Origin of the sequence: Pedobacter nutrimenti (assembly GCF_032678445.1) — a bacterium.
GTDB lineage: Bacteria > Bacteroidota > Bacteroidia > Sphingobacteriales > Sphingobacteriaceae > Pedobacter > Pedobacter nutrimenti_A.
Genome location: NZ_JAVTSQ010000001.1, coordinates 115,344 through 230,686 on the forward strand (window position 1 = coordinate 115,344; position 115,343 = coordinate 230,686).

Here is a 115,343-nt window from a genome sequence, read left to right on the forward strand (position 1 = left end):
TGCTGGCTGAAATGGTTAATGTAATGGATAATTATTATGGAAATCCATCTTCAATCCACGCCCAGGGGCGTGAAGTAAGAACATTAATCGAGAAGGCCCGCAAAACCGTAGCCGGCTTATTAAATGCGGTTCCTGCAGAAATATTTTTTACTTCGGGTGGTACCGAAGCAGACAATACAGCCATCCGGTGTGGTATTGATGCTTTTGGTCTTAAACATGCCATTACGTCTAAAATTGAGCACCACGCCGTAGAGCATACCCTGGAAATGCTGTTGAAAAACGGTGTGATCGATAAACTCAGCTATGTGAATATCGACGACAAGGGAAATGTGGATTATGCCCACCTGGAGCAGTTGCTAAAAGAGAACGAGCGTTCTTTTGTATCGCTGATGCATGCCAATAACGAACTGGGAACCTTAACCGATATTGTTAAGGTAGGTGATCTTTGTGAAACCTATAACGCCATCTATCATTGTGATACGGTGCAAACCATGGGACATTATGTTCATGATGTCAGGAAACTGAAAGCTCATTTTATTGTTTGTGCAGCACATAAATTCCATGGTCCCAAAGGTGTGGGTTTCCTCTATGTGAACCACAACATTAAGATCAGTCCAATGATCTTTGGCGGTGCTCAGGAGCGGAATATGCGTGGGGGAACAGAAAATGTATACGGCATTGTGGGCCTGGCCAAAGCGATGGAAATTGCCTATGCGGAAATGGAAAAACACCAGAACTATATCCAGGAACTGAAAACCTATATGAAGAATAAACTGCTTGCAGAAGTACCTGGAGTTGGCTTTAACGGAGAAACAGAACCAGAGAAAAGTCTGTATACGGTTTTAAATGTTTCTTTTCCGGAAATGGAAATGTCAGATATGTTGTTGTTTAATCTCGACATCAACGGAATCTCGGCATCAGGAGGAAGTGCCTGTTCTTCAGGTTCCAATATAGGCTCCCATGTACTCACCGGAATAGCAGCAGACCCTAATAAACCTTCTGTACGTTTTTCTTTCAGTAAGTACAATACCAAAGAAGAACTGGATTTTGTGGTGGATAAAGTAAAGCATATCGTACAGCAAAATGTCAGCGCTTAACTTTTTAAAAATAACTGACCGGAAAGATGAACGTCTTTCCTTTGTAAAGGCACTTTATCAAAGTGCCTTTCCTGTACAGGAGCGAAGGGAATGGCCGGTTCTTTTGTCTTTGATCAGTCCGGGAGCGGAGATGCAGGTGGACCTGGTCACAGACCAGGAACAGCCTGTGGCCTTTGTGATCTGGTGGAAGATTTCAGATTGGCTGTTTATCGAACACCTGGCCGTATCCTCTGCAGAAAGGGGAAAGAATTACGGAAGCCGGATCATGCACCATTATCTGGATGCTGCACAGGGAAATATGCTGCTGGAAGTTGAACCCCCGCTAAGTGAAGAGGCGCAAAGAAGAGTCTCATTCTACGAGCGCCTGGGGCTGCACCTGCTCGATTATATGTATGAGCAGCCTTCTTACCGGGAAAGGGGAGTTGTTTATCCTATGCGCCTGATGAGTACCTGTAAAGAACTATTGGACAGGCCAATGTTCAGCCATCTGGTGGAACAGATTAAAGCTAAAGTTTATTTTATATAAAAAAGGCGTTTGTGAAATCCACAAACGCCTTTTATGTATCTATCTTTTGTTAGTTCTTCATCATCTTTAAAAAGCTGGCCAGTTTTGACTTCATCGCTCTTCTGTCTACAATAAAATCAAGGAAACCATGCTCCAATACAAATTCAGAGGTTTGGAAACCCTTAGGGAGGTCTTTCTTAATCGTTTCTTTAATGACCCTTGGACCTGCAAAGCCGATCAGTGCACCCGGTTCTGCAATATTGATATCCCCAAGCATGGCATAAGAAGCTGTTACACCACCCGTTGTAGGATCTGTTAATAAAGAAATATAAGGAATCTTTGCCTGGCTCAATAAAGCCAGTTTAGCCGAAGTTTTAGCCATTTGCATTAACGAGAATGCAGCTTCCATCATTCGCGCTCCCCCTGATTTAGAGATCATCAGGAAAGGGATTTTATGTTTAATGCTATAATCAATTGATCTGGCAATCTTTTCTCCTACAACCGATCCCATAGAGCCACCAATAAAATTGAAGTCCATACAGGCAATCACCAGTTCTTCACCTTCGATCTTTCCGTGTGCAGCCCTGATGGCATCATTTAAGCCGGTTTTAGCGATGCTTTCTACCAGTCTGTCTTTATAAGGTTTGCTGTCTGTAAAGTTTAAAGGATCTCCTGATTTTAACCCCGCAAAGAGTTCTTTGAACTGGTTGTCGTCAAATAATACCTGGAAATATTCTTTAGAACCTACCCTCAGGTGGTAATCACAATAATGACAAACATATTTATTTTCTATAAGATCCGAACTGTGTAATGCCTTTTTGCAATTAGGACATTTGTTCCATAAACCATCCGGCGCTTCCTTTTTTTCTTCTGTCAGTGTACTAATACCTTTATTTTCTCTCTTAAACCAAGCCATGTTATTTGTTGAAAAATGCGACTACAAAGAAACAAAAAAAAAATTGAACCGTCTATGATAGTTTTAGGATAAAATAAAACCCGGCTTAGATTTGCCTTAATCTATATTTTTCCTAACTTCGGCGTATACAAAAATTAGAAAAATGAGTTTAAAAGGCTACAAAGGAGTAATTTACGGAGACGCCGTTCAGGAATTGTTTGAGCAGGCTAAAAAGCACCAGTTTGCATTACCAGCAGTTAACGTTACGGGAACCAATACGATTAACGCAGTAATGGAAACGGCGAAAGCTGTAAATTCACCCGTTATGATTCAGTTGTCAAATGGTGGAGCACAGTTCTACGCAGGTAAGACATTGAATAATGAAAACCTTAAAGCATGTGTACTGGGCGCAGTATCCGCAGCTAAACACGTGCATTTACTTGCAGAACACTATGGTGTAGCTGTAGTATTACATACGGATCATGCGGCTAAAAAATTACTTCCATGGATTGATGGATTGTTGGATCACGGTGAACAATTCTTCGCAGAACATGGAAAACCATTGTTTTCTTCCCACATGCTGGACCTTTCGGAAGAACCGATTGAAGAAAATATGGAAATCTCTGCTAAATATTTAGCCCGTATGGCTAAAATGGGCATGACCATTGAGATCGAACTGGGTGTAACCGGTGGTGAGGAAGATGGTGTAGATAACAGTGATGTAGACAGTTCTAAACTGTATACACAGCCTTCTGAAGTAGCTTATGCTTACGAAGAATTAAGCAAAGTAAGTGATAAGTTTACTGTAGCAGCAGCATTTGGAAACGTTCACGGGGTATACAAACCAGGTAACGTGAAACTGCAGCCGGTAATTTTAAAGAACTCACAAGATTATATCAGAGAGAAATTCAACCTGACTGCAGAAAAACCAATCAATTTCGTTTTCCATGGTGGTTCAGGTTCTTCTCAGGAAGAGATCAGAGAGGCCATTTCTTATGGTGCGATCAAAATGAACATCGATACAGATATGCAATGGGCATTCTGGGAAGGTATCCTGGATTACTATAAAGCGAATGAGGCTTATCTGCAAGGTCAGATCGGAAATCCTGATGGAGAAGATAAACCAAATAAAAAATACTACGATCCGCGCGTTTGGTTACGTAAAGGTGAAGAAGCATTTGTTAAGCGTTTAACCCAGGCTTTTGAAGACCTGAACTGCAAAGACGCCAGCGATAAATTATAGTTTATAAATAGATAAAAAGTAAGCTTAAATTGTGCGGTCGTCATGCTGAATTTATTTCAGCATGACGACCGCTTTACAATCGACAGCTTTACACAATCAATCGTTTTAATAAGTCGCTTTCAAACAGAGCGACTTATTTTTTGTTATAGTATTCATGGACACACTAGAGGTTATTAAAATCAGCAGCCAGGAGCAGCTGGAAGATGCGTTTGCAATTCGTAAAAAGGTATTTGTTGATGAGCAACATTGCCCGCCCGAACTGGAATGGGAGAATGAAGATGTTTCTACTCACTTCTTAGCTCTACTTGGTCAGCAACCCTGCGGCGCCTGCCGCTGGCGTAAAACAGATAAAGGTTATAAACTGGAAAGGTTTGCTGTATTAAAAGAGTTCAGGGGAAAAAGAATAGGGCAGGCCATGGTGGCTGCTGTTCTGGCCGATTTACCTGAAGATCATCAATATGTTTACCTGAATGCACAACTGGATGCTGTTTCCCTATACAGCAAGTTCGGCTTTGCTGCAGAAGGACCACAATTTGAAGAAGCAGGTATGATGCACGTAAAAATGGTGCGTAAAGCCTGATCCTTTTTTCAGCAGAATTTAAAGAAAGATCCTGGAAGAATAGGCCAGGGCCGCCTTCCATTTGTCCATATCGAGTCCGGTAGGCTCATCAATATGGTCCAGATAATTGATTAAGTCTTCTGTTGCCAGATTTCCCGTGAGGTCATCGGCAGCCATAGGGCAGCCTCCATATCCCTTTAGTGCGCTGTCAAAGCGCCTGCAACCACTTTCATAAGCTGCCTGTATCTTTTCCTGCCGTGTTTCCGGTGTACTGTGCAGGTGTACACCAATTTCGATGTCAGCAAAGCTCTGGGTGATTCCAGGCAAAATAGCCTTGATCTTTTCTGGAGAAGAAACCCCCGTGGTATCAGAAAGAGAAAGAATTTTTACACCAAGTCCAGCCAGTTTCCCTGTCCAGTGTTCTACGATATCTATATTCCAGGGATCTCCGTAAGGATTTCCAAAGCCCATAGACAAGTAAACCACGGCCTGTTTGCTGTGCCGGTCACAAAGCTCCAGCATTTGCTTTACAGTATCCATAGATTGCAGGATACTGGAATTGGTGTTGCGCTGTTGGAAGGTTTCTGAGATAGAAAAAGGGAAGCCAAGATAAGTGATCTCCGAATGCTGAACCGCTTCTTCAGCACCTCTCACATTGGCTACAATGGCCAGTAATTTGGAAGCCGTATCGCTCAGATCCAGTTTAGACAGCACTTCTTTGGTATCCCTCAATTGAGGAATCGCTTTAGGAGAAACAAAACTGCCAAAATCAATCGTATCAAAACCGACTTGCAGGAGCAGGTTGATATAGGCTGCTTTAAGATCTGTATCAATAAAATGATGGATGCCCTGCATGGCATCTCTTGGGCATTCAATCAGTTTAATCCGTTTTTCCATAAGGAAGCTTTATGCATTTCTGTAAAGATAGATACAACAAAAAAGGCATCCAATAGATGGATGCCTTTTTATATACATTTTATTTGTATTAAAGTCTATTTGCTTTTTCCAAGATCCACTACAATTGGTGTAGAGATACAAAGTGAAGAATAAGTACCGATAACACGGCCAATTAATAAAGCAAAGATAAATCCTCTGATGCTGTCTCCACCGAAGATGAAGATCACCAATAATACAAAGAATACAGTTAATGAAGTCAGGATGGTACGGCTTAATGTACTGTTCAGCGCGAAGTTGATCAGTTTATTACGCTCTTCACCATGAAGATCTTCTTTACCATGCTCTGCAAGTTTCTCGCGGATACGGTCAAACACAACCACTGTTTCAGTCATCGTATAAGACATTACCGTTAAGATGGCCGCGATGAAATCCTGTCCGATCTCTAATGAGAATGGAAGCACGCCATCTAAAATGGTATAGAAAGAAAGTACCAGCAATACGTCATGGAATAACGCGATTACCGCACCCAAACCATAGTTCAGTTTTTTAAACCTGATGATGATATAGAAGAACATCAGTAAGCAAGAGAACAATACCGCACCATACGCGCTATATACCAGGTCACTTGCAATGATAGGTCCTACTTTCTGGTTACTTTCAATGGTGTATTTTGCCCCGGTTTTATCCAGACCTTTTTTCAATGCATCTTCTACCAGTTTATCCGCATGTGTATCCTGATCGGCAATGTGGAAAGTCGTGGTGATTTTTAATTCATTGTCATTACCAGCAGTTTTAACCTCTGGTGCCTCGTTGTCGAAAAGAGGGGTTAAATCAGATTTAACATCTTCAGTAGATATGTTTTTATCGAAGTGAACGATATAAGTTCTTCCACCTTTAAAGTCGATACCCAGTTTCAATCCGCCATTTTTAAAGTAGAAGATGAAACCTAAAACAATGATTACAGATGAAATGGTGTAATAAATCTTTCTGCGTCCAACAAAATCAAAAGCAATGTTTTTGAAGGCATGCAGGGTAGCTTTGTTACCAAAAGTGATGTTGGCGTTTTTGCTCAGCAGAGATTCGAAAACCAAACGGGAGATCAATACCGCGCAGAACAGAGATGACAAGATACCAATACACAAAGTCGTAGCGAAACCTTGTACCGGTCCGTTACCGAAAATGTACAGGATCACACCTAAGATCAATACCGTTACGTTAGAGTCAATGATGGAAGGCATTGCATGTTTGAAACCTTCTTTAATAGAAAGTGCAGTGCTTTTGCCATGAAGCAATTCTTCTCTCACCCTTTCAAAGATCAGGATGTTCGCATCAACCGATAAACCAATTACCAAAATGATACCAGCGATACCAGGTAAAGTTAATACCGCACCTAAGGATACCAGGATACCCATGATGAAGAATAAGTTGATCACAAGCGCTAAGTTAGCCACCCATCCAGCTTTGTTGTAATACAAGGCCATAAAGATCAGGATCACTATGAAGGCAAGAACAAATGACAATAAGCCGTTGTGGATTGCAGCCTGACCTAAAGAAGGACCGACAACATATTCTCCTACAATTTTAGCAGGAGCAGGTAATTTACCAGCCTTTAAGATGTTGGCTAAATCTTGTGTATCGTTTACAGTGAAACTTCCTGTGATAGAAGAAATACCGTTAGGGATTTCGTTCTGAACAGTAGGAGCAGAGTAAACTGTATTGTCTAAAACAATAGCAATAGCTTTTTTATTGTTTGGATCTGCAGAAGCTTCTGCAGTGATTTTTTTCCATTTTGCAGCACCTTCACCAGTCATGTACATGGTTACTTCTGGTTTGCCTTTCTGGTCAAAGTCATGACGGGCATCGCTGATCGCATCACCACCTAAATCAGGTTTGCCATCTGCTGAAGTCACTTTGATTGCATACAATTCGAAAACCTTGGTGTTTTCCATAGGTTTTACACTCCACATAAATTTGAAAGTAGGAGGAATGATAGAAGCAATTTCAGGTTTTGCAAAGTAGGCGTTTACTTTAGCGGTATCTTTTTGAGCTACCCATCCTACAACCGGACCCGGACGTAAAGCAGGCTGTCCGTTTTGACCTTGATAGGTTGGAATACTCAATACAGCAAATAAAGGGTTGTTTTTAGAAAGCTCCTGTTTTTTAACATCAGCAGAATCTTTGGTTGCCGGCTTTTTCGCCAGACCAGCCAGTTTACTTTCTGTTTTAGCTGTAGTATCTTTAACAGCAGCCGTAGCTGAAGTATCTTTTAAAGCTGTAACCAGGGTTTTGTTGATGTTTTCCAGAACAGAATAAACTTCTTCATTCTGGTACACCTGCCAGAACTGAAGTTCTGCAGAACCCTGCAATAATTTATGAATCCTTTCTTTGTCCTGAACACCTGGCATCTCAATCAGGATACGGTTGGTACCTTCTTGTTTCTGCATGTTCGGGCTCACTACACCAAATCCATCGATGCGGCTTCTGATGATGATGAACGAACGGTCGATAGCGCTGGTGGCTTCTTTAGACAAATACGTTTTAACGTCTGAATTACTGGCATTGGCTTTAAGGTCCTTTGCATTGTCCTGATTGGAAAAGAAATCAGCCAGTTTTCCGTTAGGGCTTAATTTTTCATATTCGTTTACGAATAAACCAATGAAATCTTTACCACCAGCGTTTAACTGAGTTTGAGCGTTTGAGATCGCTTTGTTAAAATTAACATCAGCAGGATTGTTAGCCAAAGATTTTACAAGTTCACCTAACGATATTTCCATCGTTACGTTCATACCGCCTTTAAGGTCTAATCCAAGATTGATCTCTTTGGATTTACAGAACTGGTAATTAAAGCCAAAGACCGGATAAACCGGAACAGTAGCCATAGAATCCAAATAAGCCTTTTCTTTTAAAGGGTCTCCTTTGGCATACGCTTTAGCGTTTTTTTCTACGTTTGATGTAACCAGGTTAAACGATAGAGAATACACACAGACAATACCCAATAGTATTGCCATAAATTTTATAAAACCTTTACCTTGCATTTGTTTGTAATTATTTGTCTATATGCTATATATTTTTTTAACAAGTCGGCAAATCTAATTAATTTTTTAATTAATAGGCCTTCTTATTAATTTTTTATTATAGATGATACACTAACGGCGTATAAGTGTCGAAAATGTATATCCAATGGGGTTTTTCTCATCGGGCTGATGAGGTTCAACCTCCGTTTCTGACCAGATGCCGGGATCAATCTCCGGAAAAAAGCTGTCGGCCTCAAAACTCTGGTGGACCCGGGTCAGGTAGATCTTATCGGTTAAATGCAGCGAACTGGCATAGATCTGTGCACCGCCAATCACATACACTTCCTGTTCTTGCTGGCAAAGCGATAAGGCTTCGTCCATGCTTCCAACAATTTCCACCCCCGGAATTTCCAGGTCTTTATTGCGGGTGATGATGATGTTCCGGCGGTTGGGCAAAGGCTTGCCTACAGAATCATAGGTTTTGCGGCCCATAATTACGGTATGTCCGGAGGTAATCTCTTTAAAATGTTTCAGGTCTGCTGGAAGACGCCACAACAACTGGTTGTCTTTTCCAATGGCATTATTTTCTGCAATGGCCACTACTGCGGATACGATCATACGGCAACGGCTCCTTTAATGTGCGGATGCGGATCGTAATTCTCCAGGCTGAAATCTTCGTATTTAAAATCGAAGATGTCTTTGACTTCCGGGTTGATTTTCATCACCGGCAGCGCTTTCGGAGCACGGCTCAGTTGTAGCCTGGCCTGTTCAATATGGTTGTTGTACAAGTGTGCATCTCCAAGGGTATGGATAAAATCACCGTACTGTAATCCGCATACCTGAGCCACCATCATAGTGAGCAGGGCATAGGATGCAATATTAAAAGGTACGCCAAGGAAAATGTCTGCACTTCTCTGGTACAGCTGGCAGCTGAGTTTACCATCGGCTACATAGAACTGGAAAAAGGCATGGCATGGTGGTAGGGCCATGCTTTCAATTTCTGCTACGTTCCATGCCGAAACAATGATCCTTCTGGAATCGGGGTTGTTCTTAATGGTTTTAATTATATTGCTGATCTGATCAATATGGCTACCATCAGGGGAAGGCCAGGAGCGCCATTGTGATCCGTAAACTGGTCCGAGGTCGCCGTTCTCATCGGCCCATTCGTCCCAGATCTTTACACCATTATCTTTTAGATATTTGATATTGGTATCGCCGCTTAAAAACCAGATTAGCTCATGAATAATGGATTTTAAGTGTAATTTCTTTGTGGTTACCATCGGAAAGCCTTCCTGCAGGTTAAATCGCATCTGGTAACCAAAAACACTAATGGTACCTGTTCCGGTGCGGTCATGTTTTTGAGTGCCTTCATCCAGCACATGCTGCATTAAGTCTAAATATTGCTTCATCTTGTAAATTATAATAGGAACACCTCTATTGCAAAAGTACATAATAAAACCATCTTTATACCATCTGGATGCCTTGTTCGTAAAAATTAATGAGCTTGTGTTTTTTAGGAGGTTTATGGGGGATAGGCATGAAAATTGGGTTGAAAATATGTTTTCTGATCTCTCTGGACCTTCCGCGAAGAGATTCAGGCCCTGAGGTTCAATCATGAAAACATATTTTCCTGGGTGCAGACCGGGGAGGGTGTATATCTGCGTGTTCAAAATATAAGTTAGCCTAGCCTAATTCTTTATTATTCTGATCGGAAGAAACCATTGGCAGGTATTTTTTCCAGTTGTCTGCAATGATCCATAGATTGATCACAAAAAGTACCAGTGCTGTCAAGATGCCTGTTATTGGCTCATAGGTAATATTGTGGACCAGAACACCTGTTGCAACTGGTAAAATAACCAATGCACCCAGTGCACGGTATTTAGGGATAATGAACAGAAGGCCTCCTATAACCTCTATGGCTCCAACAAGAGGCATAAGCCAGGATACCCTCATAAAGGCTTCCATTACTTTTAGGTGAGCATCGTCCATTTTTGGCATGGGGAGATAGTTTAAGAATTTATTAAGGCCTGCATTGATAAACATCAGTCCAAAAAGAAGGCAAATGATAAATTTTACTACTTTCATAATCAAGGGGTTTAGATATTAAAAATAAGAAATTCTTTTCAAATCTGATTTTATTATAAAAAGGTGTTTAGAAGTGAAAATATGTTTTCTGAGCTCGCTGAACCTTTCGCGAAAAGCTTCAGGTTCTGATGTCCGTTCATGAAAACATATTTTCCCGGGGTGCAAACCGGGGAGGGTGCAGATTTTTTACAATAAAAAAGGGGCCAAGTCTCCGACTTGTACCCCTTATATTAAATTAACTTTCTCTTATCAAACTTCCATATTATCTTTGATATAGTTGTATGCAGATTTTTTCTTTTTTTGGTTGAATAAAAATAAACCGAAATTTGAAAAGGTTAAGCAAGCAGTTCATCGTTTAATATCTCCTATGGACATACCAGAACAAATTGAAAAATATATCACTGGTGAATCTGAACCAAAGCGTAGCGATATGCAAGGGTTGCACCATCTCCTGCTTCGGGTTTTACCAGGTTGTAAATTATGGTTTGATGATGGTAAAAACAGCGAAAATAAAACGGTTAGTAACCCTACTGTTGGCTATGGATTTCAGACGCTGAAATATGCTGATGGCAAGACCAAAGACTTTTTTCAAATTGGCCTGAGCGCAAACAAAACCGGAATTTCTGTCTATATTCTTGGTGTCAAAGATAAGACGTACTTAGCCCAAACGTTTGGTGGAAATATAGGTAAGGCAAGTGTGACTGGATATTGCATTAAATTTAAAACGCTAAATGATATCAGAATTGATGTGCTGGAAGCGGCAATAAGATATGGGGTTGAGGTTACTGCTGAAAATTAAATTTTTATTAATCTTATTTGTTTTCTTTGGCTTAGGTTGATGCCAGGTTCAGTTTTATCTTGTATTGGTTCTATTATGCTTTACTGTGACTGCGGAATGTCAGTGTATTCACTGCGCTATAAGTGCGCGTTTTTTCTGTAAAAAGGCGCACTCATGGCGCACTCACTGCGCACTCATGGCGCAGTCATAGTGAACAACTATATAGCCATGATACCAGCTTGTCTTATCTGGTTTTAGCTATACTGGTTATGGAATTAATTTTGAAGGTTCAAGGTTGTGTTTACGATTGTCTGGTGTTTCAAAATACCGTAAATTGCATCCAAAGTTCTATTTTTCTGTTTAATTAACAAGTATATTTACGCTGGAAAACAGTATAGATCGCTATAGAACTAAATCATCAAATGAAGCTTGAACCCATAAATAACGAAGAACTACAGAATTTAAGAAATCAAACCATCGGCACGTCTCAACTGATTCATTTTAATAATGCGGGCTCTTCCTTGCCGCCGGATGTTGTAGTTGATACTGTGATTGACTATTTAAGAGAAGAGGCTTTATCTGGGGGATATGAAACCGAAGCGAAATATATAGACCGGATCAATGGTGTCTATGATCAGATTGCTCGGTTGATCAATGCAGACAGAGATGAAGTTGCTGTCTTTGAAAATGCGAGTGCTGCCTGGTGTACGGCTTTTAAAGGTTTATCTTTTAAAGATGGTGATGAAATCATTACGAGCGAGATGGAGTATGTGACCAACCTGATTGGCTTGGTAGATCTGCAAAATGCCGATGGTATTAAGGTTAAGGTCATTCCTAATGACGAACAGGGTAATTTTTCGATGACCGAGTTTGAAAAGGCCATTAACGCTAAAACTAAACTGATTATGGTCACACATGTTTCATCTTCTGGTGGAAGTATTGCGCCAGTTGAGGAAATCGGAGATCTTGCAGAAAAACATCAGATACTCTATCTGGTGGATGCTTGCCAGAGCGCTGGTCAATTGCCCCTGGATGTGAAAAAGATAAAATGCGATATGCTTTCTGCTACGGGGCGTAAATACATGAGAGCTCCAAGAGGAACAGGTTTTTTATTTGTGAAGAAAAGCAGTCAGGATCTCATAAAACCCATACTGTTGGATTTTCAGGCTGCTGGAAATGTATCTTTAACAGCGTACACGCTTAGAAAGGATGCACGTCGTTTTGAGCTTTATGAGAAAAGCAGGGCACTTACCCTTGGGTTTGGGAAGGCAATCGAATATGCAATGAATATTGGATTGGATCGCATATGGCATCGTATTGAACATTTGTCAGTATTGATGAGGAGAAAGCTCGCTGAAATTCCAGGGATCATTGTACGTGATTCTGGTGACCGGCTGAGTGGTATTGTTGCTTTTTCGGTAAACGGTGTGGAGAGTTCAGAGGTTAAACTCAAGCTGGCAGAAATTGGAATTAACGTTTCTGTTGGGGGATCGCAGGCAACTCCGATATATATGGGCAAGAACCAGCTTTCTACGGTGGTGAGAGCCTCTGTGCATTATTACAATACGGAAGAGGAGATCAATACATTGTGCCAGGAGCTTTCTGCTATGATATCGGCGTTGTAAATTATTTTTACGGCACTTCCGGGATGTAGATTTTAAGGTTAAGGTTGTTTCATTTTTTGCTAAGTTTGCGATATGCTTGCCTTTGCCAATGCCAAGATCAATCTTGGTCTGCACATCACAGAAAAGAGAACTGACGGCTACCATAATCTGGAAACCGTATTTTATCCCGTAAAGTTATATGACGTTGTTGAATTGTCAGATGCCGAAGAAACACACTGTGTAATTGCAGGTGTTCAGGTTCCGGGAAAGCTGGAAGACAACATCTGTTTGAAGGCTTATCATTTGTTGGGAAAAGATTTCGAACTGCCTCCTCAGCAAATTACATTGCTTAAAAATATTCCTGTTGGTGCTGGTTTGGGGGGGGGCTCGGCCGACGCGGCTTTCGTAATCAAGCTTCTGAATGATAAATTTAAGCTGGGTCTTAACAGTGCTGCGATGCAGGACTATGCCCGGCAGCTTGGTGCAGATTGTGCTTTTTTCATTGAAAATAAACCTGTTTACGCCTTTGGAAAAGGAGATGAATTTAGTGAATTGCAGCTTGACCTGTCGGCCTATTGTCTGGTTTTGGTCAAACCTGATGTTCATGTCTCCACTGCAGAGGCTTATGCGGGGGTTAAGCCTTCCATGCCTGGGAGATCGCTGAAAGATTTAATACATTTGCCTTTAGAAGACTGGCGGCTGCATGTACAGAATGACTTTGAGCGGAGCGTTTTTTCAAAATATCCAGGGATTGGACAGATTAAAAACAGCCTCTACGAATCGGGCGCAGTTTATGCAGCCATGAGCGGGAGTGGATCTTGTGTCTTTGGAATTTTTGAAAATAAAGTGCGTTTGCCTGAACTGGAAAAAGAGAATAGAATATTTTATAACGTTTGATAGATCATATGGAAATCAATTTAGTACGTAAAAGCGGGAAATTTAATTTTGAAGCCATCAATCCGGCAGGACATACGGTGGAACTGGATGCTAAACCTGAAATAGGCGGTGAGGGCAGAGGGTTCAGGCCAATGGAAATGTTGCTGGTGGGTTTGGGTGGTTGCAGTGGTATCGATGTCGTGAATGTGCTAACCAAACAAAAAGAACCGCTGGAAGATGTAAAGATCAGTATTAAGGCAAGCAGAAAAAATGAAGAAGTTCCTCCGATTTTTGAAACGATCAATATTCATTTTGACCTTTACGGTGCGCTGAGTGAGCAAAAAGTGGAAAGGGCACTGGCTTTAACTTTTGAGAAATATTGCTCCGTATCCAATATCCTGGGGCGTTCTGCGACCATTAAATTTACACATACCATTCATTCTTAAAAGGGGGCAGGACCAGGCTGTTTAGCTGATGTAATCCCGGTCCTCGTCGCTTAAATTATTTTTGTGGTCAGTACTTGTTTTGGGGTCATCAAATTTTTGATCGTAAGTACTGATCACTGTTTTTGGCTTTCCGGCCCAGTATCCAAGCACAAATCCAATAAAGGTAAACACCCCTACCACCACAAGCTTGGAAATATCTTTCTTTACAAAAATAAAATTGAATTCTACGGAGTCTGTGTTGATCATTAAGAAAATGGTCAGCAGGGCGGTAAAGACGATGATAAAAATGGTTTTTGTACGCATAGACTTAAAATGTGTAGGTAAAAATGAACTCTAAGATAGGATTTTGATTATAAATTTTATTCACAAACACCATTCTTGCGCCAATATCGGCCAGGGGTTGGTAACGCAACAGGTGCATGCTGCTGCGCAATTCAAAGCCATAGGTTTTTGGTTCGGATAAATTGGTGTCGTTTCCGATGTTCTCGTAATGACAAAATAAAGTTCCCCTCAAATTTCTTACATAAGCCAGTGGGCCAACCTCCAGGTCGGGAAACACAATCGGGAACCGGTAATTGAGCAGCAAGGTGTTCTGGAGCGGACTTTTTGCCAGAATATTGTTGTAGCCGTATACGGTATTGATCTCGGTGGCGTAACGCCTTACGCCTGTGGCTTTCTGATAGCTGAAATTGATCAGGAAAGAATGGTTTTTGAGCAGCCCGGGAGTGTAAATGAAACTCTCTGCTGAAAAAAGCTCGCCGGCCAGTTTTTGATCGAAGGGTTGATTGAAATATTGGAAACGTAAAATTTGCGCCCATCTCGGTGCAATGTCCCGCGTGGCCTGGGTCTTTCCGTGTGAAAAAGTGAACCGGTACTCCATTGGAAAATTCAGGGAGGTGATGAAATTGGAAGGCATGTTCTGGGGCATGTAGCGTTTGGTTAAACTGGTGGCTACATTGAAGCCGAGGTTGTAATACTCGTCAAGGGCATTCAGGTTAACGGGGATCGTCGCGTTTAGCTTTACGTAGTGTTCTCTCCAGTCTCCTTGTTTGATTGTCTTAGCGGAGCTGTAAAAGGTTCGTTCGGGTCTGTTCTCATAACTGAGTCCGATCACCGGGTAAAATGTTTTCAGGTTGATGCCGGCATTGTATTCAAATCTGCCCAGGTCTCTGTGGTAATTGACACCGGTGTAAAAGTCGAAGGTGTTGAGCAGGTTGTTCGATTGCAGCTGGATCCCGCCAATGTATTCGTTTTCGATCACCGGGACCACGCTGTGGAAGTTGAACAGGTGCATGAACTTTTTATAGGGTGCTGTCTGGAAGGTACTGTCGGGGATGTTCTTTTCAAATATATTTCCGGTATTTTCCTGCTGCTCGGCAGCTTTGCCAAAATAGGCAAAGTTGTTTTCCTGAACTGCCGATGGTGTGAACTGGCTTGAAGCAATGTTGTATCCTTCGGGACCAAAATTATTGAACAGGATCTTTTTGCCGTCTGAAGAGAAGGATGGATTAAAGGCGCCGTATTTTGAAGCGCTCAGAGCGCTTATTTTTTTTGAGGCGGTGTCTATCTGGTAAATATTGTCAACTCCGCTGTAATGTGCGTTAAATGCGATTCCCGAAGAATTAAATATTGGCCTGTTGAGTTGCTGGTTGGCCTCATTTAGCAATTTGGATTTTTTGCCGTTTTTTTTCGCTGCCCAAAGAGCTTTTCCTTTTTCGCTCACGCTGATGTAAGTGATCCGTTCTCCGCTCTGGTCAAAAGCCGGGCTTTGCAGGATCAGGTTTTCCGGATTGGGGTAGGTATACAGGGTTTTGCCGGTAGTGGCATCGAGTTCGATGAGGTTGGACTGGTTGCTGAGGTCAATTTGTACTGCAATGATTTTTTTGCCGTCGGCCGACAGGGAAGGGGAGAAGGTTCTGGTCCTGCCTTTCAGCTTTTTAATTTTTCTGGTTTTGAAATCGTAGAGACAGATCACGCTGTAGCTGCGTTGTCTGAACCTGGGGTCATAACGGATCTCATCCCAGGTCAGTTTGCCCGCGGCATAACTGAACCAGGCTTGCTCCTGGTAACCGATGCCAAACAGGCGGGTCTCTTTTTGGTTGCTGTCTATGACGACAAAATAAGGGGTCTCGGCTTTGCTTTGTTTCAGTGCCAGGATGTTTCCGTCTTCGAGCCAGGCCGGTAAAAAATAGTCCGTTGCATATTTGGCTTTTTTGTTGAGTTGGGGGTAAGGGCTACTTTGGTTTTTTTCATCCTGGGCTGTCCATGCTTTTTTGAGATCGGCAGTGGTGGCGGTGTACCAGCCCTTGCCGGTTTTGCCTGTCAGTTTTTTCAGACTGCCTGCAAAAGGGTAGGCGCGGGCGGGCCGCTGTCGAATGTCGGTAAGCAGGCTGTCAAAAATATTTTTTCCGAACTGAGTTCTGATGTTGGACACCATGAGGTACCCGAGTTGATAGTAACCCGGAGTGATGTCTTTGTCTGATCCGAAATTGGCTTTGCTGTAGGAAATATTTTTCCCTTCGAGCAGGCTGGTCCGGTAGGGCATGATCCAGGAAGGCTGCCTTCCGCGGCCGGCATGAGTGAGGGAAGTTTCGGTGCTGACAGCGTCTCCTTCAAAGAACCAAAGCGGGATGCTTACACCCATCCAGGCGAGGTAAACTTCTTCGGGAAAAGGGTAGGCTTTTCCGTGGGTGAGTTTGTCATATTGGGCGGCATGTCTGAGCTCGTGAACGGCCAGATTATTGAGCCAGTCCTGGCTATCGAAAAACTGTGGGGGAGTGGTGTAGAATTCGGATTTTTTTGGACCCAGTTGAACGAAGCCGTTTGCAATCACACCACGGTTTTGAAGCACGATCGGGAGGGTGGTTTTTCGTACGCCCAGACTGGCGCCGTCATAAGGAAAAATGAAGCCGATGGTATTGGCCATTCTTTGTGCTTCTTTTTCAAGTTCGGTTGGATAGATGATCTTAAAACCTTTGTTGTTGATCTGTCTCCATTTTACACTAAGTGGGTTCTGTTCTGCGCTGAAAATCTGTGAAAAACCGGAATGTGATATTGAAGTTAATATGATTAGGTTTAAGTATCTGAATTTTAATAGTTTATTTTTTAGTATTTGAATCATAAAACTTCATTGCTAATATGTTTAGTATTTTTTCGCGAAAATTTAAAGATTTATATGGATTTAAATTTTAAATAATCTATATAATTTGTTGGTAATGTGTTTGTTGATGTTTCTATTATTATTGAAGTATTTGTTGATTTTTGTGCTTTTTTTGTTGTGTTTCGCCTGGTTTTGCTCTTCTTGTTCAGGCGGCTCCTGTTGCTTGATGAAGGTACACTATTTACCCCGTAAATTAAAAATAATTTTAGCTGTTAAATTAAAGAATGTATATAGAATGGAAGCGTAAAATAAGTTGTGAAACATGGCCTCCCCTCCCCTTACATCTGATTTTTATGTCGGTTTTATTTGATGAAATGTTGTGTTTGATGAGAAGTTTTTTAGTGATTTCAGGGCCTGGAAATGGGGCGTGAATTGCTGTTCTTCAAGCCGGGATAAAGGGCTTTTTCAGGGGAGGAAAAATGGGGAAATAAGGGCTTTTTTTAGAATTGATTTCTTCTTTTTTTGTAGATGGGGTACAGGAAAACTGCACCCAAAATCAGGACGGCTCCAACGTAAAATCCGGGGGTCATAGTCTCTTTATTTCCGAAGAAAAGGAAGGCTAAAAGGATGCCGTAAACGGGCTCGAGATTGGTGATCAGTGCTACCCGGAATGCCGATAAATAGCGCATCACTCCAACACCTGCAACATAGGCAAGGGCGGTACAAACTGTACCTAAAAGGAAGAGGTAAAGCCAGTCGCTACCACTTAAATTGAAGGTCTCTGTGAGCAGGCTTTTGTCGAATAAACGGTACAAAGTGATCCAGAAAAATGCGCCTGTGATCTCGTAAAAACTGATGATTCTGGCTTCACTTTTTTGCACCAGACTGGAATTGATGACTGAAAAAAGGGCGGAGGCTACTGCAGCTGAGAGACCGAAAATGATTCCTAAAGTGTATTTTGTTTCGAATTTAAAGATCAGATAAATGCCCAGAATGATGATGAAACCAATCACTACATCGCCTGTTTGCATCCTTTGCCTTTTCATAAGGGGCTCTAAAATTGCCGTGAAAAGCGTAAATGAAGAGAGGCAAACCAGGGTTACAGAAACGGTTGAAACCTTAATGGCGTGAAAGAACAGTATCCAGTGGAGGGCCACCAGGCTTCCTGTAAAGATGAATTGCAGAAATTGCTTCCTGCTTACTTTAATACTGGTTTTGCTGAGTATAAAATATAGAAACAGTGTAATGGAGGCAATCATGACACGATACCATACCATTTGTACTGCATTGATGGAGATCAGCGCCCCCAGAATGCCTGTAAAGCCCCAGATGAAAACTGTAAAATGAAGGATGAGCAGGTTTTTGGTGGTGTTGTTGGTCTGGGTAAGGGGCATGTTATTTTGGGGCTTTCCGCAGCAAATATAAGCCTAATAAGCCGAAAAATATAGTCGGCATCAGTACGGCAAGCAGGGGTGGAATGCCTCCTTTTAAAGAGAACATCTTGGCAAAGCGGTCTACAACGATATAAGAAAAGCTGAGAAAAATGCCTATTCCAAGTGATATACCAATTCCTCCGCGGACTTTTCTGGAGGATAAAGCTACCCCAATCAGGGTGAGTACGAAGGCAGAAAGGGGCTGTAGATAGCGTTTATATTGCTCAAAAAGCAGGTCGTTCATGATACCGGAGCCCCTTGTTTTCTCTTTCCTGATCTTATCGGAAAGGTCCTTGTTGCTCATGTTCTCAAAGATATTGTCGTAAACAGAGAAGTCATCTGGACGCATGTCAAGGATGGTATCTTTAGTGGCGCCAGCACCGCTTTTAAAGGTTTCTTTAAGGCCCTTGATGTCTCTTACTGTATAATTGGTGAGTTTCCAGGAGCGCTTCACAGAGTCCCATTTGATCTCATCGGCCACCAGTTTTTTAGCCAGTACATCACCTTTAAAATTGTCCAGCATAAAACGGAAGCCGGATTTACTCTTGCTGTCGAAGCTTTCTATATAGATATAGGTGTTGTCATCCAGCTTCATGTGTATGTTTTGCTTGCTGGTGGGGTCGTTTTTCTTCATGTACACGTTCTCAAAATTGTTTTTGATCTGATTGGTGTAGGGAAGAATAAACAAATTGGACAGCAAATTGGCCGCAAATATGAACGATGCGGAAATAAAATAAGGGCGCAGAAAGCGGTTGAAGCTTACTCCGCCACTCAATATCGGTACTATCTCCGTCTGATCGGCCATTTTAGCAGTGAAAAAGATCACGGCAATAAAGTTGATCAGTGGGGAAAGCATGTTGACGTAAAAAGGGATCGATCCTGCGTAATATAAAGTGAATACCTGCCAGATGGTGAGGTGGTTACCCAGGAAATCATCGAGTTTCTCAGAAAGATCAAATATAATGATGATGACAATAAATACCGTTAGGGTATAAATAAATGTACCGAGGTATTTACTGATAATATACCAGTCAATGATCTTAAATCTGCTTCTGAGGAACTTCATCTATAATTTATTGCCTAAGATAGTGACCATTTTGTTTTTCCAGGCATAAAATTCGCCGTTGATGATCTTTTCCCGGGCTTCTTTTACCAGCCACAGGTAGAAATGAAGGTTGTGCAGGGTGGCAATCTGTGCACCCAGGATTTCTTTGGAGTGCATTAAATGCCTTAGATAGGCTTTTGTATAAACCTGATCTGCAAACAGGTCGCTGTCGGCTTCAATAGGAGAAAAGTCGTTTTCCCATTTCTTATTTCCGATATTGATAATGCCGTTTTTAGTGAAAAGCATACCGTTTCTGGCATTTCTTGTAGGCATCACACAGTCAAACATATCTACCCCGAGGGCTATGTTTTCCAGGATATTAACGGGTGTACCTACACCCATCAGGTAACGGGGTTTGTCTTCTGGTAAGATATCGCAAACGACCTCGGTCATGGCATACATTTCTTCGGCTGGTTCTCCAACAGAAAGGCCGCCGATGGCATTGCCTTCTCTACCCATGGAGGCGATGAATTCTGCTGATTTTACCCTCAGGTCTTTGTATACCGAACCCTGAACGATAGGGAAAAGGGTTTGGTCAAAACCATATTTAGGTTCTGTCGTATCAAAACGGGTGCAGCAGCGCTTTAACCAGCGGTGTGTCATGTTAATGGATGCTGCAGCGTATTTGTAGTCGCATGGATAAGGGGTGCATTCATCGAAGGCCATAATAATATCTGCCCCGATGGTCCGCTGGATATCCATGGCATATTCCGGTGTAAAGAGGTGTTTGGAACCATCTATATGCGACCTGAAGGTAACACCTTCTTCTTTAATTTTACGTACTTTACTTAGAGAATAGACCTGGTAACCTCCGCTGTCGGTTAAGATCGGACGGTCCCAGCCAATGAATTTGTGCAGGCCACCGGCTTGTTCCAGGATACCAAGACCCGGGCGAAGATATAAATGATAAGTATTGCCAAGGATAATCTGTGCATCAATATCGTTTTTCAATTCCCGCTGGTGAACTGCTTTAACCGTTCCTGCGGTGCCTACCGGCATAAATATGGGGGTTTGGATGTCTCCGTGTGCAGTGCTTACCACACCTGCTCTTGCTTTCGACTGCGCGTCCTGGGCCTCTAAAGTAAATTTCATCTATGTTTTTTTATTCCTTTGGGTCAAACGGCGCTCAAATAGTTGCGCCTGTGCGCTGTTTTGATAGCTTCCCAAAAAATCTCGTCAAAAATAGCAAAAAAAGGAGGGATTTAAGCGCTAAATTTTTTATCAACATACAGAGGCATTACAGATTAAAAACCAGAAATTTGACAGCTTTTAGAAATACCATCGTGGAATTAACCTTAATTGAAATCTGCCTGCTCGGCGTATTAGTTTTTTGTTTCGTCGTACAGCTGTATTTTACACTTTTTGTACATCAGAAATTAGCCTCTGTCTCTATAGAAGAACCGCTCCCAAATGGCATAAGGCCTTTAAGTGTGGTGATTTGTGCCCGAAATGAAGCGGAGAATCTGAAGACTTTTTTGCCGGCGATCATGGATCAGAATTACCCTGATTTTGAAGTGATTGTGGTCAATGACCGGTCCTGGGATGGTACCAGGATTGTTCTGGAGGAGTTTGCGGAGAAGTATGAAAAGCTGAAGGTAGTGACTGTTGCTGATGGCGGAAAATTTATTGCAGGAAAGAAATTTGCAGTGACCATGGGTATTAAGGCCGCGAAAAATGACTGGCTTGTTTTTACAGATGCGGATTGTTATCCGGCTTCTCCAAACTGGTTGCTGGGTATGCAACAACCGCCGGAAGACCATAAAGAAATCCTGTTGGGCTATTCACCTTATACCAGAAAAAGAGGTTTATTGAATGCGCTAATCCGTTTTGAAACCTTTTTTACGGCCGTAAATTACCTTTCTTTTGCTTTAAAAGGTATGCCATATATGGGGGTTGGCCGGAATATGGCTTATAAAAAATCGTTGTTTTTTAGAAATAAAGGCTTTGCTGCTCATATGCATATTCCCTCTGGTGATGATGATCTTTTTGTAAATGCACATGCAACCGCAAGAAATACGGCCATCCGTATCCATCCGGATACGCAGGTGTGGAGTTTACCCAAGACCAGTTTTGCAGCATATCTGAGACAGAAAAAGAGACATTTTGGAGCCGGTAAAATGTATAAAGGTAAACATCGGTTTATTTTGACTGCTCAGGCATTGATCCAGTTTTTATTCTATATGATGCTCATTGCAGCCTGTTTCTTTAAAACATTATGGTATCCTGCAGCAGGTGTTTTTGGCCTGAGTATTCTGATCAGGTGCTTTGTATACCCTAAATTATTAAGGCGTTTAAACTACCCTGGCCTGGCCTGGTGGTTCCCGGTTCTGGATATACTCTTGTTCATTTTTCTAATCTTTAACGGCATTCTGTCTATATTTGTTAAAAAAGCCCAGTGGAAATAAAATCAACAATCATTCAAAAATATTTTAAAGATCTGACTGAAACGCAAATCGCGCAGCTGGATCAGCTTTATCCTTTATACAGTTTCTGGAATGCACAGATCAACGTGATCTCCAGGAAAGATATTGACGAGTTGTACGAACGACATATCCTCCATTCACTGGGAATAGCTAAGTTCTGCAGCTTTAAAAAGGGAGAAAAGGTTCTGGACGTGGGTACAGGTGGTGGTTTTCCTGGCATCCCTCTGGCTATTCTTTTTCCTGATACGGAATTCCATCTCGTAGATTCTATAGGGAAAAAGATTAAAGTAGTTACAGAAGTGGCTTTGGCATTGGGCTTAAAAAATGTAAAAGCCAGTCATTTGCGTGCAGAGCAGATCACAGATCAGTATGATTTTGTGGTGTCCAGGGCGGTAACACGTTTAATAGATTTCTACCCCTGGGTGAAAGGAAAGTTTAAAAAAGACTCTAAAAATGCAATTCCAAACGGGATTTTATACTTAAAAGGCGGGGAACTACAGGAGGAGATTAAAGAATCCAGGCTAAAAGCAGAGCTGTATCCACTGGCAGAATACTTTGAGGAGGATTTCTTTGAAACTAAATACGTGGTATATATACCACAGTAACAACTTTGAAAAATGGAAAAGGGAAGCTTCAGCTTCCCTTTTTTTATGGATTATTTTCTTTTGTTGGCGGTACTGGTACTGGTGGCGGTGGCGGTGCTGGCTGATCTTTTTTTATGATGGGTGGCGGAAACTTTATTTGATCGTGGCCTGAGTTTTTTTTATGTCTTCCTGTTGTCGGATGATTTGGTTTTATAATAGGAGGTGGGAATTTTACTTGCTTTATGATGGGTGGTGGAAATTTCACCTGATCAGGGGTTGCTTTTCGTTTATTTGGTTTCGCTACAGCATCTTTTGGAGGGGGAGGAGGCTGCACTTGCTTGTGATGCGTACTTTTTTTAGTGCTGTCCTGTTGTTGGACTGCAGGTTTTTGAGGCGATAGATCAATCAGGGCGTACTCTTTGCTGAAGGCCAGGGTAGAGCAGCAGAGCATGCCTCCGGCAATTGGTAGGGCCAGCAGAAATTTGAACCGGGATCGGAATCCGGATTTTTCTTTGTCTAACATAGTGATTCTCCTTTTTAAAATGGATGGATTAAATATTTGATTAGTGAGTTGATTTACAGGGTTTCCAAATGAATTCTGAATTAGAAAAAGAGCGTAATCATGTTTTTGAATAGCAAATCTTGTGGTCAGATCATCGGCTATGTATTCATGGATCAGCTTAATTTCTTTTTTCAGAAACCAGGCGACTGGATTAAACCAACAGAGGATTTGAATCAGTTCAAACAAGAGGATGTCAAGACTATGCCTTTGCCGGATGTGGACCATTTCATGCTCAACAATAATTTCCTTATTTGGCGCAGAAGGGTGCATGAACAACAGGTTGAAAAATGAAAATGCCGCGTCTGAATTTTTCAATTCTATGTAAATGAGTTCATTATAGTGTTGTTTTTTTGAGCTTAAGGCAAGACGGGCCAAAGCGATCAGCTTGATAAGCAGCTGGAGGCTGAGCAGGCTAACGGCGATAAGATAGGTTAGTATTAAAAGCTGACTAAAGCCATCCCAGTAATAACTTGTGTTGTTTTCCGGAGTGGGAATGTGAGTTATCGGGAGATTTTCTTGCCCGGAAATCCATTGATGAAGATGACTGATTTGCAGCAGAGGTAAAACAAAGGAGATCAGGCTGGAGGAAAGAAGATAGTACCTGTTTAAAGTGTAAAATGTTTCTTTCTTTAAGAGCAGCAGATAAAATGCATAAAAGAGAACGAGATATACATTTGCTTCTAGGAGGTAATATAGCGAGTTCATGATTTTCTGTTTTTGAGTTTTTCAGCCAGTTGGATCAATTCATCAAGCTCGTCCATGTCCATGTTTTTTTCCTTAACTAAAAAAGAGACAAGGCTTTGATAGGAGTTTTCAAAATAGTTATTCATTACTTTATCAAAAGCAAAGTGTTTGTATTGAGCTTCTGTAATGAGTGGGAAATAGATATAGGTATTGCCAATAGCCTTATGATCGATAAATCCTTTGCTTTCAAGTACGCGTATAACTGTGGAAACTGTGTTGTAAGCTGGTTTGGGTGGGTTCATTTTTTCAATGACATCTTTTACCAGCCCTTCTTTAATTTCCCATAAAATTAACATGACTTGTTCTTCTGCTTTTGTAAGTTCTCTCATCTTCTTTAATGATTAGGTTAATTAAAGTTACAACTATTTTTATAGTTTTCAAACTATTTTCATAGTTTTATTAGGTGCCCTTCTTTTATTTCTTTTTGTGTATTTATTTTTCTTTTGGATTGTTGAATGTTAATTTAGCCTATGAGTATAATTCATCAAATGGGCCTTTCTTTTATTGATACAGTAGGCCCTGTATCGTCGAAAATTCTTCTGGAACATTTTGGTACAGCTGAAGCTGTGTTTAGTGCAAGGAAAAATGAGCTGCTTGCTATAGAAGGTATTGGTGCGGTGATGACCACCCAGATTCTGAGTGGCAAAGCATTGCTTACCGCTGAACAACAGCTTAAATTTATCGAAAAAAATAGAATCAAACCACTGTTTTTTACAGATCCGGATTATCCTGGGCGTTTAAAAGAGTGTCATGATGCACCAGTATTGCTCTATTATAAGGGTACTGCCAGCCTTAACCATCAAAGGATATTAAGCGTAGTGGGGACAAGGATGGCTACTGCTTACGGGAAGAACCTCTGTGCTGAGCTTGCGGAAGCTTTGCGACCTTATGATGTGGTGGTGGTGAGCGGACTTGCTTATGGTATTGACGTGGCTGCACACCGGGAAAGTTTGAAACATCAGATTCCCACGGTAGGGGTACTGGGGCATGGTTTGGACCGGATTTATCCGCATCTTCATAAGGAAACAGCTTACAATATGCTCAAAAACGGTGGCCTGTTGACGGAGTTTCCGATACATACCCGACCTGAAAAAGGTAATTTTCCCAGAAGAAACCGCATCATTGCCGGGATCTCAGATGCCACTTTGGTGGTTGAAGCGACTCTAAAAGGCGGGGCCCTGATCACAGCAGAGCTGGCCAATTCCTACCATAAGGATGTATACACTTTTCCTGGCAGGGTAAATGACCTGTGTTCGCAGGGTTGTAATTACCTGGTGAAGACGAATCGCGCTGCGTTGATTAGTAGTGCTGATGATTTACTGGTGAATCTGGGCTGGGAAACTCCCGGGAAGAAAAAGACACTGCACCAGGCGAGCCTGTTTCCAGACCTTTCTGTGGAGGAGCGTAAAATTATTGATATCCTGAAAATTGGTACTGCTTTGATTGATGAAATTGGACTGAAGACTGCATTGCCACAAAATAGGCTAAGTGTACTGATGTTTAACCTGGAGATGTTGGGTCTTGTTACTGTTTTGCCCGGAAAACGTTATCAGCTTAATTAGGAAATTTTGATTCACCTATAAAAATAAAGGTTTGTAAGTCTATTGGTGTAGTAGATTAAAATTATATTTCATTTATTCTTATTATGTAAAATTATATTTTAAATTTCTATTTGTAAATAGAATTCTAAGGGTCAAATTGTATTTTTGTATCATGTGGTACAACAATATATTAGAAACAATCGGCAATACGCCGCTGGTTAAACTGAACAATATTACGAAGGAAATTGAGGCTACTGTTTTAGCTAAAGTGGAATCTACCAATCCCGGAAACTCGATCAAAGACCGTATGGCCGTAAAAATGATAGAGGTGGCAGAACAAAATGGTCTGCTTAAGCCAGGAGGGACCATTATTGAGGGGACCTCTGGTAATACAGGAATGGGATTGGCCATGGCAGCGATCATTAAAGGATACAAATGTATCTTTACAACAACAGATAAGCAGTCAAAAGAGAAAGTAGATGCGCTGCGTGCCTTTGGTGCGGAGGTGATTGTGTGCCCAACGAATGTAGAACCGGAAGATCCGCGTTCGTATTATTCCGTTTCTTCACGCTTGGAGCGTGAAGTTCCAAATTCCTGGAAACCAAATCAGTATGATAATCTGGCCAATTCTCTGGCGCATTATGAGCAGACTGGTCCGGAAATCTGGGCGCAGACAGAAGGTAAGATTACTCACCTGGTGGTAGGGGTAGGAACTGGCGGAACAATTTCGGGGACCGGTAGATATTTGAAAGAGCAAAATCCGAATATTCAGATCTGGGGCATAGATACTTATGGTTCTGTATTTAAGAAGTATAAGGAAACGGGCATCATGGATAAAAATGAGATCTATCCTTATATCACTGAGGGGATAGGCGAGGATTTTCTTCCTAAGAACGTGGATTTTGACCTGATTGATCTTTTTGAAAAAGTAACCGATAAAGATGCGGCTTTAATGACCCGGGATATTGCCCGTAAAGAGGGCATTTTTGTAGGAAATTCTGCGGGTTCTGCTATTGCGGGCTTGTTGCAATTGAAAGACAGACTAAAACCTGAGGATGTAGTGGTGGTGATTTTTCATGATCATGGCAGCCGGTATATGGGTAAAATGTATAACGAGGACTGGTTAAGAGAGCGTGGCTTTTTACAGGATGAGAAACTTACAGCACGTGCTATTCTGGCTAAAAAAGACCAGTCTGAGATCATTACGATTGACTGCGAAAAGACCATTCTGGAGGCTATTAACAATATGAATACCCTGAATATTTCTCAGATTCCGGTTACCCAGAAGGGAATGGTGGTTGGTAAACTGGCAGAGGGAGATATCCTTAAAGCTTTGTTGGAAAATCCATCTTTGAAATCTGCTCCGGTGAGCGAAATTATGACGGCTACTTTTCCTTTTGTGGATATGAATACGTCAATAGACCGGATTTCTGCATTGATCAATAAGGAAAATAGTGCGGTACTGGTAGAAGATGAACAGGGAAAAATTGAAATTATTACCCAATATGATATTATCAATGCGATTTCTGGTTAAGAGATGCATTATTTTTAAGACATAAAAAAAGCCCCATTTGGGGCTTTTTTTATGTCTTTTGATTGGGGTATTAATGGCTTGGTCCGTTACCTTCTACACGTTTGATCTGTGCACCTAATGCGCGCAGGCGGATATCAATGTCCTGATAACCACGTTCAATCTGCTCTATATTATAGATGGTCGAGGTTCCTTCTGCAGATAAGGCTGCAATAAGTAGAGAAACTCCTGCCCGGATATCAGGTGAAGTCATACTGATACCTCTGAGTTTGTATTGTTTATCTATACCGTTTACACTGGCACGGTGTGGATCGCAAAGAATGATCTGTGCACCCATATCGATTAATTTATCTACAAAGAAAAGCCTGCTTTCAAACATTTTCTGATGGATCAGTACCGATCCTTTGGCTTGTGTAGCGACTACCAATACAATGCTCAACAGGTCTGGTGTAAATCCAGGCCATGGAGAATCTGCAATGGTGAGCATAGAACCGTCTATAAATGATTCTATTACATAATGTTTTTGAGAGGGAATATAAATATCGTCGCCCCGAAGTTCAAACTTGATACCCAGTTTTTTAAATGTATCAGGAATGACACCAAGTTCGTTATAGCATACATTCTTGATGGTGATCTCAGATTCAGTCATGGCAGCAAGGCCGATAAATGAACCAATTTCTATCATATCCGGAAGCATTCTGTGTTCTGTTCCACCCAGTTTGGTGACACCTTCAATGGTCAGCAGGTTGGAACCTATGCCACTTATTTTAGCGCCCATGCGGTTCAGCATTTTACAAAGTTGCTGTAAATAGGGCTCGCAGGCCGCGTTATAAATGGTTGTAGTGCCTTTGGCCAGTACTGCGGTCATCACAATATTAGCTGTTCCGGTTACTGAAGCTTCATCCAACAGGATATAAGCGCCTTTCAGATCGGTCGCATCTACGTTAAAAAACTCTTTTTTGTTGTCGTAAACAAATTTGGCACCCAGTTTCTCGAAACCCAGAAAGTGGGTGTCAAGACGTCTTCTTCCTATTTTGTCGCCTCCTGGTTTAGGTATGGCGGCTTTACCAAAACGGGCAAGAAGTGGACCTACAATCATGATAGAGCCTCTTAGACCGCCTCCTTTGGCTTTGAAGATATCCGACTGGAAGTAGTCGAGGTTGATATTTTTTGCTTCAAAAGTATAAGTGTCTTTAGATAAACGTTCTACTTTTACGCCGAGGTCGCCCAGTAATTCGATCAGTTTGTTGACATCTTTGATGTCGGGGATATTGCTTATGGTGATCTTCTCTTCCGTTAATAAAACGGCAGATAAGATCTGTAAAGCTTCGTTTTTTGCGCCCTGAGGCTGGATTTCGCCTTTTAGTTTTTTGCCACCAATAATTTCAAATGCGTTCATATACTCTCTGTTCCTGTCTTAATGCTGATGGTAATTAATGTCTTTGTTTCGGATTGTTGTTCCTTTGCTGACGGTTATTATTGTTGTTGTTATTTTGACGGTTTTTTCCGTTATTGTTGTTGTTTCTGCCTCTGTTGTTGTTGTTGGCAGGTCTGTTGCTCACGGGTTTAAATTCTACCTTGGCCAGGTTTACATTTTCTTCCAGCTGAAGTTCTCCTCCCGAAAGTTCGGCTAAATTCTTTAAAATGGTTTCGTCGGCTACATTGTCCTTGTTCCAGGTTACATAGGCCATTTTCATGAAATTAGCAATTCCCTGAACCATAGCCGCTTTGCGTTCTGGTTCTTCCAGGGCTTTTGCTTTTTCAATAAGCACTTCCACGGTTTTTCCGTAGTGCTTATACCTGATCTTTTGCTGCGGATAGCCAATATGTTTGGGTCTGATCATTGCCGCTTCAGGCGTTGGTTTTGGATAGGGGCTATCTACATCGATCTTATAGCCGGAGATGATGTGCAGGTGATCCCATAATTTATGCTTAAAGTCCGCAACGTCACGAAGGTGCGGGTTTAAAAATCCCATCAGATCGATCACTGCCTGGGCATATCTATTGCGTTCCTGGCGATCTTCCAGTTCACAAATATACTTCACCATGTTCTGCACATTGCGACCATATTCTGCCAGGATCAATTCGTTTCTTGTGGTATTATAATCGAATTTCATGTTCTATTTTCTCTATAGGCACCTGGATATGGAATCTGGTGCCTTTTGTTTTTATTTAAATCTATATAACTTTTACGAGTACACCAAAGATGTGTCCTCTAAAGTTAAATTCTTATCTAACAATCCGCAATTTAGCAAATTTTAGTAATAACTGCTTATTACCCAAGCCCTGAAAGAAAACTGTTGCTTTTACGTCTGGCAATTGACCTTCCAGATTAACAATTTTACCAAAACCAAACTTTTCATGCTCTACTTCCATTCCATTCTGAAATGCATTTGGTGCATCGGGCGCAAAGCCTGGTGTAGGTACATGCGCTTTGGGCAGCATGGTGGTGGTTTTTGGTCTCATAGACGGGGCACTGCTGCCAGTGGCCGGGGCAGATGAGGTCATTTTTGGCTTGCTGAAGGTATCTCTTTGCTGTGTCCAAACCCTTCTTTCATCGTCAAAACTGTTCTCTCCCAAACTGCTTTTTACAGGTTTGGCGACTTCTATCTCTAAATATCTTGCATTGATCTCACTGATGAAACGGCTGGGTTCGCAATTGGTAAGTGTGCCCCAACGGTATCTGGAGGTAGAATAAGTTAAAGTCAGTTTTTTTTCTGCACGGGTTACGGCTACATAGAATAATCTCCGCTCTTCTTCCAGGTCTGTTCTTGAATTGAGTGACATCTGGGAAGGGAAGAGGTTTTCTTCCAGTCCAACAATAAATACATTCTTGAATTCCAGTCCTTTGGAGGAGTGGATGGTCATCAGGGAAACGGTGTCTTTGTCTTTGTCGTCTTGTCTGTCGTCATTGGTCAGTAAAGCGATATCCTGCATAAAAATGGCCAGGCTGCGGTCTTCAATGTCTTCACGTTCAGCGAATTCTTTGATCCCGTTTAGGAGTTCCTGGATGTTTTCGTAGCGGCTTCTTCCTTCTATACTGTCATCGGTATGAAGTTCTTTAAGGATACCGGAATGCTGCGCGATATACAGGGCAGTTTCATAAGCATCCAGCTTTTTGGCTTCTGCCATAAAGCTCTGTATGAGTACCGCAAAGTCATTTAACTGATTGGCAATACGGCCTTCAATATACTGGGATGGATTGCAGATCACATCCCACATGGTGATATTATATTTGTCTGCAGCAACAATGATTTTGTCTACAGTAGTGTCACCTAAACCCCTTTTAGGATAATTAATCACCCTTTTTATAGCTTCTTCATCGGCCGGGTTAAAGGTTAAACGGAAATAAGCGATCAAGTCTTTGATCTCTTTACGCTGGTAGAAGGAAAGTCCGCCGTAGATTTTATAAGGTACGTTCAGCTTTCTTAAAGATTCTTCCATAGCCCTGGACTGGGCATTGGTACGATATAAGATGGCAAAATCATGGTATCTCAGTCCGTTACTACTGCGGTCTTGTACGATGGCTTCGGCAACGATTTTTCCTTCTTCATTGTCGGTAAAAGCCCGCTGAACTTTGATCCGGTCGCCAGATTCATTGTCGGAGAATACATTTTTCTCCAGCTGATTCTTGTTATTTGCAATGATGCTGTTGGCTACTTCTACGATATTTTGTGTAGAACGGTAGTTTTGTTCCAGTTTATAGACCTTCAGATCCGGATAATCACGCTCAAAGTTCAGAATATTCTGGATATTTGCGCCCCTGAAGGCATAGATACTCTGGGCATCGTCACCCACTACACAGATGTTCTGATAGGCGGCTGCTAGTTTTTTTACAATGGTATACTGTGAAAAGTTAGTATCCTGGTACTCATCGACCATCAGATACCGGAATTTCTGCTGGTATTTATTCAGCACATCCGGATGGTTTTTTAATAAAATATTGGTTTTGAAGAGCAAATCATCAAAATCCATGGCACCAGCTTTAAAACATCTTTTTGCATAGGTTTCGTAGATAACACCCATTTGAGGGCGCTTATTGCTGTTGTCTTCGGCCTGGATCTCCTTGTTTTCCAGGTATTCTGACCAGGAGATCAGGTTGTTTTTTGCAGAAGAAATTCTGTTATAGACAAAATTGGCATTATAGAGTTTGTCATCCAGTTGCATTTCCTTAAGAATGGCACGGATCAAACTTTTGCTGTCGTCTGTATCATATATGGTGAAGTTAGAGGGATAGCCTATCTTTTCTGCTTCCACCCGTAATATTTTCGCAAAAACGGAGTGAAAGGTACCCATCCAGATGTTCTTAGCTTCTCCACCAACTACTTTCATGATCCGCTCCCGCATATCTTTGGAAGCTTTATTGGTAAAGGTAAGTACCAGAATATTGAATGCGTCTACGCCTTTTTCTATCAGATGGGCAACTCTATAGGTAATTACCCGTGTTTTACCCGATCCAGCACCGGCCACAATCATGGCTGGTCCTTGTGTGTTTTCTACTGCTGCACGCTGTTGTGGGTTTAATCCTGCTAAATAATCCAAAATAGATAAATGTTTTAATCTTGCGAAGTTATAAAATGACCGTATATTATTAGCGTTTTGTTTAAAACTAGTGTGCTACTATCATTTTTTTTGTGACTTTATAGTCGCCGTCGCCGGCAATAGCCTTATAGATATAGATGCCGGGAGCCATATTGCTCAGGTCTATGTCAAAACTTTGTATTCCACTGTTCAGGAAATCGTCTATGACCGTTCTGACTAATCTGCCCTGGATATCGTAGATTTTGATCTGCAGGTTTTGTGCATCTGGCAGAATTACATCTATCGTGGTTTTATTGAATCCGGGGTTTGGGTAGTTCTGGTTCACAGTGAATTGCAGAAAGCGCTTTGCAATAATCCGGTTAATGGTGTCAAATAAGATATAGGAGATTAGCCTGTAGCCTTTTGCATTGGGATGGAGGTCGTCCTGGTAAAGTGAAAAATCGCGTTTAAAGAAGCGATTGATGTCGGCCAGATTGATTTTGTATTCGGCCGCCAGTTTGATGTATATCTTGTTCAGTTGATCAACAACTATATTTGCCCGCCTGTATCTTCCGCTGTTGGTGTCATTGATAGTTTGCAGGGTACAGATGATAGGAACCAGACCGGCAGCCAGTGAACGCTGGATGATCTGACGCATATTGGATTCGGTTTCCTCTATCTTAAGTTTCTTGTCTATAATGGCAAAAGCATCGTTAATACCCATATCAATTACCATAAAACCTGTTTTTCCAGCCAAGGCTATATCTAATCTTTCTAATCCCTGTCCGGTGGTTTGCCCCCCTATACCATAATTATATATGTTGATACTTTTGCCTTCGTAGCAACGTTCAAAATTGGCCTTTAGGTAGTCTTGAAAGCTAAGCCCTTTAACGCCTTCGATTGTGCTGGCGCCAAAAGTAACCACGTTTATGCTGTCTTTGGCATAGTATTGGGCCGTTTCCGGACAACTTACGGGTCTGGTCTGGGCGGTAACTTGAGTAAAAGAAAGTGTAAATAGTGCAAGGCCTGCAGCAAGTGCCCGGTATCCCATTAAAAAAATATTATTTGCCCTGAAATTTTATGTTAATGCCTCAAAGATACAATTATATGTACTTAATATGAAAAGTTTCAAATTAATATGAAAAGGTTCAAAAACTATATCTTTGCCCAAAATCATTTGTTATGCAAGAGATCAAAAAATATGTAGAAGAAAACAAACAACGCTTTTTAGATGAATTGTTTGAGTTGTTGCGTTTTCCATCTGTAAGTGCTGATCCTCAATATAAAGGGGATGTGTTGAAAACCGCGGATTTTGTAGCCCAAAAACTGAAAGAGGCTGGTGCAGATCGGGTAGAAGTTTGTCAAACTGCGGGTTATCCTATCGTTTACGGTGAGAAAATCGTAGATGAAAAATTACCAACTGTTTTAATTTATGGACATTATGATGTGCAGCCTGCAGATCCTCTGGAATTGTGGGAAACACCTCCTTTTGAACCAACTGTTCGTGATGGCAAGATCTACGCTCGTGGGGCTTGTGATGATAAAGGACAGTTCTATATGCATGTAAAGGCTTTTGAACTGATGATGAAGACGGGTACTTTGGCTTGTAATGTGAAGTTCATGATTGAAGGAGAAGAGGAAGTAGGTTCTGCAAACCTGGGTACTTTTGTGAAGGAGAATACGGAGCGTTTGAAGGCTGATGTAGTGTTGATCTCTGATACTTCTATGATCAGCATGGAGCATCCTTCTATTGAAACGGGTCTTCGCGGATTGGCTTATATGGAAGTGGAAGTGGTTGGACCCAACCGGGATTTGCATTCTGGTGTGTATGGTGGTGCTGTGGCGAATCCGGCAACGATCTTATGTAAACTGATTGCTTCTTTGCATGATGAAAATAACCACATTACGATTCCTGCTTTTTATGATAAAGTAGTGGAGCTTTCTGATGAGGAGAAAAAGGCATTGAATGCTGCGCCTTTTGATCTGGAGGAGTATAAGGAAGACCTGAATATTAAGGCGGAATGGGGTGAAAAGGGGTATTCTACCCTGGAACGCACTGGAACCAGACCTACTTTAGAGGTGAACGGTATTTGGAGCGGTTATATTGGTGAGGGGGCTAAGACGGTGTTGCCTTCTAAGGCGAATGCGAAGATTTCTATGCGTTTGGTGCCGAACCAGAGTTCTGAGGAAATCTCTGAGATTTTCGCAAAGCATTTTGAAAGTATTGCTCCTGATTATGTGAAGGTGAAAGTGACTGCGCATCATGGTGGCGAGCCCGTGGTAACGCCAACGGATAGTGTGGCTTATCGTGCGGCTGAGCAGGCTATTGTGGATTCTTTTGGTAAGAAACCGATCCCGACAAGGGGTGGGGGCAGTATTCCTATTGTGGCTTTGTTCGAGAGTGTACTGGGGATTAAATCGGTATTGTTTGGCTTTGGTTTGGATAGTGATGCGTTGCATTCGCCGAATGAAAAGTATGATATCTTTAATTATTATAAGGGTATTGAGACTTTGCCTTTGTTCCATAAGTACTTTGCGGAATTAAACAAAAAAAGTATTTAGCTGTGCAGAGCGCTTGATTTACTGGGCGCTTAATAGAGAAAAAAAACAGCAATGGCTTTTATCTTCGCGGATCAAGAAGGATGATCCGAAGGTCGATAAAAGCCATTGCTGTTTTTTTTTGCAGGGTGCAAATCAAGCGAGTTGCGTTAGCTAAAATGGGGGAGATCCGGGCAGGGTGCAGAGATATGGAGTAGATTATAAGTTGAATAGATAGCGTTAATGACCATAGCCGTATGATACAGCATAAGTTGTATATGCAGCTACTTGATTTTATGCAGAAAATTAAAGCGCATTGTTTAGGCGATCTGCAAAAAAAAAGTCAGTGATCTTGATCGACCTTCGGATCATCTTTCTTGATCCGCGGAGAGAAAGACTACTGACTTTTTTCTATTATACGTCTTAATTTTATGCCAGATTTTAGGTGTTAAAGCTCCGGGTTTGCTTATTTTTACGCCGTGTCTGAGATCAATAAGAAAACTGTTATTCCACGTCCGCGAAAGCCAAGAACCACTAAAGCCTCTACGGTAGCGTCTGCTGCGGGTAAGCCTGTGCGGGCTGCTGCGCCAAGAAGGAAGGCCGTGAGGAAGAAAAAGAAAGGGCCGGGTATGGCTTTACACTGGAAGTTTTTGATTGCTTTGGTGTTGCTGGTGCTGTTATCACCTTTGTATTATGCTTATGTACTGAAGATGTTTAGTTCGGGGATCCGCTGGGTAAAGGATATTGGGCAGGATCCGAATTATAGAACGTATACCAGTTTTAATATAAAGATACCAAAGAAGTATAAGATTCATGGGATTGATGTATCGTATTACCAGGGTAAGATAGACTGGCAGAAGGTGCAGGCGATGGAGGAGGATAGTGTTCGGGTTCGCTTTGCCATTATAAAGGCGACGGAGGGGATTTTAAGTGTGGATCCTTATTTTTCGAGGAACTGGAGGGAAGCGGCGAAGACCGGAATTGTTTGTAGTGCTTATCACTTTTTCAGGCCGCAGAAGTCGGGGGAGTGGCAGGCGATGTTCTTTTTGCAGACCGTGCAGTTTGAAAAAGGGGATTTGCCGCCGGTGGTAGATGTGGAGCAATTGAACGGGGTTTCTCCGGAGCGGATGCGCAAGGAACTGAAGGCCTTTATTAAATATGTAGAGAAGAGGACCAGGGTACGGCCTATTATCTATTCCGGGCTGGATTTTTATAAGAACTTTTTGCAAGGGCATTTTGAGGATTATCCATTGTGGATCGCACATTATCATCAGCCGAGGCTGAATGTGGATAAATCTACGAAATGGGTTTTCTGGCAGCATTCAGACCGGGCCAGGATCAATGGCATCAATCATGTGGTGGATTTCAATGTGTTTCAGGGAGACAGTGCGGCTTTTGAGGGGTTAAAGATTAAATTTTAAGTCTATTATTCAGGTTTTATGAAAAAGAAACTAGTGGTTTTAACAGGAGCAGGAATTAGTGCGGAGAGTGGCTTGAAGACTTTCAGGGACAGTGATGGTCTTTGGGAAGGTTATAATGTTTATGATGTGGCGACACCCGAAGCCTGGGACAGGAATCCTGCATTGGTACAGCAATTTTATAATGAACGCCGTAAACAAGTGCTGGAAGCTGTTCCGAATGCTGCTCATTTGGGTTTGGTTGCTTTGGAGGATGATTTTGAGGTGCATGTGATTACGCAAAATATAGATGATCTGCATGAGCGTGCCGGTTCTTCTGATGTGACGCATTTACATGGGGTAATTACCCGTTCGCAATCAGATCTGGATCCGGGTTTGACTTATCCTATAGAAGGCTGGGAGATCAAGATGGGCAGTTTTTGTGAACTGGGTACACAACTGAGGCCTCATGTGGTTTGGTTTGGAGAATCTGTACCTATGATTCATCATGCGGCACAACTGTGCGCTGGTGCTGATGTTTTTATCCTGGTTGGAACTTCTCTGGCGGTTTATCCTGCTGCCGGACTGGTGGATTATGTGCCTGCCGGGGTACCTAAATATATTATAGATCCTAAAATACCGGAGCTTGGCCGATATAAAAATATCATTAAGGTAGAGAAATCGGCAACTGAAGGGGTGAAGGAAGTTTTAGGGCTCTTGAGGGCTTAGACGATCCAGCTTTCGCAGGTTTTTAAAAATTCCGGGTCGGCGTCTGCACCTATTCCAATGGTGTCTGGTACGTCCAGGTGATAGCCATTATAGGTTAAGCCGCCTTGTACAGGATCGATCAGATGGCCTAAAAGGCAGGTGTCCAGGTCGAAGAAGACCACATTTGGACTCGCCAATGCGAAGTGGAGGTTCGCGCTTAAGGCGATTCTGCTTTCCAGCATGCTTCCGATCATGCACTTCATGCCTTTTTGCAAGGCAGTTTCATGGATCTTCTGGGCTTCGAGGATACCTCCTGATTTTGAAAATTTAATGTTTAAATAATCGCAGGATTGGCTGTTGATCAGTTTGCGGGCATCGTGATGGTTGTAGCAGCTTTCGTCTGCCATGATTTTGATGGGCGAATTGAGTTTCAATTCCGGGAGCTTATCATCAAACCAGGTGCGCATGGGCTGTTCGCAGAATTCTATATTGTATTGAGCTATTTCACCCAGGGCAAGCAGTGCATCGTCAAAACTCCAGCCCTGATTGGCATCGAGCCTCAGTATCATACTATTGCCTACAGCTTCCCTGATCCTGGCCACCCTCTGGATGTCTTCATGAACTTTTTTGCCGAGTTTGATCTTTAAGATGGTACAGCCTTGCTGCTGATATTTCAAGGCGGATTGTACCATTTCCTCCGGGCTTCCTATGCCTATGGTCATATCGGTTTCTATAGGGCGTTTGTGCCCGCCAAGAAATTTGTAGAGTGGCTGTCTGGCGTTTTTTGCCGAGATGTCAAACAAGGCCATGTCAAAGGCACTCTTAATCGTGCTGTTGTGAGCGGCATAGCCCAGCAGGTCATTCATCCTTTCGGGGATCTCGAGGGGGTCTTTGTTTAGCCAGATCTGCGCAAAGTCTTTGGCTATTGCGATACAAGTTTCCTGTGTTTCACCAACAATCATAGGAAAAGCAGAACATTCGCCTACACCGTAAATGCCTTCATCAGTATGTACCCTGATCAGTACATTTTGTGCAAAATGCATCGTTCCCGTGGCAATAACAAAGGGTTCCATCGGAATGCTGAAGCGGTATATTTCGGTGTGGGTAATCTTCATATGGCTTGCTTTACCGTAAAAGTACAACTTATCTTTTTACCTTTATAGTATGAATTCTGAACCCAATCATTTAATTAAAGCTTCTTCTCCCTATTTATTACAGCATGCCTATAATCCGGTTAACTGGTTTGAATGGGGAGAAGAGGCTTTACAGAAAGCAAGAGACGAACAAAAGCTGATCCTGGTGAGTATTGGTTATTCGGCTTGTCACTGGTGCCATGTTATGGAACGTGAAAGTTTTGAGAACCATGAGGTCGCCGAAGTGATGAACCGGCATTTTATCTGTATTAAAGTAGACCGGGAGGAAAGGCCGGATATTGATCAGATCTATATGCTGGCCATACAGCTGATGACAGGAAGCGGAGGCTGGCCTTTAAATTGCATTTGTTTGCCGGATCAGCGGCCTATTTATGGTGGAACCTATTTTAAGAAAGACGACTGGATCAATATCCTGTCGCATGTGGCGGATCTCTGGAAAAATGAACCCGATAAGGCCAGGCAGTATGCAGACCGTTTAACGGATGGCATCAGGAATGCAGAAAAAATTATTCCGAATGTTAAAACTGCGGAGTATACAGAGGAAGATTTAAAAGAAGTTATTGAGCCCTGGAAGCGTTATTTTGATATGAGTGAGGGTGGTTATAACCGGGCACCTAAATTTCCTTTGCCCAATAACTGGCAGTTTATGCTTCGTTACAGTCATTTAATGAAGGATGACGCAACGCATGTATCGGCCTTGCTCACTTTACAAAAAATGGCTTTAGGCGGAATTTATGATCAGGTAGGCGGTGGTTTTGCCCGCTATTCAGTAGATGGGGACTGGCATGTGCCGCATTTTGAAAAAATGCTCTATGATAATGGCCAGTTGATCAGCTTATATGCGGAAGCCTATTTATATGCCGGTATGCCTCTGTTTAAACAGGTGGCAGAGGAATCTATAGAATGGGTGAAAAGAGAAATGACCTCTCCGGAAGGACTTTTTTATGCCGCTTTGGATGCGGATAGCGAGGGGGTGGAAGGTAAGTTCTATGTCTGGTCTTCTGAAGAATTTGAAGTGCTTGCCGGTGGGGATCATCTTTTACTGGCTGAATATTTTAATGTGACTGAAGAAGGAAACTGGGAAGAAGAGCAGACCAATATTCTGTTGCGCAGGCATACAGATGAGGAGTTTGCAGAGGCAAAAGGACTCGCCGTTCATGAATTGCAGCATAAAGTGAGGTTGTTGAAAGAAAGCTTACTGGAGCAGAGAAGTGGGCGGGTTAGACCGGGTCTGGATGATAAATGTATTACGGCCTGGAATGCGATGATGATTAAAGGTCTGGCGGAAAGTGCTAATGTATTTGGGAAACAGACCTATTACGATATGGCAGTAAAAGCGGCCACTTTCATTTCGGAACATTTAATCACTCCGATGGGTGGTTTATATCGCAATTATAAAAACGGGAAAGCGAGCATACCAGGCTTTCTGGATGACTATGCATTTTTTATTGAGGCTTTATTATCCTTATATGCGGTAGATTTTCAGGAAAAATGGTTGAATGAAGCCAAACGATTAACGGAGGTTGTTCTGGCAGATTTTTCTGATCCGGATGGTCCAATGTTGTTTTATACGGGGGTGAATGGGGAAAGTCTGATTGCGCGTAAACATGAATTGATGGATAATGTCATTCCGGCTTCCAATTCTGTAATGGCGCAAAATTTACAGGCATTGGGCTTATTTTTTGACGAACCTTCTTATTTGGATAAGGCCGGGGCGATGCTTGCTGCGGTACAACCACAAATTAAGACCTATGGCTCGGCGTATTCCAATTGGGCCATACAATTGTTGAACGAAGTGTTTGGCATCAATGAAGTTGCGGTAGCGGGAAATGAGGTTAAAAGTGCCCTGGAAGAGCTGAATGGCATCTATATTCCGAATAAAATTACAATTGCGGGAACAAATTCTGCACTTCCTTTGTTAAAAGATAAGCAAAGCATTGAAACAAAAATCTATATTTGCCGAAATAAAGCATGTCAGCTGCCAGTACTTTCAGTTGAGGAAGCAATAAAATTAATAAATTAAACAAGAATCTAATGAGTATTAAAGCTAATACAGTAGTTTCCTTAACGTATGAATTGCATACGACTAACGAAGAAGGACAACAAGTTTTTGTAGAAAAAGCTGATGAGCAAAACGCTTTGGTTTTTTTATTTGGTGTGGGTATGATGTTACCAAAATTTGAAGAGCATTTGCTTGGAAAAAATGCAGGTGATGAGTACGGTTTTGAACTTTCTGCGGCTGATGGTTACGGAGAGATCGATCCGGGAGCTTATGCTGACCTTCCAAAAGAAATGTTTAAAGATGTAGATCTTCCTAATGTTGGAGATGTTATTCCTTTGCAGGATAATCAAGGTAATCACTTCAGAGCTGGTGTTACTGGTGTACATGAAACGACAGTTTCTGTAGATTTAAACCACCCTATGGCTGGTAAAAATCTGATTTTTGCTGGTAAGATCCTTGCTGTTCGTGAGGCTACTGAGGAAGAATTGGCACATGGGCATGCGCATGGTGCTGATGGTCATTCAGGCCACTAGTTCTTTCCATTAAAATTATAAAAGAGCAAGCCGCTTTATCTCTGCGGATCATGAAGGATGATCCGGACGTCGATAAAGTGGCTTGCTCTTTTTTGGGTGTTTAGTGCGTGTTCGAGTCAAAGCGGATCAATTCCTCTTAATCGGCCTTCATCCCGGCACTGCATTTTTCGCATATCCCGTAGGCGGTGGTGTTGATGCTGCTGGCTGTAAAACCCGGCGGCATTTTGATACTTGGTATCTTGACGTCCAGGCAATAGATTTTCTGGCAGTTGCTGCAGTTGAAGTGCACGTGTTCGTCATGGTGGTGATGTTCTGTACAGGAGGAGGAACAGATGGCATAATTGGCAGTTCCGTTCATGTCCATGATCCGGTGAAGGATGCCCTTGTCTTCATAGGTGTTTAAAATACGGTAGAGGGTTACCCTGTCTATTTCTTTTCCAAGTTTCTTTTCCAGTTCAGGCTGTGAAATCGCAACGGTGTCCAGTGCGATTTCTTCCAATACACGGACTCTTTGTTTGGTGTGTTTTAAATCGTGGTCCTTTAAGATATTTACAGGGTCTATATGCATAAGATTAGATTGATTTTCCATTGATCAGTGATATCGGCGGAGTATCCATGGCATTTGCATTACTGAGTTTCAGAATGCCCTTTATGGTAACGGTTTGGTAGGTAAACTTGACCGGTTCGGCAAGCTCTACCAGGACCATTACAGGTACACCATTCTTTCCGCAGAAATAGCACTGATTAATAGGTAACGTTGAGAGCATGAATTTGGTTTGCTTCATGCCGTCTTTTATCGGAACAATATAGCCTTCGAGTTCAAAGGGCTTATCTGCATGCTTTTTAATTTCGGGGGTAAATACCGGGAACATCTCTTTGTTCTTTACGATTTTAAAGTTCACACTGCCGATCACCTCCCAGTTTGCTGAAATGATCTGGTCGTTGGGATCGTGTTGTGCTTTGGCTGCAAAACCGGTGAGTACGAATAATAAGAGGAGGAATTGCTTCATGTTTGTCTTTTATCTAGCTTTTGGATAGGATTTCAGAAATGTTGGATCTATAGGCCTGTATTGCCGGGATTATGGCTGCAAATATACCAATAGCAAGACCGGCTGCCAATAAATATATTTCGCTGTTCAGGAAGATTAGTCCGCTGAGCCTGGCCTGGCTGCTTTCCTGGAAATGGCCGATGATCTGTAAACCGGCGTGGCCCAATAAAATCCCGGTTAGGGTACCAGCAAAGGTTAACATCATACCTTCTGCAATTACAATGAGGAAGAGTTTGCTGCGTGAGGCACCAAGTGTACGCATAATGGCAAGATCGTAGCTCCGTTCTTTCAGGGAATTGTAGAGGTTCACAAAAACACTGATCACTGCGATGGCCATAATGAGCAGAGCGAACCATTGTAAAGTATCCACGCCTACACCAATCAGGGAAAACAGACGGGTGCTTTCCATAGCCGGCGAAGCTGCCTGCATATTGGTAGACTGGTTGACCATTCTTGGAAACATCACGACGGACATTGGGGAACGGTACTGGATCAGTAAAGAGGTGATTTCCTTGTCCTGGATTTCTGGTGCTTCTGCTTTTTTACCTGAGTCTTCAGCGTGGTGGCTAGGTTCTTTTTCATCTGCAGGATCGTGCATTTTCCATACGCTGGAAATATTGGTGAGGATCAGATTATCGGTCACATTTCCTTGTGGTTCGAGGATCCCCGTAACTTTATAGGCATGTGCTTTATGGATATCTGTATTGCCGGTAAGGCCATGGGCTCCATAAAACTCATCGCCAACTTTTAAATGCTGGCTTTCGGCTACAGCCGAACCTATATTGGTCTCAAAATCCTGCTGCCAGAGTTTGCCTGCTTTTACTTTAAGACCGTAAAGGTTTACAAAACCAGAATCTGTGCCCACAATGCGGATTCCATTATAATTATCGCCAAGGGCAAGCGGTACGGCACGTTTTACCCATGGGTTTTGGGCAAGTTCGTTTGCTTCTTTTAAGGGGATATTGCCCGTTGGAAAATCAATATAATAGATGCTGCTCAGGATAAGTTGCAGGGGGCTGCCCTTTGCACCCACCACCAGGTCAATATCTTTGGAATTCCGGCTTAATTTATCATTGATTTGGGTAGAGGCCAGCAGAAGTATGGTCAATATACTGGTTCCAAAGGCAACGAGAATGAGGTTTAGGGAAGAGGACAGGGGCTTGGACCATATACTTTTCCAGCTGATCTTTAGTGGGCTCATTTTAATTCGTAAGTATGGGTAAAAGCATCTTTAACTCTTTTATCGTGGGTGGCCACGACCAGGGTACTCTGGTTAAGGGCAGACTGCTGCATCAAAAGTTCAAGTACAGACCGTGCATTTTTATCGTCAAGGCTGGAGGTGGGTTCATCGGCAATCAGCAGGGAGGGCTTATTGATCACGGCCCGGGCTATAGAGACCCGCTGCAATTGTCCCTGGCTCAATTGGCTGGGATAGGACTTTTTCTTGGCCGTGATATCGAGTGATTCGAGTACCTCCTCTATTCTTTGCTGGTCTTCAGGTAGCTTTGCCAGACTTTGTGCCAGCAGCAGGTTTTCTGTAATGGTTAAACTTTTGATCAGATGGGGGCGTTGAAAAACAATACCGATATGACGACCCCTGTATTGGTCCAATGCTTTTGGGGAGAGTTTATACAGGGATACCTCGTCCATCATCAACTCGCCCACACTGGGTTTTAAAATTCCTGTCAGAATATGAAGCAGGGTGGTTTTTCCACTTCCGGATTCACCAAGTAACAGCCATTGACTGCCGTCGGTAATGGTCCAGTCTTTAAACCGGATCGTATGACTGGAATTGTAGCTGTGGGATACTGTTTTTAAATGGATCATCAGGAGGCTTTTATTTTGCTTTTCAAATATCTTAAATAGATCTGCTTACTGTCCATTTTTTCATGTTTACAGCCCGGGTTTAGCATGCTGATGAAGAGAAGGAAAACGAAACCGGCAACTTTCTTATTCATTAATTTGTCTTTAGAGTACAAACATAGTAAATGCAATTTTATTGCATTGTTATTAATTCACTTTTAATGTAAAGTATGTGCTACAGGGTATAGATTCCTTAATTGGAATGCTCATGGCTGCATGTTTTGCTGTATTTCCAGTTGATCCAGTGTGCGGCTGCAATGATCAGTCCGCCCACTGGTACAAGAATGGCCTCCATAGTTTCAAAAAGTAAATGGCCAGATCCTATAAAGAGGAAACCCGCAAGCAGCATCGCTATGGGTATGATCCGCTTGTGTTTTGGATAGGAGGTGCTTAGAGCATAGGTGCCGATGAAAAGGGATAAGCAGATCATAGAGATCTCTACCCAGATATTCGCTAAAAATTCCAGACCCAATAGAGGTAGGCTGGTTATTAAAAGAGGGAGCAGGGCGCAATGTATAGCGCAGGCTAGGGAAGCGGTGATGCCCAGTTGATCGAGCCTGGTTGATTTTATAATAGATTTCATAGTGCAAATATAAAAGCAATATAGTTGCATTTGTGAATGGAGATGTCATATATTTGCAACTTAATTGCATATAGAAAAACTATTGAAATAAGATACGTTAATGGAAAAGAAACGATTGCCTGTTACTGTGCTCAGTGGATTCCTGGGGAGCGGTAAAACAACTTTGTTAAATCATATTCTTCACAATAAAGAAGATCTGAGGGTGGCGCTTATTGTAAATGATATGAGTGAGATTAACATTGATGCACGTACGGTGGAAAACGGACATACCCTGTCCCGAACGGAAGAAAAATTAGTAGAGATGAGCAATGGCTGTATTTGCTGTACGCTTCGGGAAGACCTGATTGCAGAAGTAGAGAAGCTGGCCAGGGAAGATCGGTTTGATTACCTCATTATAGAAAGTACAGGCATTTCAGAGCCTATCCCTGTAGCCCAGACCTTCAGTTATGTGGATGAGCAAATGGGGATAGACCTCAGCCAGTTTAGTCAGCTGGACACCATGGTTACCGTGGTTGACTGTTTCAATTTTAAAAATGATTTTGGTACCAGTGAGTTGTTGAAGGACAGGGATTGGGTAGAAGAAGCTTCAGATCAGCGCACAATAGTTAATCTGCTGACAGATCAGATCGAATTTGCCAATGTGATCATCCTCAATAAGACAGATCTTATAGAGGAGGCTGATCTGAAACTGATCCGTGCGGTGGTTGGGAAATTGAATCCGGGGGCTATTCAAATTGAGGCTTCTTTTAGTAAAGTAGAGCTTAAAGAAATTTTAAATACAGGCTTGTTCGATTTTAATGCGGCGTCTATGGGGGCAGGCTGGATCAAAGAGCTTCAATCTGTACATGAGCCGGAAACAGAAGAATATGGGATCAGCAGTATGGTGTTCCGGTCTGCAAGGCCTTTTCATCCGGAACGTCTCTGGAATTATTTGAACAGGGACTTTCCGTCCAACATTATCCGGACTAAAGGTTTATTCTGGCTGGCGGCAATGCCTGATTATGCACTGAATTTTTCGCAGGCCGGCGGCTCGTTGAGAATGGAGAATGCGGGTAGCTGGTGGGCGGCCATTCCATTTAGTGAACGGATCAATTATGTAGATTTTGTTGATAATAAGCAGGATATTGAAGCCCGCTGGGATAAAAGATTTGGTGATCGCCTGAACGAACTGGTGTTTATTGGCCAGGACCTGGATAAAGAACAACTGAAAGAAGATCTGGATCATTGTTTGTTGACGGAACCGGAAATCCTGGAATTTGAAAATGGGTTGAGTTTCCCTAATCCTTTTGAAAAAGTGCTGTAAGAAAACGGGGATGAGTGAAAGGGTCTTTTTGGACCTTTTCACTCATCCCCATTATAGTAAAAATTGTATATGCTATTTATACATTTCTGCTCTTAATGCTGCTACATCCGCGCTCGTAATGTATTCGTCATAAGTCATCATTTTATCAATGGTGCCATTCGGCGTAATCTCAATAATCCTTGTGGCTACGGATTCTGTAAGCGCATGATCTCGTGAAGTAAAGAGCGCCGTGCCTTTAAAATCTTTTAAACCGTTGTTTAATGCGGTAATGGATTCTAAGTCAAGGTGATTGGTTGGTTCATCAAACATGAGTAAGTTCGCATGTCTAAGCATCATTTGAGAGAACATACAACGCATTTTCTCACCACCGGAAAGTACTTTCACATTTTTCAATACCTCTTCACCAGAAAATAACATACGGCCCAGGAAGCTCCGTACAAATTGCTCATCCTGATCGGTACCGGAGTATTCGCGTAACCAGTCTACCAGGTTCTCATCTTTACCTTCAAAATAAACCGAGTTATCGTTAGGAATGTCAGCTGTATTGATCGTTACACCAAATTTGAATTCACCAGTATAGTTTTTTTCCCGACCAGTTAATACGTTGTAGAAAGCTGTAGTTGCCAAACTGTTTTGTGATAAAATGGCAATTTTATCTCCTTTATTCACCATAAAATTGATGTTCTTAAACATCACTTCTCCATTGGTACTGTGCGATAAATTTTCTACCTGCAGAATCTGGTCTCCTGCTTCTCTGCCCAGGTTATTGAATAAAATGGCCGGGTATTTTCTACTGGAAGCTTTAATCTCCGAAATGTCAATCTTGTCGAGTGCTTTTTTACGGGAGGTTGCCTGTTTGGATTTAGAAGCATTGGCACTGAAACGCTGGATAAACTCCTGGAGTTCTTTAACTTTCTCCTCCAGTTTCTTGTTTTGGTCACTGCGTTGTTTTAATGCCAGCTGGCTTGACTCGTACCAGAAGGTGTAGTTACCAGAGTAAATACTCATTTTGCTGAAATCAATATCCACTATATGTGTACATACAGCATCTAAAAAGTGCCTGTCGTGGGATACGACTAAAACAATATTTTGATAATCAGCAAGGAAGTTCTCTAACCAGGCAATCGTATCAATGTCCAAATCGTTGGTCGGCTCATCCAGTAACAGGATGTCCGGATTACCAAATAAAGCCTGTGCCAATAAAACACGTACTTTTTGGTTACCATCAATTTCCTTGAGTTGTTTATAATGTAAATCTTCTTTAATTCCAAGATTGCTCAGCATGGTGGCAGCATTGCTTTCCATGTTCCATCCGTCCATTTCAGCAAATCTGTTTTCCAGTTCACCTGCACGCTCACCATCTTTATCCGTGAAATCTTCTTTCAGGTAAATGGCATCTTTTTCTTTCATGATGTCGTACAATTCCTTGTGCCCCATCATCACCGTTTCAATTACAGTGAATTCATCAAACTCATAATGGTTCTGTTTTAAAACAGCCATTCTTTCTCCGGGTGTAAAAGCAACACTTCCGGTGGTTTGGTTAACTTCGCCTGAAAGGATTTTTAAAAAGGTGGATTTACCCGCTCCGTTAGCTCCGATAACACCATAGCAATTGCCATGGGTGAATTTTAAGTTAACATCTTCAAATAAGGTACGTTTTCCGTAACGCAGCGATAAATTAGAAACTGAAATCATAATACTGAAAAATAAGCCGCAAAGGTAGTTATAAATTTATAAAATGATTCTGATTCGGTAGTTTTGATCTCTTAAAATTTTATTGCTGTGACCAAAAATGAACTGATAGAAAGATTGAGTGTATCCATGGAGAGCCGGATGGTGAATATTCTTACCGATATTGCAAACGACAGATTTCTGGTTAAAGACGCTGATGGCCATTTTACTATTGATGATCTGATAGACCTTACTTTCTTTTCAAAGAAGGAAGTCGCTTTTCGATTCGCCTGGATCCTGGAATATAGTTTTGTGAACTATCCTTGTATAGGGCCGTATCTGGATCATTTTCTTAGTGGCTTTGCAAGACAAGACAATCCATCCTGTATGCGCCATTACGGTAAGATTGCGGCGTTTTTTACTGGCAAGAAGGTTATTGGCCTTTCTGAAAAACAATTGGAAGAAACGGATCTGGAACCGCTGGTGGATACGTTGTTCGCCTGGCTGATCGATGAAGAGGTATTGGTGGCCACAAAGGTGCACTGCATGCAGGCGCTGGCGAATCTGGCTCCGAGATACCCCTGGATTAAAGATGAACTGCTGCAAACTATTTATCATCTGGAAGATAAGGAGAGCATTGCTTTTTTTGGCCGGGCCAAACAGGTAAAAAAACAGCTCGGAAAGATGAGGATCTGAAACAATGACGAGGCGCAAACAATTAAGCCCGGATAAGTACTATTTTTGCCGGGTATTACACGTATAATAAGAATTCATGGAAAGAGAAATAGATATATTAAATACGATCATCAAAAGGAGGAGAAGTATTTTTCCAATCAGTTACACTAATCAGGAGATACCAGTAGAAGTGATCCGCCAAATTTTAGAGAGCGCCAATTACGCACCGACCCATAAATTAACGGAGCCCTGGAGATTCGTTGTATTTAGAAATGAAGGAAAATGGAAATTAGGAGAGCAACTGGCCCGTCTATACAAAGAAAATACGCCTGCAGCTTCCTTTCTGCAGAAAAAATACGATAGCATTACGGAAAAAGTGGAACAGTCGAGTTGTGTTATTGTGATCAATGCCCAGTTGAATCCCGACAAACTTCCGGCCTGGGAGGAGATTGCTGCCCTGGCTTGTGCGGTGCAGAATATGGCATTGACAGCAGAGGCGCTGAATGTGGGGGCTTATTGGAGTTCTCCGGAAATGATCTCAAACTTAGGTGATTTTCTGCAACTTGGCGAAAATGAAAAGTGCTTTGGTCTTTTTTACATGGGATACCATAATGAAGAGGCCAGACCTGCAAAAAGAACACCTATAGAAAATAAGGTAAGGTGGGTAGAAGAGTAAAATATGGATCAGATCAAAGATAAACTGTATCAGCTTTGTGCTGATTTTATTGAGCAAAGGATTCATACGGCAGAAACGGCCTTGCTTCAGGCTCAGGAGGCCAGCAATGATGATACAAAAAGCAGTGCGGGGGATAAGTTTGAGACCACCAGGGAAATGATGCAGCAGGACATCACCAGAAATAAGAGTTTATTGATGGATGCAAAGCAGAATTTGCAACTCCTACATTCTATAAAGGACGTGCCAGTTAGTGAAACCATTAGAAATGGCAGCCTGGTGTATACATCCAATGGTGTTTTTTACATTAGCATCAGTGCCGGACAATTGAATCTGGAAGGGGAAACTTATTTCGCTATATCTGCGGCATCACCGGTAGGGAAACTGATGACCGGGAAAAAAGTCAATGAGCTATTTAGCTTTAACCAAAAGGAATACCAGATTGAGGCTATTCTTTAGTCAATTGATTATTCATAAAAAAAGCGGAATTCATTCCGCTTTTTTTATGAATAATTTAAATGAATCAGGTCTTAGAAACTGTTCTTTATGCTGTTGTGCAGGGTCTTTGGACTCCAGTAACCGCTGGCAATAATTCTTCTGACTGTGTACAAAGGGTCGTTCTGATCGCGTTTGTCGGCCAGGGAGAATGCCATTCTGAAGCCTCTTTTTTTCAGCTCAGGAAAACCTGCGGCATTCCATAAACCGAAAGGATAAGCAAATTCTGTCATTTTTTTTCCGGTGATATCTTCCAGTTTTTTAGTTGGTTTATCCAGTTGTTCTTCCCAGTCTTTACCTTGATATTTTTTGAAGTTTTTATGGTCGTAGGTATGGCTTCCAATGATATTGCCCTCGTCGGAAAGTTGTTTGATCTGTTCTTTGGTCATATAATCTACAAATTTTCCTTTTCTGCCGATAGAAACAGTCATGATAAAATAAACGGCTTTAAAGCCATACTTCTTCAAAGTTGGTGCTGCAATGGTGAACTGGTCCATGTCGGTATCATCAAAGGTGAACATGATGGGTTTGCTTGGAAGTGCTGCGCCTGTATTGAGGTAGGCATACAGCTGGTCTGGCAGGATAGAATGATATCCGCTGTCGGCCAGTAGTTTGACCTGGTCTTTGAAGTTTTGTATTTCAACAATATAATCTTTACCAACTTTTCCATCTGTGGGTTTCCAGTTCCGGATCTGGTGATAACATAAAACAGGAACCTGCTTGCGTGCTAAAATGGTTTTGGCATCTGCAGGCTTTATCTTGGATACATCGATTTTCTGTCCTTCAACAGGGGCAGAGGCAGTCGTTTGTGTTTGTTCAGTACTGTCTTTGGTGTTTTGAGTGTTTGAATTTGTTTGTGATTTTGACTGGCATCCCGCTGTTAAAATAACTGCAGCGGCTGCAAAAGGTAAGAAATACTGCTTCATATATATAGATTTGCTACAAAACTATAAAGATATCTTATTTATTACAATTTCGCCGCCGAAGGCTCTCAATAATTCAATAATTTAGGCTTTTTATAAATTATTCTAAATGAAGAAACTCTACTTTTCGGCTTTGCTTGCATTAAGCGCTTTGCAATACGTTTCAGCACAAACCAAAACATTCACTTTAACGGAGAAAACAACTGATCCACCAAAGGCAAATTATCAACTCGCCTCCAGATTTTCACCTAATAAATTGAAAAAAATCGTTTACTCTACTGCGGTTGATCCGCATTGGTTAAAACTAAGCAATCGTTTCTGGTATGTTTATGAGACTCCAAGCGGTAAACAATGGTACCTGGTAGATCCAGCAAGCAGAAGTAAGAAGCCGATATTTAATCTGGCCAACCTGGCTGCAGAAATCACCAACATCATGAGGGATCCTTTTGATGCGCAGCATTTGCCGATTGAAGAGATTAAATTTTCCAAAGATGAGAAAAGCATCACATTTGAATTGAAAAGTACAATTGATGAACTGAAGAAAGACAGAAAGGATAAAAAGGATGCAGATTCTATGCAAAAGAAAATCTTTTCTTTCAATTATGATATTGCTTCGGCTAAACTGACGGAGGTTCCCAATTATTCCAAACCAAAGGCTAAACCAAGCTGGGGCTCTGTGGCTCCCGATTCTTCTGCAATTGTCTTTAGCCGGAATTACAATTTGTACTGGATGGACAAAGCCAATTACCTGAAGGCCGTTAAAAACGAGGAGGACAGTACCATCGTAGAACATCAGCTGACGAAGGATGGTGTTAAATTTTACGCTTATGGCAGTGACGGAGATGGGGAGAATAATGAAGAAAATGAGAAGAATAATAAAAAAAGACGGAGTGCTTATGTATTGTGGTCGCCAGACTCAAGATATTTTGTATTGAACAGGGAAGATTCGAGAAAGGTAAAGGACCTGTGGGTGATCAATAATGTAAGTGCAGGGCGGCCTACTCTGGAAACCTATAAATACCAGATGCCAGGGGAGAAGGAAGCGCCGATAGATGAGATTCTTTTGTTTGATTTTCCGGCTAAAACCTCTAAAAAATTGAATATTGCTGCCTTTAAAGATCAGTCGGTTTCGCTTTGGCAGGCGCCCTCGCTAAATAAAGACAGAGATAATGAGTTCAGGCCTTCGCTTTGGCTGGGGAACAATAGCAAAATTTATTTCTCCCGTACCAGCCGGGACCTGAAAAGAGTTGATATTTGTATGATTGACATCAATAGTGGCAAAGTTTCTCCTTTAATAGACGAGCGTTTCAATACCTATGTGGAGGTAAACCGGCCAGGTCTTGTTAATGATGGTCAGGAGATCATCCATTGGTCTGAAAGAGATGGATGGGGACATTTCTACCTTTTTGACGGTCAGGGAAAATTGAAAAACCAGATCACAAAAGGTGCTTTTCATTGTGAGGCCATTGTAAATATTGACCAGAAGAAAAGGGTGTTGTATTTTACGGCAAATGGACGTGAGGGCAAAGAAGACCCGTATTACCTGCATTTATACCGGGTTAACTTTGATGGTTCGGGACTGAAATTGCTGAATAACGGAGATTTTGATCATGCCGTTAGTATGAACGATGAGGGGAAATACTTCGTTAATAATTTTTCCAAGGTAAATACAGTGCCTAAATCTGTGTTGATGGACAATTCTGGCAATAAAGTGATGGACTTAGAAACAACAGATTTGTCTTTGTTGATGGCTACAGGTTATAAGTTTCCTGAACCTTTTAAAGTAAAAGCAGATGACGGTATTACGGATATCTATGGGGTGATGTATAAGCCTTTTAACTTTGATCCGTCGAAGAAATATCCCATCATTGAGTATGTATATCCAGGCCCTCAGACAGAGGCTGTGAATAAGTCATTTAGCAAAAGCATGGACCGGACTGACCGTTTGGCACAGTTTGGCTATATAGTGATTACGGTAGGAAACCGCGGAGGTAATCCGGCACGCTCCAAATGGTACCATACTTTTGGTTATGGAAACCTTCGTGATTATGGGCTTGCGGATAAAAAAGCAGCTGTTGAACAGCTTGCCGATCGTTATTCTTTTATAGATGCAAGCCGGGTAGGGATCACCGGGCATTCTGGAGGAGGCTTCATGTCTACGGCTGCAATGCTGGTTTATCCGGATTTCTTTAAGGTGGCTGTATCTAATGCCGGAAATCATGACAATAGTATTTATAACAGATGGTGGAGCGAGAAGCATCATGGTGTTAAGGAAATTATTTCTGCTAAAGGAGATACAACTTTTAAATACAGCATAGATAAGAATCCGGAGATTGCTAAAAACCTGAAGGGCCATTTAATGATCATGACAGGTGACGTAGATAATAATGTGCATCCGGCAAACACTATCCGTCTGGCCAATGCTTTGATGCGGGCGGGTAAGCGTTTTGAATTTGTGGTTATGCCTGGTCAGCGGCATGCTTTTGGTGATCTGACGGAATATGCTTTCTGGAAATTAGCCGATCATTTTAATAAATATCTGATTGGTGACTTTACTTCTTCTGATCAGGTTGATATATTGGAGATGGACAGAGAGGTTGAAATGAATGGGAAGAACGGTAGGTAGATAAATTATACCTGCTATAGTAAAAGCGAAAGGCCGCATCACTTTTTTCAGTGATGCGGCCTTTCGCTTTTATTAACGCTTTAATTTTAGGGTTATTTACAAATTGAGTTTTTTTAGCAGTTCTTTAGACAATGCTGCTTTCGGAACAACTAAACTCACCGTGTTGATGGCGAAATAAGGCTCTGAAACTTCAATATATCCTTTAAAAGGACCTACTTCTCCCCAGGAATTTTTCACTTTAAATAGGGTCTTGCCCTCTGCGGTCTGGTCCAGACCAATCAGGTGCATTAGGTGATCATCTTCGGTAGTCAGGTTTTCGTACAATTGCTGACGCAATTCCTGCGAATAACTACGTTCTTTGATATTTGGGTTCAGGCCGGGCTGTTTTCCGTCTTCTTTGTTTTCAAACAATAATGCATAACCTTTTTTCTGCTGAAAATCGCTGTTGCTCACATCCGCATCCCACATAATGGTGTAACCATTTTTTAAGGCGGACTTGGTGAGGCTCAGCATTTCATCCAAAGGAATATTATAGAAAGACCCATTGGCAAAATTATCTGGTGCCTCTAAAATAAAAGATTCGTAGAATGGATGATGGGTAAAAGAAGTGATGCTGACATAATCTTTTGGGTTAAATTTCAGAACATCTGCAGCGAAAGATTTTGCTGTGTAAGTTTTTCCTTTGTAGTCGAAATTTGTAGGAGGTAAGCCTATTTTCTGGTTTAGAATCTGCTCATAGCCTTTTAGCCAGTCTGGATTTAAAGGTCTGCTTTTAAGCGTGCTATCCAGATACGTTTTTAGTGCTGTTTCCAGTCCGGAATGGTCTGGAATTGTTCCACTTACACCTTGAAAGGCTTCCTGCGGCATGGCTCCATATAAAGCAACAGCCCTGATCAGGTCATGGCCAAGACCGCCTTCGCCAAATTGGGCTTTGCCTTGGCGCAGGATGTAGTTTTTAGCTTTTTCTATATAAATGTTTCGGGCCGTAAACATTTCACTCAGGTCAAATTCGCCTAAACCTTTACGCATTTCTTCAGATTCAATGAGAGATGTCGTAGAGTAATTCCAGCAGGTACCTGATTGCCCCTGGTTCTTTACAGAAGTTGCTTTATTGTCCTTAATGATTTTAAGGGGTGTTTCCTGTGCATTTGCAGCAAGAATAAAGCTGAGGCTGCAGGCCAGTAAAAAGGTTTTTTTCATTGGAATATCGTTTTTTAGAATAAGGTTAGTTATATGTCCTTCTCAAAGAAGGGAAAATTCTGTTTAAAAATACCAATTTCTATACAAATAAAAAGCCCTCCAAATTTGAAGGGCTTTTTATCTGATGAAGTGGAAATTCTTATAAGTGAAACATTACACCTAATTTTGGTGATAGTGAGTTTGCACTAAAGCTAAACGAATTTGAAGAGCTTTTTTCATTAGTTACTTTGTTCTTAAACTTGTTATGAGAATAGTCTAGGCCATTCGAGGAGAGTTCAATACTTATTCTTTTTGAAGGAAAAAATGCAAACCCTGGCTGAACGCTCAAACCTAATGAGGATGTGTTATATTCCAGGATAAAATTTTCATTTGCGTTACTAGTTGTTTTTACTTTACCCGAATTTATTGGAACCAGAAGTTGACCGAAGAATTTGAATTTATCCACTAGAGCAATGTAATAGCGAACATATGGACTTATAAAAAACTCATTCAAGTTAGTTTCCTGATTAAAATTTATACTTTGATTATTTGAAATATAGTAGTTTCCTGTTGTACTCGTTTTTACACGGGTGTAGCCAATTCCCAGGCCAATTGCAAGGTTGTCTTTTATAAAAAGACCTGCATTAGGGCTAACGGAGAAAGAGTTGTTTTTCGTACTACTGTTTTGTACACCCTGTGTCTCCTGAATTTGATTTTGAGCGACCGATTTGTTATTGAGATAATTAATACTTCCTCCAAGAAGGATTTTTCCTTTTTCAGTTTGAGCGTTTGCAGTCCATGCACATGCACAGAATGCAGCGAGCGTTAACAATTTTTTCATAATTTTATTTCATTTGTGTGCGGCAAGTATAGAGTTTAATATTGAAAGTTCAATAGTTCCGGATAATTTCAGGCCATAAAAAAGCCCAGATCGTACGATCCGGGCTTTTTTATTGATTAAGTAGAAGTTCTTAGAAGTGGAACATTACACCTAATTTAGGAGCAAAAGTGTTTGCATCTAAACCGAATGAGTTAGAAGATGCTTTAGCACCAGTTGCTTCAACTTTAGTTTGTGCATGCTGATATTCTAAACCGTTAACTGAAACTTCGATACCGATATGTTTAGTAGGGAAGAATGCGAAACCTGGAGCAACAGTTACACCAATGTTTGTAGTTGTACCCAATTTATCGCTGGTGTTACCTTGAACGTCGATGTTTTTGTAGTTACCAAACTGCATAGGAACTGCAACTTGTCCGAAGAATTTAAATTGATCAGATAAAGCTACATAGTAACGACCAAAAGGAGCAACTTCAAAAGCCTGAGTTAAAGATCCAGTTGTAACTGCGGTATTTGCAACTTTGTCGTAAGTATAACCAACTCCAGTACCGATAGCAAAATTGTTGCTTACAAAATAACCAACGCTAGGTACAATACTGAAACTTACGTCAGATTTTGGAGCACCGTTAGCTTTAGTTGAAAGGAAGCTTAAGTTACCACCAAGCATTGTATTTCCTTTTTCAGTTTGAGCTTGAGTAGTGAAAGCTAAAGCAGCAACAGCAGCGATTGATAATAGTAATTTTTTCATTTTCTTATGATTTTAATTTATATTTCAGGCCAGTTTTTAATGTTTATATTCTGACCATTGTTGTCATATAGTCAATGCCTGTGCCAAAGGAATGTTTTGAATCTGTATCACTGAAGCACTTTTTTGTAAAGTGCTAATTGATAGTGGAATAAAAAAATGAATTTGATCCTTTATTATTTTGTAATGACAATTAACAATTTCTTTAAATTAAAATAACATTAAAAAATTCAGTCAATTTGACTTTCTTTGTAAGATTGTCAGCCGATATGTTGTACACTTTGTCATACATTGCGTCTTGTTACCGGAGGGGAGTAAGGCTGTAAAGAAATATTTCCTGAAAAAACTTATATTTCATAAAACTATTGCACCCCCTTTATCTGTTATAACATCATGAGATTATCTATAGACCGCAAGCCAGTAAAAGTATATCCTGACCCCAAAAGGGTAATTGCAAGATTCTTTTTTAATGGAGATGATCGGGCAAAAGAGGTTATAAAACTCGTTTTAAAGCTGTCCAAAGAGGAGGTCTTTGGCTTAATATCTCCATTGTTACAGGAATATTCCAAAAGGCACCGGAATATTACAAAGATCCTGGCACGGCACTGCAAGAAGGTTAAATATTGTATAGAAGCCATTGGTGTGGATTATGAAAGCCTGGATAAGTACGAGCGTCTGCTGATCGGATCCTATTTTACTCATGAGTATTCTATAGAATCGGCAGCATTTTTTAATCCATCTATAGTAGAAGATCCGGATCAGACAGATCTTGTTGAAGGAGAAAAAAGAGTCATCATAAGTTTTAGGGCAGTAGGTGAGGGCCATATTTCTTCTGTGGTGTTTAGAAGGGCACTGATTGACCGCGACAATAGCATCACTGTAATCCCTTCTGGGAATTATATTGATGAGGCCGAGGTGATCAGGAATGCGGTGTACAATAAGAAACTGTTTCTGAAAAAAGCAGCAGATTCTATGATCGATATTGAAGTGCTGGACGAAGTGGGGAATAAACTCGAGGATAAATTTGACTATGCACAACTTAGAAAGGTAAGTATCGATTCCAAGAACCTGCAAACTGATGACCTGAAGAAACTGGAATACGATAAGATCCTCTGGCTCTCGGATACTTATCATGAGATGAGTTTTTCCAGAGATACCGATATTTCAGACCGTGTCATTTTTCCAATTTCGGAGTTTGAGCGTAAGGGAATAGAGGATGCCAGGTTTGTTCGTTTTATTAAGGAAGATGGCACTATTATTTATTATGCCACTTATACTGCATTTGATGGGGCTATGATTATGCCTAAGCTTTTACAAACTACTGATTTTTATGATTTTAAAGTGAGTCCGCTTCATGGTATGGGCGCTCAAAATAAAAACCTTGCTCTTTTTCCCCGCAAGATCAATGGAAAATATGCTATGATGTCCAGGATAGATGGCTGGAACAATTATCTGATGTACTCTGACAAGATTAACGTCTGGGACCATCCTGTAAAATTGCAGCATCCGGAATTCCCGTGGGAGTATGTCCAGATTGGCAACTGCGGCTCGCCGATAGAGACAGAAGCCGGCTGGCTGATCATAACGCATGGGGTAGGGCCAATGCGAAGATATTGTCTGGGCGCAAGTTTATTGGATCTTGATGATCCTTCTATTGAAATAGGCAGGCTTAGTGAGCCACTGGTTATTCCCAATAATGACGAAAGAGAAGGTTATGTGCCCAATGTATTGTATTCCTGCGGATCTATTATTCACAATGGAGAATTGATCATTCCTTATGGCCTTTCAGACTATTGTTCTTCGTTTGCGACTGTAAACCTGGAATTATTGCTGGACAAACTTAGGGAATCAAAATCAAACCTTTAAGATCTTCTGGTAGAGTTTAAGATAGTCCTCTACCATTTTTTCGGTCGAGAATTTCGACACTGACCAGTCCCTGCAAGCTCTTCTTTCCAAATGATGAAGTTGATCTACAGCCTGGATGGCCTGTTGTTCATTGGCTACAAGGAACCCGGTCACTTGATCATGTATCAATTCTGGCATAGAACCGCGGTTAAATGCAACAACCGGAGTTCCACAAAGCATTGCTTCTGCAACACTCAACCCAAAAGGTTCGTCAAAGCTGATGGGATGTAATAAGGCTGCTGCTTTTCCAAGTAATTCATTCCGTTCTTTCGGGCCTTTGGAGCCAAGAAAAATGATCTGATCATTTAAGTAAGGTTCAATTTCATTCTTAAAATAACCCTCATCCTGAACTATGCCTGCAATTAGTAGTTTCTTCTTGCTTTGCAAAGCGATACGAATGGCTTCTGCGGTTCCTTTGTGTGGATGAATTCTGCCAAAGAAGAGTAAATAGTCATCGGGATGTTCATTAAAACTGAATTCCTCTTTGTTTAATCCATTATAGACCGTAGCTGCATAATGAAGGTCCTGATGCCTGTCGGAATTGCTGATGGATACGTAATGGCCGGTTTTATTGTACTTTTTGTACACAGGAATAATTTTCTCTGAGGAAAAGCCATGGATTGTGGTAACCACAGGAGTTTGAATGAGACCCGAGTAGCTGAGGGGCAGGAAATCAAAATGATTGTGGATCAGGTCAAAAGAGCCTGCCTTTTCCATCAGGTTGCTGATGTGAAGACATTCCACCACTTTTGCATCGAGAGAACGGTCTTCTTCGTACCCCTTAGCAATTACAGCATCCAATTTTCCCGCAGTTTGAGAATCTCCTGTAGCAAAAAGTGTCACTTCGATTCCTTTTTTAAGCAGGCCTTCAGTAAGATTTGATGCGATCTGTTCCCATGGGCCATAATGACGTGGAGGTGTTCTCCACGCCACCGGCGATAATACGGCTACTTTCATTTTGTGATTTTAGGGAATTAAGAAGCAGACAAATTCTGCGTGTCCAGTAATTCTGTGCTTTGAATAAATTCGTATTCAAATTCAAGTGCTTTAAGGACCATCAGATGTGAGATCCAATAAGCAAGTGTACTTTCTGCGCCTTGATTACGATTTACACCGTGTGGCTGCAAACCGTCGCCACAACCTTTGGTTTCATGATCGTACAAAGGTAGTCTTAAACTGTTCTCTCCAAGGAACCACTGGTAGCTTAAATACATGTGTTTGATGTATTGCAGGTCACGTGTAATCTGGTATGCTTTGAAATACATGAGTACCATAGCCATGGTTTCGATGGCTTGCTGATCATAAATTGCCATTTCTTTGTTGCGGTACAGCCAGCCATCATTGCCCACGGGATTAAGATAGCCTTTGTCTAAGGTTTTCTGCGTCAGGAAGTCCATACTTTCCAGTGCGATGTCCATAGACTCCTGGTCGTGGGTTGTTTCGTAATGACAAAGCAGGGCTAAGGGGAGTAGTGCATTATCATAGGTTAACTTATCCTCGAACCAATACCAATCAGGGCCTTTCTGGCTTTTGTAGGCTTTCTTTAAAGGCATTGCCAGCTTGGTCATTTCCTCAATCATCCCTTCATCGTAAGGGTTGGCTTTTAGAAAGCTGCTTAGGCCGATCATGGTGTTGGCAATCCCTCTTAAATGTTCCAGCTTGCTGAAATGGGGAATTGACTTTACAAACAGCTCCCTTGCAAATTCTTTGTACGAGTTATTTGGCGCATTATTGATCAGGTAACCCAATGCCCATATGGTTCTGCCAAAAGAATCTTCGGAGCCAACTTCGTCCAGGTATTCCCTTCTGAAACTCAGGAAATTTCTGAAGTTTCCATCATCACACTGCATGTATTGAATATAACTCAGGTAAACGGGTAGGAGTTGTAACGCAACTTTACTCTTGTTTTGCTGATAGGCCAGTATAGATGCGATCAGTGCTCTTGCATTATCATCAAGACAATAGCCTTCCTTTAAGTTTGGAATCCCATATTTTGCATGCTGAACAATACCTGTGTCGTCTGTCAGACGTTGTATATGGGCAAAACTGAAGGCCGGCATCATATCCGGATCGATGATCGGCTTGTTTTCATCTACAGCGAGTTCAGCTTCGGCAATTGATTTTTGCAGGGTTTTGATAAATACCTTGCCTGTATTTGGCCAGCGCAACTGCATGCCATAATCGTAAGCATTCTTTTTCATCTTAGCTAGACGCTCCTGATCGTCAAAAAGTTCATTTACAATAGATGCCAGTGCATCATGATCTTTAAAATCAAATAACTTGCCCCTGTTGTCTGCCAGCAATTCCTGTGCATGCCAGTACGGAGTGGAGATTACTGCAGCCCCAGCACCTACTGCATAGGATAAAGTTCCGCTGGTAATCTGAGCCTCATTGAGATAGGGGGTAATGTACATGTCTGCTGCGGTAAGGAAGTCGAACAATTCTTCTTCAGACACGAATTTGTTAATGAAAATGAGGTGATTTTCCACGTTTAACTTTCGAGCTAGTTTTTTTAAGCTGTCTCTGTATTCCTCTCCCGAATTCCGGATAACGCCCGGATGTGTAGTTCCCAGTACAACATACATCACGTCAGGATGTTTCTTTACAATTTCCGGCAAGGCATTTACAACAGTTTCAAGGCCCTTATTGCGGCTGATCAGGCCAAATGTGAAAAGTACTTTTTTGTTCCTGAATGCATTGGATTGCTTTACAGGGTTGTTTTCTTTGGCTTCAAGATTAGGAACGCCGTGCTCAATCAGTTGAATTTTCTCTAGCGGAATATCATATACACTAGTTAAAAAGCCAACTGCCCTGTTGCTCATGACCACGATCTTTGAAGAATATTTTGCAATTTCACGGATAATGGTGAGCTGCATAAAGTTCGGATCCTTTAACACCGTATGAAGAATGGTAATCAATGGTTTTTGCAGCCTTGCAATAAGCGGAAGGATATAAACTCCATTTTCGCCGCCGTAAATTCCGAATTCGTGTTCTAATATACAGACATCTGATAAACTCGTATTGATATAATCAGCACCCCTGATGTAATCTTTTTGGTTGTCTTGTCTGATGATATATTTGACTTCCTTAGGGTATTCGTATTCATTTAAATTATCAGAGTCATTCATCGCAACAACAAAGCTGTCGTCTGAAACTATTTTGTCAAGTCCAATAGCATGAAGCAAGTTGTTATTAAAAGTAGCAATACCGCATTCGCGCGGTGGGTAAGTAGATATATAGGCTATTTTCATCGGTATATTTTTTTATGAACAAGAACCATCGCCAGGTTTAACCGGTTCGATTCAGGTATAGAACAAATAATCTGCTTAAATGTTCATTTTTCGAAAATTTTTAAAGGCTAAAGCTTTTTTGATGTGTTTTTGAAGCTTTCTCAGCGGGAAAATCCAATATAGTTATTATTATCTAACGATTTTTATTTATTGGTTAAACAAAATGTTTTTTACGGGAATAAATTGTTTAACTTTTTAAGGAATATCTATGGTTTTTTATCACAGAACAACAATGCCAGTACATCGTGGTATAAATATTGGGGTGAGGGCCTGGAGAAAAACACTAAATTTGCATTATGCCATTTATAAAGACATCGATCGCGAAACTGCATTATCAGGAATACGGGACGGGGAGCAAAGTGATGCTGGCCTTCCATGGATTTGGGATGAAGGGAACGCAGTTCGGTTTAATGGAGCCTTATTTGGGTAAACATTACAAGATTTACAGTTTTGATCTGTTTTTTCATGGCGATACTGTCCTTCATAATGAATCACTGCCGCAAATTAGGGAGGGTATAACCTCTGCCGGGTTTGCAGAGCTGATCATTACTTTTATCAAAGAAAAAGAACTGGAACAGCAGCCATTGACATTATTGTCTTATAGTATCGGTGCCCGTTTTGCGCTGGCATTGTTACAGGAATTGCCGCAGATGATCAGTGGGGTCTATTTTATTGCTCCCGATGGCATAGAACCCAATAAATTACTGGTCAGTGCTGCTGAGAACCGGCTGATCAACCGGAGTTTCTGGAAATTGGTTTCCAGCCCCAAAACAGTAAATTTTCTGCTTAGGGCTCTGCGTAAAACACGTTATATAGATGATAGTCTGGAACGGATCCTGTCGAGGGAGTTTGAAACACATGAAAGCCGCCTGGCCTGTTACAATACGATTACTTACCTCAAAAAGCTTTCCTTTGACCGGGAAAGACTGGCTAGACTGATGAACGATCATGCTATAGAGATCAGGATGTATTTTGGTCAGCACGATAAACTTTTCCCGCCTTCTATAGGAGAGCGATTTAGAAATCTTGTGCCTCATACTTATTTACATATATTCGATGAAGGTCATGAACTCGTTAATACAGCGCTTTGCAAGGTGATGGAAGAGGAACTGGAAAATAGAATGAGCCTGAATTATGATCAAAGATAAGCCGCTGAAGATGGTCCATTACCTTGGGGTAATGGTGGAAAAGTATATGCTAAGGCACTTTTCTAAATTGATGATAGTGGGAGAAGTACAGATGCAGGCCGATAAAGCGGCCCTGGTACTGCTTAACCATTTCAGTTTTAATGACGGTTTTGTATTGCACCGTCTGAACAGAACGATCTTCAGAAAGCGGTTTAAAACCATGTCTGTTGAGGCACAACTCAGGGCATTTCCTTTATTAAGGTATATAGGTTGCTTTTCTGTTAATAAAAAATCAAGAGATGTTATAGAATCACTTAACTATGCTGCTGAATTGTTGAATGATCCGGCCAATATGCTTTGTATATTTCCGCAGGGAGAAGTGTATTCGCAACATCTGCCTAAAGTTCATTTTGAGAAAGGGCTTTCACAAATTCTTAAAAAGACAAAACAGCCTATACAGGTAATTATGGGGGTCATGCTGGTAGATTACCTGGATAGTTTTAAGCCGGTGATGCGGGTATATCTTAAAGTATATGATGGGGAAAGGGATATGACCGAGATGGAAAGGGCGTATAATGAGTTTTATATGGCTTGTAAATATCAGCAATGTCAATTGCACCATCCTCCGGAAAGTGTATTTAAAACCTAGGTTAGGGCATAAAAAAAGCAGGCTGGAACAGCCTGCTTTTTTTAATACGATTAATTTTAAACGCTTTCTTTTTCGTTGGTATTGAGGAAGACAAATTTATTATCGAACATATCCAGTTTGATCTTGCTGTCCTTATCTATTTTTCCAGCCAGAATCTCTTTAGATAATTCATTTAAAATCCTTTTCTGAATCACCCGCTTTAACGGTCTTGCACCAAATTGCGGATCATAGCCCAACTCTGCCAGCCAATCCAGTGCTTCCACTGAGGCTTCTATTTCGATGCCCATTTCAGCAAGCGTTTGCTGCACATGTTTGAACTGAAGTTCCACAATATTTCTGATCTCGCTGCGGTTTAGCGGTGTAAACATAATCAACTCATCGATCCGGTTCAAAAACTCAGGCCTGATGGTTTGTTTTAACAATTCAAATAGTTCGTTTTTCGTTTTTGCGATCAGCTCGTCCCGGTTGTCATCATCCAGATTTTTGAAGTTTTCCTGGATCAAATGAGAACCAATATTGGAGGTCATGATGATGATGGTATTTTTAAAGTTCACCACACGACCTTTGTTGTCTGTTAAACGGCCATCGTCCAATACCTGCAGCAGGATATTAAATACATCAGGGTGCGCTTTTTCAATCTCATCCAGAAGTACTACAGAATAAGGTTTACGACGTACGGCTTCTGTAAGTTGCCCGCCTTCATCATATCCAACATAGCCCGGAGGCGCACCAATCAGTCTGGATACAGCATGACGTTCCTGGTATTCACTCATATCAATACGCGTCAATGCATTTTCGTCATTGAAAAGAAACTCTGCAAGTGCTTTAGCCAGCTCTGTTTTACCCACACCAGTTGTACCCAGGAAAATAAAGGAACCAATAGGTTTGCGTTTGTCCTGTAAGCCTGCACGTGAACGTCTGATGGCATCAGAAATTGCTTCTATAGCCTCATCCTGTCCGGCAACACGTTTGTGCAATTCATCTTCCAGATGCAAGAGTTTTTCTCTTTCGCTCGAAACCAGTTTCGTTACCGGGATTCCAGTCCAACGGGCCACTACGCCTGCAATATCATCTGCAGTCACTTCTTCTTTCAGCATACGGCCTTCGGTCTGTTGACTTTCCAGTTCAGTTTTAAGTTTTTCCACTTTATCCTGAGCCTCTTTGATCTTACCATAACGGATCTCTGCTACTTTTCCATAATCTCCTGCACGTTCGGCTTGTTCTGCTTCCAGTTTATAATTTTCAATTTGCTCCAGCTGGGTATTAATTCCATCTACCACATCTTTTTCACCCTGCCATTTTGCTTTTAATTCATCGCGTTCAGCAGCCAGATTGGCAATTTCTTCACCTAAAGCTTTTACTTTTTTATCGTCGTTTTCCCGTTTGATCGCTTCTCTTTCAATTTCCAGCTGCATAATCTTCCGGTCAAGTTCATCTACATTTTCAGGAACACTATCCATTTCCAAACGCAGTTTAGAAGCAGCCTCATCCATTAAATCAATGGCTTTATCTGGTAAGAAACGATCGGAGATATAGCGCTGAGACAATTCAACGGCTGCTATAATGGCCTCATCTTTGATTCTTACCTTATGATGTGTTTCGTAGCGTTCTTTTAAACCACGAAGAATGGATATGGCATCCTGTGTATCTGGCTCACCTACCATTACCTTTTGGAAACGACGTTCCAATGCTTTATCCTTTTCCAGGTATTTTTGATACTCGTCTAATGTAGTGGCACCAATAGCCCTTAATTCTCCTCTGGCCAGGGCAGGTTTCAGAATATTGGCAGCATCCATGGCACCCTCTCCACCACCAGCACCTACCAGGGTATGAATCTCATCAATAAACAAAATGATGTCTCCGTCGCTTTGTGACACTTCTTTAACTACAGCTTTCAAACGCTCTTCAAATTCACCTTTATATTTGGCACCTGCAATTAAGGCACCCATATCTAAAGAATAGACCGTTTTTGTCTTTAAATTCTCTGGAACATCACCTTTAATAATTCTGAAAGCAATTCCTTCTGCAATGGCTGTTTTCCCCACACCAGGTTCACCGATCAGAATAGGGTTGTTTTTGGTTCTTCTGGAAAGAATTTGGATCACTCTTCTGATTTCCTCATCGCGGCCAATAACAGGATCCAGTTTGCCAGATTCGGCATATTCATTTAAATTTCTGGCGTATTTATTCAGTGCATTATAAGTTGCTTCTGCGTTTTGATCGGTTACCCGGTTGTCGCCACGCAAAGCAATCACTGCTTTTTTGAGATCTTTTTCATTTACACCCTGGTCTTTTAGCAGTTTAGACGTGTCGTCGTTAACTGCCAGCAGACCCAATAATACATGTTCAACAGATACGAATTCGTCTTTAAATTCTTTCAAATAAGACTGTGCTTTCTGCAGTGCTGAATTAGAGCCAGAAGATAAATAGACATTGCTGCCACTTACCTTAGGGAATTTAGCAATCTGCGCATCCAGGTGTTGGTTGAGCTGGTTAATATTTACATTGAGTTTCTTGAGCACATAAGAAACCACATTTTCATCAACATTCAGCAAACCCTTAAGCAGGTGAGCTGTTTCAATAGCTTGTTGCTGATTGCCTTGAGCTATTTCGGAAGCCTGTTGAATTGCTTCCTGGGCCTTTATAGTAAAGTTGTTGAAGTTCATAGCAACTGATAAACAAACAAAATGCCATATTGTTGTTTGATATCAGATCGGAAATTTTGTCTGTAAAATTCTTTTTGTTATGACTAAATTGCTGATTTTTAGTATGTTGTACTGAATTAATGTCTTGTTTTATTGATGTGTCTGGCATTTTTTCTTCAGGGGCTTTCAAATCTTCTTAAATTTGCCAGGCTACGCCACCACAGGTTGTTGGTTCAAAGAAAGGGATTTATGAAGGAGTTTATACGTTTATATTTAGATGCTTATCGCGGCTTGTCTACACCAGCATGGATGCTGGCCCTGGTGATGCTCATCAACAGGAGTGGGGCAATGGTTATCCCTTTTCTTGGCGTATATATGATTAATCACCTTAGTTTTTCTCTCGAAGATACCGGTACTGTGTTGAGTTGTTTTGGCGTTGGTGCTGTAGCGGGTTCTTTCCTGGGGGGGTGGCTTACCGATAAAGCAGGCCATTTTAAAGTGCAGTTGTTCAGTTTAATCTTTACGGTACCCATGTTCTTTTTACTTCCGGAATTAAACACGGTACTTAAACTGGCTTTAGGCGTGTTTGTACTAAGTATTATATCTGAAACCTTCCGACCTGCAAACTCAGTTTCTATTGCCTATTATTCTAAACCAGATAATGTGATCCGTTCTTTTTCGCTGAACAGAATGGCTATGAATCTTGGTTTTTCTATTGGCCCTGCTTTGGGTGGTTTTCTCGCAGCCGTATCTTATACTTTTCTATTCTATGGTAATGCCGTTGCTGCATTTTTATCGGCCGTACTCTTTTTTGTTTACTTTAGAAAAAGAAGAGGGAACGAGAAAAAGGAACAACAGAAAGAGACCGTAGTTGAAGCGGAGAACGGAGAAAATTTATCTCCTTACCGGGATCTTCCATTTATGCTGTTCAGTCTGTTTTGCTGCATTTTTACCATTTGTTTTTTTCAGCTGCTCAGTACTTTACCATTGTATTACAGAGAAATCTATAAGATGACGGAAGCCGATATTGGTGTAATCCTGGCCTTTAGTGGGGTAGTGGTCTTCTCCCTGGAAATGTTGCTGGTTCATATCGCCGAAAAAAGAATGTCTTCTATGGCCATCATCGTCAATGGTACATTAATGTGTGCCCTTTCCTTTATTATTCTTAATCTGGCTTCCGGTACCTGGGTATTGTATAGTGCAATGTTTGTGCTTTGTTTAGCCGAAATATTGGCTATGCCATTTATGGCTACAGTTACTCTAAAAAGATCTTCTATGAAAACCAGGGGCGCTTATATGGGGATCAATGCTCTTTCAGTATCTGCTGCTCACGTATTTTCTCCTTTTATTGGAACCAGAATTGCTGCTGCCTTTGGTTTTGAAACTTTATGGTGGGGCACCGGAGCTGTTTTGTTGTTCACCGCAATGGGATTTTACTGGGTGATGAAAAAAATGAAGGCCTGACAATCTAAAGATCAACAGGCCTGGTAATTTTTTTATGAGTAGTTCTTATCCTAAGATCTCAGCTAATTTTTCTGTCTGGTGATCCGCTAATTTTTTCAATGGCCCAGAAGCCAGCATCTTCATCATCATGTTTAAATCAGCAGAAATAATATGTGTTGCTGTAGTACCACCATGGCCATTATCTGCTACCGTCCATTTTAATTCAACATCAAACGGAGCCTTTTCAGAAGGAACAGCAATAAGTTCCTGGTTTGGGACACGGCTGGAAATTTTAATGGCAAGTTTAGCCATATTTTGTATGGTAAAACTAGCTTCATCTTCTGTAGAAGACCAGTTGTAAATATTCTCCGGCATTAACTGCTGGTGGTTGTTCAGATCAGCTAAAAAAGAATACACTTTTTCTACAGGTAAATTGATCTCCGCAGAGCTTTCAATAACAGTCATTATATATTAGGTTAATTGTTCAAGTTCCTGTCCCCATCCTGAAGGGTCTCGACGCCATTTGGTCAGCAGGTCCACATCATTTTGTCCAATAAAACTATGCTCAGCAGCATATTTAATTAAAGTATCATAATTAGACAAACTTGAATACCTGCATTTAGCTTCTTTAAAATTTTCATCTGCTTTATCAAAGCCATAAGTAAAGATGGAAACCAGACCGGCAACAGACAAGCCTGCCTTTCTCAAGGCATCAACAGCTTGCAGACTGCTTTTACCAGTAGAAATCAGATCTTCTACAACCACTACCCGTTGTCCTTCAACAATCTCTCCTTCAATTAAACTTCCCGTACCATGTTCTTTTGCCTTTGCCCTTACATAAGCGAAAGGCAGACCAAGTTCCTGGGCAACCAGCACACCTTGAGGGATGCCTGCAGTGGCCACGCCAGCGATCAGATCAACGGAGCCAAACTCCTCCTGGATCAGCTGTGTAAGCTTTTGTCTGATGTATGTTCTAACTGATGGATGCGAAAGCGTAATCCTATTATCGCAATAAATTGGAGATTTCCAACCCGATGCCCAAGTAAATGGATTAGCAGGTTGTAATTTTATTGCTTTAATTTGTAACAGAAATTCAGCTACCTTTAATTCAATATCACTTTTATTATACATGGCTCAAAAATACAGAATATATATTAACGATAACACCTTGTTTATTGCAGATGTTGCTCCAGAACAAAACGAAGATATTCAACAAATTGATACACAGTCTTTTGATTTTTTAACATTTTATAAAAAATTAGGCAAAGGTTCAAAGAACCAATACCTGCTGCTGAGCGATAACCCGAAAGCCGTTTTTCAAAATCTGAAAAGCAAATGCCAGCTGATTAAAGCGGCAGGCGGTCTTGTACAGAATTCTGCAGGCGATTATTTATTTATTTTCAGAAATAAAAAATGGGATTTGCCGAAAGGAAAGGTTGAAAAAAATGAAAAGATGAAAGCCGCTGCACTAAGGGAAGTAGAGGAGGAGTGCGGCGTCAAAATTCAGAGTAATAAAGAAAAGCTATGTAAAACCTATCATGTCTATGAACTGGGCAGTAAAGTTGTACTTAAGAAAACCAACTGGTACGCGATGACCGTTAAAGGCCAGCCTAAGCTCGTTCCTCAAAAAGAAGAAGGAATTACCAAAGCCGGCTGGTTTGGGAAACATGAACTGGATCCGATCTTTAAGAACACCTATCTATTGATTTTTGATGTCCTTAAAGCAGGAAAACTCATTTAATTACAGGTAGGCTATTGCAGCTGCCGGTACAAATTTATGCACATCACCATGGTTACGCAGAATATCGCGTACTATGGTGGAGCTTATAGCAGAATATTCGGGTTTGCTCAGGATAAAGATGGTCTCCATTTCGGGCATCATGGTTTGATTGATCTGGGCAATAGCCCTTTCGTACTCAAAATCTCCTACGGAACGAATGCCCCTAACCATATACTGTGCATTAATCTCTCTGCAGAAATCTACCGTAAGGCCTTCGTAAAGCTGAACTTCTACATTGCTGTAGTCTGTAAATACGGCGCTTACGATTTCCTGTCGCTTTTCTGCAGAAAGGTAATTTTGTTTAGAGCTGTTTAAGCCAATACCCACAATGACTTTGTCAAAAAGGGGCAATGCTCGTTTCAGAATATCGACATGGGCGATGGTAATCGGATCAAAGGACCCCGGAAAAAGAGCTGTTTTCATACAATATTTGTCTTTTCAAAGAAACTGAAGGAAGAGTTGCCATACTTACGGGTTTCCTTGTAGCCCGGTTGCCCCTCCAGCCTGAGTAAGGAAGGATGTTCAACAATCAGGATCCCGTTGTCCGTTAATAAATTGTTCTTCATCACCATTTGGGGAATAAGGGGGATGGTTGGTAAGTTATATGGGGGATCAGCAAAAATAATCTGGTAGGATTTTTTATGTTGATCAAGGAATTTGAACACATCTGCTTTGACCACATCAATAGCGGGGAGATCGTATTTTTCTATCACAGATTTTACCCAGTATACGCAACCAGAATGTTTGTCTACCGCCGTAATAGAAGGGATACCTCTGGATGCAAATTCAATACTGATGTTTCCGGTGCCACAAAATAAATCCAGGACATTGCACTCTTCAAAATCGTACAGGTTGTACAAAATGTTAAATAAGGCTTCTTTTGCCATATCCGTTGTAGGCCTTACCGGTAAACGTTCGGGTGCATTCATCCGGATTCCTTTTAACTTACCGCCGATTATACGCATAGGTCGATGGCTAATAAACTGCTGTAATAATAAATTGGCATATCATCCAGGATGGTGCAGTCTACATTTTTATTCTGTGGGACGTTAAAGGAGATCATCTCAAAATACTTTTGCAGTATTTGATGTCTGCTATCGCCTTCATTAATAATTCCGCTGATATAAACCGGGATTTCCTCCCTTTGTATGCCCAGCTGTGTTAAAATCAAGAGTAAATAGTAGTTAAATTCTTCAGCGTCTTCAATCTCATAACTGTTCCTAAAAACCAGTTTAGAGTCGGCCACATAAATGACCGTAAAGGAACGGGCTGTGAAATCCAGAAACAAACCATCACTAAGACCGGCAGCAAGGGCCAGCACAGGAGTGGTAAGTTCAAATTTAACCGGGTTTTCAAATGTACTGTTCAGACTGTCTTCAAATTCGGGCTGAAAGCCAAATACGGAGGTGAAATTAAAATCTTTGTTTTCCTGTATATAGATTTGTTTAGGCCGGGTTTTGCTGAAAAAATTCAGGTAGGAAGGAATGTCTTTTTGCTGGTATAGTTCCGAGGGAACGGCGATAGCACTATCTGTTGCAACGGAAACTTTTACTGTTTTAAAAGGATGTTTCAGATAGGGGTCGTTCTTTAAATTACTGTGTAAGGTCTGCGAAATATTAGGGCATTCCTGCTGGTCAAAGATGGCTTTGAGGTGCTGGCTTTCCTGATTTATAATTGCATAAGAAAAGCTGTCGTTTGTAATTTTTATCAGTAAATTACAATCCGGTGCCGTGTTGGGATCAAATTGAGGATCCAAAAGCAGAAGGCTGTTTTTAATATTCATCTTAACAAAATTAATTCTTTTTTCTATAACAACACCATTGCATATTTGTAAAATGGATAAAGTGACGATTATAGCCCAGGCTTATCCCTTTCCACCAACAGAAGAACAACTGATTTTCTGTAGCAGGATGGCCGGGTTTTTATCAGGGCGGCTGGATGAAAAATGTTTTGTGTTAAAGGGCTATGCCGGAACCGGTAAAACCACTTCTGTGGCTGCTTTGGTTAAAGCGCTTCCTCAATTTAAACTGAGGTCTGTATTACTCGCCCCAACAGGAAGGGCGGCAAAAGTAATGAGCAATTATACTGGAAAAAAGGCGCTGACCATTCATAAGAAAATTTACCGTAAACGCTCTGCCGTGGCCCTGGAAATGGCTTTTCAGCCGGCGCCGAACCTGGCTGAAAATACGTTGTTCATCGTAGATGAAGCCTCCATGATCGCCGATGAATGGAACAGTCAAAATGCTTCTTCCTTTTTAAAAGACCTGATGGAGTTTGTCTATAACCAAAAAAATTGTGCGGTTGTATTTGTAGGGGATACTGCCCAGCTTCCGCCGGTAGGCAGCCTGGATAGTCCGGCACTGAACCCTGTTCATCTGGCCGAAAGCTTCTTGCTCGATGTGGTTCACGTAGAACTTAAAGAAGTGGTCAGACAGGAAAAAAAATCAGGCATATTGGCCAATGCTACTATGCTCAGGAAGCTGATTAATGATTATACGACAAAGGAAGAACTTGGTGAATTTCCTGAAATAGAACTTCCCAAATTTATTACCAAATCTTATAAAGATATTTTTAGGATGACCGGGGTAAAACTGGTCGAAGGATTAGAGTACGCCTACAGTAAGTTCGATATAGAAAACTGTCTGGTGGTGTGCAGGTCCAATAAATCGGCTAATGTGTATAACCAGCAGATCAGGGCGAGGCTGTTGTACCGTGAAGAAGAGCTAACCGGTGGAGATCAGATTATGGTGGTTCGCAACAATTATTTCTGGCTTGGTGAAAATGAATCAGCATCTTTCATTGCCAATGGCGATATGGCCAGGATTACCCGGGTCAGAAACGAAGAAGAACGCTATGGGCTTCGTTTCAGTGAGGTACAGATGGAATTTCTGGATTATCCGGAATTAGGGGCTATTACCTGTAAAGTACTCCTGGATACCTTGACCGGGGAAACACCAAATCTTTCTTATGAAGACAGTAAAAGGCTGTATGAGGGGGTGAGTTTAGATTATGAACACATCAAAACAAAGAAAGAAAGGTTTGCAGCGATTAAAGAAGATCCATACTATAATGCCCTGCAGATTAAATTTGCTTATGCAGTGACCTGTCACAAGGCCCAGGGCGGACAATGGGATGCTGTATTTGTAGATCAGGGCTACCTGACCGACGATATGGTGGATATGGATTTTCTGCGCTGGCTGTATACTGCGGTAACCAGGGCGAAAAGAGAATTATTTTTAGTAAATTTTGCCCAGAACTTATTTACAACTCCGGCGGAAGACTAAAAACCGGCTTTAAAGATGTGCTTATGATATTTGGTTTTTCCTTTAAACAAAAAATGAAGATTGCATCATTTTTGTTCTTCATTATGTGCTCAACCATGTTAATACGGATGTTCGAAGACAAGAGCATCAAAAATATGAGTAATGCTTTTGTGTCCATGTATCACGACCGTCTGATTCCGGCAACAGATCTGTTTTTCCTGGCAGAGAATGTCTATGCAAAAAGATATTTACTGGAGGAGACTTTAAACCCGGACCGGACAATAGAGGTCAGCTTCAGCGGATTGAGAGAGAAACTTGAAGTCCATAATAAAAATATCGATTCGCTGGTGCATAAATATGAAGGTACTTTTCTGATCAAAAAGGAAAAAAGCCAGCTTGCCGACCTTAAAACTAAGCTCCGTGATGGAATAAAGATGGAGGACAATATCATCACGATGGCAGAAAAGCACACCCTGACAGAAGGACGCCATCTATTTGAATCATTGGGAAAGGCGGCCTTTAACAATATTTCAGGAAAACTATCAGAGCTCAGCAGGATACAAACAGATGCGGGGGAGGAATTGATCCGGGAATCGGAATCTATCGTTTCGGGAAGTAAATTGTATTCTACTGCACAAGTATGTCTGGCTATTTTTATTGGTATTATGATTGTAAACCTTGTACTCACTTCCAAAGTAGCAAACATTAGCAATGACAAATTTAAATTGAATTAAGCCAGAAGAGGAATACGGACTACAAAATTGCTGCCTTTATTTTCTGTGCTGTTGACCAGGATGTCGCCATGGTGCTGTTCAATGATTTGCTTGCAAATGTGGAGCCCTAAACCAATCGACTTTTCGCCCCGCAGACCTGATCGTCCTGCTTTGGAAAACTGGTCAAATAATTTATCCAGCAGTTCGGGCGGGATCCCAATACCAAAATCTGTCACGGTGATCAGTGCTTGTGTGTCTTCTGCTTCCAGTGAAACATGTACCGGTGCATGGTAAGGGGAAAACTTTAAAGCATTTCCGATCAGGTTATCGATAACCCTCAAAAATTTTGAAGGATTGATCATGGCATAAACCGGGTCTTTTTCAGTCTTAAAATTGATTTTTCGCTCACTGCTGAGGTTCATTTGCCAGGTTTTTACAATCTGGTCCAGGAAAGAAGAAAGATTGATTTCTTCCCTCGGCAGTAAGGTGTTGGTATTGCTTTCCTGGATAACCTCCAGTAAATCGTTAATAATGGTTTTTGCCTGCTTGGCAGAATCAAGTACCATTTCAACTTCTTCCTGCACACTTTTCTGAACTTCTTCTTCCATCAGCATCATCGTGCTCAGTGCCTCAATGTTGTTTAAAGGATTGCGCAGGTCATGTGCTACAAAAGCAAGTATTTCACCCTTCTGGCGGTTAAGTTGTTCTACCTCCCGGTTCTTTTCTTCCAGCTGTTTAACCTGGAAGAAGTGCTGGGACTTGAAGTAATAACTGTAGCGGGAAAAACCGAAGAGCACAAAAGCGAGTACTATGGAAACAATGATGTTAAATATCTTTTCCTGGATATTTAAGGAGGAAATACTAATGCTTATGATAAAAAGAGCAATGATATAGACCGAAAAGCCAATAACTTCCCAGAGCTCCAGCAGAAAAAAGATGCTTACCGCTACGATTCCGACCAGCAGCATCATTAAGGTGTTTTTGGTGTTGTGTAGAGAAACGATGTAACTGGTAGAGAAGGTGATGGAAATGATGAAGAAAACGAAAAGTAAGGTGATTGCTCTTTTGAAAAGCTTCTTTTTTCGTCGGATTTTGAGTGCTCGGGTACTGGCCATTATAAAAATAGCTGAGCCAATGATCTGAATATAATTAACCAGATTGTACTCCTGGTACCTGGGTATGACATTCAGATTTTCATAAAAAAGAATATTGGCTAACCTAACTATTGAGGCAATAATGAGGATGAGCCAACTCAGGGTCCTGACTTGCTTTATATTAATGGAATTATAAGACACCCTGAACTCATCAGCGTATTTTTTGGGTGTTTTATATCTAAATAAATTAAACAAAGCAAGGGTTTAGAATACGCGAAGGTATATCACGGCCCTGTGAAAGAGCCTGATATGCAAAAAAAGAAATAAGGAATTATCTTACGCGGTTTCTTACAGCGGTCAGATAAATTGCGGTAATGGCAACAACTAAGCAATAAGGAACTAAAGACATATAAACTTGGCAATCGCTCATTATAGTACTGCAGATAATATTCATGGTCGTAAATTTTTTGGTGAAGGTAGGTAAAAATGAATAAACTTAAAAAATACTACTGAGTTTTTTCCCTGAAAAAGGGGCCGAACTTCCCGGAACGTCCCCTTTTATTGTGAGTATCGACATCCATCGAATAAGAATAATGTGACAAACCTAAGGGTTAACATGGTGCTAAAAAATGACCATTATCACTATTGAACACTCGTTTTGTAATAATTTAACATATTTTAACATTCAGAAGGAGCTTTTATCTTGCGAAAAAATGGAGGTTTATATAATTTTCGCATCGAAAAAAATTAAGTCCAAATGGAAGAAATAAATATCACAACCGAAAGTTCATCATATGGAACTGATATCCGGGCGTTGAATGAAATGATACAACAGGAGAGTGCGTTTATAGACCTCCTTTTTATGGAAATGGATAAGGTGATCGTTGGTCAGCGTTATATGGTAGAACGTTTGCTGATCGGTTTGCTGGCTGATGGGCATATCCTTCTGGAAGGTGTTCCTGGTTTGGCGAAAACCTTAGCCATCAATACGCTGTCCAAAACCATTGATGCGGGTTTTAGCCGCATCCAGTTTACTCCCGATCTGCTTCCTGCCGATTTACTGGGAACCATGATCTATAACCAGAAAAAAGAAGAGTTTGTGGTCAGAAAAGGACCACTGTTTTCTAATTTTATCCTGGCGGATGAGATCAACCGTGCACCGGCCAAAGTGCAAAGTGCCTTGCTGGAAGCTATGCAGGAAAGGCAGGTCACTATTGGTGATACAACTTTTGAGCTCCCCAAACCTTTTTTAGTACTGGCTACCCAGAACCCGATAGAACAAGAAGGAACTTATCCGCTTCCTGAAGCGCAGGTAGACCGTTTTATGCTTAAGGTAGTGCTGGGCTATCCGAAAAAGGAAGAGGAAAAGAAAATCATGAGGGCCAATATTTCGGCTCAGGGAATGGCGAAACCGAACACTGTATTACATCCTGACGATATCCTGAAAGCCCGGAAAGTGGTAAGGCAGGTATATATGGATGAGAAAATTGAACAATATATTATTGATATTGTTTTTGCAACCCGTTATCCTGATGAATACAAACTGGCAGATTATAAAAACCTGATCAGTTTTGGTGCTTCTCCAAGAGCCAGTATCAATATCGCCCTGGCTTCAAAGGCTTATGCTTTTATTAAGCGCAGAGGCTATGTGATCCCTGAAGATGTACGGGCAGTTTGCCACGACGTATTGAGGCACCGTATTGGTTTGACCTATGAGGCCGAAGCAGAAAATGTAACTACAGAAGATATCATTACCGGTATATTAAATGCCGTAGAAGTACCATAATTTATGGATACCAAAGAGCTCTTAAAGAAAGTAAGAAAAATAGAGATCAAAACCCGCGGGTTAAGCAATCAGATCTTTTCAGGAGAGTACCAAACGGCTTTCAAAGGTCGTGGTATGGCTTTTAGCGAAGTCAGAGAATACCAGGTAGGCGATGAGATCCGGACCATAGACTGGAATGTGACCGCACGGTTCAACCATCCCTATGTGAAGGTGTTTGATGAAGAGCGTGAAATGACCGTAATGCTCCTGGTGGATGTTAGTGGTTCCAAGAATTTTGGAACCCAAATCCAGCAGAAACAGGAACTGGCCACTGAATTGTGTGCTGTTCTGGCTTTTTCGGCCATTCAGAACAACGATAAAGTTGGTGTGCTTTTTTTTAGCGACCAGGTAGAGAAATTCATTCCACCCAAAAAAGGCCGGAGCCATATCCTGATGATCATCCGTGAACTGATCGATTTTAAGCCTGCACATAAAGGCACCAATATAGCCGAGGCCTTAAGGTATTTTACCAGCGCCATTAAAAAAAGATCAACTGCTTTCCTGATCTCCGATTTTATGAGTGAGAAATTTGAAAATGAGCTCAAGATTGCCAATCGTAAACACGATCTTGTGGCTTTGAAACTCTATGACATCCATGAGGAAGAATTCCCTGACCTGGGCCTGATCCCGGTTGCAGATGAAGAAAGCGGACAGATAGAATGGATCAATACCGGTGATAAAAAAGTTCGTCAGGCTTACAAAGCTGCTGCCCTGGAAAGGAATGGCAGATTGCAGGACCTGTTCAGAAGATCGGGCGTAGATTATACCTCCATTGGTACCCACCAATCTTATATACAACCTTTAATGACCCTATTTAAAAAACGGGAGGCCAGAAGATAAAAGATGATGAAGCCGTATTTTAATTTGAGTTGCAGCGTATTGCTGTTCTTTGTATTCCTGGGTTACACCAGCCAGGCACAAAATATCCAGGTCAATGCAAAACTAGACAGATCTTCCATTTCTATGGGAGACCAGACCACACTTTCTCTAAGCGCAGCATTACCTGTTAAAGAGAAGATCAGTTTTCCGGCTCTGTCCGACACTATTTCTTCCAAGATCCAGATTGTAAAGGCAGGTAAAACCGATACAGTTTCAGATCCTAAAAATCCAGGTATACAAACCATTACCCAGCGGTATATTATTACCTCCTTTGATGCAGGAATACAGGTAATCCCTGCTTTTAGTTTTCAGTCCGGAACGCAGCATTTTGCTACAATTTCCATTCCCCTTGAAGTAACAGCCGTAAAAGTAGATACCACAAAAGCCATCTATGACATTAAGCAACCACTGGCCGTTTCCTATTCCTGGATAGACTGGCTTAAAGACCACTGGTTATGGGTTGCAGGTTCGGTACTGCTGATTGTTGTACTGGCCGGTGTGGTCTATTATCTGAGGAAAAGACCTAAGAAAGGGCCTCCACCGGTTGTTGTTCCAATTATACCGCCAGATCAGCTGGCCCTGAATAAACTACAATCCATCAGAGATCAAAAACTCTGGGAACAGGGTCATATCAAACGTTACTATAGCGAACTGAGTGATGTGATCAGAGAGTACCTGGAAAGCCGGTATCAGATCAAAGCACTGGAACATACTTCCGAAGAGATTTTTACAGAACTTCGGCACAAAGAGATGCCCCAGCAGCAACGAGCCAATTTGAGGCAAATGTTGAACCTGGCCGATCTGGTGAAATTTGCTAAAGAAAAGCCGCTGAATACAGAAAATGAACTCAGTATGGAGCATGCCATCGGCTTTGTAAAGCAAACAAAAGAAAGTCAAGCCAAACCTGAAAATAAAGCGCATAGAAGTCATGATGAATAGTTTTAAGGGAATAGAATTTGCCCAGCCAGGTTTTTTCTGGTTATTACTGGTCTTGCCTTTTATGATTGCCTGGTACATTTGGAGAAACCAAAAGCTGCAGGGCACATTGCGCGTTTCGGCCATAAATGGATTTCTAAGAGCCAAACGTCGTTCCTGGCGTATTTTGAGGCATTATAGTATTGTGCTGAGGGTACTGGCGCTTGGTGCCCTGATTGTTGCCTTGGCCAGACCACAATCTGCTTTCAGCTGGCAAGACTCTACAACAGAGGGAATAGATATAGTGATTGCAACTGATATTTCGGGAAGTATGCTTTCTGAGGATTTGAAGCCCAACCGCCTGGAGGCCGGAAAAAATATCGCCATTGATTTTATTAAAGACCGACCGAATGACAGGATTGGCCTGGTGGTATTTAGCGGTGAGAGTTTTACCCAATGCCCTTTAACCATTGACCACGATGTACTCATTAACCTGTTTAAAGGCATCAGTAATGGTATGATTGAAGATGGTACAGCCATTGGAATGGGATTGGCCACCGCGGTAAACCGTTTGAAAGACAGTGAGGCAAAAAGTAAAGTAGTGATCCTGCTCACCGATGGAACCAATACCACAGGCTCTATTCCACCACTTACTGCTGCAGAAATTGCCCGGCAAATGAAGGTAAGGGTGTATACCGTAGGGGTGGGTACCAAAGGTTATGCGCCTTACCCGGTAAAAACGCCATTTGGCGTACAGTATCAGCAGGTGCCGGTAACCATAGATGAGGCGATGCTGAGTAAAATTGCAAATATTACTGGAGGCCAGTATTTCCGGGCCACCAATAATCAGAAATTAAAACAGATCTACGAACAGATCGACAAGCTGGAAAAGGCTAAAATTGATGTGACCCAGTACCACAAAAAGACAGAGCGTTTTCTGCCTTTTGCGCTGCTGGCCGGAATCCTGTTGCTGCTTGAATTTTTATTAAAGAATACGGTGTTTAAAAGCGCCTTAAACTAAGGATATGTTACGTTTTGCACAGATAGAATTTTTATGGGGCCTGGTGCTTATACCACTGTTCATTATCCTGTATCTGGTGGTGCGCAGGTGGAAAAGAAAAGCCTTGAAATCTTTGGGAGACAGAGAAACTGTTGGAAAGATCATACCGGAAGTATCTTTCTCCAGACCGGGGATCAAATTTGTATTCTTCCTGATTGCTTTTGCAGCTTTGGTGATTGGACTTTCAGATCCTCAGATCGGGACCAAAATGGAAGAAGCGAAAAAGAGCGGTTCAGATCTGATTGTATTGCTGGATGTGTCCAACAGTATGCTGGCGGGAGATTTGGCGCCAAACAGGTTGGAGAATGCAAAAAGAGCGATTTCTCAGATGATTGACAACCTGCACAACGACCGGATAGGGATTGTGATCTTTGCCGGGGAGGCCTATGTGCAGTTGCCCATTACCACAGACCATTCGGCAGCTAAACTGTTCCTGGACAATATCAATACGAATATTGTTCCTACCCAGGGTACGGCGATTGGTGCGGCCATCGATATGGGTTTAAAAACCTTTGATCTGGTGAGTGGTACAAGTAAAGCCATGATCCTGATGACCGACGGGGAAAACCATGAGGACGACGCTGTACAGGCTGCCGAAAGGGCCCGGAAAAAAGGCGTAACCATCCATGTTGTTGGTTTGGGCTCTACGGAAGGAGCACCAGTGCCGATTTATAAAAATGGCAGCCCCGTAGGCTTTCATTTGGATGAAGCGGGCAAAACTGTGGTGAGTAAACTGAATGAAGATATGGGTAAAGAAATCGCTGCGGCAGGTAATGGTGTCTATGTGAGGGCCTCTAACGCCAATAGCGGTTTGCCTTTAGTGATGTCACAGGTCGATAAAATGCAGAAAAACACGTACGAGAGTAAAGCTTTCAAGAATTATGAAGATCGCTTTCAGTTCTTTTTGGCCTTGTGTTTTGTTTTACTGATCATAGAGTTCTTTATTTCCAGCAGGAAAAATTTAAAGTTAAGTGAGGTGAATTTGTTTGAAGTAAGAAAGCCATGAAGCAATTTATAATGATGCTGCTCCTGGTGATTCAGGGGACAATGCTGTTTGCACAGCAGGAAAAGAGAGAGATCCATAAAGGAAACCAATTGTACAACGAGCAGAAGTATGCAGAAGCAGAAGCGAGTTACCAGAAGTCTTTGGAGAAATCCAAACAATCTGTAGCGGGTAATTTTAATCTTGGTGATGCTTTTTATAAGCAGAAAAAGTTTGATAAGGCGGCAGAGCAGTTCAATGCACTGGTTTCTTCCTCAAAAGATGCCGGGGTTAAAGCGCAGGCCTATCATAATCTGGGCAATACGCTGATGGAAAATAAAAAGTACGAGGAAAGTATAGAGGCTTATAAGAAATCTTTGATGAACAATCCCAAAGATGACCAGACGCGGTATAACCTGGCTTATGCTATGGAAAAGCTGAAACAGCAGCAGCAACAAAACAAGAACAATAAGAATAAAGACAATAAGGATCAGAAGAATAAGGACCAGAAAGATAAAAACAAAGACCAGAAGGACAAGGACGATAAAAATAAAGACAACAAGGACCAGAAGGATAAGGATAAAAAAGACCAGGATAAAAAAGATCAGGACAAGAAAAATCAGGATCAGAAAGATCAGCAAAACGGGCAAAAACCACAGCCTGATAAGTTATCTAAAGAGGATGCAAAACGTATGCTGGAAGCTTTAAACAATGAAGAGAAGAACACGCAGGACAAATTGAAAAACAAAAAAGCAACCGGGGCAAAGGGCCGTATTACGAAAGACTGGTAAAACAAATGAAAGTTAGACATTACATATTATTGGTATTGGTGCTGTGGACAGGAACCCTGTTTGCAGCCGATATTAAGTTTACAGCCTCTGTAAGCAAGACGGAGGTAGGTACAGGTGAACCTTTTGAAATCACGTTTTCTGTTAACGCAAACATCGAGCGTTTTGGGGCGCCTGCATTTAATGGTTTTCAGGTGGTTTCGGGTCCCAACCAGAGCTCCAGCATGACCTCTATCAACGGAAATACCTCTATGAGTATGTCGCTGAGTTATGACCTGGTGGGGGTTAAAGAAGGAGAATATACCATAGGACCTGCTACCATTGTGGTTGGCGGTAAAACCTATCATTCCAATGCAGTAAAAATAAAGGTGGTTAAGGGCCGTCCGGTTCAGCAAAATGCCCAGTCTCCGTCTGCTGGCGGCAATGCACCAGCAGTTTCTTCGGCACCTTCTGCAGATCTTTCCAAAAGTCTGTTCATTAAAGCCGTAGCCAGTAAAACCAATGTATACCAGGGTGAACAAATTACGGTGAGTTATAAATTGTATACGAGTGTCAATCTGGTAGACAATGCACTGGACAAATTGCCGGATTTTAACGGCTTCTGGAGCCAGGAAATTAAAAACAACAGCCAGCGTGTAGACTGGACCATAGAGAATTATAAAGGGGTGAGTTATCATGTGGCTGTTCTAAAGCAGATCATCCTGTTTCCGGAACGTTCCGGAAACCTGGTTCTGGATCCGTTGGGCATGACTTTTCTGGTGCGGCGTGCTGTAGCATCAAATGACATCTTTGATCAGATGTTTGGTGGAGGTTCCTATCAGGACGAGAAGTACAAAGCCAGCAGTGCCCCGGTAACGATACATGTAAAACCATTGCCGGAAAACGGTAAGCCTGTAGATTTTCAAGGTGCAGTTGGAACTTTTGCCATCCAGACTGCTGTAGATAAATCTTCGCTAAAAGCAAATGAAGCTTTAAATTATACAGTTAAAGTTACGGGGGCAGGTAACTTAAAACTTCTCAATGCCCCTAAAATGGATTTCCCTGAAGGCATGGAGAAATACGATCCAAAGGTGACGGATAATATTGTGGAAAGTGAGAAAGGGGTTACCGGAAGCAGGGAATATAAATTCTTGCTGATTCCAAGGAAAGAGGGAAATTATACCATTGCTCCATTGAAGTTTTCTTATTTCAACCCAGCTACCCAGCGGTATATGTCTCTTTCTTCAGAGCCATATACGATTAAGGTGGCTAAGGGAGATCCGGGAAGCAATGTGACCGCTTTTTCCGGTGCAAATGAGCGGGAAGCCAATTTACTAAAGAAAGACATTGCAAGCATAAAAACGGGCGCGCCCGACTTGTATAAGGAAGGGGAGGTTTTCTATGATTCTTTAGGCTACTGGTTGTTGATCCTTGTTGGGCCTCTGGCTTTTATCGCAGCCAGACTATTTAGAAAACAGCAGGCCGAAAACAACAAAGACCAGGTGAAACTGAAATGGAAAAATGCCAATAAAATTGCTGCGAAGCATTTAGCTATCGCAAGTAAGCAACTGCAGGCCGGAGATAAAAAAGCTTTCTACGAAGCGGTTTACAAAGGCTTATATGGTTATCTGAGTGATAAGCTGAACATCTCCGCAGCAGATCTGAACCAGCAAAACATTGCAGAACAATTACAGCTGCGTCAGGTAGACGCCGTATTGATCAGCCGTTTAACCGATACGCTTAACCTTTGTGAAATGGCAAGGTATGCACCGGTTACAGGAATTTCTGAACAAGAGGTATTTGATAAAGCCAAAAATATAATCAACGATATTGAAACGCATGCTTAAGGATATGAAGAACAAAATTTTGATGGTGCTACTGCTGGTACTTCCTTTGTTTTCGGTAGCAAATGAACAGGCTAAAGACCTTTTTGCAAAGGGAAATGCTGAATATGCTAAAGGTCAGTACCGGGAAGCGGCAGAAATCTATCAGCAAGTGCTGAAAATGGGTTATTTATCAGCTGCAGCCAATTTTAACTTAGGCAACGCTTACTATAAACAAGGTGAGTTTGCTGCTGCACGGTCTTGTTATGAGAAGGCACATCAGCTGGCCCCAGCAGACCGGGATATAGAACTGAACCTGCAGCTGGCGAGATTAAAAAGCGGAGATAAAACAGAACATTTGCCGGAACTCTTTTTTGTACGCTGGTGGAAGGGCCTGGTTTTCCTGTTCTCTTTCTCCTTGTTGAGTATCTGGAGTGTGCTTTGCTTTTTGGGTGGCTTTGCTGTGCTGATTTATTACCTGTACGCAGGTTCAGTATCGCTTAAAAAGGTAGCTTTTTATGCCGGGATCTCTATAGTGGTGCTCGGTTTAGTTTTTATGCTCTTTGCCGGCGTCCAGACGCATTTTTTCCTCAATCCATAAAGACATATACTTTGTACTGTTTAGGGTTTGATGCTGTAAGATCTGGCCGATAAAGTTATGCTGACGGTGCAGGTCTGATTTTGCGGATAGGTACTGTAGGATTTTGATCAGTTCCACACCGTTGAGTTCATTAGCATAACGCTGGTTTAGGATGTTGATGCCATTTTTACCTGCTTCCATCCACAGATCTTTGTTCTGATATAGTTGAATAGCTTTTTGGATAAAGTTCTCTTCCTGGTCTTCTATGGCGCCGTTCCAGTCCAGGTTCCCTTTCATGGCCTCTGCACCTATTGTGGTGGTTACCGATGGGGTACCTGTTTGCATGGCATCTATAAATTTTCCTTTAACTCCTGCCCCAAATTGAATGGGGGCTAGTAAGATCCTATGTTTTTCAATGGCTTTTCTGGCGTCCTTTGCACGTCCATGAACATAAAAACGTTCTTTGACGTTGTGCAGCTGCATAACTTTTTGTGAGGGATAGGCACCGTAAATATGCAGGCCTGCTTCCGGAATTTTTTTACGGAGCAAGGGCCAGATCTTTGTTTTTAGGATTTGAACGGTATGCCAGTTGGGTTCATGCAGAAAGTTGCCGATAAAGGTAAAGCCTTCCCGCTCTTCGAAACTTTTCCAGTTTTTAATCTGGGCTTCTGTGAGCTCCTCTTCTAGAAAAGGAAGGTAATGGAGTAAAGAGGGGTCTATATGGAATTGCTCTTTTAACAGTATCATTTCCATTTCAGAGATGATCAGAGAGAGGTCGCACCTGAGAATAGCGGCAATTTCTCTTTTAGCCAGGTCTGAGTAGAGGTCTGTATGGCCTGTTTTTATGGCTTGCTGCCTGGCCTGGCGAAGAAAGTGCAGGTCTTCTGTATCTAGTATTTTTAATGCTCCGGGGCACTCCTGATGTACCCGCCAGCCGTATTGCTCTTCTACCATGAAACGGTCATAAAGAACCATATCTGGCTGAAGTGTTTTGATGAGTTCGTTAAAGCCGGAGTCATTGAGCTTGATGGGGTATTCTGTTACCTGCAGGGCTTTCAGATCGCAACTGAATTCGCTTTTTGATGCTGCGGAGGCCAAAGAAATGTGGTAGCCTGAACGGTGGAAGAGTTTGATCAGTTGAACGATTCTTGTGCCTGCGGCTGATGATTCAGGCTCGGGCCAGACCAGTCCAATGATCAATATCTTTTGTTGCTCCATCTCTTTAAATTCTGGCTAAAATTAGCTGTTTTTAATGCATAATTTTTAATCCCTGTGATTATTCCTAATTTTGGGGACGAAGAATTTACAGATCACCTCATGCTTGGATTAAAATTATTGACAGACCCGCGATGGGCAAATATTGCTGAATCAAACTTAGAAGAAATTTTATCGGACCATGCCTGGTGCGAACAAAAGGCGGCTACAAATGCGATTACACTGATTGCCAATAATTCTGAGCATATGGATTTGGTGGAGGAACTGACTGCTATTGCGATAGAGGAAATGCAGCATTTTCAAATGGTTGTGGAGATTATTAAGGAAAGGGGCTATACGCTTGGCCGGGAGCGCAAGGACGATTATGTTGGGCGTTTGGTGAAGTTTAGCCGCAGGGATGGCAGCCGGAATTCTGCGTTTATTGATCGTTTGCTGTTTGCGGCCATGATTGAAGCCAGGAGTTGCGAGCGTTTCCGTGTATTGTCTTTGAATATTAAGGATCAGGAACTGGCCAAATTCTATCATGACCTTATGGTTTCGGAGGCAGGTCATTATACGACTTTTTTAAATTTTGCACGTAAGTATACGATTGATGTGGATGTAGAGAAACGCTGGAAAGAATGGCTGGAATTTGAAGGTGAACTGATCCAGAGTTTTGGAAATAAAGAAGCGATTCACGGATAGGATGGTGAATTTTTGAAAAAATCAGGCTGTTGATTCGGGGCTAACGATATCAGGTGCGCTGAAGAAGCGCACAGATCTCTGAGGCCGCCTCATCAATAGCCTGATTTTTTTGAGCAAATTGCAGAGGGGGTTGAGAAAAGGGGATTTGAAGGGGGCAAATGCCGGGATCCTGGACAAGCAAGGCGTTATACTGGTTTAGGAGAATTATTGATACAAAATGATGAAAAAATAGGGGACAAATTCTGGGGAATACCTGTGTTTGGGATAATGTTAAAGACTGTTAAACCTACAGCAAGCGATTGCCAGATTATTATATTTAGCTATGCAAAAGTCTAAATATATCAAACTATTTCCCTTTCTTCTTCTTATGTCTCTTTCTTCTGGTTTACTGGCTCAGGAAACACAGATAGTTGACAAACTCAATAGCATCATTAAGCCAATTAATACGCTACAACCTGATAGCAGTTTTAATGATATTGATTTCTTAAGTGGTATACTTATGAAAAAAGAAATAATTGCACTTGGTGAAGTTACTCATGGGACAAGAGAAGTATATGCCTATAAGGAGAGATTAATTCGCTATTTGGTTTCTAATCTCAACTACAAGACTATTGTTTTTGAAGCCGACTACAATGGATTAGAGAAATTAGACGACTATGTAAACGGAAAGATTGATAATACTGCGATGAGTCCCAATTACACCTCTCTTTTGAAGTGGTTAAGGGCATTCAATAAAACGAAGAGCGAGGAAAATAAAGTTCATCTATATGGTGTAGAAATAAGAGAATTTAATTCGGCAATCGATCATATATTCGCTTTATACAGGGATATCAGCCAACATGATAAAGATGTTTTGCTAAAAATCAGGAATACGCCATTTGATAAAGTAGATAAAGAGGATCTTGGCAAGTTCAGAATGGTTTGTACTCAGCTGCCTGAAAACCTTCAAAATAAAATGCTCATTCAGCTCATAGATAATTATTACAATTTCATCGGTATCAATAGCAAATTAGGTGCTAGGGATAGATTTATGGCAGAAAATGCCATTGCGTTAAAGGAAAGTACAAAAGATAAGAAAATGATTATTTGGGCGCATAATGGACATGTTGCTAAAATGTCTATTGACAATACACCAGCAATGGGAGAATTTCTTGAGAAAAGATACGGTGATCGGTATTACGTTATTGCTACGGATATAAACAAAGGATATGTTAGTGTTAGAAAGTTTATTGCTAAAAATAAACCAGTTTCAAATTGGCAATCTTTATATTATCCGGAAGTAAATTCAAGTAGGGGTTATGAGTATTATTTTAAACAATGTAAGTGCAAAAACTTTATTTTGGACGTAGATGCAGCTATTATTGATAACCAATTGGGTTCCTTTTTAACACAGCCAAAGGAGATGAGAATGATTGGTGGTTTAAGTATTCCTGTTAATAAAAAATTATCTATAGCAAAAAATTTTAATATGGTTGTTTATTTTGACGAAACTAGTAGTGTTTAGTTCTTTATTTTCGGTAAAGTAAACAGTATGAAAGCCATCGGGTCGGTGGTGTCGTTGTGGTGGTTTCTATTCGATCCATGGGCACTTTAAAGTAGTTACCTAGGGTAAGTGTGGGAGTAGTTGAGTTGCCTATATCTAGGCAGTAAACAAAATTAAGGATACCAAAGCCTTACGGGTTCTAAAACACCAATGAATGGTGCTGTTTCTTATCACTTAAAAGAAGCGGTAGTAAGGGCAGACGGAACCTTAAGAATTGATTATTCGAAAGCTATATTTAGCAGAGGGGAGTTACTCACCTCACACATTACAGAAGTAATAGTTGAACCAGGACCTGTGGAAGAAACAGCAGTGAGTACAACACTTTATGTGGAAGAGGTTGGCTTGGGGTAAACCGATTCTAATAACATTATAACAACATTCTAATGGTTTTCTAACTATAATCCAGAAAACCGATACCTACTTTTGTGCCACAATAAAAAAAGAACTCATATGGATAAGCCTCCGTGTTATAACCCATTTATTATTTACCCTTCTCTTTCGGCATAGGCTCTTTTGACTATTCCTGAAAGGGAATAGAAACAAAAAGCTATGTTAACGACACTAGACTTTGCAACGCGCCTTTTACTGGCCCTGGTTTTGGGTGCAGGTATAGGTATAGAGCGCCAGTGGCGCCAAAGAATTGCCGGCTTACGTACCAATACACTGGTATCGCTCGGAGCAGCAATATTTATTACACTTTCCGTTAAAATCGGCGGCGACGCCAGCGGTCGGGTAGCCTCTTATGTGGTCAGCGGTATTGGATTTTTGGGTGCAGGGGTGATCATGAAAGATGGTCCAAATGTTCGTGGACTCAATACAGCAGCTACGCTTTGGTGCTCCGCGGCTATTGGTGCCCTTAGTGGTATGGGATTTTTCCTGGAAGCAGCCATAGGTGCGGCATTTATTGTTCTGGCTCACCTCATGCTTCGTCCTTTAGGATTAAAGCTGGGCAGCATCAGCGCGTTTCAAAAAAGCGAATCTGCAGAAACCGAGTACCTTATTGTAATTAAGTGTAAAGAAGAAGTTGAAAACCACATCCGGGTTTTACTCCTGCAAAATATTGGTAACGACAATAAATTGATGCTGCGTGCACTCACCAGCAGCGACAATGGCGACCCCACCAATGCAATAATCACGGCAGAAATCATTGCTGCCGGTAATCAAAATGATCTTATGGAAAAAATGGTCAGCAGGCTCACTATAGAAAGAGCTGTAATGAAGGCCAGTTGGGAATTAACAGGACAACAATCAGAGTTATGAAAGAGTTAAAAATGATCAATCCAAGGAATATTTCCGGGTTTGATGAAGTAGCCGTTACCAAATTGCGTAACGTGGCCAGGTTAGGCGATGATGCCTATTATGCAATGCTGAACAGCCATCCTGAGGGATTAGGGCCCAGGTCAGTAACTGAAAAGATTAAGCAGTTTGGTTATAACGAGATCCAGCATAAAAAGGCTCCTGCCTGGTATGTGCAATTTATACAGGCCTTTTTAAATCCTTTTATCGGGGTACTGATGGCTTTAGCAGTGATTTCCTTTTTTATGGATGTATGGTTTGCCGCGCCGGAAGACCGGGATTATAAAACCGTCATTGTAGTTGGGGTGATGGTGTTTTTAAGTTCCATATTGAGGTTCTGGCAGGAATATACGAGTAATAATGCTGCAGAGCAGCTGAAAAGCATGGTGACAACCACGGCTACCGTACTGCGGAAAGTAGGGGGAAAGAAAGAGATCGACATAAAAAAAATCGTTCCTGGGGATATCATTTTTTTAAGTGCGGGTGATATGATCCCTGCAGACATCCGGATCATTCAGTCTAAAGATCTCTTTGTCAGCCAGGCCATGCTTACAGGTGAATCTATGCCGCTGGAAAAAAGAAGTGCGGCTATTGCTGATACAGATCATAAATCGCCGTTAGAACTGGATAATATCTGTTTTATGGGTACCAATGTGGTGAGTGGTACGGCTACAGCCATTGCGGTGACTACTGGAAACCTGACTTATTTTGGATCTATAGGTAAAGCCATTATTGGAAAACGTGCGGAAACCAGTTTCGATAAAGGGGTAAATAAAGTAAGCTGGCTGCTGATCCGTTATATGCTGGTGATGGTGCCCTTGATCTTTCTGGTGAATGGTTTAACTAAAGGTGATTGGTTTGAAGCTTTGTTATTCGGAATTGCAGTGGCTGTAGGCTTAACTCCAGAAATGCTGCCTATGATTGTAACCGCTAATCTGGCCAAGGGGGCAAAGAACATGAGCAAGCGCAATGTGATTGTTAAACGCCTAAATGCCATTCAGAATATAGGTGCCATGGATGTATTGTGCACAGATAAGACTGGAACGCTAACGATGGATAAGATCGTGCTTGAACGGCATTTAAATGTATCGGGGGAGGAGGATGATGAGGTTTTGAAATGGGCTTATCTGAACAGTTTCCACCAGACCGGTTTGAAGAATTTGTTGGATGTTGCTGTGCTTGACCATATAGAGTTGCACGATTATTTAAAGGTGGATGAGGACTACAAAAAAGTAGATGAAATTCCTTTTGATTTTGAACGCCGCCGGATGAGTGTGATCCTGGAACAAACCAATGGCAATCAGTTGCTGATCTGTAAAGGGGCGATAGAGGAAATGCTGGACCTGTGTTCTTTTGCTTTTGAACCCGGAGAAGATCATGAACTGCACAGGGAAAAAGATAAGGTGGTGGCGATGGACGAGTCGATGCGGAATACGGTATTGAGGATTTCCAGGAAACTTAATGAGGACGGGCTTCGGGTATTGCTGGTGGCCATCAAGGAATATAAACCACGCCCGGCCAATTACAGTGTGGCTGATGAGTACAACTTGATCCTGACTGGTTTTATCGGTTTTCTGGATCCGGCGAAATCTTCTGCTAAACCGGCCATTGAAGGTTTACAGAAATTGGGTATTCATGTAAAAGTATTGACGGGGGATAATGATGTGGTGACCAGGAAAGTGTGCCGGGATGTAGGTATTTCTATTGAACAGGTGCTTCTTGGACCAGAGATTGAACAAATGTCGGATCCGGACCTGGCCGCGCTGCTGGACAATACCAGTATTTTTGCCAAACTGAGCCCTATCCAGAAATCAAGGATTGTAAAACTGCTGCAGGGCCAAGGTCATACTGTTGGCTTTATGGGCGACGGAATTAATGATGCTGCTGCGCTTCGGGATGCAGATGTAGGTATTTCCGTAGATACGGCGGTAGATATTGCAAAGGAAAGTGCAGATATCATCTTGTTGGAAAAGGACCTGATGGTGCTGCGCAAAGGGGTGATCTATGGAAGGAGAACCTTTGGGAACATTATTAAATATATTAAAATGACGGCCAGTAGCAATTTTGGAAACATGTTCAGTATGCTGGGGGCAAGTGCATTCCTTCCTTTTTTGCCCATGTTGCCAATTCACTTGCTGATCCAGAACTTGTTATATGATATTTCTCAGATCTCTATTCCCTGGGACAGGATGGATGAAGATTTTCTGGAAAAACCACAGAAATGGGATGCCAGTGGTATTAGCCGGTTTATGCTTTTTGTTGGTCCGATCAGCTCTATTTTTGACTATGCGACTTTTGCCGTACTGTATTTTGTTTTTAAAGCGAACAGCCCTGAGCACCAGACATTATTTCAAACGGGTTGGTTTGTAGAAGGTTTGTTGTCGCAAACGCTGATTGTACATATGATCCGGACGCGTAAAATACCATTTATTCAAAGCTGGGCCACGGCACCGGTGGTGGCTTTAACATCGGCGGTGATGTTGATCGGTATAGTGATTCCTTTTACGCCATTTGCAAGCTTTATAAAACTCCAGGCTTTGCCATTGGCCTATTTCCCGTGGTTATTGGTGATCCTGGTGAGCTATTGTTTACTCACTCAACTGGTTAAACGCTGGTTCATTCAAAAGTTTGATCAATGGTTATAAAAAAAGAGTGACGTATTCAAATACGCCACTCTTTTTTATTTTTTTAAGATTTAGTTGGCTTCGGGGTGTTCTTTTCCGTTATGACAAGTAATGCATGATACAGCCAGCATTGCTTTTCCATCTTTTTTGTCTTTAATATGGAAGTATTTACTGTTAATCTTGGCAGTCATGCGAACCATATTGCGGGTAATTTCTTTTTCAGGTTTTTCATCACTTGCAAAATCCAGTCTTTTTGGATCGTCTTTTTTTGCAGCATGGCAAAAATTACATTTTACGCCTAAGGCAACTTTCCATCCATCCATGATTTTGCCTAGTTCTTCATGGCTGATGTCTTTAGGTAGAACCTTTAGGTTTGTTGCTTTTCTTTCTTGTTGCTGTTTCGGCATAAATGCACTCAGTATGACTACTGTAGCAAGTAATATGGATAAGGTAATGGTTTTTTTATAACGCATAGTGGTGTGTTTATGACATTAAATATACAAATACATAAATGTAATTTGAAAGTCAAAACCTTATTTAGAAAGGTTATAAGCCTATAAACGAGTAACAATACTGCTACTTCTTGTTTTGTTGAAGGAACAGGAAGTAGCAGGGAGGAATTTATTGGCTTAATAATAGATTTAAACGGTCGAACATGCTGAACCAGCTCTGATAAGCTCCTGTCTTTTTAGCTTCTTCTTCGTCGACGGTTTGGTGTAATGTAACCTTGGTTTGTTTACCAATGGGTGTAAATGTAATTGTTGTAAGAATAGCTTGTGGCCATTCCTCTGGCTTCCCGGCTTCTGCAGAGCTAACTGTATCGCCATGTTCGTTGGTGAGAACCATGGAGAAAACTAATTTTTCAGGAAAGGTTACCTCCTGGTAGATGCCTTTGATCCAGCACGCTCCATGGACAGGATCGTAGATGCAGGAATGGAACTGACCGCCTTCTTTTGCTTCTATGGTTTTAAATTCGACTGTACAGCCATCAGGTGCATACCATTGTTTTAAGTGTTCAGGATTTGTCCAGGCTTCAAAAACAAGCTCAGGAGAAGCGTCAAATAAATGCGTTATTAAAAGTTCTTTATGGTCTTTTTTCATCGTTTTTAGTTTTTACTTCGGTTAAATATTGATCTAATTTTTCGAATCTTCTTACCCACAGTTTTCTGGATTGTTCTACCCAGGTGGTTACTTCATCGAGTTGGTCTAATTTCACTTCACAGAACCGGTCTCTACCGCTTTGTTTGATCGTGATGAGTCCACAATCGACGAGGATCTTGACATGTAGAGAGACAGCTTGTCTGGTCATGTCAAATTTTTCTGCGATAGAATTAACATTGTGAGGCTGGGCAGCCAGAAGGTTAATGATTTCTCTTCGGGTAGGATCGGCTATGGCCTGGTATACATCTCGTCTGGCTTTCATAATATGCAAGTAAGTGATTGCAAATATAAGAGCAAGTATTCGCTTGCGCAAATAAAATGTTAATTTACTTTTTGATTGAGTGCCAGATCAATTCAATATGGGATTTTTGTACGTTGTAATCTTTGGACAGATATTTCCATTTGTTTAGGGCACTCTTTGTTTGCTCAATAATTTCTTCTATGAGCTTTTTTGATAGCTTAGCTTCCAAACCAAGTTTATATAGATGTTGGGTCGAAGGTTTTTTGCCCTCGCCCATTATCATAGTGCTTTGTTCACCATTTGGTCCACTTGAATAAGTAAGATCGTAAGCGGGGGCAAGCTTCCATTCTCCATTTTCACTCATAAGAAAACTGAAGTTTTTTGCATGATCGTCTCTGTTATGAGATAATACATTGAAAACGGCGAGGCGATAAATTTTTTCTACTTCACGGATGTCTTTTGTTAGTACAGCAGTTAAATTGAGTAGATCTTCATAGTCTAGTGCAGGGGTTCTGAAATCACTATGCAGTAGGCCACTTGAACCAAAGCACCCATTCCAAATAATCCGACGTGTGCCAAGCGATCCAAAGAAGAAATACTTGCAGGTAATATTCCTTGAGATCTCATTGTACGGTCAAAAAGCAGCCGCCCCCATCCATCGGGTAAACTGTCGCTGAAAACACCTGCTAGCCCTTCAAAGGGACGTGTTGGCAGTTCTATAAGACCCTTTTGCAATGGAAGACGGAACGGGGATATTTCTATACTTTTTTGTCTGAATTCCTCGTTATATTCAAAATAGATAGTGCTGTTACGTATAGCTAAACGCCCTACTGGCTGAATTTGTGAGCCAAAATCCAATCCAACTTTAATTTCTGTAATGGGACGGATCATTTTTTACTTCCTCTTTTTCGTGTGATACTATTTGTATCTTTTAATACTTCATCTATCGATGTGAAATTTGGCTTTGACGGTTTCAATACTTGGATAGTTTCTTCCAGTCCACCAACAACCATCAAAAGCTTCAGAAAGGATTCCAGAGAAATAGAACCTTTTTGTTCGAACTTGCGCAAAGTAGCAAGAGGAACACCTGATCGTTCGGCCAAGCCCTGTTGGGTCAACTCCATAGATAGTCTTCTCTCTTGAATATTCTTGGCCAGTTTTTGTTGGGCTTTAGATGTGGATATAAGTGATATCATAGTAGTAGTAGTATGATTTATTGACTAGTTAGTGATACTATAGTATTACAAATTTAATGAATTTTAATTAGAAAGTTGATCCTTTCTATCGTTGCTTTGGGGGGGAGGAGGGAATGTGTTTGTATATTAAAAAAGGGATTTCCAGTTGGAAATCCCTTTTGTGGAGCCGAAGGGGTTCGAACCCTTGTCCAGTTGTGTGATAAATTATGCCTTCTACATGCTTATCTTCCAATTAATTGTCGGGAGCAAACGGGCTGGTAGCCGACCTTGCTTGTCTCCTTAGATGCTTTATCTCGCAACTGCATCGCACCATACAATTGCCAGCATTATTATTTCGATGCCCCGGATTCTAACCTAACAATGCAGCAGTTAGAGGGACAAAAGCTAGGCTAATTCTAAATTAGGCAGCTAAGGCGTAGTTATTTTCGCCAATTATAGTGTGAACGTTCTCTTTAAAGTGCTCTCCGTACAACGCACTGCATGCTTACATACTCAGCGCCACCCTGTCAAATCCAAAACGGCCCCAGTACTATGCTGATGATCTGAGGTTTAACTACTCCCTTCTGTCATCAGCATACAAAGTTACGAAAATTATGCCAATTTACGGCCAGGATATTGTTTTAAAGCAATATCTAAGCAATCCATGGCTTTATTCAGGTCGTCGGTGTTTAATACGTAAGCCATACGCACTTCATTCTTTACAGAATCTTTACTGGAATAAAATCCGGTAGCTGGTGCCATCATGACAGTTTGTCGTTCATGCTCAAAGCTTTCCAGGATCCACTGACAGAATTTGTCGGCATCGTCTATAGGAAATTTGGCTACGACATAGAAGGCACCGCCTGGGTTTGGACAAAGCACACCTTCCATTGCATTTAAGCGGGATACCAAGGTGTCTCTTCTTAAAGTATATTCTTTATTTACTTTTTCAAAATAACTATCAGGTGTGTCAACTGCTGCAGCTCCGGCAATTTGCTCTACCATGCCTGGACTTAAGCGCGCTTGTGCAAACTTTAATCCGGATTTGATCACTTCTTTATTCTTGGTGATCAGACAACCTAAGCGGGCACCACATGCGCTGTACCTCTTAGATACGGTATCCATAACGACTACATTGTCATCAATACCGTCCAGGTGCATAGGAGAAATAAATTCCCGGCCGTCGTAACAGAATTCGCGGTAAGCTTCGTCAGAGAACAGGAACAGATCATATTTTAAGCAGAGCGCTTTTAATGCTTGCAATTCTTCTTTTGAATATAGATACCCGGTTGGATTGTTTGGGTTACATATAATAATAGCCTTGGTTTTCTCTGTGATTAGTTTCTCGAACTCTGCAATAGGCGGAAGGGCGAAGCCATTCTCTATATGAGACAGAATAGGTTTTACCACCACATTACTCATGCAGGCAAATCCATTATAATTGGCATAGAAAGGTTCGGGGATAATGATTTCATCGCCTTCGTTTACACAGGTCTGCATAGCAATGGTAATGGCCTCAGAACCTCCAACGGTAACCAGTATGTCTTCGGGTGTGATGTTATACCCCAGTTTATTGTAATATTCAGTCAATTTTACCCGATAAGCCAAAGTGCCTTCTGATGGGGTGTAGGCCCAAACTTTAAAGTCAATGTTCTTGATCGCATTCAACATGCCTTCAGGCGTTTCAATATCTGGCTGACCTATATTTAAATGATATACTTTTTTACCGTCTTTTTTTGCCTGATCGGCAAAGGGGGTGAGTTTTCTGATAGGAGATGCAGGCATCTGAACTCCTTTTTCGGATATTTTTGGCATGGCACAAAAATAAAAAACCTCGTTGATTAACGAGGTTTTAATTTAAAAAATTAAGTTAAATTTTTACTTGGTTGATCCGGCAACGGTTTCACCTTTAATGTACAAAACTTTAGTAGTCGTTTTTGCATTTGAAGTGATGGTAATGCTCTTGCTAAAAGGAAGGGCAGCACCGGCTGGATTATAGGTTACTTTGATGACACCAGTCTTGCCGCTTTGTACCGGAGTTTTGGTGTATTCAGGAACTGTACAACCACATGTGGTCTGTACATCTGTCAGGATTAGCGGTGTTTCACCCACATTTGTAAACTTGAATTCTACTGAAACTGGCTTTCCTAACGGAATTTTACCGAAGTCATAAGATTCTTTATCAAATTTAAATTCTGCAGGTTTAGTTTGAGCGTTTGTTGAAACTGCTATACCTAAGATGAAGGAAAATAGGACGATTAACTTTTTCATGTTTGTATGTTTTAAACAAATTTAATGTTTAAATTGTTATTTCAAATAGTATTCCAATATATAAATTACGTTACATCGCTAACCCCGGCTTTATAAAATGTTTATCTTTGTGCCGTAACATAAATGCTTATGACGCCAAATAATAAACTTACTACGAACCCTATTGATGCTTCCGAGTTAAGTTTTGAAGACTTCAAAACGATTGTGATTAACGATTATAAGATTGCTTATGAAAGTCGGCAGGCAAGTTTGTTGGGACGTAAGGAAGTTTTAACAGGTAAGGCAAAATTTGGCATTTTTGGTGACGGTAAGGAATTGCCTCAAATTGCCATGGCCAAGGCCTTTAAGAACGGTGACTGGCGCTCTGGCTATTACAGAGACCAGACCTTTGCTTTTGCAACAGGTATATGTACACTGAAAGAGTTTTTTGCGCAACTCTATGCAAATCCTAGCGTAGAAGCAGATCCGGCTTCGGCAGGAAGGCAAATGAACTGTCATTTTGCTACGCGTTCTATTAATGAGGACGGCAGCTGGAAAGATCTTACAGAGATGAAGAACAGTTCGTCTGATATTGCGCCAACAGGCGGGCAAATGGCCCGGTTGGTTGGATTGGCCTATGCCTCCAAACTTTATCGTGAAAATCCGGAATTGAGTTATTTGAAAAATTTCTCTGTTCATGGAAATGAAGTGGCTTTTGGCACTATTGGTAATGCTTCTACTTCTGAAGGTGTTTTCTTTGAAGCTATTAATGCTGCTGGGGTTTTACAGATTCCAATGGCAATGTCTATCTGGGACGATGCTTATGGCATTTCGGTTCCTGCAAAATATCAAACGACAAAGGAAGATATATCGGAAATACTTAAGGGTTTCCAGCGGGATGAAAATGCAGAGGGCTATGAAATCTATAAGGTAAGGGGCTGGGATTACCCGGCACTTTGTGAGACCTATCAGCAGGCCATTGAGGTTTGTAGAGAGCAGCATGTTCCTGTATTGATCCATGTAACCGAAGTTACTCAGCCTCAGGGTCATTCGACTTCCGGTTCTCACGAAAGATATAAAGATAAACAGCGTCTGGACTGGGAACGGGAATATGATTGTATCCTTCAGATGCGTAAGTGGATGATCGAATCTGCTATGATTACGGAAGAGGAGATCACTGAGCTGGAAGCAACAGCTAAACAACTGGTACGTGATGCACAGAAAGAAGCCTGGAATGAATATCTGGCTTCTATTAAAACTGAAAAAGACCAGGTAATCGATATGGTTTCTGCCTTGGCCAAAGGTGACAACAGGCTAACTAAAATTGCATCGGAATTATCTGGTGCTGCAGATGCCCAGCGTAAAGAAGTATTTTCTTCTGTAAGAAGGGCGTTGCGCTTAACGATAAATAAACCATCTGCAGAACGTAGTACGCTTGTACAATGGTATGCCCAGCAGGAAGACCTGAATGCAGATCGTTACAATTCTAAATTGTTTACAGACGGAAAAGAAAGTCCTTTCCTGGTCGATCAGGTAGCCGCAGAATACGAAGAGGAGGGTAAAATGGTAGATGGAAGGGAGATCTTAAATGCTTGTTTCGATGCCAACTTTGCTCGTGATCCGCGTTTGGTTGCTTTCGGAGAAGACTTGGGTAATATTGGTGATGTAAACCAGGGTTTTGCAGGTTTACAGGCCAAATATGGTGAATTGAGGATTACCGATACGGGTATTCGTGAAATGACTATTGTGGGGCAGGGGATAGGTTTGGCTTTACGTGGCTTACGACCAATCGCAGAGATCCAGTATCTGGACTACCTGCTGTATGCTTTAAATATTTTGAGTGATGACCTGGCTAGTCTGTCTTACAGGACCAAGGCCGGACAAAAAGCACCAGTGATCATCAGAACGCGTGGACACAGACTGGAAGGCGTGTGGCATTCGGGCTCTCCGATTTCAATGATCCTGGGCTCCTTGCGTGGATTACATCTTTGTGTACCTCGTAATATGACCCAGGCTGCGGGAATGTATAATACCTTATTCCGTTCTGATGAGCCTGCTATTGTTATTGAATGTTTGAATGGTTACCGTTTGAAAGAGAAGTTGCCTGAAAATGTTGGATCTTATACTGTTCCGCTTGGGCAGGCTGAAGTGATTCAGGAAGGTACAGATATCACTGTGGTTTCTTATGGTTCTACTTTACGTATTGTGGAAGAAGCAGCAGAGGAATTGGCCCAAATGGGAATTTCTGTAGAAATTGTTGATCCACAGACTTTATTGCCCTTTGATTTGAACAAAGTTTGTGCAGGTTCTTTACAGAAAACGAATAAGTTACTGGTCGTTGATGAGGATGTTCCGGGTGGTGCAAGTGCTTATATTCTGCAGCAGATCCTGGAAGACCAGCAAGGGTATTATTCTTTGGATGCGCAACCTAAAACTTTAGCTGCAAAAGCACATCGCCCACCATATGGTTCTGATGGAGATTATTTCAGCAAACCTTCTGTGGACGATGTTGTAGAAGCGGTTTACCAGATGATGCACGATACAAATGCTTCTAAATATCCTTCTATTTTTTAATTTGCCTCACCCTCCTGAGCTTATCTCAGGAACTCAAAGGAATTAAAACAAAACAAGCAGGCTATAGCCTGCTTGTTTTGTTTCTGAGCAAATGGTCTGCAAGGACCAGTGCTGCCATAGCTTCGACAATAACGACGGCTCTTGGAACCACGCATGGATCATGGCGTCCTTTGCCTTTGATCTCTGCGGCGTCTCCGGCTGCGTTAATGGTTTGCTGATTGTGCATAATGGTGGCTACAGGTTTAAATGCAACGGTGAAATTGATTTCCATACCGTTGGAGATTCCACCCTGGATTCCGCCAGAAAAATTGGTCAGGGTTTTGGGTGCTCCACTGGCGGGAAGAAAGATGTCATTATGTTCTGATCCTCTCATTTCACTGCCTGAAAATCCAGAACCATATTCAAATCCATGTACCGCGTTTATACTGAGCATTGCTTTGCCAAGATCTGCATGTAGTTTATCGAAAACCGGATCACCCAGGCCAGGAGGGCAGTTACGAATAAGGCAACTGATTTTTCCACCAATGGTATCTCCGTCTTTTCTGACAGCATCTATGCATTCGATCATTTCTTTTGCCGTTGCCGGGTCTGCACAGCGTACAATGTTTTCCTCTCTGATCTGAAGCAACTCCTCGACTTTAAGGTTGTCGAGATGAGGCGCGTTGATCTTTCCCACTGCAGAAACATGGGCAAATATTTCGATCCCATGGTGCTTCAATAGCAATTTAGCTACAGCTCCAGCCGCAACTCGTGCAGCTGTTTCGCGGGCAGAAGAGCGACCGCCACCTCTATGGTCCCTGATGCCGTATTTTGCGTCATAGGTATAGTCGGCGTGTGACGGACGGTAAACATCTTTGTTGTGTTCATAATCCTTTGATCTGTGGTCTTCGTTAGGGATCAGCAAGGCAATTGGTGTTCCTGTACTTTGACCATCAAAAATCCCGGACAGGATTTCCACCGTATCACTTTCTTTTCTCTGAGTGGTGATCTTGGATTGCCCTGGTCTTCTTTTATCCAGTTCCGACTGGATAAACTCCATGTCTATGGGTAATTGTGAAGGACAGCCGTCTATGATAACCCCAATCGCTTTTCCGTGTGATTCACCAAATGTGGATATTTTAAACAATTGCCCGAAGGTATTTCCAGCCATATTTTTTTATTTAAAATTAGATTTCATTTACGGTAAAACCTGCTTTTTGTAAGTCTCTCCAGAAATCGGGATAGGATTTTTCAACCACATCCATTTCTTCCAGTACTACCTCTTTGATCAGCAAGGCCAGCGGGGCAAAAGCCATAGCCATCCTGTGGTCTTCGTAAGTAGCGAAGCTAACGCGTTCAGGAAATTCAAGTTTGTCGCAATTTAAGGTATATACCTTATTGTTTTCAGTTAAAACGACACCAATTTTAGCCAGTTCATTTTGCAGCGCTTTTACCCGGTCTGTTTCTTTGATCTTTAAGGTTTCAAGTCCGGTAAAGACCAGGTTTTTTCCGAGAGCCGCCGCACAAACAATAATGGTTTGCGCCAGGTCTGGACAATCTTTCAGATCCAAAATTTCCTTGCTGAAGTCTTTGTCAGAGCTGGTTAGGCAGATGCCATTGGAGGTTTTTGTTGTATCTACACCAAAAGCAAGCATAATTTCGCGGATACGGCTATCGCCCTGAAGACTCTTTTCTTTCAGGTAGGGTAAGCTGATCTGTGCTTTCTCTGCCAGGGCTGCAATAGCATACCAATAAGAAGCGGCGCTCCAGTCTGGTTCTACAGTTAGTGTGACAGATTGGAAAGGCTGTGGTTCGATGGTGATCCTGTTTTCAGACCAGCTGTGTATAATGCCAGCTTCTTTCAGCATATCCAACGTCATATTCACATAGGGAAGAGAAGTTAGTTCTCCTTCTATTTCTAAGGTAAGCCCATGTTTTAATGCAGGGGCTACCATTAATAATGAAGAGATATACTGGCTGCTCACATCGCCTTTAATTTTTACGGTATTGTTTTTTTGGTTTAAAGGACCTGTGATGTTTAGCGGCGGAAAGCCTTCTTCTCCGGCATAAGTGATTTCTGCGCCAATTGCTTTCAGTGCTTCTACCAGGATTCCAATCGGCCGTTGTTTCATTCGTTCCGTTCCGGTAAGTAGAAAATTACCATTTGCAGCAGATAAATAAGCGGAGAGGAAGCGCATTGCTGTACCCGCAGGCCCCACATCAACGGTATGCTGATGTGGATGGTTTTGCGGAATATTATTCAGAATGCGGTCTAAAGTAACGGTATCTGCAGCATTAGACATGTTTTCTACTTTTACGGTTCCTTTGCTCAGTGCCGCCAGGATCAATGCCCTGTTGCACTCGCTTTTAGAACCCGTAAGGCTGATTTCGGTGTCTATATGTCTGTTCCCATTAAAAGAAACAAGCGCATTTTTACTCATAGTTAGGCTTTAACTTCGGTGTGTGCTTCTGCAGCAATTCCTTTTTCGGCTTTGCCTGCATTCATAATTTCTGTTTGTTTTCTGATGGATTCACCGTGTACCAGCTCCAGGAATCTTTCTGTGAAGTTCAGGTCCAGGTTCAGTGCTTTTGCAAAGGCCGTTCTTTTTTGCATGATCTCATCCCAACGGTTTACCTGTAGAATGGTTACGTTGTTATCTCTTTTGTATTGACCAATTTTCTCTACGATAGACATGCGCTCTCCTAATTTTTGGATCATCAGGTCATCGATTTTGTCAATTTGTTTTCTCAGGTCGGCCAGCTTATCTGTAAATTCTTCGTTTTTAGATTCTGGTTTACGAAGGCTGAAGCGCTCTGCAAGTTCTGCTAAAGCGGCAGGAGTAACTTGTTGTTTGGCATCTGTCCAGGCTACTGAAGGATCAATGTGAGACTCGATCATTAAGCCTTGCATATCAAGATCCAGTGCTTTTTGTGCAATGTAAGGAATCAGTTCACGGTTACCACAGATATGGCTTGGATCGTTGATGATTGGTAATCCTGGGCAAAGTGTTTTCAACTGGATGGCCAGTTCCCACATTGGTTCGTTACGGAAAGAACTTTTCTCAAAAGAAGAGAAACCTCTATGGATAGCACCTAATTTAGTGATGCCTGCATTGTTGATTCTTTCTAATGCACCAATCCATAAAGACAAGTCTGGATTTACAGGGTTTTTAACCAATACAGGGATGTCTACGCCTTTTAACGCATCAGCAATTTCCTGTACAGTAAAAGGGTTAGCTGTAGATCTGGCACCTACCCAAAGGATATCAACACCTGCTGCTAATGCTTCCTCTACGTGTTTTGCTGTGGCTACTTCAACTGCTGTTGGCAAGCCCGTTTGCTCTTTGGCTTTATTTAACCATTCCAGACCAATGCTTCCGATACCTTCAAATTCTCCCGGACGGGTACGTGGTTTCCAGATTCCAGCTCTTAGAACAGATACTTTTCCTGTTGCGGCTAATAAATGTGCAGTAGATAATAATTGTTCTTCAGTTTCAGCACTGCATGGACCAGAGATGATTAATGGCTCGTTTTTTACGTTTAACCAGCTGCTTAGTGGCTGAATGTTCAAATTTAGTTTCATTATTGGTGGGGTTTTTTAGTTTTAAATATTTTTGTTCTTTAAATTATACTTTGTCGTTTTTGGCGTATTCGCCCATGATGTTAAAATTGATGGTGTACTTCAGGGCTTTACGTACTGCAGTATCGTACTTTTCCATGTTGTTCCATTCGATGTCTACATAGAAATAATACTCGTTCCTTTTCCCCAATACCGGCATGGACTGGATTTTGGTCAGATTAACATCGTAGTTGGCGAAGATGTTGAGTACCTGTGATAAAGCGCCAACGTGATTGCTGACCTGGAAACAAACAGAAGCTTTGTTGATCTCTCTGTCGTCTTCTGATTTGTCCTTTTTCAGGATCAGAAAACGGGTAAAGTTTTTCTTGTTCGATTCAATCCTTCTTTCCAGGATGGTTAGACCATATAATTCTGCAGCAAGGGTATTGGCAATGGCTACAGTATCGGTAAGCTGCTCATCGCGGATTTTCTTGGCACAAGCCGCGGTGTCTACGCTTTCTACCACCTGAAGGTGAGGGAACTCATCAATGAAATCGATACACTGACGAAGGGCGATTGGGTGGGAGGTAACATATTTTACATCTTTCAGTTTTACGCCTGGCAAAGCCATCAGGTGTAATTGGATGGGAAGGTAAACCTCACCTGTGATGGCAAAATTGAATTCCCGCAGCAGGGTGTAGTTTGGAAGCAGACTTCCGGCAATAGAATTTTCTATGGCCATCACCACGAAGTCTGCCTCTCCCTGTTCCAGCTTTTCGCAAGTCTGTTTAAAGGAGTTACACTCCACAGTTTGAATGTCTTTACCGAAAAATTTGAATGCAGCTTCCTCGTGGAATGATGCTTTGATACCTTGAATTGCTACTCGTGTTGCTTTCTTCATTTTGCTTAAAACAAAAAAAGTCCCGGCTTCTGGCCGGGACTTTTGTATACAGTTATATTGTTATATTTCTTGCATATTAGTCCCGGCTCTTACTAAAGTAGTAAAAGTAACCAAACCAATATGTTGTAATGTTGTTCATCTTTTCTTTTGTTGGGTGGCCTGTTTAAACAGCCCGTTTTTATTTTCGTTTCGCCAAATGTACAAACAAAATTTAATTTGTCAATAGCTAATTAAAAAAAATTATTTTCCGTGCTCTGTAGCCCTCAGCTCTTGTTGCAAAATTTTAGCAATCTTCGTACTGCCATCATGGCTCCATCCCGGTGGGTAAAGTGCATATTTAACCTTGTCTTTAAAGGTCGGAGCCTTCTTTATATCAGAGGAAAGCGCTATAAACTCGTGGAAAATAATGTTAACGGGCCCGGTGTCTGCAGGTTGTGTCGTCAAGCCATATTTTATTTCGTCTGTTGGAAGTTCTTCCTGAAATGTCCCGAACCAGCGGTCCCAAAGGATCAGGACCATCCCCATATTTTTATCCAGATAACGTACATTACTGGCATGGTGTACCCGGTGGTGAGATGGGGTCACAAAAATATATTCAATAACAGGGTGTAGTTTTCCAACAGTTTGGGTATGGACTATGTTCCCGTAGATTTGTGTAACGAGGTATGCAAAAAGAATATCCAGTGCTGAAAAACCCATAAAAGCCAGTGGCAGGTAAAAGAAGACACGGTACAAGGGTTCGAATACGGTAGACCGGAAGCCGGTAGTGAGGTTAAAATGTTCTGAAGAATGATGGGTAACGTGCATTGCCCAGAAGAACCTTACATAGTGGCCAACGGTATGCAGGAACCAGTACAGGAAATCCTGGCCAAGGATCAGTACAATCCAGTAGACATAGGGATTTGGTATCTCAAAGAACCTGAACTGATAACAATAATCCAGGAGAAAAAAGGTGGCTGTTTTCATGCCCAGATTGATCACGATGGCAGCACACATCAGGTAAACATTTGTCCAGGTATCTCTTTTGGTATACAGTTTCCGGTCATGGATATAACTGAAATACATTTCTGCAAGAGAAATGACCAGAACGAGCGCAAAGAGCGTAGTAACCGTTATATTTCTTGGATCAAACAGCATAAATTGAATTGTAATAAACTAAACTTTCCAGGATGTCTTTCTCTGTTACCCTGCAATTGTACTCGCAATGACCAATATGATCAAGTAAAGAAAAGAGAATCTGGCCATGTTCGTTCTTTTTGTCACTTTGCATCAGTTTAAGCAAAGCTTCAAAACTATCCGGAGCAATGGTGTATTCTGGATACAGGCTGGTGATATAGCTGGTGATGTCTTTTAATTCGGCTTCTTCCAGGTGATTGTAACGCTGAGACAGAAAAGCCTCACAGATCATACCTATAGCAATAGCTTCGCCATGGGTGAGTGGTTTCTGGTCATGATTCAAGGCATAGCTTTCTACGGCATGACCAATGGTATGACCAAAGTTCAGGATCTTTCTAAGGTTCTGTTCTTTTGGATCTTCGGTAACTACTTGATTTTTAATCTCTACAGAATGTAATACGATTGCCGGATCAAGTTGTTTGAAGTCACTGTTTTTTAGAGTTTCGTAGTAATCTTTGTCTGCGATTAAGCCATGTTTAATGACTTCTGCGAAGCCCGACAACAATTCCCGCTCTGAAAGTGTGTTCAGAAATTCATGTTCAATAAATACAGCCTTTGGTAGAGTAAAGGTACCCACCATATTTTTTACATTGTCTACATCTATTCCTGTTTTTCCGCCAACTGAAGCATCCACTTGTGAAAGTAGCGTAGTAGGTATATTGACGAAATCAATTCCTCTTTTATAGGTAGAGGCTACGAAACCGCCCATATCGGTAATTACTCCACCACCCAGATTGATCATCAGAGATTTGCGGTCTGCTTCAAAATCCAATAGTGTTTTCCATATGCCAATACAAAAATCTATATTTTTGTTTTCTTCTCCAGGATCGGTTTCGATCAGGTCAAAGCCATTAAAATCATCCAGCATTTCCCTGAACACAGGCAGGCATTTTTCAGAAGTATTGCTGTCTGCAAATACAAATACTTTGCTATATTTTCCTTTTTCTATCAGCTCCATCAGCGGCGCAAGGCGCGTTTCAAAATGGATGGTGCTCTCAAAACTTTCTAAACTTGCCATTAAATTACTTTAATTGATTGCCCCATAAAATTAATCACATCACCTGTACGGACTTTTAAACGCTTGCGGTAGTCAACTTTTCCATTGTATTTCACCAGTCCGTCTTCTACAACAGTCTGCGCTTCACCACCACTTTGTACCAGTGCTGTGGCTTTTAAAAGTTGGATTAAGGGGATAAATTCGCCTTCTAGCTTAAATTCTATCATCGTGCAGCAAATTTACAATAATTACAAAGTGTTTTACCATGGTTCGGTGTGGAATTTATATTTTTGCACCGTCTTGACTAAATTATATTGACATATGGAAATATCCCCCAGAAAAAGATTGAATTTCGAAAACACTGAAATCGCTTTTCGGAATAAATCGAACGCTGACCTTAACAGTGCTTATTGGCTGTTCAAAGCTATAGGCAGTAATTTTTTGACACAAATCGGCCCACCAATCACAATTTTTTTTTTAAAAGCAGGTTTACCTATCAAATCAATCATTAAAGCAACCATATTTAAACAATTCTGTGGTGGTGAAACCATCGCAGAATGTGAACATACTATAGGACAGCTGGCTTTGGGCAGAGTAGGTACTATTTTGGACTATTCTGTAGAAGGCGAAGAAGAAGAGGAAGTTTTTGATTTTACCTGCGAGGAGATCATCAGAACAATTGAAAGGGCAGCGGGTGATCCGCGTATTCCCATTACTGTATTTAAAATTACAGGTATAGGCCGTTTTGCACTTTTGGAGAAGTTAGACGCGAAGCAAGAGTTGAACGTTGCTGAAACTGCAGAGTTTGAAAAAGTAAGAGCACGCTGTGAGAAAATCTGCCGCAGGGCTTATGATAAGAATGTTCCGATCATGATCGATGCAGAGGAGACCTGGATTCAGAAAACTATTGATGAACTGGCTCTGGATATGATGCGTTTGTTTAACCGGGAGAAACTTTTGGTGTATAATACTTATCAGATGTATCGTCACGATAAGCTGGCTGATATGAAGGCCGACCACTTGATTGCGAAAGAAACGGGTTTTATCCTTGGGGTAAAGATGGTGCGTGGCGCTTATATGGAGAAAGAAAGAAAACGGGCTTTAGAAATGGGCTATCCGTCGCCGATCCAGCCAGACAAAGCTGCTTCTGATGCTGATTATAATGAATCTTTAAGATACTGCGTGGCGAATATCGAAGAAATTGGTTTCGTTTGCGGTACGCACAATGAAGAAAGCTGCAGGATTCTGGCGCAATTGCTGGATGACAATAGTATTTCTCATAACCATCCACATGTGTATTTTGCACAATTGCTGGGAATGAGTGATAATTTGAGTTTTAATTTATCTGATTCGAACTATAATGTGGCCAAATATGTTCCTTATGGTCCTGTTAAAGCCGTACTGCCATATCTGTTCAGGAGAGCACAAGAAAATACTTCGGTTGCAGGCCAGACCAGCAGAGAATTGTCTTTAATTGAGAAAGAAAAGAAACGCAGAAAATTGTAAGTCGTTTCATTCGTAAAAGAATGAACGGAATTAATAAATAAGGCCCGGAAAATGAATTCCGGGCCTTTCTTGTATTATAGTCGGTTTGGTTAGTACCCTTGGTTTTGAGTAAGCATTGAATTAATTTTCCTTTCTGCATCCGGTATTGGATAGAGGAAATAATTTCGGTCTGCTTTGCTCATCATTTCTGTTAGCGCCAAGCCTGTTCTGCAATAGTCAAACCAGGCCTCGCCTTCAAACATGAGTTCCAGTCTTTTCTCTTTTTGCACCGCGGTAACAAAGCTGGCCACATTGCTAAAGCTTGCATTGTCAGGGGTGCTGATTCCAGCTCTGTCTCTCACTTTTTTATACGAATTGTAGGCTGCAGTGCTCACCGCGCCATCTACACGTGCCTGGGCTTCTGCATGAATCAGGTATAATTCGGCAAGACGGATGACTGGGAAATTTTGGACGGCAGGGCTGAACAGTCTGTATTTTCCGATATAGTATTTCGGATCATCAGTATTTTGGTAGATGGTGAATGCTTTTCTCTTATCGGTGTCCTCATACATATCGGCTATTGAAGCTCCTTCTGCATAGAACAGCATAGAAGGACTTGGGTTACTTACCGAAGCCAGGGTATTGGTGGCCTGTTCATCAAACTGCAATTCAAAAATAGATTCTGCAGTGTTTTCGGTTTTCCAGATAGAGGCATAGTCTTCCTGCAGTGAAAAACCGCCACTGGCAATGACTTCTGAAGCCAGCCGGGCTGCATCAGTGTAGGTCTTTGTGGTTGCTCCGTTATAAAGGTATACTTTTGCCAGCAGGGCTTTAGCAGCATTGCTGGTTGCCCGCCCTTTGGTTTCTGCGGTACTGCCGTAGCTTCCGGGTAGCAGGATGGCTTCTTTAAGGTCTGAAATGATTTGTGTATATACATCAGCGGTGGCATTTCTCGGTACTTTCAGATTGTCTGTTTCTCCCGTTGGTGTGATGATCAATGGTACATCTCCAAAGGCCCTCACCAGCAGAAAATAGCTGAGTGCTCTTACAAATTTTCCTTCTCTTATGAACTGTTGTTTTTTTGCGTCACTGATTGCCCCTTGTGGCATTTCATTAACTTTGACCACGACATTATTGGCCGCATTTATGGTCGCATAGCTGGCATTCCAGATGTTTTGAACCCAGGGATTATCTATACGAATGGTATTGGATTTGAAATCGGTATATTCTGCATAGCTGGCGGCATGGTTAACCTGCTGAGCGGAAAATTCGGGAACAATAACGATCGACTGCCCATAAGAATAGGGGCTAAGCAATGTTCTGTACATTCCGGTTACCGCAGATTGGGCTCCTTGTTCGGTGCTGAAGATATTATCTGGAGTAACTTGTGCAATAGGTTCACGATCGAGAAATTTTTTGCAGGAGCCAAGGCTAAAAAAGATACTGGCTGCAAGTATATATTTAAAAGTTGTCTTCATTGTATGTTGATCTTTGGGTCCTTAAAAAGTTAAATTAACGCCGGCTGTAAATATTCGTGGCTGTGGGTAACTGCCGTAATCATAGCCATAAATAAGGCCTTGATTGGCTCCTCCCTGGTTAGAACTGACTTCCGGATCATAACCGCGGTATTTGGTGAATACAAATGCGTTTTGAACAGTTGCATAGACGCGCAGGCTTTTTACTTTTAATTTCTGTATCGTTTTTGCATCCAGGGTATAGCCCAGAGTGATGTTTCTAAGCCTGAAAAAAGAACCATCTTCTACAAATCGATCGGATATGGCAGTGTTGTCAAGGCTTCCTGGTGTTGGACGGGGAACATCTGTAATGTCTCCCGGATTTCTCCAGCGTCTGGTCCAGTCTATAAAGCCGTTGCTGCTTTTATTGCTTCCGTCAAGACCTGAAGCTAGGTTGTAGTTAAATACGTCATTTCCGTAAGAAAACTGCCCCATGATGCTCAGGTCAAAGTTTTTATACTGGAAGGTATTGGTTATGCCACCAAAAAAATCCGGATTTGGGTTGCCTATAATTACGCGGTCATTCGGATCAGTTGGGGCACCCAGTGTGCCATCTTTTTTAACATAATCGATCAGACCGGTTTGCGGATTTACCCCTGACATTTTCCAGCCATAGAAGGTGCCCAAAGGTAGTCCTTCGCGGGCGATATTAAGGTTTCCAATACCTCCATATAATTCTCCTCCCGGCAGGGAAATTACCTTGTTTCTGTTAAAAGACATGTTAAAAGACGTATTCCATTTAAATTCACCTACCAGGTTCTGGCTTGAGATTTCAAATTCAAACCCTTTGTTCTGGATCTTGCCTACATTAGTAAAACGGGTTTGAAAGCCGGAAGTGCCTGGGATAGAGATCCCCACCAGTAAATCCGAGGTGTTTTTAACATAATAGTCAGCCAGCAGGGAAATTCTGTTGTTAAAAAAGCCCATATCCAGACCTATATCTGTTTGTTCGGTGGTTTCCCATTTCAGGTTCTTGTCGCCTAGTACATTTGGTACGTAACCGGAGTTTCCGAGATAGTTATTGCTGCCGCTATATAGAGAATAGCTGGCGTAATTAGGGATGTTCTGGTTACCGGTGATCCCCCAGCTGGCCCGTAATTTAAGATTACTGATGGTTTTGTTGGTTTTTAAGAAATCTTCATCAGAGGCACGCCATGCTGCACCAAAGGATGGAAAGGTACCATACCGGCTATTGCTACCGAAACGTGAGGATCCGTCTACCCGGATGTTGGCCGTGAAAAGATATTTGCCTTTATAATCATAGTTTACCCTCGAAAAAGCAGAGGCGATACTCCATTCTTCCGGGTAAGAATTGGCTCCTGTCAATGTACCCCCAGCTGAAATATACTTAATGTCGTTGGAAGGAAAGTTAGACCGGCGGGCATCTACAAATTCAATTTTTGATTGCTGAACTGAAGCTCCCGCAAGGGCATCAATATGATGCTGCCCAAAATTTTTATCGTAGGTTAATGTGGTTTCATTGATCCAAAGCTGATCTCTGGTATTTCTTCTTGCGCCAATACCGCCTTGTGCAGCGAAAGAGCGGATTCCGTTGGGCGGCATAAAAAAGGTCTCATCAATATAGCTTAAATCTGCCCCAAAATTGGTTTTTAATGTTAGTTCCGGAATGATCTTATATTCTGCAGTAGCACTGGCCAGCACCCGGAAGGTTTGGGCATTATTGACTGGTAAAAGTAACATCGCTACCGGATTCTCCCGGCTTGTATTCACCTGGTCGTAGGCATAACTCCCGTCAGGATTGTATACCGGAATATTTGGTGCAACAAGAATACCGTTTTTTGTCGACCCTTCTTTGGAATTTTCCTCTTGTACACGATCGTTTAAGGCCCTGGTGAGGTTTATCCGTGTTGAAAATTTAAGCTTGTCGCTGTGCTGATGGTCCAGGTTCAATCTTGCACTTAAACGGCTGAAGTTGGAGTTCAGGATTACACCACCCTGACGCATATAACCAATAGAGGTATAATACTGGGTTTTATCAGACCCTCCGTGTGCAGAGAGTTCATAATTGCGGGTAGGTGCGGTCCTGAAGATTTGATCTTGCCAGTTTGTGTTGATATCGGGATTGGCCAGTATTTCTGCGGGAACTGGGGTTGGGTTCCCATTGGCGTCCAGCAGGTATTTGTAATAATCTTTCATGTAATCCTGATATTGGGCGGTATTCATGAATTTATATTTTCGTTCAGAAGGGACCTGGGAAAAACCTTCGTAAGCATTGAAGCTAAAATTACTGGCTCCGGGTTCTCCTTTTTTCGTCGTGATCAGCACCACGCCGTTTGCCGCTCGGGCACCATAAATGGAGGAAGAGGCCGCATCTTTAAGAATTTCTACAGATTGTACATCAGAGGGATTTATAGAGGCGAGGATATTGATGCCCTGGGTTCCTCCACCAAAGTTGAAGTCGCTTCCGCCGGTAAAGTTGGTGGTGCTGTTTACCGGAATACCATCGACTACATAGAGTGGATCTGAACTGGCATTGATGGACGTTGTACCCCGAACCCGGATATTGAGTCCGCCTCCCGGAGATCCTGATTTCTGTGTAACTTGTACGCCGCCTGCTTTTCCCTGAATGGCCTGTGTGATGGTCGGCAGTACATCATTTTTAATCTGGTCTGCTCTGATACTGGAGACTGCACTGGTTAATTTAGCCCTGTTTACTGTACCGTAGCCAGTGCTGACTACCTGAACTTCCTTAAGTGCTTTGGACTCAGACTGGAGTATGGCGTTAACGCTTTTTCTGTTGCTGACCGGTTCTTCTTTCGGTTTATAGCCGATAAAGGAGAAAACAAGGATGGCGTTACCTGTTGCTGCAATCCGGTAATTTCCTTTCGCATCAGTATTGGCTTTTGCTGTGGCGCCTTTTACGGTGATGATCACTCCAGGTAAGGGCCCGTTGGCATCGGATACCGTTCCACTTACGGAATCTTTTGCTGCGGTATCCTTGTGCAAAGTATCCTGTTTAGGGATCGATGCAGGCGCTATGGAAGGCTTTATCGTGTCTTTACGGGTCGTGTCAATCTGACCATGAACAATGCTGGTGCTAAACACCAGAACAAGAAGGAATACGAAGTAAGGTAGAGGGTTTCTTTTCATCTGAAATGCGCTATTCTTTAAGTAATGTGCTTATTAATAGCCCATAAAGGCACAATCTTTGCGCCATACGGTCAGATAATCTTTAAGTATTTAGGGTAGAAGTGGTTACATTATTTGTGCTGTTTTTTGTTGTAGAACTCTTCTACAGCCTGTAGGAAGAAGGAACAGGTTTTAGTCCTTATCCTCCTTAAAAAGGCTTAGAACCTTAAGCTTGCTTTTGCTGATTTCTTTTTACGAGTAGAAAACACAGATATAGCAAAAGTATCCAGCCAGGAATCAGTTCTACAGGTAACTTCATTCCGGTTACCCACATGATGACCAGTATACCCACCAGAAAGATCAGGCAGATGTAATTGGACAGTGGATAGATAAAAGAAGGGAATTTAGTTTTGACGTTTTCTGCCTTTTTCGCTTTCCTGAATTTTAGATGTGTAATACTGATCATAAGCCAGTTGATCATTAGCGAAGAGACGACCAGTGACATCAATATGCCTAGTGCTTCTTTTGGAATAAGTTTATTAACGATGATACATATAGCAGCAAATACACTGGAAACCAATATAGCCATAATGGGAACATGACTTTTATTCAATTTCTTTAAAAAAGATGGTGCATTTCCTTGCTCTGCCAGTCCATAGAGCATACGGCTATTGCTGTATACGCAGCTATTATAAACAGATAGGGCAGCAGTTAAAACGATCATATTAAGCGCATTGGCAATAATGCTTGTAAAATAAATGGTTTTGCCCAAAAAGCTAAATTGAAATCCTTTTAGACTTTCAAAAACCATAACAAAGGGGCTGCTGTCTGTCGTGATATTTTTCCATGGAGATAAAGAAAAAAGGATCACCAGGGCACCTACGTAAAAGATCAGAATACGGTAGATCACTTGATTTGTTGCTTTAGGGATGGTTTTTTCGGGGCTTTCTGCTTCCGCAGCAGTGATTCCAATGAGTTCCAGCCCACCAAATGAGAACATAATCAGGGTAATGGCTGCAAAGAGGCCCTGAAAGCCGCCCTTTCCATCGGAGCTAAAAATTCCTTTTGGAAAGAAACCACCATCATTCCACAGATTTTGGATGCTGGCCTGTTCACCACCTGAACCGCTAACCAGAAGGTAAATCCCGAAAATGATCATAGCAATAATAGCAATAACCTTCACAATCGAGAACCAGAATTCAACTTCACCATACACTTTAACAGAAGTGAGGTTTAATGCATTTATGGCAAGGAAAAAGAAAAGGCTCGAGGTCCATAAAGGAATTTCTGGCCACCAGAAATGGACGTAAATCCCAATTGCAGTAAGTTCAGACATGCTGACAAGGATATAAAGTACCCAATAGTTCCAGCCTGAAGCAAAACCAGCAAAAGATCCCCAGTATCTATATGCAAAATGGCTGAAACTGCCAGACACGGGTTCTTGTACAACCATTTCCCCCAACTGGCGCATGATGAAAAAAGCAATGATACCAGCTAGTGCATAACCGAAAATTACAGAGGGGCCAGCAAGCACTGCCGCGGGGCCGATACCTAAGAATAGTCCGGTTCCTATAGCACCGCCAAGGGCAATAAGCTGGATATGTCTGTTTTGTAAACCTCTTCTTAATTTTTGCCCCTCAGGTGCTTCGTTTGTTTGTTTCAATGTGTCTGTAATTGGTCTGAAGGCAAAAGTGTAAACTTATATTCACTTCAGGTATAAAAAGGGCAAATTTAAATTAAATTGTCAATATATCTTATTATCATTGCGTCCTTATATAAAGATATATTGATGAAACTATCATGCGCACATGATAGCTTCATAACCTTTAAAATTAATTATATACTAATGAAACCATCATAAGCATATCGCTTACAAACAGCAATGAATATGCTTATGATAGCTTCATAACAATTAAAAATCAAATTATATACTAATGAAAATTATTGCTGTTATAAACCATAAAGGCGGCACGGGAAAAACAACCTCAACCTTGAACATTGGAGCCGGATTGGCGCGTATAAAGAAAAAAACATTATTGGTTGATATCGACCCTCAATCTAATTTAACAGAAGGATTAGGACTGAGGGATGTTAAAGTGTCTATCTACGATAGTATAAAAGATGATACCGCTCTTCCTATTGAATCTGTTTCTGAGTATCTGGATATCGTTCCTTCTTCCCTGGATTTGCTGGGCGCAGAGATTGAGCTGGTTTCCCGGTTAGGAAGAGAAACCATCCTAAAGAGATTATTAAAATCTGTACAGGGAAAATATGATTATGTCCTGATTGATTGCGCACCAGCTTTAGGTATGCTTACCGTAAATGCGTTGGTCGCTGCCGATACAGTGATGATTCCATTAGAAGCCGAATATTTCGCCTACCGGGGGATTGACAGGCTGGTGTCCATCATTTCTGATGTAAGAACGCATTACAATGAAGACTTGACCATTGGGGGAGTATTCATTACAAAGATCAACCCACGGAGGGTAATTACAGAGCAAATTACAGCCAGTATAAAGAAATACTTTAATGATAAACTATTTGATACTTCGATCAGGATCAATGTCTCGTTGGTAGAGGCCCAGCTTAAGGGGGTAGATGTATTTGAGTATGCACCTCTGTCCAATGGAGCAGTCGATTATTCAGATTTGGTAGATGAAATTTTAGTTAAACTATAAGGTTATGGCAAAGAAAAATTTAGGTGATATAGAAGACAACAATAAGAATTTGGGTGGAGTATCTGCTTTGTTTAATTCTCCTGTAAAAGGGACTTCGGCAAAAGAAGACTCGGTAAAAGAAGTAAAACAGAATAAACTGGCTGAAGAAGAAACAACCTATCCTTTGAGGCTTAGGAAGAGTGCTTTAAAGGCATTGAAAATTCTGGGTGCTCAGAAAGGAATTACAGTGAAGGAATTGATCTTATCTGTTATAGAGAAAGAATACGATTTGTAAATTACTGATACGGACCTGTTATAGGGCCGTTGCATACCAGCTGCATACAAAGTGCATACCTTGTTTGCAAAACAGTTACCCTTTTGCGAACAAGGTATGCACTTTGTATGTTTTTAGTGTGCCCTTGTCCAAAGTCTGACATCATTTGCTCTGGCATGAAAAATGGTATAGGTTATTAGTTAAATGAAAAGATATGGCTATACCATCGTTGAAGCGGGTTAATTTTAAAAAAGTGAAAAAGGATGTGGGCGAAGGCTTTAAAAACCTTGCTGCAGGGGGCTTTAAACAGATTTTTAACCAGATTAATCAATTAAATATCAAAAAAGGAGTTGACGGTATGGGGATTGACAAATTTATCAATCAATGTGCTTTACTGGCGGCGGGATCTGGTTTAATTACAGGAGTAGGTGGAATTAGTACAATGCTGATTGGTACTCCTCTTGATGTAATCAATATCATTACCCAACAATTTCGGGTTACACTGGCAGTTTCTTATCACCGTACAGGTGCTTACAAGGTAACTTTTGATGATTTTTTTAAGATCGTTGCATCTTCTGTTAAAGCGGATACCAAACTGGCGATCAGTAAAAATATCATGGAGGAAGTTGCCGAGAAAATCCTCGCTAATTTAGGTTCAAAAGTAGGTCGGCGTCTCGTACCTGTAGTTGGCGGTCTGATTGGTGGAACGGTCAATTATCTGTTCATAAAAGGGGTTGCAAACGAATTGAGGAAAACTGAAAGCTAGATCTTGCGGAATAAAATTGACTGCATCACTTCCAGTAAATTGCCAGACGTTAGTTTAGCTGCAACGAAATCATCGGGTCTGATGAGCAGTGCTTCATCTTGCGTGGTATGGCTGAGTTTTTTCCAGTTATTCAATAGGTTCTCGTTGTTTAATGTGATCAGTTGAATATTGATGTTTAATTGTTGCTGCACTTGAGCCGTTTCAATCTGCCAGCTTTTATTGCCGTTAGCGATTAATACAAACTGACCTCTTATCCAGTCCAGTGAGGATAGGGTATGTGAATCATTAAGCCAAAGGTGCGGGATCCGGGTTCCTGCTTGTCCGGTAAAATAGGTAAAGGGCAAATGAGCTTCTCTTTTAACCGCTGGTGAATCATAACCATAATCAGGTAAACCCATCAGATCTTTAGCTTTGGTGACCATCAATACGCTATTTATCAATCCGTTTTTGTCTGCCAGTTGACCTGAGAGCTTGGCATAATAAGCGCCTACGGGCTGACGTTCCATATGGTAAGTGTCCAGCAAGGAGTCGTTTGAACCATGTTTCAATACTGCTCCCAGTTTCCATGCTAAATTCTGTACATCCTGGATACCTGTATTCGCGCCTTTCCCTGCATAAGGTGTCATGGTATGCGCAGCATCTCCTGCAAGAAAAATTCTTTTAATAAGCATTTGACTGGCAATTGTTACCGTAAGTTGCCATGGCAAAACTTTAAGAATGGAAATTTTTATATCCGGAATGCCCAAAACATGCCGAAGAATGGAGATGAGTTTTTCTTCAGGATAGCTGGCTATGGTTTCCCCGTTTTCAGGATAGAAACGTACATGAAATGCCCATTTGTTTTTGTTGTTAATGGCCAAAAGAAAACCTGTTATTTCTGGTGTGTCGATCAGAAACTGGCTAAATTCTCTTCCTTTCACCAGGAGTTCCAAATCAGCTTCAAAATAGATATTGAGCAAATTGGTCCAGGAACCATTGCCAGATATCGGAACATTCAATTGTTTTCTTACCAGGCTGTTTGCACCATCTGCTGCAATCATATAGTCTGCAATGATCGTATATTGTTTGTTGGTTTCTCTGTTTTTTACCAAAATTTCTACTTCGTTTTCACGTGGGTTGAAACTGAGCATCTCCTGATAAAAACGGAGATCCAGACCCTGTTTCTGTGCGGTTTTATAGATAATGGCTTCGCTGATATCCTGTGTACAGCGACATACCGTTTCAGGAGATTTTTCAGCAAAGGATTTCATCTCTTTTTGTGCCTCTATTAATTGGCTGGGCGTTATTTTACCAACAGGGTTTTGTAAAGCCTCGATCATATTGTTTCCCCGTATAATACCCCAGGCGGGTGCTAATGATTTTCCGCCTTCACGTAAATCCTCACTAAGCCCAATTGCTCTGAATAACTCCATCGTTCTGACGTCAATGGTTCTTGATCGTGGATGTATTGAGGTCCCTTTGTGTTTTTCTATCAGGATAAAGTCAACTCCTTGTTGTGCTAAATATAGTGTAGCGGCGAGCCCGGTAATTCCACCACCTAGGATTACGACCTGCGTTTTTTCAGTTTGCTGTTCCATTTCTATTAATTGTATAAGTTTTAATAGCACAAATTTAGCTGACCATTAAAAAATAAAATAGCTAATTTAGATCAACTAATAGTCTTATCCGCTCAATTTATGGCGACAAATTCGAAAGTTGAAAATGAGATTTTAAAAGACCCGGCAAAGTTTGTTGGAACCAGGCTTGAAAATGGTGTGACGTATATTCCTGCAAATATGGGCAAGGGGTATATTAAAGGCTTTTTTATTCATCCTGAATTACGATTAATTGTGAGGCAGTATGAATTGAAAGAGGAATGGCTGCTGGACAGGGGAATCGGTAAAGAGGAAAATGAGTTTATCGTGATTGCTTTTCATGATATTTTACAACCATCATCAGGCAATAAGTTATTGCCATCAGTACAGGTAGCTACCAGTAACTTTAATATTGAATATCTTCCTGCGAACAGAAAAATCAATTCGATACTGATTACTGTGAGTACAGCGTATTTAAAGGAATTACTGAAACCAAAAATGGGGGATACCCTGTTGCAAATGGTCACTTCCAGTAATCAACCTTTTTTATTTGAAGAAATCATTTCGCCAAAAATACAAGAAGTTGGAGCGGATGTTGTGACTGCAAATCCTACAGGAGAATTACAAGATCTTTATTACAAGATAAAAGCGGAAGAACTGATCTATTTATTATTTGTGGAGCTATTGAAAAGGCAGGACACGACTTTGCAAAGGTTGAATACGGCTGATATTAAAAGGATATATGAGGTAAAGGATAAACTTCTTTCAAACATAGACACGCCGCCAAGACTTCCAGAACTTGTGAGACTTTCGGGTATGAGTGAATCTAAATTAAAGCGGCTTTTTAAACAAATTTTTGGAAAGAGCATTTACAATTATTACCAGGGTTTCAGAATGAAAAAGGCAGCTTATCTCCTCAGGGAAGAAAATTTGTCCGTTTCGGAAGTGGGGTATCGTTTAGGTTTTTCAAACCTTAGTCATTTTTCAAGGTTATTTGAAGCGCATATTGGTGTAAAGCCAAAGAAGTATTCTGCAGGTAAATAAAAAGCCGTTTCTCTAAAAGAAAAACGGCTTTTTAAACAGTGGGCCCAGCTGGGCTCGAACCAGCGACCAAAAGATTATGAGTCTTCTACTCTAACCAACTGAGCTATAGGCCCCGAAAATCGGTTTGATTTTGCGAGTGCAATGTTACATATTTACATCGAATTTTGAAAACACTTTTATGCAAAAAATTAAAAATATTATTTTCGATTACGGTAATGTGATCTTTGAGATCAACTTTAAAAATGCTCAATTTGCTCTGGAACAACTAGGTATCTCTAATGTTGCCGGATTTTTTGATCACAAAAGTCACAACAATATTTTTGATG

Annotated in this window: 105 protein-coding genes, 1 tRNA gene, 1 other RNA gene and 1 pseudogene (2 of these 108 cut by a window edge); 49 read left to right on the top strand and 59 right to left on the bottom strand. The window is 41.5% G+C overall.

The annotated features are described in order from the left end of the window. Positions 1-1,097, top strand: partial view of a cysteine desulfurase family protein gene (locus R2S08_RS00505; RefSeq protein WP_316833369.1) — the 3' portion only. It extends 52 nt beyond the left edge of the window; only the last 1,097 of its 1,149 coding nucleotides appear in the window; the start codon falls outside the window, past its left edge; it ends in the stop codon at positions 1,095-1,097. Next, positions 1,084-1,623, top strand: coding sequence for a GNAT family N-acetyltransferase (locus R2S08_RS00510; RefSeq protein WP_316833370.1), 540 nt, complete (start codon positions 1,084-1,086; stop codon positions 1,621-1,623). Before R2S08_RS00505 ends, R2S08_RS00510 begins: the two co-directional genes overlap by 14 nt. Positions 1,624-1,672: 49 nt before the next feature. On the opposite strand, the gene accD is transcribed toward R2S08_RS00510, so the two are convergent. After that, a complete protein-coding gene (gene accD, locus R2S08_RS00515; RefSeq protein ID WP_133777722.1) occupies positions 1,673-2,518 on the bottom strand; it encodes an acetyl-CoA carboxylase, carboxyltransferase subunit beta in 846 nt (281 codons plus the stop codon). A 142-nt stretch (positions 2,519-2,660) separates the two neighbouring features. Between accD and fbaA the strand changes: the two genes are divergently transcribed. After that, positions 2,661-3,740, top strand: coding sequence for a class II fructose-bisphosphate aldolase (gene fbaA / locus R2S08_RS00520; protein ID WP_133777721.1), 1,080 nt, complete (start codon positions 2,661-2,663; stop codon positions 3,738-3,740). Between the two features lie 154 nt (positions 3,741-3,894). Continuing rightward, complete coding sequence (locus R2S08_RS00525) at positions 3,895-4,320, top strand: GNAT family N-acetyltransferase (RefSeq protein ID WP_316833371.1); 426 nt, start codon at positions 3,895-3,897, stop codon at positions 4,318-4,320. Between the two features lie 18 nt (positions 4,321-4,338). Here R2S08_RS00525 and R2S08_RS00530 read toward each other — a convergent pair whose 3' ends face one another. The 5 genes from R2S08_RS00530 to R2S08_RS00550 form a co-directional block, all read right to left on the bottom strand. Then, positions 4,339-5,196: a hydroxymethylglutaryl-CoA lyase gene (locus R2S08_RS00530; protein ID WP_316833372.1), complete on the bottom strand. Its 858-nt coding sequence runs from the start codon at positions 5,194-5,196 to the stop codon at positions 4,339-4,341. 95 nt (positions 5,197-5,291) lie between these two features. Continuing rightward, positions 5,292-8,231, bottom strand: coding sequence for a protein translocase subunit SecDF (gene secDF / locus R2S08_RS00535; RefSeq protein WP_316833373.1), 2,940 nt, complete (start codon positions 8,229-8,231; stop codon positions 5,292-5,294). A gap of 111 nt (positions 8,232-8,342) precedes the next feature. Continuing rightward, entirely contained in the window at positions 8,343-8,828 is a 486-nt protein-coding gene (locus tag R2S08_RS00540; RefSeq protein WP_133777717.1) for a dihydrofolate reductase, read from the bottom strand. Continuing rightward, a complete protein-coding gene (locus tag R2S08_RS00545) occupies positions 8,825-9,619 on the bottom strand; it encodes a thymidylate synthase (RefSeq protein ID WP_316833374.1) in 795 nt (264 codons plus the stop codon). Before R2S08_RS00545 ends, R2S08_RS00540 begins: the two co-directional genes overlap by 4 nt. A gap of 274 nt (positions 9,620-9,893) precedes the next feature. After that, a complete protein-coding gene (locus R2S08_RS00550; RefSeq protein WP_316833375.1) occupies positions 9,894-10,295 on the bottom strand; it encodes a DoxX family membrane protein in 402 nt (133 codons plus the stop codon). A gap of 277 nt (positions 10,296-10,572) precedes the next feature. Between R2S08_RS00550 and R2S08_RS00555 the strand changes: the two genes are divergently transcribed. The 4 genes from R2S08_RS00555 (at position 10,573) to R2S08_RS00570 (ending at position 13,999) form a co-directional block, all read left to right on the top strand. Next, entirely contained in the window at positions 10,573-11,094 is a 522-nt protein-coding gene (locus R2S08_RS00555) for a DUF1801 domain-containing protein (RefSeq protein WP_316833376.1), read from the top strand. A gap of 401 nt (positions 11,095-11,495) precedes the next feature. After that, positions 11,496-12,698 (top strand): aminotransferase class V-fold PLP-dependent enzyme, encoded by a 1,203-nt coding sequence (locus R2S08_RS00560; RefSeq protein ID WP_316833377.1) that lies wholly within the window; start codon positions 11,496-11,498, stop codon positions 12,696-12,698. Positions 12,699-12,770: 72 nt separating this feature from the next. Then, positions 12,771-13,574 carry a 4-(cytidine 5'-diphospho)-2-C-methyl-D-erythritol kinase gene (ispE, locus tag R2S08_RS00565; protein ID WP_316833378.1) on the top strand — a complete coding sequence of 268 codons (804 nt, stop codon included), beginning with the start codon at positions 12,771-12,773 and terminating at the stop codon, positions 13,572-13,574. A gap of 8 nt (positions 13,575-13,582) precedes the next feature. Further along, complete coding sequence (locus R2S08_RS00570; RefSeq protein WP_133777712.1) at positions 13,583-13,999, top strand: OsmC family protein; 417 nt, start codon at positions 13,583-13,585, stop codon at positions 13,997-13,999. A 21-nt stretch (positions 14,000-14,020) separates the two neighbouring features. Here R2S08_RS00570 and R2S08_RS00575 read toward each other — a convergent pair whose 3' ends face one another. The 5 genes from R2S08_RS00575 to tgt all read right to left on the bottom strand — a co-directional run bounded on the left by R2S08_RS00575 (position 14,021) and on the right by tgt (position 20,729). Beyond that, positions 14,021-14,302: a hypothetical protein gene (locus R2S08_RS00575; protein ID WP_133777711.1), complete on the bottom strand. Its 282-nt coding sequence runs from the start codon at positions 14,300-14,302 to the stop codon at positions 14,021-14,023. 4 nt (positions 14,303-14,306) lie between these two features. Then, the gene (locus tag R2S08_RS00580; protein WP_316833379.1) at positions 14,307-17,120 is read right to left on the bottom strand and encodes a hypothetical protein; all 2,814 of its coding nucleotides are present in this window, start codon (positions 17,118-17,120) and stop codon (positions 14,307-14,309) included. Between the two features lie 479 nt (positions 17,121-17,599). Then, positions 17,600-18,493 (bottom strand): DMT family transporter, encoded by an 894-nt coding sequence (locus R2S08_RS00585; protein ID WP_316833380.1) that lies wholly within the window; start codon positions 18,491-18,493, stop codon positions 17,600-17,602. Between the two features lies 1 nt (position 18,494). Beyond that, on the bottom strand, positions 18,495-19,598 hold the full coding sequence (locus tag R2S08_RS00590; RefSeq protein WP_133777708.1) for an LptF/LptG family permease: 1,104 nt from the start codon (positions 19,596-19,598) through the stop codon (positions 18,495-18,497). After that, positions 19,599-20,729 carry a tRNA guanosine(34) transglycosylase Tgt gene (gene tgt / locus R2S08_RS00595; RefSeq protein ID WP_316833381.1) on the bottom strand — a complete coding sequence of 377 codons (1,131 nt, stop codon included), beginning with the start codon at positions 20,727-20,729 and terminating at the stop codon, positions 19,599-19,601. A 167-nt stretch (positions 20,730-20,896) separates the two neighbouring features. Here tgt and R2S08_RS00600 point away from each other — a divergent pair, with 167 nt between their 5' ends. Together R2S08_RS00600 and rsmG are read left to right on the top strand one after the other, a co-directional pair. Then, the gene (locus R2S08_RS00600) at positions 20,897-22,042 is read left to right on the top strand and encodes a glycosyltransferase (protein WP_316833382.1); all 1,146 of its coding nucleotides are present in this window, start codon (positions 20,897-20,899) and stop codon (positions 22,040-22,042) included. Continuing rightward, positions 22,033-22,665: a 16S rRNA (guanine(527)-N(7))-methyltransferase RsmG gene (gene rsmG, locus R2S08_RS00605; protein WP_316833383.1), complete on the top strand. Its 633-nt coding sequence runs from the start codon at positions 22,033-22,035 to the stop codon at positions 22,663-22,665. Before R2S08_RS00600 ends, rsmG begins: the two co-directional genes overlap by 10 nt. Before the next feature lie 43 nt (positions 22,666-22,708). On the opposite strand, the gene R2S08_RS00610 is transcribed toward rsmG, so the two are convergent. Both R2S08_RS00610 and R2S08_RS00615 read right to left on the bottom strand, forming a co-directional pair. Next, positions 22,709-23,911: a M56 family metallopeptidase gene (locus tag R2S08_RS00610; protein WP_316833384.1), complete on the bottom strand. Its 1,203-nt coding sequence runs from the start codon at positions 23,909-23,911 to the stop codon at positions 22,709-22,711. Next, positions 23,908-24,279, bottom strand: coding sequence for a BlaI/MecI/CopY family transcriptional regulator (locus R2S08_RS00615; RefSeq protein WP_316833385.1), 372 nt, complete (start codon positions 24,277-24,279; stop codon positions 23,908-23,910). Before R2S08_RS00615 ends, R2S08_RS00610 begins: the two co-directional genes overlap by 4 nt. Positions 24,280-24,420: 141 nt before the next feature. Here R2S08_RS00615 and dprA point away from each other — a divergent pair, with 141 nt between their 5' ends. Further along, on the top strand, positions 24,421-25,512 hold the full coding sequence (dprA, locus tag R2S08_RS00620; protein WP_316833386.1) for a DNA-processing protein DprA: 1,092 nt from the start codon (positions 24,421-24,423) through the stop codon (positions 25,510-25,512). 151 nt (positions 25,513-25,663) lie between these two features. Next, complete coding sequence (locus R2S08_RS00625; protein ID WP_316833387.1) at positions 25,664-27,025, top strand: pyridoxal-phosphate dependent enzyme; 1,362 nt, start codon at positions 25,664-25,666, stop codon at positions 27,023-27,025. A gap of 70 nt (positions 27,026-27,095) precedes the next feature. On the opposite strand, the gene murA is transcribed toward R2S08_RS00625, so the two are convergent. The 4 genes from murA to R2S08_RS00645 form a co-directional block, all read right to left on the bottom strand. Next, a complete protein-coding gene (gene murA / locus R2S08_RS00630) occupies positions 27,096-28,421 on the bottom strand; it encodes a UDP-N-acetylglucosamine 1-carboxyvinyltransferase (protein WP_133777703.1) in 1,326 nt (441 codons plus the stop codon). A gap of 34 nt (positions 28,422-28,455) precedes the next feature. Continuing rightward, positions 28,456-29,139, bottom strand: a complete 684-nt coding sequence (locus tag R2S08_RS00635) for a DUF4290 domain-containing protein (protein WP_316833388.1) — start codon at positions 29,137-29,139, stop codon at positions 28,456-28,458. Positions 29,140-29,251: 112 nt separating this feature from the next. Beyond that, the gene (locus tag R2S08_RS00640; RefSeq protein ID WP_316833389.1) at positions 29,252-31,564 is read right to left on the bottom strand and encodes an ATP-dependent helicase; all 2,313 of its coding nucleotides are present in this window, start codon (positions 31,562-31,564) and stop codon (positions 29,252-29,254) included. A gap of 67 nt (positions 31,565-31,631) precedes the next feature. Further along, positions 31,632-32,594 (bottom strand): SGNH/GDSL hydrolase family protein, encoded by a 963-nt coding sequence (locus R2S08_RS00645; protein ID WP_316833390.1) that lies wholly within the window; start codon positions 32,592-32,594, stop codon positions 31,632-31,634. 131 nt (positions 32,595-32,725) lie between these two features. Between R2S08_RS00645 and R2S08_RS00650 the strand changes: the two genes are divergently transcribed. The 3 genes from R2S08_RS00650 to R2S08_RS00660 all read left to right on the top strand — a co-directional run bounded on the left by R2S08_RS00650 (position 32,726) and on the right by R2S08_RS00660 (position 36,207). Beyond that, positions 32,726-34,105, top strand: a complete 1,380-nt coding sequence (locus R2S08_RS00650) for a dipeptidase (RefSeq protein ID WP_316833391.1) — start codon at positions 32,726-32,728, stop codon at positions 34,103-34,105. Positions 34,106-34,560: 455 nt separating this feature from the next. Then, positions 34,561-35,502 (top strand): glycoside hydrolase family 25 protein, encoded by a 942-nt coding sequence (locus tag R2S08_RS00655; protein ID WP_316833392.1) that lies wholly within the window; start codon positions 34,561-34,563, stop codon positions 35,500-35,502. A gap of 18 nt (positions 35,503-35,520) precedes the next feature. Beyond that, a complete protein-coding gene (locus R2S08_RS00660) occupies positions 35,521-36,207 on the top strand; it encodes an SIR2 family NAD-dependent protein deacylase (protein ID WP_316833393.1) in 687 nt (228 codons plus the stop codon). Here R2S08_RS00660 and R2S08_RS00665 read toward each other — a convergent pair. Continuing rightward, on the bottom strand, positions 36,204-37,301 hold the full coding sequence (locus R2S08_RS00665) for a dipeptide epimerase (RefSeq protein WP_316833394.1): 1,098 nt from the start codon (positions 37,299-37,301) through the stop codon (positions 36,204-36,206). The genes R2S08_RS00660 and R2S08_RS00665 overlap by 4 nt on opposite strands. A 49-nt stretch (positions 37,302-37,350) precedes the next feature. Between R2S08_RS00665 and R2S08_RS00670 the strand changes: the two genes are divergently transcribed. Together R2S08_RS00670 and R2S08_RS00675 are read left to right on the top strand one after the other, a co-directional pair. Next, complete coding sequence (locus R2S08_RS00670; protein WP_316833395.1) at positions 37,351-39,363, top strand: thioredoxin domain-containing protein; 2,013 nt, start codon at positions 37,351-37,353, stop codon at positions 39,361-39,363. Positions 39,364-39,374: 11 nt separating this feature from the next. Next, positions 39,375-39,875, top strand: a complete 501-nt coding sequence (locus R2S08_RS00675; RefSeq protein ID WP_133777695.1) for a peptidylprolyl isomerase — start codon at positions 39,375-39,377, stop codon at positions 39,873-39,875. Positions 39,876-40,011: 136 nt separating this feature from the next. Here R2S08_RS00675 and R2S08_RS00680 read toward each other — a convergent pair whose 3' ends face one another. From R2S08_RS00680 to R2S08_RS00700, 5 genes are all read right to left on the bottom strand, one after another. Beyond that, positions 40,012-40,443 (bottom strand): Fur family transcriptional regulator, encoded by a 432-nt coding sequence (locus R2S08_RS00680; RefSeq protein ID WP_108550715.1) that lies wholly within the window; start codon positions 40,441-40,443, stop codon positions 40,012-40,014. 4 nt (positions 40,444-40,447) lie between these two features. After that, positions 40,448-40,885 carry a hypothetical protein gene (locus tag R2S08_RS00685; protein ID WP_133777694.1) on the bottom strand — a complete coding sequence of 146 codons (438 nt, stop codon included), beginning with the start codon at positions 40,883-40,885 and terminating at the stop codon, positions 40,448-40,450. Positions 40,886-40,898: 13 nt separating this feature from the next. Then, positions 40,899-42,125 (bottom strand): ABC transporter permease, encoded by a 1,227-nt coding sequence (locus tag R2S08_RS00690; RefSeq protein ID WP_316833396.1) that lies wholly within the window; start codon positions 42,123-42,125, stop codon positions 40,899-40,901. Beyond that, a complete protein-coding gene (locus tag R2S08_RS00695) occupies positions 42,122-42,751 on the bottom strand; it encodes an ABC transporter ATP-binding protein (RefSeq protein ID WP_316833397.1) in 630 nt (209 codons plus the stop codon). Before R2S08_RS00695 ends, R2S08_RS00690 begins: the two co-directional genes overlap by 4 nt. Before the next feature lie 229 nt (positions 42,752-42,980). Further along, positions 42,981-43,370: a MerC domain-containing protein gene (locus R2S08_RS00700; RefSeq protein ID WP_316833398.1), complete on the bottom strand. Its 390-nt coding sequence runs from the start codon at positions 43,368-43,370 to the stop codon at positions 42,981-42,983. A 100-nt stretch (positions 43,371-43,470) separates the two neighbouring features. Here R2S08_RS00700 and R2S08_RS00705 point away from each other — a divergent pair, with 100 nt between their 5' ends. Beyond that, positions 43,471-44,673, top strand: a complete 1,203-nt coding sequence (locus R2S08_RS00705; RefSeq protein WP_316833399.1) for a GTP-binding protein — start codon at positions 43,471-43,473, stop codon at positions 44,671-44,673. Positions 44,674-44,745: 72 nt separating this feature from the next. On the opposite strand, the gene R2S08_RS00710 is transcribed toward R2S08_RS00705, so the two are convergent. Then, entirely contained in the window at positions 44,746-46,368 is a 1,623-nt protein-coding gene (locus R2S08_RS00710) for an ABC-F family ATP-binding cassette domain-containing protein (protein WP_316833400.1), read from the bottom strand. Between the two features lie 87 nt (positions 46,369-46,455). Here R2S08_RS00710 and R2S08_RS00715 point away from each other — a divergent pair, with 87 nt between their 5' ends. The 3 genes from R2S08_RS00715 (at position 46,456) to R2S08_RS00725 (ending at position 48,151) form a co-directional block, all read left to right on the top strand. Next, a complete protein-coding gene (locus tag R2S08_RS00715) occupies positions 46,456-47,040 on the top strand; it encodes a hypothetical protein (protein ID WP_316833401.1) in 585 nt (194 codons plus the stop codon). Positions 47,041-47,116: 76 nt separating this feature from the next. Beyond that, on the top strand, positions 47,117-47,695 hold the full coding sequence (locus R2S08_RS00720) for a nitroreductase (RefSeq protein WP_316833402.1): 579 nt from the start codon (positions 47,117-47,119) through the stop codon (positions 47,693-47,695). A 3-nt stretch (positions 47,696-47,698) separates the two neighbouring features. Beyond that, positions 47,699-48,151 (top strand): 3-oxoacyl-ACP synthase, encoded by a 453-nt coding sequence (locus R2S08_RS00725; protein ID WP_316833403.1) that lies wholly within the window; start codon positions 47,699-47,701, stop codon positions 48,149-48,151. Between the two features lie 71 nt (positions 48,152-48,222). On the opposite strand, the gene R2S08_RS00730 is transcribed toward R2S08_RS00725, so the two are convergent. Beyond that, positions 48,223-49,113, bottom strand: a complete 891-nt coding sequence (locus R2S08_RS00730) for a polysaccharide deacetylase family protein (protein ID WP_316833404.1) — start codon at positions 49,111-49,113, stop codon at positions 48,223-48,225. A gap of 106 nt (positions 49,114-49,219) precedes the next feature. Here R2S08_RS00730 and R2S08_RS00735 point away from each other — a divergent pair, with 106 nt between their 5' ends. Further along, positions 49,220-51,736 carry a S9 family peptidase gene (locus R2S08_RS00735; RefSeq protein ID WP_316833405.1) on the top strand — a complete coding sequence of 839 codons (2,517 nt, stop codon included), beginning with the start codon at positions 49,220-49,222 and terminating at the stop codon, positions 51,734-51,736. 96 nt (positions 51,737-51,832) lie between these two features. Here R2S08_RS00735 and R2S08_RS00740 read toward each other — a convergent pair whose 3' ends face one another. The 3 genes from R2S08_RS00740 to R2S08_RS00750 all read right to left on the bottom strand — a co-directional run bounded on the left by R2S08_RS00740 (position 51,833) and on the right by R2S08_RS00750 (position 54,501). Continuing rightward, complete coding sequence (locus R2S08_RS00740; protein ID WP_133777683.1) at positions 51,833-52,936, bottom strand: C1 family peptidase; 1,104 nt, start codon at positions 52,934-52,936, stop codon at positions 51,833-51,835. A 139-nt stretch (positions 52,937-53,075) separates the two neighbouring features. Further along, entirely contained in the window at positions 53,076-53,756 is a 681-nt protein-coding gene (locus R2S08_RS00745) for an outer membrane beta-barrel protein (RefSeq protein WP_316833406.1), read from the bottom strand. Positions 53,757-53,886: 130 nt separating this feature from the next. After that, on the bottom strand, positions 53,887-54,501 hold the full coding sequence (locus R2S08_RS00750) for a porin family protein (RefSeq protein WP_316833407.1): 615 nt from the start codon (positions 54,499-54,501) through the stop codon (positions 53,887-53,889). Between the two features lie 390 nt (positions 54,502-54,891). Here R2S08_RS00750 and R2S08_RS00755 point away from each other — a divergent pair, with 390 nt between their 5' ends. Then, entirely contained in the window at positions 54,892-56,364 is a 1,473-nt protein-coding gene (locus R2S08_RS00755; RefSeq protein WP_316833408.1) for a glycoside hydrolase family 130 protein, read from the top strand. Here the strand turns inward: R2S08_RS00755 and R2S08_RS00760 are convergent. Next, the gene (locus R2S08_RS00760; protein ID WP_316833409.1) at positions 56,353-57,360 is read right to left on the bottom strand and encodes a glycosyltransferase family 4 protein; all 1,008 of its coding nucleotides are present in this window, start codon (positions 57,358-57,360) and stop codon (positions 56,353-56,355) included. The two genes, R2S08_RS00755 and R2S08_RS00760, sit on opposite strands and share 12 nt — an antisense overlap. A gap of 17 nt (positions 57,361-57,377) precedes the next feature. Next, the gene (locus R2S08_RS00765) at positions 57,378-59,654 is read right to left on the bottom strand and encodes a glycosyltransferase family 4 protein (RefSeq protein ID WP_316833410.1); all 2,277 of its coding nucleotides are present in this window, start codon (positions 59,652-59,654) and stop codon (positions 57,378-57,380) included. A 335-nt stretch (positions 59,655-59,989) separates the two neighbouring features. Between R2S08_RS00765 and R2S08_RS00770 the strand changes: the two genes are divergently transcribed. Together R2S08_RS00770 and R2S08_RS00775 are read left to right on the top strand one after the other, a co-directional pair. Beyond that, a complete protein-coding gene (locus R2S08_RS00770) occupies positions 59,990-60,841 on the top strand; it encodes an alpha/beta hydrolase (RefSeq protein ID WP_316833411.1) in 852 nt (283 codons plus the stop codon). Then, a complete protein-coding gene (locus R2S08_RS00775) occupies positions 60,828-61,469 on the top strand; it encodes a 1-acyl-sn-glycerol-3-phosphate acyltransferase (RefSeq protein ID WP_316833412.1) in 642 nt (213 codons plus the stop codon). Before R2S08_RS00770 ends, R2S08_RS00775 begins: the two co-directional genes overlap by 14 nt. A gap of 56 nt (positions 61,470-61,525) precedes the next feature. Here R2S08_RS00775 and clpB read toward each other — a convergent pair whose 3' ends face one another. Beyond that, on the bottom strand, positions 61,526-64,135 hold the full coding sequence (gene clpB, locus R2S08_RS00780) for an ATP-dependent chaperone ClpB (RefSeq protein ID WP_316833413.1): 2,610 nt from the start codon (positions 64,133-64,135) through the stop codon (positions 61,526-61,528). Between the two features lie 228 nt (positions 64,136-64,363). Between clpB and R2S08_RS00785 the strand changes: the two genes are divergently transcribed. Beyond that, positions 64,364-65,578, top strand: a complete 1,215-nt coding sequence (locus R2S08_RS00785) for an MFS transporter (RefSeq protein WP_316833414.1) — start codon at positions 64,364-64,366, stop codon at positions 65,576-65,578. Positions 65,579-65,623: 45 nt separating this feature from the next. Here the strand turns inward: R2S08_RS00785 and R2S08_RS00790 are convergent, their stop codons facing one another. Together R2S08_RS00790 and pyrE are read right to left on the bottom strand one after the other, a co-directional pair. Then, entirely contained in the window at positions 65,624-66,022 is a 399-nt protein-coding gene (locus tag R2S08_RS00790) for an SRPBCC family protein (protein ID WP_108553365.1), read from the bottom strand. 6 nt (positions 66,023-66,028) lie between these two features. Then, the gene (gene pyrE, locus R2S08_RS00795; protein ID WP_133777673.1) at positions 66,029-66,688 is read right to left on the bottom strand and encodes an orotate phosphoribosyltransferase; all 660 of its coding nucleotides are present in this window, start codon (positions 66,686-66,688) and stop codon (positions 66,029-66,031) included. Between pyrE and R2S08_RS00800 the strand changes: the two genes are divergently transcribed. Then, positions 66,687-67,298 carry an NUDIX hydrolase gene (locus R2S08_RS00800; protein WP_316833415.1) on the top strand — a complete coding sequence of 204 codons (612 nt, stop codon included), beginning with the start codon at positions 66,687-66,689 and terminating at the stop codon, positions 67,296-67,298. The two genes, pyrE and R2S08_RS00800, sit on opposite strands and share 2 nt — an antisense overlap. On the opposite strand, the gene coaD is transcribed toward R2S08_RS00800, so the two are convergent. Genes coaD through R2S08_RS00815 form a run of 3 tightly spaced genes read right to left on the bottom strand, consistent with a single transcriptional unit; the run spans position 67,299 to position 69,120 of the window. Next, positions 67,299-67,760 carry a pantetheine-phosphate adenylyltransferase gene (coaD, locus tag R2S08_RS00805; protein ID WP_316833416.1) on the bottom strand — a complete coding sequence of 154 codons (462 nt, stop codon included), beginning with the start codon at positions 67,758-67,760 and terminating at the stop codon, positions 67,299-67,301. Beyond that, positions 67,757-68,302 carry an RsmD family RNA methyltransferase gene (locus R2S08_RS00810; RefSeq protein WP_133777670.1) on the bottom strand — a complete coding sequence of 182 codons (546 nt, stop codon included), beginning with the start codon at positions 68,300-68,302 and terminating at the stop codon, positions 67,757-67,759. Before R2S08_RS00810 ends, coaD begins: the two co-directional genes overlap by 4 nt. Next, positions 68,293-69,120: a DUF3822 family protein gene (locus R2S08_RS00815; protein WP_316833417.1), complete on the bottom strand. Its 828-nt coding sequence runs from the start codon at positions 69,118-69,120 to the stop codon at positions 68,293-68,295. The genes R2S08_RS00810 and R2S08_RS00815 overlap by 10 nt, the downstream gene beginning before the upstream one ends. Positions 69,121-69,172: 52 nt before the next feature. Here R2S08_RS00815 and R2S08_RS00820 point away from each other — a divergent pair, with 52 nt between their 5' ends. Next, the gene (locus R2S08_RS00820; protein WP_316833418.1) at positions 69,173-70,621 is read left to right on the top strand and encodes an ATP-dependent RecD-like DNA helicase; all 1,449 of its coding nucleotides are present in this window, start codon (positions 69,173-69,175) and stop codon (positions 70,619-70,621) included. Positions 70,622-70,674: 53 nt separating this feature from the next. After that, positions 70,675-71,334, top strand: coding sequence for an MCP four helix bundle domain-containing protein (locus R2S08_RS00825; RefSeq protein ID WP_316833419.1), 660 nt, complete (start codon positions 70,675-70,677; stop codon positions 71,332-71,334). Here R2S08_RS00825 and R2S08_RS00830 read toward each other — a convergent pair. Beyond that, entirely contained in the window at positions 71,331-72,662 is a 1,332-nt protein-coding gene (locus tag R2S08_RS00830) for a HAMP domain-containing sensor histidine kinase (RefSeq protein WP_316833420.1), read from the bottom strand. The two genes, R2S08_RS00825 and R2S08_RS00830, sit on opposite strands and share 4 nt — an antisense overlap. A gap of 568 nt (positions 72,663-73,230) precedes the next feature. On the opposite strand from R2S08_RS00830, the gene R2S08_RS00835 reads away from it, so the two are divergent. The 8 genes from R2S08_RS00835 to R2S08_RS00870 are packed head-to-tail and all read left to right on the top strand — an operon-like array spanning position 73,231 to position 81,259. Next, on the top strand, positions 73,231-74,193 hold the full coding sequence (locus R2S08_RS00835) for an AAA family ATPase (RefSeq protein ID WP_410479508.1): 963 nt from the start codon (positions 73,231-73,233) through the stop codon (positions 74,191-74,193). Between the two features lie 3 nt (positions 74,194-74,196). Beyond that, positions 74,197-75,072: a DUF58 domain-containing protein gene (locus R2S08_RS00840; RefSeq protein WP_316833422.1), complete on the top strand. Its 876-nt coding sequence runs from the start codon at positions 74,197-74,199 to the stop codon at positions 75,070-75,072. Between the two features lie 3 nt (positions 75,073-75,075). Continuing rightward, on the top strand, positions 75,076-76,050 hold the full coding sequence (locus tag R2S08_RS00845) for a hypothetical protein (RefSeq protein ID WP_316833423.1): 975 nt from the start codon (positions 75,076-75,078) through the stop codon (positions 76,048-76,050). Continuing rightward, the gene (locus R2S08_RS00850; RefSeq protein WP_316833424.1) at positions 76,040-77,047 is read left to right on the top strand and encodes a VWA domain-containing protein; all 1,008 of its coding nucleotides are present in this window, start codon (positions 76,040-76,042) and stop codon (positions 77,045-77,047) included. Before R2S08_RS00845 ends, R2S08_RS00850 begins: the two co-directional genes overlap by 11 nt. Before the next feature lie 4 nt (positions 77,048-77,051). Beyond that, on the top strand, positions 77,052-78,092 hold the full coding sequence (locus R2S08_RS00855) for a VWA domain-containing protein (RefSeq protein ID WP_316833425.1): 1,041 nt from the start codon (positions 77,052-77,054) through the stop codon (positions 78,090-78,092). Then, the gene (locus R2S08_RS00860; RefSeq protein ID WP_316833426.1) at positions 78,089-78,859 is read left to right on the top strand and encodes a tetratricopeptide repeat protein; all 771 of its coding nucleotides are present in this window, start codon (positions 78,089-78,091) and stop codon (positions 78,857-78,859) included. Before R2S08_RS00855 ends, R2S08_RS00860 begins: the two co-directional genes overlap by 4 nt. A gap of 5 nt (positions 78,860-78,864) precedes the next feature. Next, entirely contained in the window at positions 78,865-80,682 is a 1,818-nt protein-coding gene (locus R2S08_RS00865; protein WP_316833427.1) for a BatD family protein, read from the top strand. Between the two features lie 4 nt (positions 80,683-80,686). Next, positions 80,687-81,259, top strand: coding sequence for a tetratricopeptide repeat protein (locus R2S08_RS00870; protein WP_316833428.1), 573 nt, complete (start codon positions 80,687-80,689; stop codon positions 81,257-81,259). Here R2S08_RS00870 and R2S08_RS00875 read toward each other — a convergent pair. Then, positions 81,206-82,456, bottom strand: coding sequence for a glycosyltransferase family 4 protein (locus R2S08_RS00875; RefSeq protein ID WP_316833429.1), 1,251 nt, complete (start codon positions 82,454-82,456; stop codon positions 81,206-81,208). The two genes, R2S08_RS00870 and R2S08_RS00875, sit on opposite strands and share 54 nt — an antisense overlap. 99 nt (positions 82,457-82,555) lie before the next feature. Between R2S08_RS00875 and R2S08_RS00880 the strand changes: the two genes are divergently transcribed. The 5 genes and pseudogenes from R2S08_RS00880 (at position 82,556) to mgtA (ending at position 88,621) form a co-directional block, all read left to right on the top strand. After that, positions 82,556-83,137 carry a tRNA-(ms[2]io[6]A)-hydroxylase gene (locus R2S08_RS00880; RefSeq protein WP_316833747.1) on the top strand — a complete coding sequence of 194 codons (582 nt, stop codon included), beginning with the start codon at positions 82,556-82,558 and terminating at the stop codon, positions 83,135-83,137. A 322-nt stretch (positions 83,138-83,459) separates the two neighbouring features. Continuing rightward, positions 83,460-84,641 carry an erythromycin esterase family protein gene (locus R2S08_RS00885; protein ID WP_316833430.1) on the top strand — a complete coding sequence of 394 codons (1,182 nt, stop codon included), beginning with the start codon at positions 83,460-83,462 and terminating at the stop codon, positions 84,639-84,641. A gap of 168 nt (positions 84,642-84,809) precedes the next feature. Further along, positions 84,810-85,031 (top strand): annotated as a pseudogene (locus tag R2S08_RS00890) (DUF6266 family protein); the annotation flags it as partial. Between the two features lie 198 nt (positions 85,032-85,229). Next, positions 85,230-85,940 carry an MgtC/SapB family protein gene (locus tag R2S08_RS00895; RefSeq protein WP_316833431.1) on the top strand — a complete coding sequence of 237 codons (711 nt, stop codon included), beginning with the start codon at positions 85,230-85,232 and terminating at the stop codon, positions 85,938-85,940. Beyond that, on the top strand, positions 85,937-88,621 hold the full coding sequence (gene mgtA / locus R2S08_RS00900; RefSeq protein ID WP_316833432.1) for a magnesium-translocating P-type ATPase: 2,685 nt from the start codon (positions 85,937-85,939) through the stop codon (positions 88,619-88,621). The genes R2S08_RS00895 and mgtA overlap by 4 nt, the downstream gene beginning before the upstream one ends. 50 nt (positions 88,622-88,671) lie before the next feature. On the opposite strand, the gene R2S08_RS00905 is transcribed toward mgtA, so the two are convergent. The 9 genes from R2S08_RS00905 to R2S08_RS00945 all read right to left on the bottom strand — a co-directional run bounded on the left by R2S08_RS00905 (position 88,672) and on the right by R2S08_RS00945 (position 93,448). Continuing rightward, positions 88,672-89,073, bottom strand: coding sequence for a c-type cytochrome (locus tag R2S08_RS00905; RefSeq protein ID WP_316833433.1), 402 nt, complete (start codon positions 89,071-89,073; stop codon positions 88,672-88,674). A gap of 148 nt (positions 89,074-89,221) precedes the next feature. After that, the gene (locus R2S08_RS00910; RefSeq protein ID WP_316833434.1) at positions 89,222-89,701 is read right to left on the bottom strand and encodes an SRPBCC domain-containing protein; all 480 of its coding nucleotides are present in this window, start codon (positions 89,699-89,701) and stop codon (positions 89,222-89,224) included. Continuing rightward, a complete protein-coding gene (locus R2S08_RS00915; protein ID WP_316833435.1) occupies positions 89,685-90,023 on the bottom strand; it encodes a metalloregulator ArsR/SmtB family transcription factor in 339 nt (112 codons plus the stop codon). The genes R2S08_RS00910 and R2S08_RS00915 overlap by 17 nt, the downstream gene beginning before the upstream one ends. A 64-nt stretch (positions 90,024-90,087) precedes the next feature. Continuing rightward, positions 90,088-90,612, bottom strand: coding sequence for a type II toxin-antitoxin system HipA family toxin (locus R2S08_RS00920; RefSeq protein WP_316833748.1), 525 nt, complete (start codon positions 90,610-90,612; stop codon positions 90,088-90,090). Continuing rightward, positions 90,501-90,893, bottom strand: coding sequence for a HipA N-terminal domain-containing protein (locus R2S08_RS00925; protein WP_316833436.1), 393 nt, complete (start codon positions 90,891-90,893; stop codon positions 90,501-90,503). The genes R2S08_RS00920 and R2S08_RS00925 overlap by 112 nt, the downstream gene beginning before the upstream one ends. Continuing rightward, positions 90,890-91,198 (bottom strand): helix-turn-helix transcriptional regulator, encoded by a 309-nt coding sequence (locus R2S08_RS00930; RefSeq protein WP_316833437.1) that lies wholly within the window; start codon positions 91,196-91,198, stop codon positions 90,890-90,892. The genes R2S08_RS00925 and R2S08_RS00930 overlap by 4 nt, the downstream gene beginning before the upstream one ends. 158 nt (positions 91,199-91,356) lie before the next feature. Then, positions 91,357-91,723: a transfer-messenger RNA gene (gene ssrA / locus R2S08_RS00935) on the bottom strand. 66 nt (positions 91,724-91,789) lie between these two features. Continuing rightward, positions 91,790-92,992, bottom strand: coding sequence for a pyridoxal phosphate-dependent aminotransferase (locus R2S08_RS00940; RefSeq protein ID WP_316833438.1), 1,203 nt, complete (start codon positions 92,990-92,992; stop codon positions 91,790-91,792). A 63-nt stretch (positions 92,993-93,055) separates the two neighbouring features. Then, positions 93,056-93,448, bottom strand: coding sequence for a DUF1573 domain-containing protein (locus R2S08_RS00945; protein ID WP_316833439.1), 393 nt, complete (start codon positions 93,446-93,448; stop codon positions 93,056-93,058). 129 nt (positions 93,449-93,577) lie between these two features. On the opposite strand from R2S08_RS00945, the gene R2S08_RS00950 reads away from it, so the two are divergent. After that, complete coding sequence (locus R2S08_RS00950) at positions 93,578-96,001, top strand: thiamine pyrophosphate-dependent enzyme (protein ID WP_316833440.1); 2,424 nt, start codon at positions 93,578-93,580, stop codon at positions 95,999-96,001. Positions 96,002-96,062: 61 nt separating this feature from the next. On the opposite strand, the gene aroC is transcribed toward R2S08_RS00950, so the two are convergent. From aroC to R2S08_RS00985, 7 genes are all read right to left on the bottom strand, one after another. After that, complete coding sequence (gene aroC / locus R2S08_RS00955) at positions 96,063-97,151, bottom strand: chorismate synthase (RefSeq protein ID WP_316833441.1); 1,089 nt, start codon at positions 97,149-97,151, stop codon at positions 96,063-96,065. A 16-nt stretch (positions 97,152-97,167) separates the two neighbouring features. Further along, on the bottom strand, positions 97,168-98,421 hold the full coding sequence (gene aroA / locus R2S08_RS00960) for a 3-phosphoshikimate 1-carboxyvinyltransferase (RefSeq protein WP_316833442.1): 1,254 nt from the start codon (positions 98,419-98,421) through the stop codon (positions 97,168-97,170). A gap of 2 nt (positions 98,422-98,423) precedes the next feature. Beyond that, positions 98,424-99,563, bottom strand: a complete 1,140-nt coding sequence (locus R2S08_RS00965; protein ID WP_316833443.1) for a chorismate mutase — start codon at positions 99,561-99,563, stop codon at positions 98,424-98,426. Between the two features lie 43 nt (positions 99,564-99,606). Further along, entirely contained in the window at positions 99,607-100,440 is an 834-nt protein-coding gene (locus tag R2S08_RS00970; protein ID WP_316833444.1) for a prephenate dehydratase, read from the bottom strand. Positions 100,441-100,680: 240 nt separating this feature from the next. Next, a complete protein-coding gene (locus R2S08_RS00975; protein WP_316833445.1) occupies positions 100,681-101,577 on the bottom strand; it encodes a sterol desaturase family protein in 897 nt (298 codons plus the stop codon). After that, positions 101,567-102,634: a 3-dehydroquinate synthase gene (gene aroB / locus R2S08_RS00980; protein ID WP_316833446.1), complete on the bottom strand. Its 1,068-nt coding sequence runs from the start codon at positions 102,632-102,634 to the stop codon at positions 101,567-101,569. Before aroB ends, R2S08_RS00975 begins: the two co-directional genes overlap by 11 nt. Further along, a complete protein-coding gene (locus R2S08_RS00985) occupies positions 102,634-102,840 on the bottom strand; it encodes an RNA-binding S4 domain-containing protein (RefSeq protein WP_316833447.1) in 207 nt (68 codons plus the stop codon). The genes aroB and R2S08_RS00985 overlap by 1 nt, the downstream gene beginning before the upstream one ends. Positions 102,841-102,934: 94 nt before the next feature. On the opposite strand from R2S08_RS00985, the gene R2S08_RS00990 reads away from it, so the two are divergent. Then, complete coding sequence (locus R2S08_RS00990) at positions 102,935-104,119, top strand: proline dehydrogenase family protein (protein ID WP_316833448.1); 1,185 nt, start codon at positions 102,935-102,937, stop codon at positions 104,117-104,119. Positions 104,120-104,208: 89 nt separating this feature from the next. On the opposite strand, the gene R2S08_RS00995 is transcribed toward R2S08_RS00990, so the two are convergent. The 3 genes from R2S08_RS00995 to R2S08_RS01005 form a co-directional block, all read right to left on the bottom strand. Next, positions 104,209-105,576, bottom strand: coding sequence for a RagB/SusD family nutrient uptake outer membrane protein (locus R2S08_RS00995; RefSeq protein WP_316833449.1), 1,368 nt, complete (start codon positions 105,574-105,576; stop codon positions 104,209-104,211). 21 nt (positions 105,577-105,597) lie between these two features. Continuing rightward, a complete protein-coding gene (locus R2S08_RS01000) occupies positions 105,598-108,723 on the bottom strand; it encodes a TonB-dependent receptor (RefSeq protein ID WP_316833450.1) in 3,126 nt (1,041 codons plus the stop codon). Positions 108,724-108,928: 205 nt separating this feature from the next. Next, positions 108,929-110,365 (bottom strand): amino acid permease, encoded by a 1,437-nt coding sequence (locus tag R2S08_RS01005; protein ID WP_316833451.1) that lies wholly within the window; start codon positions 110,363-110,365, stop codon positions 108,929-108,931. Positions 110,366-110,636: 271 nt separating this feature from the next. Between R2S08_RS01005 and R2S08_RS01010 the strand changes: the two genes are divergently transcribed. The 3 genes from R2S08_RS01010 to R2S08_RS01020 all read left to right on the top strand — a co-directional run bounded on the left by R2S08_RS01010 (position 110,637) and on the right by R2S08_RS01020 (position 112,399). Beyond that, on the top strand, positions 110,637-111,380 hold the full coding sequence (locus R2S08_RS01010; protein WP_158275263.1) for a ParA family protein: 744 nt from the start codon (positions 110,637-110,639) through the stop codon (positions 111,378-111,380). A 4-nt stretch (positions 111,381-111,384) separates the two neighbouring features. Beyond that, positions 111,385-111,654: a hypothetical protein gene (locus R2S08_RS01015; RefSeq protein ID WP_316833452.1), complete on the top strand. Its 270-nt coding sequence runs from the start codon at positions 111,385-111,387 to the stop codon at positions 111,652-111,654. Positions 111,655-111,847: 193 nt separating this feature from the next. After that, a complete protein-coding gene (locus R2S08_RS01020; protein WP_316833453.1) occupies positions 111,848-112,399 on the top strand; it encodes a hypothetical protein in 552 nt (183 codons plus the stop codon). On the opposite strand, the gene R2S08_RS01025 is transcribed toward R2S08_RS01020, so the two are convergent. After that, positions 112,396-113,976 carry an FAD-dependent monooxygenase gene (locus R2S08_RS01025; protein ID WP_316833454.1) on the bottom strand — a complete coding sequence of 527 codons (1,581 nt, stop codon included), beginning with the start codon at positions 113,974-113,976 and terminating at the stop codon, positions 112,396-112,398. The genes R2S08_RS01020 and R2S08_RS01025 overlap by 4 nt on opposite strands. Before the next feature lie 99 nt (positions 113,977-114,075). On the opposite strand from R2S08_RS01025, the gene R2S08_RS01030 reads away from it, so the two are divergent. Next, positions 114,076-115,017: an AraC family transcriptional regulator gene (locus R2S08_RS01030; protein WP_316833456.1), complete on the top strand. Its 942-nt coding sequence runs from the start codon at positions 114,076-114,078 to the stop codon at positions 115,015-115,017. A gap of 39 nt (positions 115,018-115,056) precedes the next feature. Here the strand turns inward: R2S08_RS01030 and R2S08_RS01035 are convergent. Continuing rightward, positions 115,057-115,130 (bottom strand) — tRNA-Ile (locus R2S08_RS01035). A 65-nt stretch (positions 115,131-115,195) separates the two neighbouring features. Between R2S08_RS01035 and R2S08_RS01040 the strand changes: the two genes are divergently transcribed. Next, on the top strand, positions 115,196-115,343 hold the beginning of the coding sequence (locus tag R2S08_RS01040; RefSeq protein WP_316833458.1) for an HAD family phosphatase. It continues 488 nt past the right edge of the window; only the first 148 of its 636 coding nucleotides appear in the window; it begins with the start codon at positions 115,196-115,198; its stop codon lies off the right edge, out of view.

Excerpts from the sequence above, each read along its gene's own strand:
- R2S08_RS00510 (WP_316833370.1), top strand. The coding sequence starts at position 1,084 with ATGTCAGCGCTTAACTTTTTAAAAATAACTGACCGGAAAGATGAACGT.
- accD (WP_133777722.1), bottom strand. The coding sequence starts at position 2,518 with ATGGCTTGGTTTAAGAGAGAAAATAAAGGTATTAGTACACTGACAGAA.
- fbaA (WP_133777721.1), top strand. The coding sequence starts at position 2,661 with ATGAGTTTAAAAGGCTACAAAGGAGTAATTTACGGAGACGCCGTTCAG.
- R2S08_RS00525 (WP_316833371.1), top strand. The coding sequence starts at position 3,895 with ATGGACACACTAGAGGTTATTAAAATCAGCAGCCAGGAGCAGCTGGAA.
- R2S08_RS00530 (WP_316833372.1), bottom strand. The coding sequence starts at position 5,196 with ATGGAAAAACGGATTAAACTGATTGAATGCCCAAGAGATGCCATGCAG.
- secDF (WP_316833373.1), bottom strand. The coding sequence starts at position 8,231 with ATGCAAGGTAAAGGTTTTATAAAATTTATGGCAATACTATTGGGTATT.
- R2S08_RS00540 (WP_133777717.1), bottom strand. The coding sequence starts at position 8,828 with ATGATCGTATCCGCAGTAGTGGCCATTGCAGAAAATAATGCCATTGGA.
- R2S08_RS00545 (WP_316833374.1), bottom strand. The coding sequence starts at position 9,619 with ATGAAGCAATATTTAGACTTAATGCAGCATGTGCTGGATGAAGGCACT.
- R2S08_RS00550 (WP_316833375.1), bottom strand. The coding sequence starts at position 10,295 with ATGAAAGTAGTAAAATTTATCATTTGCCTTCTTTTTGGACTGATGTTT.
- R2S08_RS00560 (WP_316833377.1), top strand. The coding sequence starts at position 11,496 with ATGAAGCTTGAACCCATAAATAACGAAGAACTACAGAATTTAAGAAAT.
- ispE (WP_316833378.1), top strand. The coding sequence starts at position 12,771 with ATGCTTGCCTTTGCCAATGCCAAGATCAATCTTGGTCTGCACATCACA.
- R2S08_RS00570 (WP_133777712.1), top strand. The coding sequence starts at position 13,583 with ATGGAAATCAATTTAGTACGTAAAAGCGGGAAATTTAATTTTGAAGCC.
- R2S08_RS00575 (WP_133777711.1), bottom strand. The coding sequence starts at position 14,302 with ATGCGTACAAAAACCATTTTTATCATCGTCTTTACCGCCCTGCTGACC.
- R2S08_RS00580 (WP_316833379.1), bottom strand. The coding sequence starts at position 17,120 with ATGATTCAAATACTAAAAAATAAACTATTAAAATTCAGATACTTAAAC.
- R2S08_RS00585 (WP_316833380.1), bottom strand. The coding sequence starts at position 18,493 with ATGCCCCTTACCCAGACCAACAACACCACCAAAAACCTGCTCATCCTT.
- R2S08_RS00590 (WP_133777708.1), bottom strand. The coding sequence starts at position 19,598 with ATGAAGTTCCTCAGAAGCAGATTTAAGATCATTGACTGGTATATTATC.
- tgt (WP_316833381.1), bottom strand. The coding sequence starts at position 20,729 with ATGAAATTTACTTTAGAGGCCCAGGACGCGCAGTCGAAAGCAAGAGCA.
- R2S08_RS00610 (WP_316833384.1), bottom strand. The coding sequence starts at position 23,911 with ATGAACTCGCTATATTACCTCCTAGAAGCAAATGTATATCTCGTTCTC.
- R2S08_RS00615 (WP_316833385.1), bottom strand. The coding sequence starts at position 24,279 with ATGAGAGAACTTACAAAAGCAGAAGAACAAGTCATGTTAATTTTATGG.
- dprA (WP_316833386.1), top strand. The coding sequence starts at position 24,421 with ATGAGTATAATTCATCAAATGGGCCTTTCTTTTATTGATACAGTAGGC.
- R2S08_RS00625 (WP_316833387.1), top strand. The coding sequence starts at position 25,664 with ATGTGGTACAACAATATATTAGAAACAATCGGCAATACGCCGCTGGTT.
- murA (WP_133777703.1), bottom strand. The coding sequence starts at position 28,421 with ATGAACGCATTTGAAATTATTGGTGGCAAAAAACTAAAAGGCGAAATC.
- R2S08_RS00635 (WP_316833388.1), bottom strand. The coding sequence starts at position 29,139 with ATGAAATTCGATTATAATACCACAAGAAACGAATTGATCCTGGCAGAA.
- R2S08_RS00645 (WP_316833390.1), bottom strand. The coding sequence starts at position 32,594 with ATGGGATACCGGGCACTTGCTGCAGGCCTTGCACTATTTACACTTTCT.
- R2S08_RS00650 (WP_316833391.1), top strand. The coding sequence starts at position 32,726 with ATGCAAGAGATCAAAAAATATGTAGAAGAAAACAAACAACGCTTTTTA.
- R2S08_RS00660 (WP_316833393.1), top strand. The coding sequence starts at position 35,521 with ATGAAAAAGAAACTAGTGGTTTTAACAGGAGCAGGAATTAGTGCGGAG.
- R2S08_RS00665 (WP_316833394.1), bottom strand. The coding sequence starts at position 37,301 with ATGAAGATTACCCACACCGAAATATACCGCTTCAGCATTCCGATGGAA.
- R2S08_RS00670 (WP_316833395.1), top strand. The coding sequence starts at position 37,351 with ATGAATTCTGAACCCAATCATTTAATTAAAGCTTCTTCTCCCTATTTA.
- R2S08_RS00675 (WP_133777695.1), top strand. The coding sequence starts at position 39,375 with ATGAGTATTAAAGCTAATACAGTAGTTTCCTTAACGTATGAATTGCAT.
- R2S08_RS00680 (WP_108550715.1), bottom strand. The coding sequence starts at position 40,443 with ATGCATATAGACCCTGTAAATATCTTAAAGGACCACGATTTAAAACAC.
- R2S08_RS00685 (WP_133777694.1), bottom strand. The coding sequence starts at position 40,885 with ATGAAGCAATTCCTCCTCTTATTATTCGTACTCACCGGTTTTGCAGCC.
- R2S08_RS00690 (WP_316833396.1), bottom strand. The coding sequence starts at position 42,125 with ATGAGCCCACTAAAGATCAGCTGGAAAAGTATATGGTCCAAGCCCCTG.
- R2S08_RS00695 (WP_316833397.1), bottom strand. The coding sequence starts at position 42,751 with ATGATCCATTTAAAAACAGTATCCCACAGCTACAATTCCAGTCATACG.
- R2S08_RS00700 (WP_316833398.1), bottom strand. The coding sequence starts at position 43,370 with ATGAAATCTATTATAAAATCAACCAGGCTCGATCAACTGGGCATCACC.
- R2S08_RS00705 (WP_316833399.1), top strand. The coding sequence starts at position 43,471 with ATGGAAAAGAAACGATTGCCTGTTACTGTGCTCAGTGGATTCCTGGGG.
- R2S08_RS00710 (WP_316833400.1), bottom strand. The coding sequence starts at position 46,368 with ATGATTTCAGTTTCTAATTTATCGCTGCGTTACGGAAAACGTACCTTA.
- R2S08_RS00720 (WP_316833402.1), top strand. The coding sequence starts at position 47,117 with ATGGAAAGAGAAATAGATATATTAAATACGATCATCAAAAGGAGGAGA.
- R2S08_RS00725 (WP_316833403.1), top strand. The coding sequence starts at position 47,699 with ATGGATCAGATCAAAGATAAACTGTATCAGCTTTGTGCTGATTTTATT.
- R2S08_RS00730 (WP_316833404.1), bottom strand. The coding sequence starts at position 49,113 with ATGAAGCAGTATTTCTTACCTTTTGCAGCCGCTGCAGTTATTTTAACA.
- R2S08_RS00735 (WP_316833405.1), top strand. The coding sequence starts at position 49,220 with ATGAAGAAACTCTACTTTTCGGCTTTGCTTGCATTAAGCGCTTTGCAA.
- R2S08_RS00740 (WP_133777683.1), bottom strand. The coding sequence starts at position 52,936 with ATGAAAAAAACCTTTTTACTGGCCTGCAGCCTCAGCTTTATTCTTGCT.
- R2S08_RS00745 (WP_316833406.1), bottom strand. The coding sequence starts at position 53,756 with ATGAAAAAATTGTTAACGCTCGCTGCATTCTGTGCATGTGCATGGACT.
- R2S08_RS00750 (WP_316833407.1), bottom strand. The coding sequence starts at position 54,501 with ATGAAAAAATTACTATTATCAATCGCTGCTGTTGCTGCTTTAGCTTTC.
- R2S08_RS00755 (WP_316833408.1), top strand. The coding sequence starts at position 54,892 with ATGAGATTATCTATAGACCGCAAGCCAGTAAAAGTATATCCTGACCCC.
- R2S08_RS00760 (WP_316833409.1), bottom strand. The coding sequence starts at position 57,360 with ATGAAAGTAGCCGTATTATCGCCGGTGGCGTGGAGAACACCTCCACGT.
- R2S08_RS00765 (WP_316833410.1), bottom strand. The coding sequence starts at position 59,654 with ATGAAAATAGCCTATATATCTACTTACCCACCGCGCGAATGCGGTATT.
- R2S08_RS00770 (WP_316833411.1), top strand. The coding sequence starts at position 59,990 with ATGCCATTTATAAAGACATCGATCGCGAAACTGCATTATCAGGAATAC.
- R2S08_RS00775 (WP_316833412.1), top strand. The coding sequence starts at position 60,828 with ATGATCAAAGATAAGCCGCTGAAGATGGTCCATTACCTTGGGGTAATG.
- clpB (WP_316833413.1), bottom strand. The coding sequence starts at position 64,135 with ATGAACTTCAACAACTTTACTATAAAGGCCCAGGAAGCAATTCAACAG.
- R2S08_RS00785 (WP_316833414.1), top strand. The coding sequence starts at position 64,364 with ATGAAGGAGTTTATACGTTTATATTTAGATGCTTATCGCGGCTTGTCT.
- R2S08_RS00790 (WP_108553365.1), bottom strand. The coding sequence starts at position 66,022 with ATGACTGTTATTGAAAGCTCTGCGGAGATCAATTTACCTGTAGAAAAA.
- R2S08_RS00800 (WP_316833415.1), top strand. The coding sequence starts at position 66,687 with ATGGCTCAAAAATACAGAATATATATTAACGATAACACCTTGTTTATT.
- pyrE (WP_133777673.1), bottom strand. The coding sequence starts at position 66,688 with ATGTATAATAAAAGTGATATTGAATTAAAGGTAGCTGAATTTCTGTTA.
- coaD (WP_316833416.1), bottom strand. The coding sequence starts at position 67,760 with ATGAAAACAGCTCTTTTTCCGGGGTCCTTTGATCCGATTACCATCGCC.
- R2S08_RS00810 (WP_133777670.1), bottom strand. The coding sequence starts at position 68,302 with ATGCGTATAATCGGCGGTAAGTTAAAAGGAATCCGGATGAATGCACCC.
- R2S08_RS00815 (WP_316833417.1), bottom strand. The coding sequence starts at position 69,120 with ATGAATATTAAAAACAGCCTTCTGCTTTTGGATCCTCAATTTGATCCC.
- R2S08_RS00820 (WP_316833418.1), top strand. The coding sequence starts at position 69,173 with ATGGATAAAGTGACGATTATAGCCCAGGCTTATCCCTTTCCACCAACA.
- R2S08_RS00825 (WP_316833419.1), top strand. The coding sequence starts at position 70,675 with ATGAAGATTGCATCATTTTTGTTCTTCATTATGTGCTCAACCATGTTA.
- R2S08_RS00835 (WP_410479508.1), top strand. The coding sequence starts at position 73,231 with ATGATACAACAGGAGAGTGCGTTTATAGACCTCCTTTTTATGGAAATG.
- R2S08_RS00840 (WP_316833422.1), top strand. The coding sequence starts at position 74,197 with ATGGATACCAAAGAGCTCTTAAAGAAAGTAAGAAAAATAGAGATCAAA.
- R2S08_RS00845 (WP_316833423.1), top strand. The coding sequence starts at position 75,076 with ATGATGAAGCCGTATTTTAATTTGAGTTGCAGCGTATTGCTGTTCTTT.
- R2S08_RS00850 (WP_316833424.1), top strand. The coding sequence starts at position 76,040 with ATGATGAATAGTTTTAAGGGAATAGAATTTGCCCAGCCAGGTTTTTTC.
- R2S08_RS00855 (WP_316833425.1), top strand. The coding sequence starts at position 77,052 with ATGTTACGTTTTGCACAGATAGAATTTTTATGGGGCCTGGTGCTTATA.
- R2S08_RS00860 (WP_316833426.1), top strand. The coding sequence starts at position 78,089 with ATGAAGCAATTTATAATGATGCTGCTCCTGGTGATTCAGGGGACAATG.
- R2S08_RS00865 (WP_316833427.1), top strand. The coding sequence starts at position 78,865 with ATGAAAGTTAGACATTACATATTATTGGTATTGGTGCTGTGGACAGGA.
- R2S08_RS00870 (WP_316833428.1), top strand. The coding sequence starts at position 80,687 with ATGAAGAACAAAATTTTGATGGTGCTACTGCTGGTACTTCCTTTGTTT.
- R2S08_RS00875 (WP_316833429.1), bottom strand. The coding sequence starts at position 82,456 with ATGGAGCAACAAAAGATATTGATCATTGGACTGGTCTGGCCCGAGCCT.
- R2S08_RS00880 (WP_316833747.1), top strand. The coding sequence starts at position 82,556 with ATGCTTGGATTAAAATTATTGACAGACCCGCGATGGGCAAATATTGCT.
- R2S08_RS00885 (WP_316833430.1), top strand. The coding sequence starts at position 83,460 with ATGCAAAAGTCTAAATATATCAAACTATTTCCCTTTCTTCTTCTTATG.
- R2S08_RS00895 (WP_316833431.1), top strand. The coding sequence starts at position 85,230 with ATGTTAACGACACTAGACTTTGCAACGCGCCTTTTACTGGCCCTGGTT.
- mgtA (WP_316833432.1), top strand. The coding sequence starts at position 85,937 with ATGAAAGAGTTAAAAATGATCAATCCAAGGAATATTTCCGGGTTTGAT.
- R2S08_RS00905 (WP_316833433.1), bottom strand. The coding sequence starts at position 89,073 with ATGCGTTATAAAAAAACCATTACCTTATCCATATTACTTGCTACAGTA.
- R2S08_RS00910 (WP_316833434.1), bottom strand. The coding sequence starts at position 89,701 with ATGAAAAAAGACCATAAAGAACTTTTAATAACGCATTTATTTGACGCT.
- R2S08_RS00915 (WP_316833435.1), bottom strand. The coding sequence starts at position 90,023 with ATGAAAGCCAGACGAGATGTATACCAGGCCATAGCCGATCCTACCCGA.
- R2S08_RS00925 (WP_316833436.1), bottom strand. The coding sequence starts at position 90,893 with ATGATCCGTCCCATTACAGAAATTAAAGTTGGATTGGATTTTGGCTCA.
- R2S08_RS00930 (WP_316833437.1), bottom strand. The coding sequence starts at position 91,198 with ATGATATCACTTATATCCACATCTAAAGCCCAACAAAAACTGGCCAAG.
- R2S08_RS00940 (WP_316833438.1), bottom strand. The coding sequence starts at position 92,992 with ATGCCAAAAATATCCGAAAAAGGAGTTCAGATGCCTGCATCTCCTATC.
- R2S08_RS00945 (WP_316833439.1), bottom strand. The coding sequence starts at position 93,448 with ATGAAAAAGTTAATCGTCCTATTTTCCTTCATCTTAGGTATAGCAGTT.
- R2S08_RS00950 (WP_316833440.1), top strand. The coding sequence starts at position 93,578 with ATGACGCCAAATAATAAACTTACTACGAACCCTATTGATGCTTCCGAG.
- aroC (WP_316833441.1), bottom strand. The coding sequence starts at position 97,151 with ATGGCTGGAAATACCTTCGGGCAATTGTTTAAAATATCCACATTTGGT.
- aroA (WP_316833442.1), bottom strand. The coding sequence starts at position 98,421 with ATGAGTAAAAATGCGCTTGTTTCTTTTAATGGGAACAGACATATAGAC.
- R2S08_RS00965 (WP_316833443.1), bottom strand. The coding sequence starts at position 99,563 with ATGAAACTAAATTTGAACATTCAGCCACTAAGCAGCTGGTTAAACGTA.
- R2S08_RS00970 (WP_316833444.1), bottom strand. The coding sequence starts at position 100,440 with ATGAAGAAAGCAACACGAGTAGCAATTCAAGGTATCAAAGCATCATTC.
- R2S08_RS00975 (WP_316833445.1), bottom strand. The coding sequence starts at position 101,577 with ATGCTGTTTGATCCAAGAAATATAACGGTTACTACGCTCTTTGCGCTC.
- aroB (WP_316833446.1), bottom strand. The coding sequence starts at position 102,634 with ATGGCAAGTTTAGAAAGTTTTGAGAGCACCATCCATTTTGAAACGCGC.
- R2S08_RS00985 (WP_316833447.1), bottom strand. The coding sequence starts at position 102,840 with ATGATAGAATTTAAGCTAGAAGGCGAATTTATCCCCTTAATCCAACTT.
- R2S08_RS00990 (WP_316833448.1), top strand. The coding sequence starts at position 102,935 with ATGGAAATATCCCCCAGAAAAAGATTGAATTTCGAAAACACTGAAATC.
- R2S08_RS00995 (WP_316833449.1), bottom strand. The coding sequence starts at position 105,576 with ATGAAGACAACTTTTAAATATATACTTGCAGCCAGTATCTTTTTTAGC.
- R2S08_RS01000 (WP_316833450.1), bottom strand. The coding sequence starts at position 108,723 with ATGAAAAGAAACCCTCTACCTTACTTCGTATTCCTTCTTGTTCTGGTG.
- R2S08_RS01010 (WP_158275263.1), top strand. The coding sequence starts at position 110,637 with ATGAAAATTATTGCTGTTATAAACCATAAAGGCGGCACGGGAAAAACA.
- R2S08_RS01015 (WP_316833452.1), top strand. The coding sequence starts at position 111,385 with ATGGCAAAGAAAAATTTAGGTGATATAGAAGACAACAATAAGAATTTG.
- R2S08_RS01020 (WP_316833453.1), top strand. The coding sequence starts at position 111,848 with ATGGCTATACCATCGTTGAAGCGGGTTAATTTTAAAAAAGTGAAAAAG.
- R2S08_RS01025 (WP_316833454.1), bottom strand. The coding sequence starts at position 113,976 with ATGGAACAGCAAACTGAAAAAACGCAGGTCGTAATCCTAGGTGGTGGA.
- R2S08_RS01030 (WP_316833456.1), top strand. The coding sequence starts at position 114,076 with ATGGCGACAAATTCGAAAGTTGAAAATGAGATTTTAAAAGACCCGGCA.